At 67.5% G+C, this 115,343-nt stretch carries 46 protein-coding genes and 1 pseudogene (2 of these 47 running past the window's edge); 11 read left to right on the top strand and 36 right to left on the bottom strand.

What is annotated here, in order from left to right; all coding sequences use genetic code 11:
* The 4 genes from D892_RS0120310 to D892_RS0120295 form a co-directional block, all read right to left on the bottom strand.
* A protein-coding gene (locus tag D892_RS0120310) for a non-ribosomal peptide synthase/polyketide synthase (RefSeq protein ID WP_024803009.1) crosses the window boundary here: on the bottom strand, positions 1–27,607 show its 5' portion. The gene continues 2,441 nt to the left of window position 1, outside the view; only the first 27,607 of its 30,048 coding nucleotides appear in the window; it begins with the start codon at positions 27,605–27,607; the stop codon falls past the left edge of the window.
* 2 nt (positions 27,608–27,609) lie between these two features.
* Complete coding sequence (locus D892_RS0120305) at positions 27,610–60,846, bottom strand: non-ribosomal peptide synthase/polyketide synthase (RefSeq protein WP_024803008.1); 33,237 nt, start codon at positions 60,844–60,846, stop codon at positions 27,610–27,612.
* Positions 60,847–61,040: 194 nt separating this feature from the next.
* On the bottom strand, positions 61,041–61,283 hold the full coding sequence (locus D892_RS0120300; RefSeq protein ID WP_024803007.1) for an MbtH family protein: 243 nt from the start codon (positions 61,281–61,283) through the stop codon (positions 61,041–61,043).
* A gap of 32 nt (positions 61,284–61,315) precedes the next feature.
* The gene (locus D892_RS0120295; RefSeq protein ID WP_084161145.1) at positions 61,316–62,353 is read right to left on the bottom strand and encodes a ParB N-terminal domain-containing protein; all 1,038 of its coding nucleotides are present in this window, start codon (positions 62,351–62,353) and stop codon (positions 61,316–61,318) included.
* A 427-nt stretch (positions 62,354–62,780) separates the two neighbouring features.
* Between D892_RS0120295 and D892_RS0120290 the strand changes: the two genes are divergently transcribed.
* From D892_RS0120290 to D892_RS0120265, 4 genes are all read left to right on the top strand, one after another.
* Positions 62,781–63,833 carry a serine hydrolase gene (locus tag D892_RS0120290; protein ID WP_024803005.1) on the top strand — a complete coding sequence of 351 codons (1,053 nt, stop codon included), beginning with the start codon at positions 62,781–62,783 and terminating at the stop codon, positions 63,831–63,833.
* Between the two features lie 873 nt (positions 63,834–64,706).
* Positions 64,707–65,897: an IS701 family transposase gene (locus D892_RS0120275; protein ID WP_156959597.1), complete on the top strand. Its 1,191-nt coding sequence runs from the start codon at positions 64,707–64,709 to the stop codon at positions 65,895–65,897.
* A gap of 201 nt (positions 65,898–66,098) precedes the next feature.
* A protein-coding gene (locus D892_RS45465; RefSeq protein ID WP_369801762.1) for an IS5 family transposase occupies positions 66,099–66,921 on the top strand; the annotation gives its coding sequence in 2 pieces (ribosomal slippage) (positions 66,099–66,455 and positions 66,457–66,921; 822 coding nt in all).
* A gap of 387 nt (positions 66,922–67,308) precedes the next feature.
* Complete coding sequence (locus D892_RS0120265) at positions 67,309–68,340, top strand: methyltransferase (RefSeq protein ID WP_198036949.1); 1,032 nt, start codon at positions 67,309–67,311, stop codon at positions 68,338–68,340.
* An 11-nt stretch (positions 68,341–68,351) separates the two neighbouring features.
* On the opposite strand, the gene D892_RS49200 is transcribed toward D892_RS0120265, so the two are convergent.
* Positions 68,352–68,477 (bottom strand): hypothetical protein, encoded by a 126-nt coding sequence (locus D892_RS49200; protein ID WP_255360237.1) that lies wholly within the window; start codon positions 68,475–68,477, stop codon positions 68,352–68,354.
* Between the two features lie 104 nt (positions 68,478–68,581).
* Here D892_RS49200 and D892_RS0120255 point away from each other — a divergent pair, with 104 nt between their 5' ends.
* Positions 68,582–68,929 carry a tyrosine-type recombinase/integrase gene (locus D892_RS0120255; RefSeq protein WP_156959596.1) on the top strand — a complete coding sequence of 116 codons (348 nt, stop codon included), beginning with the start codon at positions 68,582–68,584 and terminating at the stop codon, positions 68,927–68,929.
* Between the two features lie 157 nt (positions 68,930–69,086).
* Here the strand turns inward: D892_RS0120255 and D892_RS45460 are convergent.
* From D892_RS45460 to D892_RS0120165, 18 genes and pseudogenes are all read right to left on the bottom strand, one after another.
* Positions 69,087–69,609: pseudogene (locus D892_RS45460) on the bottom strand (transposase); the annotation flags it as partial.
* Positions 69,610–70,180: 571 nt separating this feature from the next.
* Complete coding sequence (locus tag D892_RS0120245) at positions 70,181–70,816, bottom strand: hypothetical protein (protein WP_024802998.1); 636 nt, start codon at positions 70,814–70,816, stop codon at positions 70,181–70,183.
* A gap of 42 nt (positions 70,817–70,858) precedes the next feature.
* Positions 70,859–71,263, bottom strand: coding sequence for a hypothetical protein (locus tag D892_RS0120240; protein ID WP_024802997.1), 405 nt, complete (start codon positions 71,261–71,263; stop codon positions 70,859–70,861).
* Between the two features lie 11 nt (positions 71,264–71,274).
* Positions 71,275–78,729 (bottom strand): putative T7SS-secreted protein, encoded by a 7,455-nt coding sequence (locus D892_RS43825; protein WP_024802996.1) that lies wholly within the window; start codon positions 78,727–78,729, stop codon positions 71,275–71,277.
* A 2-nt stretch (positions 78,730–78,731) separates the two neighbouring features.
* Positions 78,732–79,394 (bottom strand): hypothetical protein, encoded by a 663-nt coding sequence (locus D892_RS0120230; protein ID WP_024802995.1) that lies wholly within the window; start codon positions 79,392–79,394, stop codon positions 78,732–78,734.
* Between the two features lie 22 nt (positions 79,395–79,416).
* Complete coding sequence (locus tag D892_RS0120225; RefSeq protein WP_024802994.1) at positions 79,417–79,803, bottom strand: SseB family protein; 387 nt, start codon at positions 79,801–79,803, stop codon at positions 79,417–79,419.
* Positions 79,804–80,002: 199 nt separating this feature from the next.
* Entirely contained in the window at positions 80,003–80,974 is a 972-nt protein-coding gene (locus D892_RS0120220; RefSeq protein WP_024802993.1) for a helix-turn-helix domain-containing protein, read from the bottom strand.
* A gap of 582 nt (positions 80,975–81,556) precedes the next feature.
* On the bottom strand, positions 81,557–82,303 hold the full coding sequence (locus D892_RS0120215; protein ID WP_051499118.1) for an alpha/beta hydrolase: 747 nt from the start codon (positions 82,301–82,303) through the stop codon (positions 81,557–81,559).
* Entirely contained in the window at positions 82,300–82,893 is a 594-nt protein-coding gene (locus tag D892_RS0120210) for a hypothetical protein (protein ID WP_024802991.1), read from the bottom strand. Before D892_RS0120210 ends, D892_RS0120215 begins: the two co-directional genes overlap by 4 nt.
* Positions 82,890–83,603 (bottom strand): enoyl-CoA hydratase/isomerase family protein, encoded by a 714-nt coding sequence (locus D892_RS0120205; RefSeq protein ID WP_198036948.1) that lies wholly within the window; start codon positions 83,601–83,603, stop codon positions 82,890–82,892. The genes D892_RS0120210 and D892_RS0120205 overlap by 4 nt, the downstream gene beginning before the upstream one ends.
* Positions 83,600–84,742 carry a CaiB/BaiF CoA-transferase family protein gene (locus tag D892_RS47795; protein ID WP_024802989.1) on the bottom strand — a complete coding sequence of 381 codons (1,143 nt, stop codon included), beginning with the start codon at positions 84,740–84,742 and terminating at the stop codon, positions 83,600–83,602. Before D892_RS47795 ends, D892_RS0120205 begins: the two co-directional genes overlap by 4 nt.
* A gap of 3 nt (positions 84,743–84,745) precedes the next feature.
* Positions 84,746–85,876, bottom strand: coding sequence for an LLM class flavin-dependent oxidoreductase (locus tag D892_RS0120195; protein ID WP_024802988.1), 1,131 nt, complete (start codon positions 85,874–85,876; stop codon positions 84,746–84,748).
* A complete protein-coding gene (locus tag D892_RS41620; RefSeq protein WP_024802987.1) occupies positions 85,873–86,931 on the bottom strand; it encodes an ABC transporter ATP-binding protein in 1,059 nt (352 codons plus the stop codon). The genes D892_RS0120195 and D892_RS41620 overlap by 4 nt, the downstream gene beginning before the upstream one ends.
* Positions 86,928–87,932: an ABC transporter ATP-binding protein gene (locus tag D892_RS0120185; protein WP_198037216.1), complete on the bottom strand. Its 1,005-nt coding sequence runs from the start codon at positions 87,930–87,932 to the stop codon at positions 86,928–86,930. The genes D892_RS41620 and D892_RS0120185 overlap by 4 nt, the downstream gene beginning before the upstream one ends.
* Positions 87,916–88,845 carry an ABC transporter permease gene (locus D892_RS0120180; RefSeq protein ID WP_024802985.1) on the bottom strand — a complete coding sequence of 310 codons (930 nt, stop codon included), beginning with the start codon at positions 88,843–88,845 and terminating at the stop codon, positions 87,916–87,918. The genes D892_RS0120185 and D892_RS0120180 overlap by 17 nt, the downstream gene beginning before the upstream one ends.
* Positions 88,842–89,951, bottom strand: a complete 1,110-nt coding sequence (locus D892_RS41615) for an ABC transporter permease (RefSeq protein WP_024802984.1) — start codon at positions 89,949–89,951, stop codon at positions 88,842–88,844. The genes D892_RS0120180 and D892_RS41615 overlap by 4 nt, the downstream gene beginning before the upstream one ends.
* On the bottom strand, positions 89,948–91,510 hold the full coding sequence (locus D892_RS0120170) for an ABC transporter substrate-binding protein (RefSeq protein WP_051499117.1): 1,563 nt from the start codon (positions 91,508–91,510) through the stop codon (positions 89,948–89,950). Before D892_RS0120170 ends, D892_RS41615 begins: the two co-directional genes overlap by 4 nt.
* Positions 91,511–91,550: 40 nt before the next feature.
* Complete coding sequence (locus D892_RS0120165) at positions 91,551–92,888, bottom strand: LLM class flavin-dependent oxidoreductase (protein ID WP_024802982.1); 1,338 nt, start codon at positions 92,886–92,888, stop codon at positions 91,551–91,553.
* A 119-nt stretch (positions 92,889–93,007) separates the two neighbouring features.
* Here D892_RS0120165 and D892_RS0120160 point away from each other — a divergent pair, with 119 nt between their 5' ends.
* Positions 93,008–93,916, top strand: coding sequence for a LysR family transcriptional regulator (locus D892_RS0120160; RefSeq protein WP_024802981.1), 909 nt, complete (start codon positions 93,008–93,010; stop codon positions 93,914–93,916).
* Positions 93,917–94,270: 354 nt separating this feature from the next.
* Here D892_RS0120160 and D892_RS0120155 read toward each other — a convergent pair whose 3' ends face one another.
* Positions 94,271–94,804, bottom strand: coding sequence for a helix-turn-helix transcriptional regulator (locus D892_RS0120155; protein WP_198036946.1), 534 nt, complete (start codon positions 94,802–94,804; stop codon positions 94,271–94,273).
* A gap of 18 nt (positions 94,805–94,822) precedes the next feature.
* On the opposite strand from D892_RS0120155, the gene D892_RS0120150 reads away from it, so the two are divergent.
* Complete coding sequence (locus D892_RS0120150; RefSeq protein ID WP_024802979.1) at positions 94,823–95,002, top strand: hypothetical protein; 180 nt, start codon at positions 94,823–94,825, stop codon at positions 95,000–95,002.
* 31 nt (positions 95,003–95,033) lie between these two features.
* Here the strand turns inward: D892_RS0120150 and D892_RS0120145 are convergent, their stop codons facing one another.
* On the bottom strand, positions 95,034–95,732 hold the full coding sequence (locus tag D892_RS0120145; protein WP_024802978.1) for an NAD(P)-dependent oxidoreductase: 699 nt from the start codon (positions 95,730–95,732) through the stop codon (positions 95,034–95,036).
* Positions 95,733–95,785: 53 nt separating this feature from the next.
* On the opposite strand from D892_RS0120145, the gene D892_RS41610 reads away from it, so the two are divergent.
* Positions 95,786–96,136: a helix-turn-helix domain-containing protein gene (locus tag D892_RS41610; RefSeq protein WP_036567278.1), complete on the top strand. Its 351-nt coding sequence runs from the start codon at positions 95,786–95,788 to the stop codon at positions 96,134–96,136.
* 203 nt (positions 96,137–96,339) lie between these two features.
* Here the strand turns inward: D892_RS41610 and D892_RS0120135 are convergent, their stop codons facing one another.
* From D892_RS0120135 to D892_RS48650, 3 genes are all read right to left on the bottom strand, one after another.
* The gene (locus D892_RS0120135; protein WP_024802977.1) at positions 96,340–97,041 is read right to left on the bottom strand and encodes a hypothetical protein; all 702 of its coding nucleotides are present in this window, start codon (positions 97,039–97,041) and stop codon (positions 96,340–96,342) included.
* Positions 97,042–97,319: 278 nt separating this feature from the next.
* A complete protein-coding gene (locus D892_RS41605) occupies positions 97,320–97,853 on the bottom strand; it encodes a DUF1684 domain-containing protein (protein ID WP_232236127.1) in 534 nt (177 codons plus the stop codon).
* 426 nt (positions 97,854–98,279) lie between these two features.
* Positions 98,280–98,429, bottom strand: a complete 150-nt coding sequence (locus D892_RS48650; protein ID WP_232236126.1) for a hypothetical protein — start codon at positions 98,427–98,429, stop codon at positions 98,280–98,282.
* A gap of 119 nt (positions 98,430–98,548) precedes the next feature.
* On the opposite strand from D892_RS48650, the gene D892_RS41600 reads away from it, so the two are divergent.
* On the top strand, positions 98,549–98,992 hold the full coding sequence (locus tag D892_RS41600) for a hypothetical protein (protein WP_051499116.1): 444 nt from the start codon (positions 98,549–98,551) through the stop codon (positions 98,990–98,992).
* Positions 98,993–99,763: 771 nt separating this feature from the next.
* On the opposite strand, the gene D892_RS0120115 is transcribed toward D892_RS41600, so the two are convergent.
* The 5 genes from D892_RS0120115 to D892_RS0120090 form a co-directional block, all read right to left on the bottom strand.
* Positions 99,764–100,075: a non-heme iron oxygenase ferredoxin subunit gene (locus D892_RS0120115; protein ID WP_036567275.1), complete on the bottom strand. Its 312-nt coding sequence runs from the start codon at positions 100,073–100,075 to the stop codon at positions 99,764–99,766.
* A 2-nt stretch (positions 100,076–100,077) separates the two neighbouring features.
* Positions 100,078–100,785 (bottom strand): RNA polymerase sigma factor, encoded by a 708-nt coding sequence (locus tag D892_RS0120110; protein ID WP_198036945.1) that lies wholly within the window; start codon positions 100,783–100,785, stop codon positions 100,078–100,080.
* Between the two features lie 273 nt (positions 100,786–101,058).
* A complete protein-coding gene (locus D892_RS0120100) occupies positions 101,059–101,805 on the bottom strand; it encodes a response regulator transcription factor (RefSeq protein WP_198036944.1) in 747 nt (248 codons plus the stop codon).
* Positions 101,806–101,997: 192 nt separating this feature from the next.
* Positions 101,998–103,155, bottom strand: a complete 1,158-nt coding sequence (locus tag D892_RS0120095) for an acyl-CoA dehydrogenase family protein (RefSeq protein WP_024802972.1) — start codon at positions 103,153–103,155, stop codon at positions 101,998–102,000.
* Between the two features lie 10 nt (positions 103,156–103,165).
* Positions 103,166–111,250, bottom strand: coding sequence for a type I polyketide synthase (locus D892_RS0120090; RefSeq protein ID WP_024802971.1), 8,085 nt, complete (start codon positions 111,248–111,250; stop codon positions 103,166–103,168).
* Positions 111,251–111,387: 137 nt separating this feature from the next.
* Between D892_RS0120090 and D892_RS43820 the strand changes: the two genes are divergently transcribed.
* Positions 111,388–112,257 (top strand): helix-turn-helix domain-containing protein, encoded by an 870-nt coding sequence (locus D892_RS43820; RefSeq protein ID WP_084161143.1) that lies wholly within the window; start codon positions 111,388–111,390, stop codon positions 112,255–112,257.
* Between the two features lie 17 nt (positions 112,258–112,274).
* Here the strand turns inward: D892_RS43820 and D892_RS0120080 are convergent, their stop codons facing one another.
* Positions 112,275–112,856 carry a DUF2867 domain-containing protein gene (locus D892_RS0120080; RefSeq protein WP_024802969.1) on the bottom strand — a complete coding sequence of 194 codons (582 nt, stop codon included), beginning with the start codon at positions 112,854–112,856 and terminating at the stop codon, positions 112,275–112,277.
* Between the two features lie 28 nt (positions 112,857–112,884).
* The gene (locus D892_RS0120075) at positions 112,885–114,297 is read right to left on the bottom strand and encodes a DHA2 family efflux MFS transporter permease subunit (protein WP_024802968.1); all 1,413 of its coding nucleotides are present in this window, start codon (positions 114,295–114,297) and stop codon (positions 112,885–112,887) included.
* A 107-nt stretch (positions 114,298–114,404) separates the two neighbouring features.
* On the opposite strand from D892_RS0120075, the gene D892_RS46845 reads away from it, so the two are divergent.
* Positions 114,405–115,160, top strand: a complete 756-nt coding sequence (locus D892_RS46845; RefSeq protein ID WP_024802967.1) for an AraC family transcriptional regulator — start codon at positions 114,405–114,407, stop codon at positions 115,158–115,160.
* Here the strand turns inward: D892_RS46845 and D892_RS0120060 are convergent.
* Positions 115,142–115,343, bottom strand: partial view of an SGNH/GDSL hydrolase family protein gene (locus tag D892_RS0120060; protein ID WP_024802966.1) — the end only. The gene runs 497 nt beyond the window's last position; 202 of the gene's 699 nt are visible here — the last part of the coding sequence; the start codon falls outside the window, past its right edge — the gene reads right to left on this strand; its stop codon occupies positions 115,142–115,144. The genes D892_RS46845 and D892_RS0120060 overlap by 19 nt on opposite strands.

Genomic DNA, 115,343 nt, shown 5'->3' with positions numbered 1-115,343 from the left:
TGATCAGTTCGCGTGCGAGATGGTTTGCAGCAGAGTTCAACTGGAGGTACGTGGACTCGATGCCGTCACAGATGACAGCGACCGCGCCGGGATCGGCGTCGACCTGTCGTTCGACCATCCCTGTCAGCGTCGCGGTGGAGTCGAGAGCGGTCGCGGTGTCGTTCCAGCCGAACAGGACGTCGGCCCGCTCTGCTGGGTCGAGTACCTCGATATCGGCGAGCCGCCGGGCAGGGTGCGCGGTGATCTGCTCCAGTACCCGCAGGAATCGGGCGGCCAGCCGTTCGATGCCGGCGCGGTCGAACAGATCGGTGGCGTATTCGATCGCCGCGTGCAATCCGTCGCCGGTGTCGATGATGTCGAACAGCAGGTCGTAGCGCGCGGTGGCGGTGGACGCCCGCAACGGTGCCACGGTCAATTCCGGGAGCAGGGTATCCAGCAGCCCCGTGTCGGGCAGCGGGTTGTTCTGATACGCGAGGGCCACCTGGAACAACGGATGGTGTCCGGTGGAGCGAACCGGATTGAGCAGCTCCACGATTCGCTCGAACGGCGCGTCCTGGTGCGCGTAGGCGTCCAGGGCGCGTTCGCGCACGCGGCCCAGCAGATCGGCGAAGTCCGGGTTGCCCGAGGTATCCACGCGCAATACCCAGGTGTTGACGAAAAATCCCACCAGATCGGTGAGCGCTTGGTCGGGACGCCCCGCGATGGGTGCGCCGATGGCGATGTCCTCGCCCGCCCCGAGCCGCGTGAGCAGGAGCGTGAGGGTGGCCTGCAGGACCATCGCCGGGGTGGCTCCGTGGTCCCGGGCCAGATCCTCGACCCCGCGGCGCACATCCGCCGAAATATCGAAGGTGTGCAGATCACCGGTGTAGGACTTGACCTTCGGCCGGGGCCGGTCGGTCGGCAGCTCGATCACCTCCGGCAGCCCGGCCAGCGTATCGCGCCAGTACTCGAATTGGGTTGCGATCAAAGACTGTTCGTCCTCGGGATCGCCGAGCAGCTCACGCTGCCACAGGGTGTAGTCGGCGTACTGCACCGGCAACGGCGTCCACCCCGGTGCGCCACCCCTGCGTCGTGCCTCGTAGGCGGTGAGCAGATCACGGGCCAGGGCGGGCATGGACGCACCGTCGGCCGCGATGTGGTGCACGACGACAACGACCACCCACTCCCCCGGCTCGGCACGCAGAATCGCTGCACGGCAGGGTATTTCAGTCGACAGATCGAACCGGTGACCGACGACGCCCGCCAGCGCGGAGTCGGAGTGCTCGGCGACGAGCACGGGCACTAGGCCGGGTTCGGGCGCGAGGATGACCTGGGCGGCAACGCCATTCGAATCGGCGATCACCGTCCGCAGTGATTCGTGCCGCACCACCACATCCTGGATGGCGGCCGCGAGCGCGGTTTCGTCGACATCACCGCTCAACCGGACGGCCAGCGGCAGGTTGTAGGTCGCCGACGGGCCCTCCAGGCGGTGCAGGAACCACAACCGGGTCTGCGCGTACGACAGCGGGATCACCGCGGGCCGCGGGCGTGCGGTCAATGCCGTTCGGGCCGAGTCGCTTTCGCAGAATCGAGTGGCGAGCTTCGCCACCGTCGGCGATTCGAATACCGCGCGGATGGGCAGTTCGACCCCCGCCAGCGCCCGGACGCGCGCGATCAATCGCATAGCCGACAGTGAGTGTCCGCCCAGCTCGAAGAACGAATCATCGGCCCCGACCCGGTCGATACCGAGTACTTCGGAGAAGGCCGCTGCCAGTAGCGTTTCCGTCGCTCCGGAGGGTTCCCGGAACGGTGTGCCCCCGCTGAACTCCGGTGCGGGCAGTGCCGCGCGATCGAGTTTTCCGTTGGCGGTCAACGGAAGCCGGTCCAGGATCACGACGGCGGCGGGAACCATGAACTCGGGCAGCGTGCGTCCCGCGTACTCGCGGAGTTCACGTCCGTGACCCTGGTCGGTGCCGATGGCTGCGGCACCCTCGTCCGGGTCGATGACCACGTAGGCGGTCAACTGCTGCCCGGTCGCCGCACCGGAGTCGCCGCTCGCGACGACGGCGACGCGCCGGATTCCGGGATGACGCCGCAGAGCGGCCTCGACCTCGCCGGGTTCGACTCGGAAGCCACGGATCTTCACCTGATCGTCCGCGCGCCCTACGTATTCCACGGTGCCGGCCTCGGTCCACCGGGCCGTATCCCCGGATCGATACAACCGCTCCCCGGCAACGCCGAAGGGGTCGGCGACGAAACGGGCCGCGGTGAGACCGGCCCTGTCCCGATAGCCACGGGCCAGGCCGAGGCCCCCGATGTAGAGCTCGCCGGTCACACCGACCGGGACCGGCCGCAACCAGCTGTCGAGCACGTGGATACGCGCATTGCCGACCGGTGTGCCGATCGGCACCGACCCTGCCCGGTCACCGGTCAGATCGATCGGGTGGGCGGTGGCGTACACCGTGGCCTCGGTCGGCCCGTACCAGTTCACCAGCCGGGCACCCGAGGTCGTGGTCGCGAACCGCCGCACCAGTCCGGGCGTCACCGTATCGGCTCCGGTCGCCACATGTTCCAGACCGAGCAGGGCGTCGTCGGACCCCGATTCGGCGTGCTCGAGGACGGCCTGCAGCAGCAGTGGCGTCATGAAAGCCTTTGTCACACCGGCGGACCGGATCAGCTGTGCGAGCGCACCCGGATCCCGCGCCGCTTCCCACGACACCACCAGCGTGCCGCCACCGAGCAGGGTCGGCCACAGTTCGACCACGGAGGCATCGAATGCGATCGAGGAATGCATCAGCATCCGGGACCCGCTCTCGACCCGCCACTGCTGCGCGGCCAGGTTGGCGACATTGCCGTGGGTGACCGCGACCGCTTTCGGACGGCCGGTGGACCCCGACGTGTAGATCACGTAGGCGAGGTTGCCCGACCGCAACGGCTCCCGCCGCTCGGCATCTGTCACATCCACCGCATCAGCGACAGCGTCGCCGCGGGTGAGGTCGTCGATCACCAGCACCTGCCGTGTTCCCATGTCCGGCAGCAGCTTTCGCTGCCCGGAGGTGGTCAGGACCACGACCGGGTCGGCATCGCCGAACATGAATTCGAGCCGCTCGGCAGGGTAGGAGGTGTCGATGGGCAGGTACGCGCCGCCGGCCTTGACCACCGCGAGCACCGCCACTATCAGCAGGTGGGAACGTTCGGCGGCAACCGCAACCACGGTCTCCGGCCCCACCCCGGCGGCGAGCAGCGTCCGCGCCAGCCGGTTGGCCCCGGCGTTCACCTGCCGGTAGGTGAGCTCGGAAAGTGCTGCACTCCCGTTCTTTTCGTGTCCGGTACCGGTTTCGGCGATCGCGATCGCATCCGGTGTGCGGGAAACCTGCTGCTCGAACCATCCGGGCAGGGTGACCGACGGGTCGTGAGGGATGTGGTTGGAGTTCCAGGCGGTGAGAATCCGGGCGTGCTCGTCCGCTTCGAGGGTGTCGAGGCCAGCGAGGGCGATACCGGGACCAGTGGTGATCTGATCGAGGACGCGCCGCAGGCGCTCGAGGATGGCACTCACCCGTGCCTCGTCGAACAGGGCGGTCTGATAGATCGCGCGCAGCTGAAGCCGGCCGTCGGCGTCGAGTCGGGTGAGCAGCGCGAAGGGGTAGTGGGCGGCATCGGCGACGTCGATACCGGTGATGGTGAGGCCGTCCAGCTGTTCGGCGTCGGCGGCCAGACCGTCGGAATCGACCGGGTAGGACTCGAAGACGAAGATGGTGTCGAACAAAGTCGCAGTGCCGCTGATGGTTTGAATGTCGGCGAGACCGATGTGGTGATGGTCGAGCAGTCGAGTCTGCTGGTTCCGGAACTCGGCGAGTGCCGTTTCGACGGTGTGCTGCGGGGCGAGTCGTACGCGCACCGGCAGGGTGTTGATCAACAGGCCGATCATCGATTCCACACCGGGCAGCTGCGGTGGCCGACCGGACACGGTGGTGGCGAAGACGACGTCGTCGCGTCCGGTCGATGCCGAGAGTACCAGGCCCCACCCGAACTGCAGGACCGTGTTGACGGTGGTACCGAGGCGGGTTGCCAGATCGATGACGCGACGGGTGATCTCGGCGTCGATCACTGTCCTGTGCTCACTGGGCAGCTCGGCGGGCGAGGTGGTGGCGGATGCGGGCGCGAGCAGAGTGGGTTCGCTGACCCCCGCCAGCGCTTCCCGCCACACGGTCAAGCGTTCGCCGTAATCGGTGCGCGCCAGCCACACCAGGTAATCCCGGAACGCAGCGGGCCGGCCCAGCAGAGCCGGATCACCACCGGTGGCGTAGAGCGCCAGCAGTTCCCGCATCAGCAGCGGCAGCGACCAGCCGTCGAGCAGTATGTGGTGCGCGGTCACCACCATCGCGAAACCGTCGTCCGCACTTCCGTTCTCGCCGGACCCGCCGAGCCCTCGGACGACGGTGAAGCGGATCGCCGGTGGTAGCGCCAGGTCGAACGGTGTCGACCGGTCGTGCTCGCGAATCCGGCGGGTTGCCTCCGCAGCGTCTTCGGTGCCGGTCAGGTCGATTTCACGCCACCATGGCGTGACTGTCGCCGGAATCACCTGGGCCACAGTCCCGTTCGAGTCGGCGACGAACGCGGACCGCAGATTCGGGTGACGTGTGAACAGTGCCGCGACCGCCGACTGCCAGCGGACCGCATCGAGATATCCGCCGAAGCGCAGCTCGACCTGGGTCGTGTAGACATCCAGCGAGCCGGCCGACAGCAGGGCGTGGAAGTACAGACCCGATTGCAGAGGGGCCAAAGGCAATACGTCGTCCAGCGTCCCGTACTGCCGTTCCCACGCATCTATCCCGGATTGGGTCACGGTCAGCAGCGGGAAGTCCGACGGGGTCGCTCCACCCCCGACATCGCTGTCGAGATGTGCGGCGATCGCGGTGACCACGTCCGTCCACAGCTCGGCCAGCTCGCCCACGTCGGATCGAGGCAGGACGGCGGTGGGGAACCCGAATTCGGCCGAGATCACCCCACCCAGCGCGATCGCGGTGACCTCAACCGTCGCGGTCATCGGCATGGCGGAATCGGGAGCCTCCCGCAGACCGGAAAGATCCGCCGCGGGCACCCATCCGACGGCAGGAACAGACTGTCCCGCAGCGGCATCCGTTCCAAGCAGCGCCTGCGTCACTTGTCCGAGGTAGTTGAAGCTCACCTGCGGCGAGATCACCGGAACATCGGAATCGCCACCGCCGGAGAGATACTGCCGGATTCCGTAACCGATACCCCGATCGGGCACAACGCGGAGCTGTTGTTTGACCGCCTTGATCACCGCACCCAACGCCTGGTCATCCTCGACAGGGATATCGGTGAGATCGAGCCGGAGCGGATGGACGGTGGTGAACCAACCGACCGTGCGCGACAGATCCGCCATCCCCGCCGCGGCGGCGGTGATGTGTTCCTCGCGGCCGTGGCCTTCGAGAGCGACCAGCAGCGATGGCATCTCGATGCCACGCCGCACCCGCCAACGAACAACCGCCAGGGTCAACGCGGCCAGCAGAGCATCCTCGACACCGGCGTTGTAGCGGGACGGCAGCCGATCGATCAGAATCTGGGTCACCGCTTCAGGAATGGTGACCTGAACACGGTCGGCCGTCGACCGTCGATCGACAGCCGGGTCGAGTGCACGCGCCCCCAGCAGCGGATCAGCACCTTCGGCCTGACGTGCCCAGAACCCGAGTTCCTTTGCATCGGTGGCACCCTGGGCGAGTTCGGTGAGAGCGTGTACCCACCGCCGCATCGAGGTACCCACCGGAGCGAGCACCGGGGACTGCCCGGTACTGACCGCAGACCAGGCCGCCATCAGATCGGGGACGAGAATGCGCCACGACACACCATCGACGACGAGATGATGCAGAACCAGGATCAACCGGCCCGCCTGCTCCGGACCGGCATCGAGCCACGCCGCAGTGAGCATGACTCCCTCAGCCGGGTGAAGACGTCGCACCGCCCGGTTCAAAGCTGCGGTCGCCGCGGGCTCCCAGCGATCGGGACCTTCCGGATCGGTGTCGGCGACCTCGTCGACGATAGTGTGTTCGATCACCGCCTCCACGTCCACGGCGCCGGGTTCAGCGGTGGTCAAAACCCAACCGTCGCTGGAATTTCCGTGCAACCGTGCCCGCAGCATGTCGTGGTGGTCGATGACAGCGCTCAAGGTCGCGACGAGCCCGGCCCGGTCGATTCCGGCCGGCAGCCGCAGCACCATGTGCTGGTTGAACCGGTCGATGTCCGCACCATGCTCGAGCACCCAGCGCACGATCGGCGGCACAGGCATATCACCCACCCCGCCACCGGGAAGCTCCTCGATGACGGTCACCGCGGTCTCGGTGCGCGCATGCGCGGCCAGCGCGGCGGGGGTTTTGTGCTCGAAAACATCGCGCACGGTGAACACCAGACCCCGCACCCGTGCCCGTGACACCAGTTGGATGGCGATGATGCTGTCGCCGCCGAGATCGAAGAAGGAATCGTCGACGCCGAGGTTCGCGATCCCCAGGACCTCGCCGAACACCGACGCCACCGCCGCTTCGGTTTCCCCGGCGGGTTCGCGGTAGGTCGTGGTGGTGAATGTCGGTGCGGGCAAGGCGTTCCGGTCGAGCTTGCCGTTGACCGTCAGCGGCAACCGGTCCAGCACCACGACCGCGGCCGGGACCATGAACTCCGGCAGCGACCGCCCCACGAACTCCCGCACGGCCCGTGACCAGTCGACATCACCTCGCGCGCAGTGGGGTCCGAGAACGATGTAGGCGACCAACCGGCGTGCTCCCGTCCCACCGCTCGTCTCCCGCGCTACCACAGCCACCTGCGCGATATCGCTGTGCCGCAACAGGATTGATTCCACTTCGCCGGGCTCCACCCGGAACCCACGGATCTTCACCTGATCGTCGGCACGGCCCAGGTACTCGAGCACCCCCGCGGCGGTCCAGCGCGCCGAGTCCCCGGAACGATAGAGCCGGCCACCCTCGCCACCGAACGGATCGGCGACGAATCGCGTGGCGGTCAGCACCGCCTGTTCTCGGTACCCGCGGGCCAAACCCGCACCGCCGATGTACAACTCACCCGTCACGCCGGGCGGCACCGGCCGCATCCGGGCGTCGAGCACGTACACCCGCGCGTTGGCTATCGGCGCTCCGATCGGTACGGACGCACTGCCGAGATCGCGTGCGGGTTCGACCGCGTACGCGGTGGCGTACACGGTCGCTTCGGTCGGCCCGTACCAGTTCACCAGTTCCGCCGCCGGGGCGACGGCCCCGAATCGCTGGACCAGTCCCGGCGGCAACACGTCAGCACCGGTGGCGACCTGCCGCAGGCCCGACAGCACCTCGGGGGACGCGCTTTCCGCATGCTCGATCAGTGCGAGCAGTAGCAGCGGTGTCAGGAAGGCCTTCGACACACCTGCCGTCCGGATCAGGTGCGCCAGCGCCTCGGGATCCCTAACCGGTTCCGTCGACACGATCAGCGCACCGCCGCCTAGCAGCGTCGGCCATACCTCGGCCACCGCGGCATCGAATGCGATGGAGGACTGCATCAGCATCCGGTCCCGATCGTCGATCGTCCACTGCTGGGTGACCAGGTGGACCACGCTGCGATGGGTCACCGCAACGGCTTTCGGACGACCTGTGGAGCCGGAGGTGTAGATGACGTAGGCCAGATTGTCCGGCCGAAGCGGCGACCGCCGCTCGGCATCGTGTACGCCCGCTGTCGCGGTACCGGGAGCGGCGGCGATCAGGTCATCGATCAGCAAGACAGCGCGATCACCGGTGCCGGGCAACAGCTTCCGTTGCTCGGCCGTGGTGAGGACCGCAATCGGGTCGGCATCGCCGAGGAAGTACTCGATGCGTTCGGCCGGATGCGCGGTATCGATGGGCAGATAGGCGCCGCCGGCCTCGAGCACGGCCAGCAGCGCCACGACCAGGCTGTAGGAACGCTCGACCGCGACCGCGACCACTGTGTCCGAGCCGACCCCGGCCGCGATCAGCTCACGAGCCACATGGCTTGCGGCACAGGCCAACCGACGATACGTGTAGTCGACTCCGTCAGCGGTGACCGCAATGGCCTCCGGTGTAGTGGTTGCCCGGTGGGCGAATCGTGACGGCAGAGTCGCCACAGGGTCGATCGCGGTGCCGGTGTCGTTCCACTCCGCCAACAGCTGGGATTTCTCGGCGAGGCCGAGGATTTCGATGTCGCCGATCTGGATGCGAGGGTCGCCCGATGTCTGATCCAGAACCCGCAGGAACCGGTCGGCGAGTGCTGTGATGGTGGCAGCGTCGTAGAGGTCGGTGGCGTATTCGATCCACGCCTGGAAACCGTCCTCGGCCCGGCCACCATCCACGATATTGAACAACAGGTCATACCGCGCGGTCCCGGTCGGAGCCTGCACCGGCGTGATGGTCAATCCCGGCATCAGCGTGTCGAGCGCGCCGGTATCGGGCAGTGGGTTGTTCTGGAAAGCCAGCGACACCTGGAACAACGGATGATGACCGGGCGAGCGAACCGGATTGAGCAACTCCACGATTCGCTCGAACGGCGCATCCTGATGGGAGTAAGCATCCAAGGCCCGCTCCCGAACCCGCGCCAGCAGATCCTCGAAGGTGGGGTTGCCCGAGCTGTCCACGCGAAGCACCCACGTGTTCACGAAGAACCCGACCAGATCGGTCAGCGCCTCATCGGCACGCCCGGCGATCGGCGCGCCCAGAGCCAGATCCTCCCCCGCACCCAAACGGGTGAGCAGCACCGCCAACGCGGCCTGCAACACCATCGCCGAGGTAGCCCCATTCTCCTGAGCCAACGCCTCGATACGCCGTCGCGCTGCGGCGGGGATGGTGAACCCGAACAGATCACCCCGGTGCGAGGCCACGGCCGGACGCGGTCTGTCGGTCGGCAGCTCGATCACTTCCGGCAAATCTGCCAAAGTTTCACGCCAGTAACCGAATTGGCGGGCGATCAGCGACTGGTGGTCCTCGGGGTCGCCGAGCAGCTCACGCTGCCACAGCGTGTAGTCCGCGTACTGCACCGGCAACGGGTTCCAGGTCGGCGCGCTGCCGCGGCGGCGGAACTCGTAGGCGGAGAGCAGATCTCGGAGCAGGACGGGCATGGAGGCACCGTCGGCGGCGATGTGGTGGACGACCAGCACGAACACCCGCTCAACCGGACCCACGCGCAGAACAGCGGCGCGGCACGGGATTTCGGCGGACAGGTCGAATCGGTACCTGGCCACACCGGCCAGCACCGCCTCGGAGAACGGCGCCGCCAGGACCGGAATTCGGGCCCGGTCGTCAGCGGGGTCCATGATGAGCTGAACGCCGACACCGTCACTGTCGCCGAAGATCGTCCGCAACGATTCGTGGCGATCGACGACATCCTGCAGGGCTGCCGCGAGCGCGGTCTCGTCGACATCTCCGCGCAATCGCACCGGCAGGGGCAGGTTGTAGGTCGCCGACGGGCCTTCGAAGCGGTAGAGGAACCACAATCGCAGCTGCGCGTACGACAGCGGGATCAGCGCGGGCCTGGGTCTGCGGATCACGGCGGCGCGGACCCTGGTCCCTTCGCCGAAGCGCGCGGCGAGCGCGGCAACGGTCGGGGATTCGAACACCACGCGGATGGGCAGTTCGACACCGGCCAGCATGCGCAACCGGGCGATCAATCGCATCGCCGACAGTGAATGCCCGCCGAGGTCGAAGAACGAATCGCCGGCCCCCACCTGGTCGATGCCGAGAATCTCGGAAAACGCCGACGCCAGTAGGGTTTCGGCCGCGCCGGCCGGTTCCCGGAACGCCGCCGAGCCGGTGAACTCCGGTGCGGGCAGTGCGGCGCGATCGAGTTTGCCGTTCACGGTCAACGGCAACCGGTCCAGCACCACGACGGCCGCGGGAACCATGAACTCCGGCAGTGACCTGCCCGTGTGCTCCCGCACGAGCTGCGGCCAATCCCACGCGGCGTCCGCGTCGGCGGCGGGGACGAGGTAGGCGACCAACCGCCGGCCACCGGCCGCACCGGGGACCTCCCGCGCGACCACCGCGGTCTGCGCCACCGCGGGATGTTCGAGCAGCACCGCCTCGACCTCACCCGGTTCCACCCGGAACCCGCGGACTTTCACCTGATCGTCGGCGCGCGCCACATACTCCAGCACGCCCGCGGCGGTCCAGCGCGCCACATCTCCCGAGCGATACAGGCGTTCGCCGGTGCTGCCGAAGGGGTCGGCGACGAACCGCGCCGCGGTCGACACCGCCTGGCCACGGTATCCGCGCGCCAGGCCCGCGCCACCGATGTACAGCTCCCCGGCAACGCCGGGCGGCACCGGCCGCAACCACGCGTCGAGTACGTAGACGCGCAGGTTGTCCAGGGGCAGGCCGATCGGCACCGAGGCGGCGGCATCGCGCGCCACGTCCGGGCCGACGATGTACGCGGTATCGCAGACGGTGGCCTCGGTAGGTCCGTAGCCGTTGATGATTCGCAGTGCCGGCAGGAGTTCGCGGAGCCAGCGTGCGGTCGCGATCGGGAAGGCATCGCCGCCCACCGTCACGCGTTCCAAGTCCGTGAGTTCCGTTCCCGCGGCGGCTGCCAGCCGATCGATCAGCACGTCGAGCATCGCGGGGGTGAGAAACATCGCCGTCACGCGATGCCGGGTGGCCAGTCGCACCATCTCGTCCAGATCGGTTCCGGTGCCCGACGCGACGACCACACCGCCGCCGCCCACCAGGGCGGGCCACAGTTCGTAGGTGGAGGCGTCGAATCCGATCGAGGAGTGCATCAGCATGCGACCGTCGAATCCGGCCGGGGTCTCCTGGGCGACGAGGTTCACGACATTGCGGTGCGTGATCGCAACGGCTTTGGGGCGACCGGTGGATCCGGAGGTGTAGATGACGTAGGCCAGATTGTCCGACCGCACCGGTGCACGCCGGTCCGCATCGGTCACATCGACGTCGTCGCGGGTATGGCTCGCGGCGTGGTCGAGCAGCAGGACCGGTCGAATTCCGGTGTCGGGCAACAGCGTCCGCTGTTCAGCGGTGGTGATGACGGCGACCGGATCGGCGTCGCCGAGGATGTATTCCAGGCGCTCGATCGGGTGTGTGGTGTCGATGGGCAGGTAGGCGCCGCCGGCTTTGAGCACGGCGAGCAGGGCGACGATGAGATGATAGGAACGGGCGACGGCGACGGCCACCACGGTGTCCGGCCCGGCTCCAGCCGCGATCAGCTCTCGGGCAAGCTTGTTGGCGTCGGAATTCAACTGCCGGTAGGTGTTCTCGGTGCCGTCACACACCACGGCGACCGCGTCGGGTGTGGTGGCCACCTGCCATTCGAACAGCTCGTGCAGGGTGACGGTCGCGTCGATATCCGTGGCGGCGCCCTGGCTCGCGAGCATTATCCGTGCCTGCTCGGCCGGGTCCAGGACCTCGATATCCGTGAGTCGTCGCGCGGGGTCGCCGACGATCTGGTCGAGGATGCGCTGGAACCGGTCGGCGAGTCGTTCGATTGTGTTGCTGCTGTAGAGATCTGTGGCGTACTCGATCGATACCTGGTACCCGTCGGCGGCGCTGCCGGTGTCGATGACGTTGAAAAGCAGGTCGTAACGCGCGGTCCCGGTCGCCGTCGGCACCGGTGCGGCGGTCAGCTCCGGCAGCAGCGCACCGACTGATGCGGTATCGGACAGGGGGTTGTTCTGAAATGCCAAGGCCACCTGGAACAACGGGTGGTGCGCCGGGGAGCGGACCGGGTTGAGCAGTTCCACCAGGCGCTCGAAGGGGGCGTCCTGGTTGGCGTAGGCGTCGAGCGCACGGTCGCGAACCCGGGTGAGCAGTTCAGCTACGGTGGGGTTGCCACCGGCGTCCACGCGCAGCACCCAGGTATTGACGAAGAATCCCACCAGATCGGTCAATGCCTCATCGGCGCGCCCCACTATCGGAGCGCCGATGGCCAAGGCCTCGCCTGCTCCGAGACGGTTGAGCAGGACCGCGAGTACGGTCTGCAGCACCATCGCCGGAGTCGCGGCGTGATCGCGAGCGAGGGCTTCGACCGAGCGGCGGCTCGATGCGGGAATGGTGAACCTGTGCAGGTCGCCTCGATGGGACGCCACCGGCGGTCGGGGCCGATCGGCAGGCAGCTCGGTCACTTCGGGCAGTCCGGCCAGGGTCCGGCGCCAGTAGTCGAATTGTGTGGCGATCAAGGACTGTTCGTCATCGGGATCACCGAGCAACTCACGCTGCCACAGCGCGTAGTCGGCGTACTGCACCGGCAGCGGCGTCCACTCGGGTGCGCTGCCGCGCCGCCGCGCTTCGTAGGCGGTGAGCACGTCTCGCACCAGGGCGGGCATCGAGGCACCATCGGCGGCGATGTGGTGCACGACCAGAACCACCACTCGCTCCCCCGGGCCGACACGCAGAACAGCGGCGCGGCACGGGATTTCGGTGGACAGGTCGAACCGGTAGCCGACCACCTCGGCCAGGCCGGGCTCGGAGAATTCGGTGACCGGCACCGGAACCCGCGCCTTGTCGGGGTCGAGGATCCGCTGGGAGCCGACGCCGTCGGTGTCGGCGAAGAGCGTGCGCAGCGATTCGTGGCGGTCTACGACGTCCTGGATCGCGGCCGCGAGTGCGTTGTCATCGACGGCGCCGGTCAGCCGGACCGCCATCGGGAGGTTGTAGGTCGCCGAGGGCCCCTCCAGCCGGTGCAGGAACCACAGCCGCGCCTGGGCGTACGACAACGGAACGACCGCGGGACGCGGTCGGGGCGCCACTGCTGTCCGCGCCCGCGCGCCCGCACCGAAGTGGGCTGCCAAGCCCGCCACGGTCGGGGATTCGAAGACCGTTCGAATGGGCAGCTCGACGCCGGCCAGGGCACGGACACGCGCGATCAGCCGCATCGCCGACAACGAGTGGCCGCCGAGATCCAGGAACGAGTCGTCGGCTCCGATGTTCTCGACGCCGAGGATCTCGGTGAACAGCGAGGCGAGCAGGGTCTCGGCAGCGCCGCGAGGTGGCCGGAATTCCCCGCGCTCGGCAAACAGCGGGGCGGGCAGGGCCGCGCGATCGAGTTTGCCGTTGACCGTGAGGGGCAGCCGATCGAGGGGCATGACCGTCGTGGGGATCATGTAGTCGGGCAATTGGTCGGTCAGGTCGCCGCGGATCAGTGTTGTCAGAACGGTGGGGCTCGCCCAGCGAGGATGCGCGGTGAGGATGTCGACGGGTTGAGGCTCGGCTTGGTCACGGAGCGTGCGCGTGGCGTAGAGGATGTGCAGACCGGTGCCGGTGACATGCGGATTCGTACGAGTAGCGGTATGGAATCCGCGCTGCTGCAACAGATCCCGGATCACGGCCAGCCGGTTGTCGATGTCGTGGACCTCGGCCGCGATCTGCTCGATCCGCGACCAATGCTCATCCCGAATCCCCTGCAGCGCTTCGAGTTCGCCACCCTCGACATCGAGCTTGAGCAACCCGATCCGGTCCAGACCGTGCTCGTCGATGATGTCGGACACCGTCCGGATACGCACCTGCACCTCGACCGACTTCAGACGATCATCGAGCAACTCGTCCAAAGCGTCCTGGCCCACTTCGGCGGCCCGCGACCGGAATTCGTTGTGCAGGAACGAATCCAGCAGCTCCCGCTGGTCCTCGGTAGCCCTGCCTCGAGCCGACAGGATCGACATATCCGGGTAGTAGGTGAACACATCGGCACCCGCCTCGGCACCGATCGCCGCCTCGATCAACGTCGCATCCAGGCCGTGCAAATCCGAATTCGCCCGATACATCCGTTGCAGATCCGGGATCGGCTCCACCGCATAGATCTCCACCTGCGGCGACAACGTCTTCGCATACACCGAGAACATGCCCACATGGGCACCGATATCGAGAACACACCCCTCGGACGGAACGATCACACCGTCATGGCAGTACTCGGCCCGCTCGAACACCTCCTGGAACAGAAACTCGATATTGGACCGGTTACGACCCACCACCGGCATACCATTCGGCAGCTCATGGAGTTCGCTGCCGTCGATCTGTCCTGCGGCCTGTAGGCGCAGGTAGGCGTCGGCCACTGGCGCACCGATCGGATCGGGCACCACATAGGCCACCAACTGCGGATCGCTCGCCTGGTCAGCGAGGCCGGGGGCCGGCCGAGCCACTACCGCGGCCCCACCCACCTGCGCATGACCTGCCAGAACGGTTTCGATCTCGCCGGGTTCGACGCGGTAGCCGCGGATCTTCACCTGGTCGTCGACGCGCCCGGCGTATTCGAGCACACCGGCGCCGGTCCAGCGGACGAGGTCGCCGGAGCGGTACAACCGCTCCCCTGCACCGCCGAACGGGTCGGCCACGAAGCGGGCCGCGGTCAGCCCGGCCCGGCCGCGGTAGCCACGTGCCAGGCTCTCGCCACCGAAGTAGAGTTCGCCTGTCACGCCGGGAGGTACGGGGCGCAGCCACGGATCGAGAACGTAAGCACGCACATTGCCCAGCGGTTTGCCGATCGGGCTGCTCTGCGCTTCCCGCGCGACGCGGTCGGAGAGCACGAGTTCGGTGGTGTGCACGGTATTTTCGGTGATCCCGTACATGTTCACCAGCTCCGGGCCACCCGACCGGCCGAACACCGGATCCCAGTGGCCCAGTCGCGCCGGATCGAGTGCCTCGCCACCGAAAATGACCAGCCTGAGCCCGGATCGGTCCGGCCGCGGCGCAGTGGCGGCCTCGGTGAGCGCGTAGAACGCGCTCGGCGTCTGGTTCAACACCGTCACCCCGTGCGACCGAATCACTTCCCACAGGTCATCCGGCGACCGCACCACATCCCACGCCACCACCACAACACGCCCACCCGACAACAGCGGACCCCACAACTCCCACACCGAGAAATCGAACGCATGCGAATGCACCCACGCCCACACATCATCGGAACCGAACCCATAACGATCCGCAGTGACCGAGAACAGATTCACCGCGTTGCCATGCGTCACCGCAACACCTTTGGGACGACCCGTCGACCCCGAGGTGTAGATGACATACGCCAGATTGCCCCCACGCAACGGCCCACGACGCTCGACATCCGACACATTCGCCACATCGCCCGACCCGATAGAGTCACCGATGAGCTCGTCGAGTGACAGAACTGTCCGATTTCCAGTGTTGGGCAACAGCTTCCGCTGACCGCCGGTAGTGAGGACAGCCGCCGGGTCGGCATCGGCAAGAACGTACTCGACACGATCAGCCGGATGCGCGGTATCGATCGGCAGATACGCACCACCGGACTTCAGCACCGTGAGTAGTGCCACGATCAGTTCCCAGGACCGTTCCACCGCGACCGCCACGACAGTGTCGGGTCCGACCCCGTGAGCGATCAGCTCGTGCGCCAAATGGTTTGCCGCAGAGTTCAACTGCCGGTAGGTATAGGCGCCGTCGGTGCCCACGACTGCGATGGCATCGGGTGTGAGTGCGGCGCGGCGTTCGAACACCCTCGGCAGGGTGGCGGTGGCGTCGATGCCGACGGTGGTGCCGCTCCACTCGGTCAGCACCCGGGACTTCTCGCTCGCGCCGAGCAGCTCCGCATCGACCAGCCGGCTGTCGGGGTGCGCGGAGATTCGGCCGAGAGTGTCCAGCAGCCGGTCGAGAATCCCGGCCACCTGATCGGCCTCGAACAGGTCGCTTCGGTAGATCGCGCGCAGCTGCAGAGTGTGGTGCGGATCGAGGTGGGTCAGGAGACCGAAGGGGTAGTGGGCGGCATCGGCGACGTCGATGCCGGTGATGGTGAGGCCGTCCAGCAGGTTGGCATGCGTGGTCAGGCCGTCGGTGTCGACGGGATAGGACTCGAACGCCATGATGGTGTCGAACAACGCCGAAGTGCCCGTGGCGGTTTGGATGTCGGCGAGTCCGGTGTGGTGGTGATCGAGCAGCGCGGTCTGCTGATTCTGGAACTCGATGAGCGCGGACTCGATGGTGCGATCCGGCGTGAATCGCACCCGCACCGGAAGGGTGTTGATCAGCAGGCCGATCATCGATTCCACGCCGGGCAGCTGCGGTGGCCGACCGGACACGGTGGTCGCGAAGACGACGTCATCGCGGCCGGTCAGGGCGGACAGCACCAGTCCCCAGCCGAACTGCAGCACCGTGTTGACCGTGATACCCAGGCGCGCAGCCAGATCGGTGAGGGCGCGGGTGCGCTCGGTATCGAGGACGATGCGATATTCAGCGGGCAGACCCGTGGCCGCAGCGGCGGGACGTGCGGGTGCGAGGAAGGTGGGTTCGCTGACCCCCGCCAGCGCCTCCCGCCACACCGCCAGACCGGCGTCGTGATCGGTACGCGCCAGCCACGCCAGGTAATCCCGGAACGGAACGGGCCGGCCCAGCAGGGCCGGATCACCACCGGTGGCATAGAGCGCCACCAGTTCCCGCATCAGCAGCGGCAACGACCAGCCATCGAGCAGAATGTGATGCGCCGTCACCACCACGACGAAACCCGCACCGCCGTCACCCCGGATGAGCGTGAACCGGATCGCCGGCGGCCGAGCCAGATCGAACGGTGTCGAGCGATCCTCATCGCGAACACCTCGCACGGCCGCCGTGGCATCGTCGGCCCCCGCCAGGTCGACCTCACGCCATGCGGGCGGCGCGGTGGCGGGAATCACCTGGGCCACAGCGCCATTGGAGTCGGCGACGAAGGCGGCACGGAGATTCGGGTGTCTGCTCAGGACAGCGGTCGCCGCGGCCCGCCAACGGGCGGCATCGAGATGGCCGGCAAATCCGAGTTCGACCTGGGTGGTGTAGACATCCAGGTCGCGGTCAGCCAGCAGCGCATGAAAGTACAGTCCCGACTGCAGCGGCGCCAGCGGCAGCACATCGGCCAGTGACCCGTAATTCCGTTCCCAGACTTCGATATCCGGTTGGATCGCGGGGAACAGTGCGAAGTCCGACGGGGTCGCTCCGCCGGAGGTATCGCTGCCGAGATGGGCAGCGATCGCGGTGACCGCGTCGGTCCACAGTTCGGACAGCTCGACAACCTCGGCACGGGTCAGCAGTGTGGTGGGGAATCCGAAGTCTGCCGAGAGCACGCCGCCGATCACGATCGTGTTGATCTCGAGGACGGCCGTCAGCGGCAGATCCGCATCGGGTTCCTCGCGCAGACCGGTCAGGTCCGCCGCCGGGATCCAGCCGGTGGCCGGAATCGACTGTTCGGCACCGGAATTCGCCCCGAGCAGAGCCTGTGTCACCTGTCCGAGGTAGTTGAAGCTAACCTGCGGCGCTATGGCCGGAACCTCCGGTGCTGCACTGTCCGGGGTGGCGTGGCGGAGAATTCCGTAGCCGATACCGCGGTCGGGTACGGCGCGCAGTTGCTCCTTGACCGCCTTGAGCGCGGGGCCGAGGCACGAAACATCAGAAGGATCGATTCCGGTCAGGTCCAGGCGCAGCGGGTACAGGCTCGTGAACCAGCCGACCGTGCGCGCGAGATCGGCGGTACGTGCGGAACCGGTGACGTCGGTGACGACATGCTCTTCCCGGCCGTGCCCCTCGAGATCGACCAGCAGCGAGGAGGTTTCGATATCCCGACGTGCGCGCCAGCCACGGACCGCGATGGTGAGTGCGGTCAGCAGGGCGTCCTCGATGCCGGCGTTGTAGCGCTCCGGAAGTCTCTCGACGAGGGTCGTCGTGACATGTTCGGGAAGGGTGACGACCACTCGGTCGGCAGTCGATCGCCGGTCGAGGGCCGGGTCCAGGGCGCGGGACCCCAGCAGCGGGTCGGGACCGTCGGCCTGGCGCGCCCAGAACTCGAGCTCACCCTCGCGTACCCGCGACCGCCCCAGCTCGGTCAGCGCATGCGCCCACCGCCGCATCGAGGTACCCACCGGCGACAACACAGGGGTCCGTCCGGCAGCGACAGCAGTCCACGCCGCCATCAGATCAGGAACCAGGATGCGCCACGACACCCCGTCCACGACCAGATGATGCAGCACCAGGATCAACCGGCCCGCCCGCTCAGGACCCCCGTCGAGCCAGGCGACCGCGACCATGACACCCTCTGCCGGGCGCAGACGCCCCACCGCACGATCCAATGCTTCGGTCGCGACCTCCCGCCACCGATCCGAACCCACAGCGGGATCAACGGTCACATGCTCGATCAGGTCCGCGACATCCACCGTTCCCGGCTCGGCGGTCGTCAAAGACCAACCGTCCCTCGAGTTTCCGTGCAGGCGCGCACGCAGCATGTCGTGGTGACCGATCACCGCAATCAAGGTCGCGACCAGCCCGGCATGGTCGATCCCGGCCGGAAGTTCCAGCACCATATGCTGATTGACCCGGTCGATACTCTCGCCCTGCTCGAGCAGCCACCGCACGATCGGAGTCGGTGGCAGGTCCCCGACACCGCCGCCGGGCAACTCCGTGAGGACGGCGACGGGTGTATCGGTGTCGGCGTGGGCGGCCAGTGCGGCCGGAGTCTTGTGCTCGAACACATCACGCACAGAGAAGACGAGTCCCTGTGTCCGAGCACGGGACACGAGCTGGATGGCGATAATGCTGTCACCACCGAGATCGAAGAACGAGTCCTCGGCCCCGACCTGTTGCACACCGAGGACTTCGGTGAACACCGATGTCAGCACGGTTTCCGCGACGCCGGCGGGTTCACGGAACTCTCCGCGGCCGGCGAAAACGGGCGCGGGTAGAGCGGCACGGTCAAGTTTGCCGTTCACGGTCAACGGCAATCGATCCAGCACCACTACCGATGCAGGAACCATGTAGTCGGGCAGATGCTCGGCGAGATCGTCGCGCACCAGCGCGGCCAGCGCCGTGGGACTCGCCCAGCGCACGTGCCGGGCCAGCACATCGACCGGCTCACTGGCGTCGCTGCGATCGAGGGTGCGGGTCGCGTAGAGGATGTGCAGACCGGTGCCGGTGACATGCGGATTCGTACGAGTAGCGGTATGGAATCCGCGCTGCTGCAACAGATCCCGGATCACGGCCAGCCGGTTGTCGATGTCGTGGACCTCGGCCGCGATCTGCTCGATCCGCGACCAATGCTCATCCCGAATCCCCTGCAGCGCTTCGAGTTCGCCACCCTCGACATCGAGCTTGAGCAACCCGATCCGGTCCAGACCGTGCTCGTCGATGATGTCGGACACCGTCCGGATACGCACCTGCACCTCGACCGACTTCAGACGATCATCGAGCAACTCGTCCAAAGCGTCCTGGCCCACTTCGGCGGCCCGCGACCGGAATTCGTTGTGCAGGAACGAATCCAGCAGCTCCCGCTGGTCCTCGGTAGCCCTGCCTCGAGCCGACAGGATCGACATATCCGGGTAGTAGGTGAACACATCGGCACCCGCCTCGGCACCGATCGCCGCCTCGATCAACGTCGCATCCAGGCCGTGCAAATCCGAATTCGCCCGATACATCCGTTGCAGATCCGGGATCGGCTCCACCGCATAGATCTCCACCTGCGGCGACAACGTCTTCGCATACACCGAGAACATGCCCACATGGGCACCGATATCGAGAACACACCCCTCGGACGGAACGATCACACCGTCATGGCAGTACTCGGCCCGCTCGAACACCTCCTGGAACAGAAACTCGATATTGGACCGGTTACGACCCACCACCGGCATACCATTCGGCAGCTCATGGAGTTCGCTGCCGTCGATCTGTCCTGCGGCCTGTAGGCGCGAATAGGCCTGTGCAACGGGTGCAGTCGACAGGTCGGGCACCACGTACCCCACCAACCCGACCTGATGGTGTGTGGTGACGGCGGCCTGCGCGATCGCGGGATGCTCGGCCAGAACAGTCTCGACCTCACCAGGCTCGACACGGTACCCACGGATCTGCACCTGATCATCAGCACGACCCACATACTCGAGCACACCGCCGGCACTCCAACGCACCACATCGCCGGATCGATACAGCCGCTCCACCGCACCACCGAACGGATCAGCAATGAACCGGCTCGCGGTCAACCCCGACCGGCCCCGGTACCCACGCGCCAAACCCGCACCGCCGAAATACAATTCACCATTCACACCAGGCGGCACCGGGCGCAGCCATCGGTCCAGGACATACACCCGCACATTACCCAACGGCACGCCGATAGGACTGGAGTGAGCAGCTCTCGTGTCGGCGGTAAGGGTGAATTCGGTGGTGTGCACGGTATTTTCGGTGATCCCGTACATGTTCACCAGCAGCGGCGCACGCCCCGAGCCCTCGGCCCAGGCTCCCAATCGTGCCGGGTCCAGGGCTTCGCCTCCGAAAATGACCAGCCGGAGCCCGGATTCGTCGGGACGCGGCGCTCCCGGCACTTCAGTGAGCGCGTAGAACGCGCTGGGGGTCTGGTTGAGCACTGTCACGCCGGTGTCGCGCAGGGTCTGCCACAGGTCTTCGGGTGAGCGCACCACATCCCACGCCACCACCACAACACGCCCACCCGACAACAGCGGACCCCACAACTCCCACACCGAGAAATCGAACGCATGCGAATGCACCCACGCCCACACATCATCGGAACCGAACCCATAACGATCCGCAGTGACCGAGAACAGATTCACCGCGTTGCCATGCGTCACCGCAACACCTTTGGGACGACCCGTCGACCCCGAGGTGTAGATGACATACGCCAGATTGCCCCCACGCAACGGCCCACGACGCTCGACATCCGACACATTCGCCACATCGCCCGACCCGATAGAGTCACCGATGAGCTCGTCGAGTGACAGAACTGTCCGATTTCCAGTGTTGGGCAACAGCTTCCGCTGACCGCCGGTAGTGAGGACAGCCGCCGGGTCGGCATCGGCAAGAACGTACTCGACACGATCAGCCGGATGCGCGGTATCGATCGGCAGATACGCACCACCGGCCTTCGACACCGCCAGTAAGGCGACGATCAACTCATAGGACCGTTCCACCGCCACCGCGACCACACTGTCCGGACCCACACCCGCCACGATCAACTCCCGCGCCACCAGGTTTGCCGCACAGTTCAACTGGCGGTAGGTGTACGCACCGCCTTCTGCCGTTACCGCAATGGACTCCGGTGCCGCAGCGACCCGGGCTTCGAACAGGGCGGGCAGCGTCGCGATGGTGTCGACGTCGATGCCGGCGCCGTTCCACTCGGCCAGCACGCGGGTGTGCTCGGCGTGGTCAAGAATCTCGACTTCGGACAGCCGGAGTCCGGAGTTCATCGACACCTGGTCGAGCACTCGCAAGAACCTGTCGGCGAGCCGTTCGACGGTCGCGCGGTCGTACAGGTCGGTGGCGTATTCGATGGAGGCTTGAAATCCGTCGTCCGCCTGGCCGGCATCGATGATGCTGAACAGCAGGTCGTAGCGGGAGGTTCCGGTCGGCGCCGGCACCGGCTCGACGGTCAGGCCCGGCAGCAGCCTTGTGAGCAGTGCGGCATCGGGCAGTGGATTGTTCTGGAAAGCCAAGGCCACCTGGAACAACGGATGATGTCCCGGGGATCGCACGGGGTTGAGCAATTCCACGAGGCGCTCGAACGGTGCGTCCTGGTGGGTATAGGCGTCCAGTGCGCGTTCACGAACCCGGGTGAGCAGGTCGCCGAAGACGGGATTGCCGCCGGTGTCTACGCGGAGCACCCAGGTATTGACGAAGAATCCGACCAGATCGCTCAACGCGTCATCGGCACGCCCGGCGATGGGGGCACCGATGGCCAAGTCCTCGCCCGCGCCGAGGCGGGTCAGCAGGACGGCGAGCGCGGCCTGGACGACCATCGCCGGCGTCGCACCCTGTTCCCGTGCCAGGGTCTCGAGGCGGCGGCGGACTTCCGCGGGCACGACGAAGTGGTGCAGGTCGCCCCGGTAGGACGCCACCGGTGGACGGGGCCGGTCTGCAGGCAGCTCGATCACTTCGGGCAGTCCGGCCAGGGTCCGGCGCCAGTAGTCGAATTGTGTTGCGATCAAGGACTGTTCGTCATCGGGATCACCGAGCAACTCACGCTGCCACAGCGTGTAATCGGCGTACTGCACCGGCAGCGGCGTCCACTCGGGTACGCTCCCACGCCGCCGCGCCTCATAGGCGGTCAGCAGATCCCGCGCGAGAGCGGGCATCGACGCACCATCGGTGGCGATGTGATGAACGACAACCACCACCACGCATTCGGTGGCCGCTGTGCGCAGAATGCCTGCGCGGATGGGGATTTCGGTGGCGAGGTCGAACCGGTACCCGGCCAGATCCGCCAGCACCGCCTCGGAGAACGGCGCCGTGAGGACGGGCACCGCCGCGGCACCGAGTTCGGGCTCCAGGATCTGCTGGGCGCCCACGCCGTCGGCGTCGATGATCACCGTGCGCAGTGATTCGTGCCGGGTCACCACGTCCTGCAGTGCCTTCGCAAGCGCGGTTTCGTCGACCTCACCGGTCAACCGGACCGCCATGGGCAGGTTGTAGGTCGACGAGGGACCTTCCAACCGGTGCAGGAACCACAATCGGGTCTGCGTGTAGGACAGCGGGATCACCGCCGGCCGCGGATACGCCGTCATAGCCGTTCGGACCGTGCCGCTTTCACCGAGACGCGCGGCCAACCCCACCACCGTCGGAGCCTCGAATACGGTCCTGATCGGCAATTCGGCACCCGCCAGGGTCCGCACGCGCGCGATCAGCCGCATCGCCGACAGCGAATGCCCACCCAGCTCGAAGAACGAGTCATCGGCGCCGACCTGCTCGACATCGAGCAGCTCGGAGAACACCGATGCGAGCAGAATTTCCGTGCTTCCGGACGGTTCCCGGAACGGGAGACTGCCGGTGAACTCCGGTGCGGGCAGGGCGGCTCGGTCGAGTTTGCCGTTGGCCGTCAAGGGAAGTCGGTCCAGGACCACGATGGCGGCCGGGATCATGAACTCGGGCAGCGTATGTCCCAGGTATTCCCGCAACGCCCGCGATCGGTCCGTCTCCGTGCCGGAGCCGGCGCCCGGCACGATGTAGGCGATCAACTGCGGCCCGCCGTTGCCGTCCCGCGCGATCACGGCTGCCGCCTCCACCTCGAGGTGCTGCAGCAGAATGGCTTGGATCTCACCGGGTTCGATCCGGAAGCCGCGAATCTTCACCTGATCATCGGCGCGCCCCACGTACTCCAGGACCCCGGACGTGGTCCAGCGGACCATGTCACCGGACCGGTACAACCGCTGTCCCGGCGTGGTCCCGCAAGGGTCGGCCACGAAGCGCGCGGCGGTGAGGCCGCTGCGATCGCGGTAGCCGCGCGCCAGGGCGACACCGCCGATGTAGAGTTCGCCGACGACTCCGGGTGCCACCGGACGCAGCCACCTGTCGAGGACGTAGACGCGCACATTCGAGATCGGCACCCCAATCGGCACCGATGCGCTACCGCTGGAAGCGAATTCGTGGAACGTGACATCGACGGCGGCCTCGGTGGGGCCGTAGAGATTGTGCACCCGCGCAGTGGTCGAGTCCCGCAACCGTTTCGCGGATCGGGACGACAGCGCTTCGCCGGACGCGAAGACATTGCGGAGTGACACACATTCGGAGATCGGCGCCTCGACGAATTCGTCCAGCATCGACGGGACGAAATGGAGCGTGGTCACCGATTCGCGCACGATCAGGTCGGCGAGGTAGGCCGGGTCACGATGTCCCCCGGGTGCGGCCAGCACCAGCCGCGCACCGGTCAGCAAGGGCCAGAAGAACTCCCAGACCGACACATCGAAGGTGTTCGGGGTCTTCTGGAGTACCGCGTCCTCCGCACCGAGCCCGTAGGCCTGCTGCATCCACAGCAGGCGATTCACGATCGCGCGGTGGGTGACGGCGACCGGCTTCGGCCGGCCGGTGGAGCCCGAGGTGTAGAGGACGTAGGCCAGATGGTCCGGACGCAGGGGGGATCGCCGCTCGGTGTCGGGGAGGTCGGGCGCATCCGTCAATTCGGTGGCGCCGATCAGCAGAACGGCACGGCCCGCCTTGTCGGGCAGCAGGTTTCGCTGATCGGCGGTGGTGACGACCGCGACCGGATCGGCGTCGTCGAGGAGGTAGCGCACCCGCTCGGCTGGATGGCTGGTGTCGATCGGCAGGTATGCCCCACCGGCTTTCGACACCGCCAGCAGGGCGATGACCAGTTCGTAGGAACGCTCGACCGCGACCGCGACCACGGTGTCCGGGCCGACGCCGGCCTCGATCAGTGTTCGAGCGAACGCGTTTGCCGCACTGTTCAATTGGCCGTAGCTGTATGCGCTGCGTGTGGTGACACCGATCGGTTCCAGCGAATCGGCGCCGATGACCGCGGTCGCATCCGGTGTGCCGGCGGCCTGCTGCTCGAACAGCCTGGGCAGGGTCGCGGTGTCGTCGATCGCGGTGGTGGTGTCGTTCCACGCGGTCAGCATCCGAGCCTTCTCGGCCCGGTCGAGGATCTCGATATCGGCGATCCGCAGACGGGGGTCGGTGGTCGCCTGGTCGAGGATGGCCAGGAATCGGGTGGCGAGCTGTTCGATGGTGGCTGTGTCGAACAGGCTGGTGGCGTACTCGATGGACGCCTGGAACCCGTCGCGTGCGCGGCCGTTGTCGACGATGTCGAACAGTAGGTCGTATCGGGCCGTCCCGGTCCGCACCGATACCGGTGTCACCGCCAATTCCGGAAGCTGAGCCGTCAGCAATGTGGTGTCGGGCAGGGGATTGTTCTGAAATGCCAACGCCACCTGGAACAACGGATGATGTGCGGGTGAGCGCCGGGGATTGAGCAGTTCCACCAGCCGTTCGAACGGTGCGTCCTGATGGGTGTAGGCGTCCAGCGCTCGCTCCCGGACCTGGGCGAGCAACTCACCGAATTCCGGGTTGCCACTGGTGTTCACGCGCAGCACCCAGGTGTTGACGAAGAATCCCACCAGGTCGGTGAGAGCCTGGTCGGCGCGGCCCGCGATCGGCGCGCCCATGGCGAAATCGTCGCCGGCACCGAGCCGGGTGAGCAGGACCGCGAGCGCTGTCTGCATGACCATCGCCGGCGTCGCACCTCGTTCCCGGGCGAGCGCCTCGACGCGGTGGCACGTCGACGCGGGAATGGTGAACCTGTGCAGCCCACCCTCATGGGAGGCGACCGGTGGGCGGGGCCGATCCGTCGGCAGTTCGATCACCTCGGGCAGTCCGTGCAGGGTCCGGCGCCAGTAGTCGAATTGTTTTGCGATCAACGACTGTTCATTATCCGGATCGCCGAGCAGCTCACGCTGCCACAACGTGTAATCGGCATACTGCACCGGCAGTGGCATCCACTCCGGCGCACTGCCCCGCTGCCGTGCCTCATAGGCGGTCAGCAGATCCCGTGCCAGCGCCGGCATCGACGCACCATCGGCGGCGATGTGATGCACCACCAGCACGACCACTCGCTCCTGAGGTCCGACGCGCAGGATGCCGGCGTGGACGGGGATCCGAGTGGAGAGATCGAAACGGTATCCGGCCAGCCTCGCCAGGACGCCCGGCGAGAACGGCGCCACCACCACCGGCACCCGCGCCCGGTCATCGTCGACGGCGAGGATGTGCTGTACCCCAACGCCTTCGGTGTCGACGAAGATCGTGCGCAGAGTTTCGTGGCGGGTCACCACATCGGCGATCGCGGTCTCGAGCGCGGCGTCGTCGACCTCACCGATCAGGCGCACCGCCATCGGCAGGTTGTAGGTCGGCGACGGCCCCTCCAGGCGGTGCAGGAACCACAGCCGGGCCTGCGCGTAGGACAGGGGTATGACGGTGGGCCGGGTTCGGCGGGTCACCGTCGCCCGCGCGCGGGTGCCTTCACCGAGTCGAGCGGCCAGGCCGACGACCGTCGGTGACTCGAACACCGTTCGGATGGGAAGTTCGATCCCGGCCCGCGCCCGCACGCGGGCGATCACCCGCATTGCCGACAGGGAGTGCCCGCCCAGATCGAAGAACGAATCATCGGCTCCGACCCGGTCGACGCCGAGGACTTCACCGAATACCGACGCCAGCAGCGTCTCCGCGGTTCCGGTGGGCTCCCGGAATGCGGCGGCGGTGAAGGCCGGCGCCGGTAGCGCCCGGCGGTCGAGTTTGCCGTTGCTGGTCAGCGGTAGCCGGTCGAGCAGCATGATCGCTGCGGGGACCATGAACTCGGGTAGCAGTCCACCGGCGAATTCTCGCAATCCGCGGGACAGTTCCACGTCGGCGTCGGCGGCCGGAACGACGTAGGCGATCAGCTGCCGGACCCCGGCCTGGCCGGAGACCTCCCTGGCGACCACGGCACACTGCCGCACTCCCGGGTGCCGCAGCAGAACGTTCTCGATTTCGCCGGGTTCGATGCGGTAACCGCGGATCTTCACTTGATCATCGGCTCGGCCTACGTACTCCAGCACGCCGGAATCGTTCCAGCGCACCACATCTCCGGACCGGTACAGTCGCTCCCCCGGCGCCCCGTGCGGATCGGCGACGAAACGTTCCGCCGTCAGACCCGCCCGGCCGCGGTAGCCGCGCACCACACCGGCACCGCCGATATACAGCTCACCGGTCACACCGGGCGGGGCGGGACGCAACCAGGAGTCGAGCACGTAGACGCGAATATTTTTCAGCGGCACGCCGATCGGCACCGACGCCCCGCCGCCACCGTCGGCCGCTACCCCGTCGACGGTATGGGTGGCGGTGAAGACGGTGGCTTCGGTGGGCCCGTAGGCGTTGAGAATCCGCGCCCGCGGCAGCGTGCGGCGAATCCGGTCGACCACCGTGTGGGTCAGCGCTTCACCGGCCAGGACCACCGTCTGCGCGGCGTCGAGATCGGACGCGAGACCTTCGGCGGCGAGCACCTCCCCGAAGGCCGAGGGAACTCCGCTGACCACTGTGGCGTCGGCGTAGGGGTGCTCGGTCAGGGCCAGGAGGTCGCGGGCGATCTCGACGCTGCCGCCGCGGCACAGCGGGCCGAACAGCTCCCACACCGACACATCGAAGGACACCGACGTGGATGCCAGAATCCGGTCCTCACCGTCGACGGCCCACGGCTGTGTCAGCAGGTTGACCACGTTGCGATGGGTCACCGCAGCACCTTTGGGCCTGCCGGTGGACCCGGAGGTGTAGATGACATAGGCCAGGTTGTCCGCACGCAAGGGCGCACGCCGGTCGGCGTCGTCCACATCCGTGCCGTTCATCGCCCGGGCCGAATCGCTGGCGAGGACGCCATCTAGCATCAGCAAGCTTCGAGCACCGATGTCGGGCAACAGGTTTCGATGCCCGGCCGTGGTGACGACAGCGATCGGGTCGGCGTCGTCGAGCAGGTATTCCAACCGTTCGGGCGGATAGGTGGTGTCGATCGGCAGGTACGCACCGCCGGCCTTGAGCACCGCCAGCAGCGCGACCACGAGAAGCCGGGAGCGTTCCACCGCGACCGCGACGACGGTGTCCGGCTCGACTCCGGCCGTGATCAGTTCGCGCGCGAAATGGCTTGCGGCGGAGTTCAACTCGCGATAGGTGAGCTGGCCATCGGCATCGACGACAGCGACGGCGCCGGGAGTCGCGGCAGCCTGCTGCTCCAGTACCTCCGGCAGGATCGCGGTGGCCTCGGCAGCAGCCGTCGTGGTGGGGCCGGTCGCGCCGGCCAGCAGTTCCCCGACGCTCAACTCGGTACTACCGAATTCGACGAATCCCACATTCACCCGCGGGTTGGCGTTCCGCCGGGTCTTCTTGTCGGTCATATCTACTGCTCCCAGAAGCGAAAAGCCCGAAGGCGAGCCGGAGTGATCCGAGCCTCGACGTGTGCGGCATGGGGATCGGTGTCGCCCAGCGCCGCGACCATGCGACGGGACGGGAAGTTGTGCGCGGTGGCGAAGGCCTCCAACCGGATGTCGGTGCATCCGTGGCGCTCCGCGAGATCGGCCAGCCAGACCAGCAGGTGTTCCTCGACGCCGCGCCGCAGCATGCGGCTCGACAAGCGCCATTCGGTGACCACCAGCGTGGTCGCCGACACGCGGGTGGCGAGGAGACCGATCATGCCGTGCTCGCCGAAACGGTCCCGCGCGGTGGCGATGACGACTTCGTCCTCGCGCATCAGGCGGTCGAGATCGCGGCCGGCGGATCGGCCCACCGTGAATGTGTTGGCACGCTGGACCAGACGCGCAGCCCCGGCCACATCGTGCGCCGCGATGGGCGTGATATCCACCTCGAGCGCCAGATCGGCGAGGAATTTGGCGAGTACGGACCGGTCGCGGACCGCGGCCCCGCGGGGCTCGTACCGTCGATCATCGACATCGAACGGGTATTCGCTGTCCGGCCGCGCATGCGGGATCATCGGCCACAGGCGATCCAGGAACTCCGGAATGTGAACCCCCGCAGGGCATGTGATGCTCAGGACCTCCGGCAGGGTGGCGCGCATTTCCGCGACCTCCATCGGGTCGCTGTCGAGGAAGACGCAGTCGTCCAGATCGATCCGGAGTTTGCGGGCGGCTTCGTCGAGCCGCTCGGCCTTCCGGTCCCAGCCCGCGGCGATGAGCGCGAAATGCTCGGCACGAATGGGCGAGTCCGCGCGCTCGAGCACGGCCCGCACGGTCGACTCGTCGTTGTCGCTGATCAGGACGAGTGAGACGCCGGCCGCTCGCCAGCGCAGCAGCCGTTTCACGAGTTCGGTCCGAGGTCCGGTGAGATCCACCGCGGCGGAGCCGATTTCGCTGATGATCCCCTCCCACAAGGTGTCGTCGCCGCTGACGGCGATCGCCTTCGGCGGGGCCGCCATGATCGAATTCGTGAGCCCGGTCAGAGTGAGCGCGACGGCTGCCTGGAACTCGAGCGTGAAGGCCTCGTCGGTGATGTCGAAAACCGCTTCGACAGAGTGGATTCGGGTCCAGGCATCACGGTGCACGATCGCGACCCCCGACAGCTCACGGCATCGGCCGACGAGCGCGTCTTCCCAGTCCGTCCAACGGCGGCTGGGTGAGACCGACGGAAGTATTCCGAGGATCACCGGCCCATGTTTCGCGGCGGCGGTGATGTCCCGCAGATAGCCGGCGGCGAGGTCGTCCAGCTGACCGTCGGTCGCCGAACCGGCGGAATCGTGATCACCGCCCCGGATCAGCAACGCCCCGATTCTCGGCGGCTGATCGACCGCGCCCGCCGGGGTGGCCGGGCCCGTGACGAGCACTTCGGGGGCCACCTCGAGGACGTGGTATCTATCGCCTACCGCGCGTCCTGTCAGGGCGGGAACCGATCCCGCATCGAAGGTCACCGCAATCATCAGCGCGGTGGTGTCGCTGCTGACCGTGTTGTTCCAGACAGCGAGGACACGGGACTTCTCACCGGGATCGAGGATGTCCAGATCGGTGAGGCGGGCGCGAGGCCGGCTGACGATCTGATCGAGGGTATACAGCAGGCGATCGAGGATGGCGGCGACCTGTTCGACGTCGAACAAGCCCGCCTGGTAGTTGACTCGCAGCCGCAGCGTGTGCTGATCGAGGTGAGCCAGCAGCCCGAACGGATAATGCACGGCGTCGGTGACATCGATGCCGGTGACGGTGAGGCCGTCGAGCATGCCGGCGTGGGTCCGGAGTGTGCCGGTATCGACCGGGTACGACTCGAAGACGAAGAGCGTGTCGAACAAAGCCGCCGTGCCGCAGGCATTGTGGATGTCGGTGAGGCCGATGTGGTGATGATCGAGCAGCTCGGCCTGCTGATTCTGGAAGTCGGTCAGTGCCGTTTCGACGGTGTGCTGCGGGGCGAGTCGTACGCGCACCGGCAGGGTGTTGATCAGCAGGCCGATCATCGATTCCACACCGGGCAGCTGCGGTGGCCGCCCGGAGACGGTGGTGCCGAAGACGACATCGTCCCGGCCGGTGAGAATCGACAGCACCAGGCCCCAGCCGAACTGCAGCACCGAGTTCACGGTGATACCAAGGCGCGCAGCCAGATCGGTGAGGTCACGGGTTCGTTCGGCATCGAGGGAGATCCGGTGCTCGCCACGTATCCCGGCGGTCACGGAGCGTGCCGGTGCGAGCAGGGTGGGTGCACTGACCCCGGCCAGCGCCTCGCGCCACACGCTCAAACCCGCGTCATGATCGGTGCGTCCCAGCCACGCCAGATAATCCCGGAACGGTACGGGCCGGCCCAGCAGGGCCGGATCACCACCGGTGGCATAGAGCGCCAGCAGTTCCCGCATCAGCAGCGGCAACGACCAGCCATCGAGCAGGATGTGGTGTGCCGTCACCACCACGACGAAGCCCGCATCGCGGTCACCCCGGATGAGCGTTAACCGGATCGCCGGCGGCCGAGCCAGATCGAACGGCGCCAGTCGATCTTCTTCTCGCACCCGCTGTTTCGTCCGCTCCGCCTGGGCGGCGTCGGTTCCGGTCAGATCGATCTCACGCCAGGACGGGGTGGCGACCGCGGGGATCACCTGGGCCACCGTGCCCGTCGTATCGGTGACGAATGCGGCGCGGAGATTGGGATGGCGAGCGGTCAATGCGGCGACGGCGGCCTTCCATCGGACGGTATCGAGGTCGCCGTCGAATCCGAGCTCGACCTGGGTGGTGTAGACGTCCGGTGCGCTATCGGCAAGGAGGGCATGGAAATACAGGCCCGACTGCAACGGGGTCAACGGCAGCGCATCGTCCAGCCGGCCGTACCGCTGTTCCCAGCACTCGAGGTCGGACTGGGTCACGGCGTGCAGCGGGAAGTCCGATGGCGTGGCGCCGCCGGCCTGCTCGGAATCGAGATGGGTGGCCAGTCCGGTCACCGTCTCCGCCCACAGTTCGGACAGCTCGATGACGTCGTCACGGCGCAGAATCGCGGTGGGGAATCCGAAGTCGGCCGACAACCTGCCCGCGACCACGATCGCGTTGATCTCAAGCACCGAGGTCAGAGGCATACCGGTGTCGGCGGATTCCCGCACGCCGGCGATGTCCGCCGCAGGTGCCCAGCCGATATCCGAAACCGCTCGCTCCGCACTGGAATCCGTTCCGAGTAGCGCGGAGGTCACTTGTCCGAGGTAGTTGAAGCTCACCTGCGGCGAGATCACCGGAACATCGGAATCGCCACCGCCGGAGAGATACTGCCGGATTCCGTAACCGATACCCCGATCGGGCACAACGCGGAGCTGTTGTTTGACCGCCTTGATCACCGCACCCAACGCCTGGTCATCCTCGACAGGGATATCGGTGAGATCGAGCCGGAGCGGATGGACGGTGGTGAACCAACCGACCGTGCGCGACAGATCCGCCATCCCCGCCGCGGCGGCGGTGATGTGTTCCTCGCGGCCGTGGCCTTCGAGAGCGACCAGCAGCGATGGCATCTCGATGCCACGCCGCACCCGCCAACGAACAACCGCCAGGGTCAACGCGGCCAGCAGAGCATCCTCGACACCGGCGTTGTAGCGGGACGGCAGCCGATCGATCAGAATCTGGGTCACCGCTTCAGGAATGGTGACCTGAACACGGTCGGCCGTCGACCGTCGATCGACAGCCGGGTCGAGTGCACGCGCCCCCAGCAGCGGATCAGCACCTTCGGCCTGACGTGCCCAGAACCCGAGTTCCTTTGCATCGGTGGCACCCTGGGCGAGTTCGGTGAGAGCGTGTACCCACCGCCGCATCGAGGTACCCACCGGAGCGAGCACCGGGGACTGCCCGGTACTGACCGCAGACCAGGCCGCCATCAGATCGGGGACGAGAATGCGCCACGACACACCATCGACGACGAGATGATGCAGAACCAGGATCAACCGGCCCGCCTGCTCCGGACCGGCATCGAGCCACGCCGCAGTGAGCATGACTCCCTCAGCCGGGTGAAGACGTCGCACCGCACGATCCAACGCCGCACTCGCGAGTGTGTCCCACTGGTCGACGCCCTGGGAATCGACGATGACGTGCTCGATCCGATCCGCCGCATCGACCGTGCCGGGCTCGGTGGTGGTCAAAACCCAACCGTCGCCGGTGTTTCCGTGTAATCGCGCGCGCAACATGTCGTGGTGATCGATCACCGCACCCAGAGTCGCGACCAGTCCGGCCCGATCGATCCCGACCGGTAGTTGCAAGACCATGTGCTGGTTGAACCGGTCGATATTCTCGCCCTGCTCGAGCAGCCACCGCACGATCGGAGTCGCGGGCATCTCGCCGACCCCGCCACCGGATAGCTCGGCGAGCTGCCGGACGGCGGTATCGGTGCGCGCGTGCGCGGCCAGCGCCGCCGGGGTCCGATGCTCGAAGACATCGCGCACGGTGAACACCAAACCCTGTGTGCGAGAGCGAGAGACGAGCTGGATGGCGATGATACTGTCGCCGCCGAGATCGAAGAAGGAATCCTCGGCGCCGACCCGCTCGGCCCCCAGCACGGTGCCGAACACCGCTGCCAGCAGCGCTTCGGTTTCGCCGGCCGGTTCGCGGTAGGTCGTGCCGGTGGTGAAAGTCGGTGCGGGCAAGGCCTTCCGGTCGAGTTTGCCGTTGACCGTCAGCGGCAACCGGTTCAGCACCACGACCGCGGCCGGGACCATGAACTCCGGCAGCGACCGGGCCACGAACTCCCGCACCACCCGCGACCATGCGGTGGAATCGGTACCGCCGGTGGAGCTGTCGGGGACGATGTAGGCAACCAACTGCCGCCCGTCCGCTCGGCCGGATATCTCCCGCGCCACCACTGCGGCCTGCGCGATACCGCTGTGCCGCAACAGAACTGCCTCGATCTCCCCGGGTTCGATCCGGAATCCGCGGATCTTCACCTGGTCGTCGGCGCGCCCCAGGTATTCCAGAGTGCCGGCGGTGGTCCAGCGCACCACATCTCCGGTCCGGTACACCCGCCCACCCGCGTCCCCGAGCGGATCGGCGACGAAGCGTGCCGCGGTCGATCCCGCACGGTCCCGGTACCCGCGGGTCACGCCCGCACCGCCGATGTACAGCTCACCCGCGACTCCGGGTGGCACCGGGCGCAGCCAGCTGTCGAGGACGTAGACGCGCACATTCGAGATCGGGGTACCGATCGGCACGGACACTCCATCCCGGGCATCGGCGAGGTGGGTGGCCGTGAAAACGGTGGCTTCGGTGGGTCCGTAGGCATTGCGGACCCGGGCGCCCGGCATTGTCCGGCGGGTGCGGTCGACGACGGTGCGAGCCAGCGCTTCACCCGCCAGGACGACCGTATGCGCGCCCGTGAGGTCGGTGGCGAGATCCGCGGCGGCGAGGACCTGCCCGAAGGCGGACGGCACTCCGCTGATCACCGTGGCGGCGGTCGGCGTGCCCTCGGTCAGTGCCAGGAGGTCCTGGGCGATGTCGACGCTGCCGCCGCGGCACAGGGGAGTGAACAGTTCCCACACCGAGACGTCGAAGGACACCGACGTGGAGGACAGGATCCGGTCGGTACTGTCTATATCCCACTGCTGCGCAACAAGATTCACCACATTGCGATGAGTGACCGCAACACCCTTGGGTCGGCCGGTGGAACCGGACGTATAGATGACATAGGCCAGATTGCCCGGCCGCAACGGCGCGCGTCGCTGCTCATCGGTCACCTCGACGCTCTCCGTGGTATCAGTGGCGAGGATGTCCTCCACAAGCGCTACTCGCCGGGAGTCCCTGTCGGGCAGTCGATCTCGCTCACGAGCACTGGTGAGAACGACCACCGGATCAGCATCGGCGACGAGGTATCGCAGACGGTCGGACGGATAGCTGGTGTCGACCGGGAGATAGGCGCCACCGGCCTCGAGCACGGCCAGCAGTGCCACGACCAGATTGAAGGAGCGTTCCACCGCGACCGCGACCACGGTGTCCGGACCGACCCCGGCCGCGATCAGCTCACGAGCCACATGGCTTGCGGCACTGGCCAACTGGCGATAGGTGTACTCGACCCCGCCCGACACGACCGCTGTCGCATCAGGTGTGGCCGCTGCCTGCCGCGCGAACAGATCCGGCAGCGTCGCGTTCGAATCGAACGTGGTGACGGTGCCGTTCCAGGTTTCCAGCACCTGGGATTTCTCTGCGGGGTCGAGGATTTCGATATCGGAGATCCGCAGCGCGGCGTCCGCGGCCGCCTGGTCCAGAACACGCTGGAACCGGTCGGCGAGCTGCTCGACGGTGGCGCGGTCGTACAGGTCGGTGGCGTATTCGATCCACGCCTGGAAACCGTCCTCGGCCCGGCCACCATCCACGATATTGAACAACAGGTCATACCGCGCGGTCCCGGTCGGAGCCTGCACCGGCGTGATGGTCAATCCCGGCATCAGCGTGTCGAGCGCGCCGGTATCGGGCAGTGGGTTGTTCTGGAAAGCCAGCGACACCTGGAACAACGGATGATGACCGGGCGAGCGAACCGGATTGAGCAACTCCACGATTCGCTCGAACGGCGCATCCTGATGGGAGTAAGCATCCAAGGCCCGCTCCCGAACCCGCGCCAGCAGATCCTCGAAGGTGGGGTTGCCCGAGCTGTCCACGCGAAGCACCCACGTGTTCACGAAGAACCCGACCAGATCGGTCAGCGCCTCATCGGCACGCCCGGCGATCGGCGCGCCCAGAGCCAGATCCTCCCCCGCACCCAAACGGGTGAGCAGCACCGCCAACGCGGCCTGCAACACCATCGCGGGAGTGGCTCCGTGGTCGCGGGCCAACGCCTCGACATCACGGCGCGTCGAGCCCGGGATGGTGAATTCGAACAGCTCCCCGCGGTGGGACGCCGCGGGTGGACGTGGCCGATCGGTGGGCAGCGCGATCACGTCCGGCAATCCGGCCAGCGCTTCACGCCAGTATTCGAATTGTGTTGCGATCAACGACTGTTCGTCATCGGGATCACCGAGCAGCGCACGCTGCCACAGCGTGTAATCGGCGTACTGCACCGGCAGCGGAACCCAGGCCGGTGCGCTTCCCCTGCGTCGCGATTCGTACGCCACCAGCAGATCCCGTGCCAGGGCCGGCATCGACGCGCCGTCGGCGGCGATGTGGTGCACGACCAGAACCACCACCCACTCGTTCGGATCGTCGCGGAGAATTGCTGCGCGGCAAGGGATTTCGTCGGACAGGTCGAACCGGTACCCGGCCACCCCCGCCACCGTCGCCGCCGAGAACGGCGCCACCAGCACCGGTACCCGAGCGCGGTCGTCCTCGGGTTCCAGGATGGTTTGCGTGCCGACCCCGTCGAGATCGGTGAAGATCGTGCGCAGCGATTCGTGCCGCTCCACCACGTCCTGAATGGCGGCCGCAAGCGCGTTCTCGTCGACACCGCCGGTCAGACGCACCGCCATCGGCAGGTTGTAGGTCGCCGACGGGCCTTCCAGCCGGTGCAGGAACCACAGTCGAGTCTGCGCGTAGGACAACGGGATCACCGCGGGCCTGCGGTGTGCTGTGACGGCGGCGCGCACACGCGCGCCTTCGCCGATGCGGGCGGCCAGGCCCGCCACCGTCGGCGACTCGAAGACCATTCGAATCGGGAGCTCGACTCCGGCCAGCGCCCGTACGTGCGCGATCAACCGCATGGCCGACAGCGAATGCCCGCCGAGATCGAAGAACGAGTCATCGGCACCGACCCGCTCGACATCGAGGACTTCGGCGAAGGCCGACGCCAGCAGTGTTTCGGCGGGGCCCGACGGTGCGCGGAACGGGCCGCTACCGGTGAACTCGGGTACCGGCAGTGCCGTGCGGTCGAGCTTGCCGTTGATCGTGAGCGGCAATCGGTCCAGAACTATTGTCGCGGAGGGGATCATGAACTCCGGAAGTGTCCGCGCGGCGAATTCCCGTACCACCCGAGACACCTCCGCATCCGTGCCGATCGCGGTGGGCTCGGCCGCGGCGTCGAGTACGAGATAGGCGACAAGCTGTCGCCCGCCGGCTCGGCCGGGTGTTTCGCGGGCGATGACCGCCGCCTGCGCGATCGACGGGTGCCGCAACAGAACGGCCTCGATCTCACCGGGTTCGATGCGGTAGCCGCGCACCTTCACCTGACTGTCGGCGCGCCCCAGGTACTCGAGGAGACCGGTTTCGGTCCAGAGCACCAGATCCCCGGATCGGTACAACCGATCTCCTAGTGCTCCGTGCGGGTCGGCGACGAACCTGGTCGCGGTCAGCGCGGCGCGCCCGCGATAGCCGCGCGCCACACTCGCACCGCCGATGTACAGCTCGCCCGTGACACCGGGCGGGACCGGCCGCAACCACGCGTCGAGGACGTAGCAGCGCGCATTGTCGAATGGTGAACCGATCGGGATCGACGGTCCACCGGCGGTGGCGGGGTCGACCGGGTGCGAGTTCGCGAAAACCGTAGTCTCCGTGGGGCCGTAGCCGTTCACGAATCGTGTTCGGGGCCAACGGTGCAGGGCTTTCCGGAACGCTTCGGCCGGCACTTCCTCGCCGCCGGTCCACACTTCGCGCATGGTTTCGAAGCAGTTCTCATCGTGATCGACGAGGACTTCGAACAGTCGCGCCGTGAGGAAGGTCGCGGTCACCCGGTGCGTACGGATCAGCCCGGCGAGGGTGGCGGGGTCGGTCCGATCGCCGCCGGCCACGACCATGGTGCCGCCGGTGGTCAACGGCACCCACATCTCGTAGGTCGAGGCGTCGAAAGCCGTGGAGGAGTGCGCGAGCACCCGGCCGTGGTCGCTGCTCCAGACCCGATTGCCGGTGAAGGCGACCACATTTCGGTGCGTCACCGCCACGGCCTTCGGAAGGCCGGTGGAACCGGAGGTGTACATGACATAGGCCAGATTGCTCGCGCGCAGTGGTGCCGGCCGATCCGCATCTCCCGGATCGGCCGAGCCGGTGCCGTCGGCGGGAACCGTGTCCACCAGCACGACGGGCCGACCATCGCTGCCGGGCAACAGGTCTCGTTGCTCGCTCGTGGTGATGATCGCGACCGGGTCGGCGTCGGCGAGGATGTGGCCCAGGCGTTCGGCCGGATAGGTGGTGTCGATGGGGAGGTAGGCGCCACCTGCTTTGAGGACCGCCAGCAACGCCACGATCAGCTCATAGGAACGTCCCACGGCGACCGCGACCACGGTGTCGGGGCCGACCCCGACGGCCAGTAGCTCGCGCGCGAAATGGTTTGCGGCAGAGTTCAATTGCCGATACGTGCGACCCGAGAAATCCTCAGGCTCGGGATCGCGACCGGGCTCGATGACGGCGACCGCGTCGGGCGTCCGGGCAACCTGCCGCTCGAACAGCTCCGGCAATGTCGTGGCCGGGTCCAGCGCGGTGGCGGTGTCGTTCCAGGTGCTCAGGACCCGTGTCTTCTCGGCAGGGTCGAGAACCTCGATCTCACCGACCCTGCGTGCGGGGTCGGCGGTGACCTGGTCGAGTACGCGCAGGAACCTGTCCGCGAGCCTTTCGATGCTCGTGTGATCGAACAGATCGGTGGCGTATTCGATCCACGCCTGGAATCCGTCCGCAGGCCGGCCGGAGTCGACGATGTTGAACAGCAGGTCGTAGCGTGCGGCGCCGGTCGGCGCCGGGACCAGGGACACCGCCAGCTCCGGCAGCAGGGTCGTCAGCAGCCCGGTGTCGGGCAGGGGGTTGTTCTGGAATGCCAACGCCACCTGGAACAACGGATGATGTGCGGGCGAGCGCTGGGGATCGATCAGTTCGACGAGCCGCTCGAACGGGGCGTCCTGATGGGTGTAGGCATCCAGGGCCCGCTCTCGCACCCGGCCCAGCAGCTCACCGAACTCGGGGTTGCCGCCGGTGTCGACGCGGAGCACCCAGGTATTGACGAAGAACCCGACCAGATCGGTCAGCGCGTGGTCGGAGCGGCCGGCGATGGGAGCGCCGATCGCGAGATCTGTACCCGCACCGAGTCGAGTGAGCAGGACCGCGAGCCCGGCTTGCAACACCATTGCCGGGGTCGCCCCGTGCTCCCGGGCAAGGGTCTCGACCCGCTGCCGGGCCGCGGCCGGGACGGTGAATCCGAACGACGCACCCCGGTAGGAAGCCACCGGCGGCCGGGGCCGATCGGAGGGTAGTTCGATCACTTCGGGCAGTCCGGTCAGCGTCCGCTGCCAGTAGTCGAATTGTGTTGCGATCAAAGACTGTTCGTCATCGGGATCGCCGAGCAGCTCCCGCTGCCACAGGGTGTAGTCGGCGTACTGCACCGGCAACGGCGTCCATGCCGGAGCGCTGCCCCGCCGCCGGGCCTCGTAGGCGGTCAGCAGATCCCGTGCCAGCGCCGGCATCGACGCGCCGTCGGTCGCGATGTGATGCGCCACCAGCACGACGACCCATTCCCCCGTCCCGGCCCGCAGGACCGCTGCGCGGCAGGGGATTTCGGTGGCGAGGTCGAACCGGTAGCCGGCCACGTCGGCCAGGGCGGCCTCGGAGAATTCGGCCACCTGCACCGATACTCGTGCCCGCTCGTGTCCGGGGTCGAGGATCGTCTGGTATCCGACGCCGGCGGTGTCGGTGAAGATGGTGCGCAGCGGCTCGTGCCGGCCAACCACGTCCTGAATCGCGGCCCTCAGCGCGGTTTCGTCGACAGCGCCGGTCAGGCGCACCGCCATCGGCATGTTGTAGGTCGGTGACGGACCCTCGAGCCGGTGCAGGAACCACAACCGGGTCTGCGCGAAGGACAGCGGTATCGCCTCGGGCCGGGGCCGCGGCGTCAATGCCGTGCGCACCCGGGTGCCCTCACCCAGCCGAGCGGCCAAGGTGGCGACCGTCGGCGCGTCGAAGACCGTCCGGATCGCCAGTTCGACACCGGCCAGGGCCCGCACCCGGGCGATCAACCGCATGGCCGAGAGCGAATGCCCGCCCAGATCGAAGAACGAGTCATCGGCACCGACCCGGTGGACGCCGAGGACCTCGCGGAACACCGACGCCAGCAGCGTCTCGGCATCGCCGGTGGGTTCGCGGAACACCCCGGCGCTGGTGAACACCGGGGCGGGCAGCGCCGCGCGATCGAGCTTGCCGTTGACGGTCAACGGCAACCGGTCCAGCACCACGATCGCGGCCGGGATCATGTAGTCGGGCAGCAGTCTGGCGGCATGTTCGCGAACGTGGACCGGGTCGATGGTCGTGGGGTTGTTGGCGTGAGTCGCCGGTGTGCCCGGTCGGCCGCCGGTTCGGTAGAGCCCGGTGACGGTGGTGGCGGTGAGGCCGGAACCGGGTTCTAGGAAGACGGCCTCGAGGTGGCCGGGTTCGGGCGCCCAGGTGACCTCGACCTGGCAGCCGAGCCGGGCGGCGAGCCGGTGCAGGTCCTCGGCGAGCAGTGCCCGGTCGTCGGATTCGGATGCCGGGAGCCGGCCGGCCGCGATATCGGCGACGGCTACGGCGTCGGCAATGACGCCGCGCTGGGGAATAGCGGTGACGCGCAAGCTCTTCCACCCGCTCGGGCGGTCGCGCAGCAGTTTTTCGAGCCGGGCGAGATCGGTGTAGGCGATCCGGTCGGCATCGTCGACCGACCGGTGCTCGACCGGATTCTTGGTCAGGACCACGTCGTAGCGGTAGCGGGTCAGCTCGTTGTCGGCCTGCCCGCGTTTCACCATCACCCGGACTCCACCGAGGTCTGGATTCGCCGCCGCTACCGCGGTGAAAAACTCTGGCGCCACCAGCAATTCGTCCTCGGCCACGAGCGCGCGCCCGATCCTGTCCCGCAACCCCGCCACAGCGATACGGCCGTAGAGGGTCAGGGCCACCCCGGTCTCGAATTCCCGCTGCAACGCGTAGTTGCGGATATCCCCGAGGAACAGCGCACCACCCGGCGCGAGCAACCGGATCGCTTTGTCGATGACCTCTCGCAGGTAATCGACGTTGGGGAAATACTGCGCCACCGAGTTCAGAATGATGGTGTCGTAATGGTTTTCAGGAAATCCGGTGATGTCGTCGGCAGCCTGCGCCGACAACCGCACCCGCCGAGCCCACTCATCAGGAAGACCCGCCAACTGCGCCTGCAAAGCGGCCACGGCCACCGGAGAAAGATCGGTGCCGTGGTACTCCCGCACTGCCGGAGCCAGTTTCGCCAGCAACAACCCCGAACCGACACCGATCTCCAGCAGCCGCTGCGGATTCAAGGCGCTGATCGCGGCCACCGTCGCGGTACGCCACTGTCGCATCTGATCCAGATCGATCGGACTACCGGTGTAACTACTGTTCCAGCCATCGAAATTCTCACCGAAATCGGCCGATCGCTCACCGGTACCGTGTTCGCCCGCATGGAAGGTATCGTCGTCGCCGGTGTAGAGCACGTCGTAGACGCGCTGCCACTGCCGGACCCGGTCGATCTCCTGATCCTGGTCCCGCCCAGGAACATTGGATTCGGGGACGAGGTAGGCAACCAATTGCCGTCCGTCCGCCTGCCCCGGTGCATCCCTGAGGACGACGGCGGCCTGCCCGACGCGGGGATGCTCGAGCAGCGCGGTTTCGATTTCGCCGGGTTCGATGCGGTAGCCGCGGACCTTGACCTGGTCATCGGCGCGGCCCAGATACTCGAGGAAGCCGGTGTCGGTCCAGCGGACCAGGTCTCCGGATCGATACAACCGCTCCCCCTGCACCCCGAAGGGATTCGGTACGAAGCGGGCCGCGGTCAACCCGGCACGGCCGCGATACCCGCGAGCCAGACCTGCACCGCCGATGTACAACTCACCCGTGACACCGGCCGGGACCGGGCGCAGCCAGCTGTCGAGCACATGGACTCGCACATTGCCGATCGGAACACCGATGGGACTGAACTGGGAGGTATGGGTATCGTCCACACCACCGGTGAGCGCGAGTTCTGTGGTGTGGACAGTGTTTTCGGTGATCCCGTACATGTTCACCATGACCGGCGCGGCCGGGTCCGCCGTGGACCCGCCCCACGGGCCGAGCCGAGCCGGAGCCAGCGCCTCACCGCCGAAGATGACAAGTCGCAGCCCGGATCGCTCCGGCCGCGGCGCGCCGGCGGCCTCGATGAGCGCGTAGAAGGCGCTCGGAGTCTGGTTCAGCACCGTCACCCCGTGGCCGCGGATCGTGTCCCACAGCTCCTCGGGTGAAAGGACGACATCCCAGGGCACCACGACGACCCGCCCGCCGGTCAGCAGCGGACCCCACAGTTCCCACACCGAGAAATCGAAGGCATGGGAGTGCACCCACGCCCACACGTCGGATGCCCCGAATCCGTACCGGCCAGCGGTGACGGTGAACAGATTGACGACGTTGCGATGGGTCACCGCAACGCCTTTGGGGCGTCCGGTGGATCCGGAGGTGTAGATGACATAGGCCGTATTGCATGCGCGCAGCGGTGCCCGCCGTTCCGCGTCGTCCACGTCCCAGACCGCGGTGTCGTCCTCGGTGTCGGTGTCGGTGTCGAGCAGCAGGCAGGGGCGGGTTCCGGTGTCGGGCAACAGCTCCCGCTGGCCGGTGGTCGTGAGGATCGCGATCGGGTCGGCGTCGTCCAGGATGTACTCGAGGCGGTCACCCGGATGCGCGGTGTCGATCGGCAGATACGCGCCGCCCGCCTTCAGGACCGCCAGCAGCGCGACGATCAGATCACCGGAGCGTTCCACCGCCACCGCGACCACGGTGTCCGGTCCGACCCCCGACGCGATCAAACGGCGGGCGAGCCGGTTGGCATTGGCGTTCAGCTGCCGGTAGGTGTATTCGGTTCCCGCGCACACCGCCGCGACCGAGTCCGACACCGCCGCGGCCTGCCGTTCGAACAACCCGGGCAACGTCGCGCCCGCCTCGATGGCTACGGAAACAGCGCTCCGCTCGGTGAGCGCGAGCGTCCTCTCGGCAGGGTCGACGACCTCGACGTCCGCGAGGCGGAGGCCCGCATCGATCGAAAGTTGCTCCAGTACACGCACATAGCGGGCGGTGATCGTTTCGATCTGCTCCCGATCGAAAAGATCCTGCTGATAGACGGTCCGCAACTGGAGGTGCTGATCGTCGAGTCGAGCCGCGATGCGGAACGGGTAGTGCGTGCCGTCGCTGATCTCGACGCCGGTGATCGTGAGGCCGTCGAGCAACGTGGCCTGGGTGATCAGGCCGTCGGCATCGACGGGGTAGGACTCGAAGACCATGATCGTGTCGAACAGCGCCCCCGCGCCGACCGCGGCCTGGATATCGGCGAGCCCGGCATGGTGATGATCGAGCAACCGCGTCTGCTGAGACTGGAACTCGGACAACGCATCCGCGACGGTCTGCCCGGGTTTCGGATTCACCCGCACCGGCACGGTATTGACCAGCAAGCCGATCATCGATTCCACACCGGCCAGCTGGGGTGGGCGGCCCGACACCGTGGTGGCGAAGACGACGTCGTCGCGTCCGGTCAGGGTCGACAGCACCAGGCCCCAGCCGAACTGCAGCACCGAATTCACGGTCCCCCCCAGCCGGGCAGCCAGTTCGGCGATCCGGCGGGTGGCGTGGGCGTCGAGGGTGACGTGATGTTCACCGGGCAGGCCGGCGACCGCGGCGGCAGCGGGAGCCAGCAGGGTCGGTTCGCCGAAGCCGGCCAGGGCGTCACGCCATGCGGCCGTGGTGATTTCGCGGTCCGTGCGAGCGAGCCAGGCCAGATAGTCCCGGAACGGGACGGGCCGCCCGAGAAGCGCCGGATCGCCGCCGGTGGCGTAGAGAGCGAGCAGTTCACGCATCAGCAGCGGTAGTGACCAGCCGTCGACGAGTATGTGGTGCACGGTCACCACGACGGCGAAACCCGTACCCGCCTCATGGCCCCGGACCAGCGTGAAGCGGATCGCGGGAGGCCGCGTCAGGTCGAACGGGGTCAGCCGGTCCTCGTCGCGGACCCGGCGCAGGGTGTGCTCGGCATGTGCGGGATCGGTTCCGGTCAGGTCGATTACACGCCATGGCGGCGTCATGGCCATTGGAATCACCTGGCGCACCGCACCGCCGGCATCGGAGACGAAGGCCGTCCGCAGGTTAGGGTGCCGGGCGAGCAGGGCGGTCACCGCCGCCTGCCAGCGCGGCGCATCGCATTCGCCGGCGAAGCCGAGTTCGACCTGGGCAGTGTAGATGTCGAGCGCCCGCGCGGCGAGCAGAGCGTGGTAGTACAGGCCCGATTGCAGTGGCGTCAGCGGCAATACGTCGGCCAGCGAGCCGTACCGCTCCTCCCAGCCGTCGATATCGGGCTGGGTGACGGCGACCAGTGGGAAGTCCGACGGTGTCGCGCCCCCGGCATCCGCACCGTCCACATGCGCGGCGAGCGCGGTGATCGCATCCACCCACAGTTCGGTCAGCTCGCTGACGTCGGTCCGGGAGAGGACAGCCGTGGGGAATCCGATCTCGGCCGACAGCACTCCCCCGACCACGACCGCGCTGATCTCAAACACGGCGGTCATCGGCAGCGCCGGGTCCGGGGATTCGCGGAGATCGGCGAGGTCGGCGGCGGGGACCCAGCCGAGCGTCGAAAGCGACTGCGCCACAGTGCTGTCCGAACCAGCGGACACTTGACCCAGATAGTTGAAACTCACCTGCGGCGAGATCGCCGGGACCACCGCGGCCGCACCGTCGCCGCCGTAGCGCAGGAGGCCGTAGCCGATGCCGCGGTCGGGCACGGCACGCAGCTGTTCCTTGACGGTCTTGAGCGCTGCGCCGAGGGTGACGGCGTCGAGGGTCGTGAGGTCGATGCCGCCCAGATCCACGCGGAGCGGGTACAGGGTGGTGAACCAGCCGACCGTGCGTGAGAGGTCTGCCGTGTACGGGGTCGCGGCGGCGTCCGCGACGATGTGTTCTTCGCGGCCGTGCCCCTCCAAATCGACTACCAGCGAGGAGGTTTCGATATCCCGACGTGCGCGCCAGCCACGGACCGCGATGGTGAGTGCGGTCAGCAGGGCGTCCTCGATGCCGGCGTTGTAGCGCTCCGGAAGTCTCTCGACGAGGGTCGTCGTGACATGTTCGGGAAGGGTGACGACCACTCGGTCGGCAGTCGATCGCCGGTCGAGGGCCGGGTCCAGGGCGCGGGACCCCAGCAGCGGGTCGGGACCGTCGGCCTGGCGCGCCCAGAACTCGAGCTCACCCTCGCGTACCCGCGACCGCCCCAGCTCGGTCAGCGCATGCGCCCACCGCCGCATCGAGGTACCCACCGGCGACAACACAGGGGTCCGTCCGGCAGCGACAGCAGTCCACGCCGCCATCAGATCAGGAACCAGGATGCGCCACGACACCCCGTCCACGACCAGATGATGCAGCACCAGGATCAACCGGCCCGCCCGCTCAGGACCCCCGTCGAGCCAGGCGACCGCGACCATGACACCCTCTGCCGGGCGCAGACGCCCCACCGCACGATCCAATGCTTCGGTCGCGACCTCCCGCCACCGATCCGAACCCACAGCGGGATCAACGGTCACATGCTCGATCAGGTCCGCGACATCCACCGTTCCCGGCTCGGCGGTCGTCAAAGACCAACCGTCCCTCGAGTTTCCGTGCAGGCGCGCACGCAGCATGTCGTGGTGACCGATCACCGCAATCAAGGTCGCGACCAGCCCGGCATGGTCGATCCCGGCCGGAAGTTCCAGCACCATATGCTGATTGACCCGGTCGATACTCTCGCCCTGCTCGAGCAGCCACCGCACGATCGGAGTCGGTGGCAGGTCCCCGACACCGCCGCCGGGCAACTCCGTGAGGACGGCGACGGGTGTATCGGTGTCGGCGTGGGCGGCCAGTGCGGCCGGAGTCTTGTGCTCGAACACATCACGCACAGAGAAGACGAGTCCCTGTGTCCGAGCACGGGACACGAGCTGGATGGCGATAATGCTGTCACCACCGAGATCGAAGAACGAGTCCTCGGCCCCGACGTTCTCGACACCCAGGACCTGCGTGAACATCTCCGCGAGCAGCGTCTCCACCGCACTCACAGGTTCCCGGAACGCCGCGCTCACGGTGAATACCGGTGTGGGCAGGGCTGCTCGGTCGAGTTTGCCGTTGACCGTGAGGGGCAGCCGATCGAGGGGCATGACCGTCGTGGGGATCATGTAGTCGGGCAATTGGTCGGTCAGGTCGCCGCGGATCAGTGTTGTCAGAACGGTGGGGCTCGCCCAGCGAGGATGCGCGGTGAGGATGTCGACGGGTTGAGGCTCGGCTTGGTCACGGAGCGTGCGCGTGGCGTAGAGGATGTGCAGACCGGTGCCGGTGACATGCGGATTCGTACGAGTAGCGGTATGGAATCCGCGCTGCTGCAACAGATCCCGGATCACGGCCAGCCGGTTGTCGATGTCGTGGACCTCGGCCGCGATCTGCTCGATCCGCGACCAATGCTCATCCCGAATCCCCTGCAGCGCTTCGAGTTCGCCACCCTCGACATCGAGCTTGAGCAACCCGATCCGGTCCAGACCGTGCTCGTCGATGATGTCGGACACCGTCCGGATACGCACCTGCACCTCGACCGACTTCAGACGATCATCGAGCAACTCGTCCAAAGCGTCCTGGCCCACTTCGGCGGCCCGCGACCGGAATTCGTTGTGCAGGAACGAATCCAGCAGCTCCCGCTGGTCCTCGGTAGCCCTGCCTCGAGCCGACAGGATCGACATATCCGGGTAGTAGGTGAACACATCGGCACCCGCCTCGGCACCGATCGCCGCCTCGATCAACGTCGCATCCAGGCCGTGCAAATCCGAATTCGCCCGATACATCCGTTGCAGATCCGGGATCGGCTCCACCGCATAGATCTCCACCTGCGGCGACAACGTCTTCGCATACACCGAGAACATGCCCACATGGGCACCGATATCGAGAACACACCCCTCGGACGGAACGATCACACCGTCATGGCAGTACTCGGCCCGCTCGAACACCTCCTGGAACAGAAACTCGATATTGGACCGGTTACGACCCACCACCGGCATACCATTCGGCAAAACGTGCAGCTCGGCGTCCGCGTACGTTGCGGTGTCCCGTAGCCGGAGGCAGGCGTGGGCCACCGGTGCCGCAGCCTGATCGGGCACCACATAGCCCACAAGTCGGGAGGACTCGATGCCCGTGGCCTCGACATCGAGATGGCGTGTGGTGACGGCGGCCTGCGCGATCGCGGGATGCTCGGCCAGAACAGTCTCGACCTCACCAGGCTCGACACGGTACCCACGGATCTGCACCTGATCATCAGCACGACCCACATACTCGAGCACACCGCCGGCACTCCAACGCACCACATCGCCGGATCGATACAGCCGCTCCACCGCACCACCGAACGGATCAGCAATGAACCGGCTCGCGGTCAACCCCGACCGGCCCCGGTACCCACGCGCCAAACCCGCACCGCCGAAATACAATTCACCATTCACACCAGGCGGCACCGGGCGCAGCCATCGGTCCAGGACATACACCCGCACATTACCCAACGGCACGCCGATCGGACTGAACTGTGCACCGGACCCGCCCTCGAGTGTGAATTCGGTGGTGTGCACGGTATTTTCGGTGATCCCGTACATGTTCACCAGCTCCGGGCCACCCGACCGGCCGAACACCGGATCCCAGTGGCCCAGTCGCGCCGGATCGAGTGCCTCGCCACCGAAAATGACCAGCCTGAGCCCGGATCGGTCCGGCCGCGGCGCAGTGGCGGCCTCGGTGAGCGCGTAGAACGCGCTCGGCGTCTGGTTCAACACCGTCACCCCGTGCGACCGAATCACTTCCCACAGGTCATCCGGCGACCGCACCACATCCCACGCCACCACCACAACACGCCCACCCGACAACAGCGGACCCCACAACTCCCACACCGAGAAATCGAACGCATGCGAATGCACCCACGCCCACACATCATCGGAACCGAACCCATAACGATCCGCAGTGACCGAGAACAGATTCACCGCGTTGCCATGCGTCACCGCAACACCTTTGGGACGACCCGTCGACCCCGAGGTGTAGATGACATACGCCAGATTGCCCCCACGCAACGGCCCACGACGCTCGACATCCGACACATTCGCCACATCGCCCGACCCGATAGAGCCACCGATGAGCTCGTCGAGTGACAGAACTGTCCGATTTCCAGTGTTGGGCAACAGCTTCCGCTGACCGCCGGTAGTGAGGACAGCCGCCGGGTCGGCATCGGCAAGAACGTACTCGACACGATCAGCCGGATGCGCGGTATCGATCGGCAGATACGCACCACCGGCCTTCGACACCGCCAGTAAGGCGACGATCAACTCATAGGACCGTTCCACCGCCACCGCGACCACACTGTCCGGACCCACACCCGCCACGATCAACTCCCGCGCCACCAGGTTTGCCGCACAGTTCAACTGGCGGTAGGTGTATTCGACGCCGTCACCGACCACCGCGATCGCTGTCGGTGTGGTCGCGGCCCGGAGTTCGAACAGTGCGGGAAGCGTGCCGGCCGGATCGACGTCGCGGACCGTGCCGTTCCATTCGGTCAGAACGGCGGTCTTCTCGGCCGGGTCGAGAATCTCGAAGTCCGCCACCCGGGTACCGGGGTCGGCGGTGAGCTGGTCGAGCAGGCGCAGGAACCGATCGGCGAGCGTCACCACGGTGGCGCGGTCGTACAGATCGGTGGCGTACTCGATCCACGTCTGGTAGCCGTCACCAGGTGTGCCGGTGTCGATGATGTTGAAAAGCAGGTCGTAGCGGGAGGTTCCGGTGGACACCGACACCGGCTGCACCGTCAGTTCCGGCAGCAGATCAGCCAGTAGCGCGATGTCGGGCAGGGGATTGTTCTGGAATGCCAAGGCCACCTGGAACAACGGGTGATGCCCGGGTGAGCGAACCGGGTTGAGCAGCTCGACGAGTCGCTCGAACGGGGCATCCTGATGGGCGTAGGCATCCAGGGCGCGCTCGCGGACCCGAGTGAGCAGATCGCCGAAAGTCGGGTTGCCGCCGGTGTCCACGCGCAACACCCAGGTGTTGACGAAGAAGCCCACGAGATCCATCAGCGCCTGGTCGGAACGTCCGGCGATGGGAGCGCCGAGGGCCAGGTCCTCGCCCGCGCCGAGGCGGGTCAGCAGCACCGCGAGCGTGGCCTGCATAACCATCGCCGGCGTCGCGGCGTGCTCGTGCGCGAGGGCTTCGACGCGCAGCCTGATCGATGCCGGGACGGTGAACTCGTACAGTTCGCCGCGATAGGACGCCAGCGCGGGACGCGGCCGGTCCGTGGGCAGCTCGATCACTTCCGGCAGCCCGGTCAGCGTCCGACGCCAGTAGTCGAATTGTGTGGCGATCAAAGACTGTTCGTCGTCGGGATCACCGAGCAGCTCACGCTGCCACAGCGTGTAGTCGGCGTACTGCACCGGCAGCGGGGTCCACTGCGGAACGTTTCCGTTGCGGCGAGCCGCATAGGCGGTGAGCACATCGCGCGCCAGGGCGGGCATCGAGGCGCCGTCCGCGGCGATGTGGTGCACCACCAGCACCACCACGGTGTCCCCGAATCCGGAGCGGAGAATCGCTGCCCGGCAAGGTATTTCAGCGGAGAGATCGAATCGGTAGCCACTCAGGCCGGTGAGAACGGCCTCCGAGCTGTCGGTCACCAGCACCGGCACCGACGCACGGACATCGTCGTGCTCGAGGATGGTTTGACTGCCCACCCCGTCGATATCGGTGAAGATCGTCCGCAGCGATTCGTGGCGGACGACCACGTCGCCGATGGCGGCTTCGAGCGCTGATTCGTCGACCGTCCCGGTCAGGCGAAACGCCAGGGGCAGGTTGTAGGTCGCCGACGGACCCTCCAACCGATGCAGGAACCACAATCGTGTCTGCGCGTAGGACAGCGGGATCACCGCCGGACGGAGCCGCCGCGTCACGGTCTCCCGCACCGGGTCGCCTTCGCTCAGCCGCGCGGCCAGCGCCGCCACGGTGGGCGATTCGAATACCGCGCGGATGGGCAGTTCGATTCCAGCCAGCGCCCGGACGCGGGCGATCAACCGCATCGCCGAGAGTGAATGACCGCCTGCTTCGAAGAACGAGACCTCGGCCCCTACCCGGTCGATCCCGAGCACGTCCGCGAAGGCGGACGCGAGCAGGATCTCCGCGGGTCCGGTCGGCTCCCGGAACACCACGCCGCCGGTGTAGTCCGGTGCCGGAAGCGCGGCACGGTCGAGTTTGCCGTTGACGGTCAACGGCATTCGGTCGAGCGCCACCGTCGCGGCCGGAATCATGTACTCGGGCAAGACATCCGCGGTGAACGCACGGATCATCCGCGACCAATCGGCGCCCTCGTCCTCCGCCTCGCCAGCGGACGTAACGGAGTCGGGGACGATGTAGGCGACCAGCCGCCGGCTGTCGCCGCCACCGGGCAGCGCGACGACGGCGGCCTGCCCGATTCGCGGATGCCGGAGCAGGACGGCTTCGATCTCGCCCGGTTCGACGCGGTAGCCGCGGATCTGCACCTGATCATCGGCACGACCCACATACTCGAGCACGCCGGCAGCATTCCAGCGCACCACATCCCCGGACCGATACAACCGCTCCCCCGCCGTCCCGAACGGATCGGCGACGAACCGACTTGCGGTCAACCCCGACCGGCCGCGATACCCACGCGCCAAACCCGCACCGCCGAAATACAATTCGCCGGCCACTCCGGGCGGCACCGGCCGCAGCCAGGTGTCGAGAACGTACACCCGCACATTGCCGAGCGGGGTGCCGATGGGGCTGCCGGCCAGCGACTCCCGATCGCGCGATAGCGCGAGTTCGGTTGTGTGCACGGTGTTCTCGGTGATCCCGTACATATTCACCAGAACGGGTGCGCCCGCTCGTCCCGGCGTATTCCAGGCGCCGAGCCGAGCCGGGTCGAGTGCTTCACCGCCGAAGACGACCATCCGCAGTCCGGATCGCTCCGGCGCGGGGGCATGCGCGGCCTCGGCGAGCGCGTAGAACGCGCTCGGGGTCTGGTTGAGGACCGTGACACCGGAATCTCGCAGCGTCCGCCACATACCGTCGGGCGAGCGCACCACGTCCCACGGCACCACGACCACCCGCCCGCCGCTCAGCAGCGGACCCCACAGCTCCCACACCGAGAAGTCGAACGCGTGCGAGTGCACCCACGCCCACACGTCATCTGTCCCGAACTCGTAGCGCGCAGCGGTGACCGCGAACAGATTGGCCGCATTGCCGTGCGTGACCCCGACGGCCTTGGGGCGGCCCGTGGATCCCGAGGTATAGATGACATAGGCCAGGTTCGCCGGGCGCAGCGGTGCGACCCGCTCGGCATCCGTCACATCCGGCGCCGCGGCAGCGCCGGCGCTGTCCTCGAGCAGCATCGTGGGACGAGTACCCGTATCGGGCAACAGTTTTCGCTGGCCGGCAGTGCTGAGGATCGCGACCGGGTCGGCGTCGCGCAGAACATACTCGAGCCGTTCGGCGGGATGGGCGGTATCGATCGGCAGGTAGGCGCCGCCGGCCTTGAGCACCGCCAGCGCGGCGACGATCATCTCGAAGGACCGTTCCACCGCCACCGCGACCACCCTGTCGGGTCCGACCCCCCTGGCGATCAAGTCGCGCGCCACATGGTTTGCCGCAGAGTTCAACTGCGCGTACGAGTACTCGGCGGACCCGTCCACCACGGCCACCGCCTCGGGCGTGGCTCCGGACTGCGCTTCGAAGAGCTGCGGCAGCGTTGCGGGAGTGCCGATATCGGTTCCGGTGCGGTTCCAATCGGCCAGCACCGCCGTCGTTTCCGCCGGGTCCAGGATCTCGAAATCGGCGAGTCGCGTGGCCGGGTCGATGCCGATCCGGTCGAGGACCCGCAGAAACCGCTCGGCGAGTCGTTCGACGGTGGACCGGTCGTACAGATCGGTGGCGTATTCGATCGATGCCGGGAATCCATCGCCGGTCCGGCCGGTATCGGTGACATTGAACAGCAGGTCGTAGCGGGCGGTCCCGGTCGGCACCGATACCGGTGCCACGGTCAGGTCCGGCAGCGGGTCGCCGCCGGGCAGGGGGTCGTTCTGGAACGCCAACGCCACCTGGAACAGCGGATGCTGCCCGGCAGAGCGAATCGGATTGAGTAGCTCCACGATTCGCTCGAACGGGGCGTCCTGGTGGGTGTACGCGTCCAGGGCGCGTTCACGAACCCGCGCCAGCAGATCGCCGAACTCGGGGTTGCCGGAGGTGTCGATACGCAGGACCCAGGTGTTGACGAAGAATCCCACCAGATCGGTCAGGGCCTCATCGGCGCGTCCGGCGATGGGCGCGCCGAGAGCCAGATCCTCCCCGGCGCCGAGCCGGGTGAGCAGGACCGCGAGCCCGGCCTGCAGCACCATCGCCGGCGTCGCCCCGCGTTCCCGGGCCAGGACGTCGATCCGCTCCCGCGTCGAGGCGGGAATGGTGAACTTGTGCAGGCTGCCCCGGTGGGATGCGGTCGCGGGCCGGGGCCGGTCGGTGGGCAGCTCGATCGCGTCGGACAACCCGGCCAAAGTGGCACGCCAGTAGTCGAACTGGGCCGCGATCAACGATCGTTCGTCCGCCGGATCACCGAGCAACTCCAGCTGCCACAGCGTGTAATCGGCATACTGCACCGGCAGCGGCGCCCACCCCGGTTCGGCGCCACGCCGCCGAGCGTCGTACGCGCTGAGCAGATCTCGCGCCAGCGGGGCCATCGAGGCACCGTCGGCCGCGATGTGGTGCAGGACCAGGACCACCACCCATTCACCGGTCCCGGAACGCAGAATGCCCGCGCGGCAAGGAATTTCGGCAGACAGATCGAACCGGTGCGCGGCCAGGGCAGCGAGCGTCGCTTCGGTGTAGTCGGTCACCAGCACCGGAACAACCGCACGCTCCGGGTCGAGGACGACCTGCGCGCCGACACCGTCGATATCGGTGTAGATCGTGCGCAGCGATTCGTGTCGCCCGACCACGTCGCGCAGCGCTGCCGCGAGGGCCGATTCGTCGATCTCCCCGCGCAGCCGCACCGCCATCGGCAGGTTGTAGGTCGCGGACGGACCCTCGAGCCGATGGAGGAACCACAACCGCGCCTGGGCATAGGACAGCGGGACCACGGCGGGGCGAGGTCGCGCAGTCACCGCCGCCCGCACCCGGGCGCCCTCGTGCAGCCGAGCGGCCAGCGCCGCCACCGTCGGTGATTCGAAGATCGTGCGGATCGGTAGCTCGACCGCGGCGACTACGCGCAACCGCGCGATCAGCCGCATCGCCGACAGTGAATGCCCGCCGAGATCGAAGAACGAATCATCGGCACCGATCCGGTCGAGACCGAGGATTTCGCCGAACACCGAGGCGAGCAGAATCTCCTGCGGCCCAGCGGGTTCCCGGAGCGCGCCCGTCCCGGTGAATTCGGGTTCGGGCAGCGCGGCGCGGTCGAGTTTCCCGTTCACCGTGAGCGGCAGCCGATCGACCGGCACGACCGCGGCCGGGACCATGAACTCGGGCAGGATCCCCGCCGCGTACTCGCGCAGTACCCGCGACAGCGCCGGAGCGTCGACCGGGTCGGCGGCACCACTGTCGGCCGGCATATCGATGACAGCGTCGGTGTCGGGCACGACGTACGCGACGAGTTGCCTGCCACCCGTCCGACCCGGTGTTTCGCGAGCGATCACAGCCGCCTGCCCGACCCGCGGATGGCGCAGCAGGGCCGCCTCGATCTCGCCCGGTTCGACGCGGAAACCGCGGATCTTCACCTGCGTATCGGCACGACCCACGTACTCGAGCACGCCCGACTCGGTCCAGCGGACCACATCCCCGGACCGATACAACCGCTCCCCCGCACCGCCGAACGGGTCGGCGACGAACCGGGCCGCCGTCAAGCCGGCCCGGCCCCGATATCCCCGGGCCAGGCCCGCACCGCCGAGGTAGAGCTCGCCGGTCACCCCCTCCGGTACCGGCCGCATCCACATGTCGAGGACGTAGGCCCGCACATTGTCGAGCGGACCACCGATCGGCACCGGCCCGCCACCGGCGGCAGCGGAGCCGACCGGGTGCGCGGTGGCGTACACCGTGGTCTCGGTGGGGCCGTAGACGTGCACGAATCGTGTTCGGTCCCAACGGCGTACGGCCGCCCAGAAGACCTCGACCGGCATCTCCTCACCACCGGTCCACACCTCACGAACGCCGGCGAAGCAGTCGTCACCGTGGTCGACGAGCAGTTCGAACAACCGGGTGGTGAGGAAGACCGCGCTGACGCGATGGCGGGCGATCAATCGCACGATCTCGACCGGCTCCACGCGGTCGCCGGTCGCCATGACCGTGGTGCCACCGCTCATCAGCGGCACCCACATCTCGTAGGTGGAGGCGTCGAAGGCGACCGAGGAATGCGCCAGTACGGTGGCGTGCCGTCCTTCGGCCGCCCACATCCGGTTCGCGGTGAAGGCGACGACGTTGTGGTGGGTGACAGCGACAGCCTTGGGGCGGCCAGTGGAACCGGAGGTGTAGATGACATAGGCGAGATTGCCGGCCCGCACGGGTGCGAATCGTTCGGCGACAACAGGATCGGCGCTGTCCGCCGTACCCGCGCTGTCCGTGTCGTCTGCGCGTAGCACCGGGATTCCGCTGTCGGGCAACAGGTTACGCAATTCCCCGGTGGTAACGACCGCGACCGGATCCGCGTCGCGCAACACGTACTCGAGACGTTCGGCGGGCTGCGCGAGATCCAGCGGCAAATACGCGCCACCGGCCTTGAGCACCGCCAGCAGGGCGGCGACCAATTCATAGGACCGCCCCACCGCCACCGCGACCACGCTGTCCGGGCCCACGCCGGTCGAGATCAGTTTCCGCGCAAGCAGATTCGCCGAAGAATCGAGCTGCCGGTAGGAGTGCTCGACACCGTCGCACACGATCGCGATGGCGTCCGGATCGGCGGCTACCCGGGCTTCGAACACGCCGGAAATGGTGGCGGCCGGGTCGATTTCGGTGGTCGTGTCGTTCCATGCGGTCAGGACACGAGTCTTCTCGGCCGGTCGAAGGATCTCGAGCTCGGTGAGCAGCGCGTCCGGTCGCGTACCGATCTGGTCGAGGGCACGGGCGAGCCGGTCGACGATCGCGGTGACCGTCCCGGCGTCGAACAGATCCGTGCGGTAGATCGCGCGCAACCGTAGTTCGTGCCGGTCGAGGTCGGCGATCAGACCGAAGGGGTAGTGCGCGGCCTCGCTGGTGTCGATTCCGGTGACGGCCAATCCGTCCAGGAGTTCGGCCCGGGCCAGCAGTGCCTCGGTGTCGAGCGGGTAGGACTCCAGCACCAGGATGGAGTCGAACAAGGGGCCGACGCCGGAGTCGGCCTGTATCTCGGCGAGACCGATGTGGTGGTGGTCGAGCAGGCGGGTCTGCTGCCGCTGCAGTTCGGTCAGCGCGGACTCGACGCTGTGCCGCGGCGACAGCGTGACGCGCACGGGCAGCGTATTGATCAGCAGGCCGATCATGTGCTCGACATCGGGGATCTGCGCGGGACGCCCCGAGACGGTGGTGGCGAAGACGACGTCCTCGCGTCCGGTGAGCGTCGACAGGACCAATGCCCATCCGAACTGCAGCACGGTATTGACCGTCACACCGAGGCGAGCCGCCAGGTCGGTGATGCGCCGGGTGCTGTCGGCATCCAGGGTGAGGCGATGTTCGCCGGGCAGTCCGGGTGCCGTGCCGGTGGCGTGGGCGGGGGCCAGCAGGGTGGGTTCGGTGAGGCCGGCCAGCGCCTCGCGCCACGCCGCCGCACCGGCGGCCCGGTCGGTGCGGGCCAGCCAGGCGAGGTAGTCGCGGAACGGCGCGGGCCGGCCCAGCGCTGCCGGGTCATCGGCGGTGGCGTACAGGGTGAGGAGTTCGCGCATCAGCAGCGGGAGCGACCACCCGTCGAGCACGATGTGGTGCACGGTGATCACCACCGTGAATCCCGTTCCGCCGGAATCGTTGTGGTCGTGGACGATGGTGAAGCGAATGGCCGGCGGCGCAGTCAGGTCGAAAGGTGTCGTCCGGTCCTGCTCGCGCACCCGGCGCACCACCTGCTCCGGGTGCTCGGCGTCGGTCACGGTGACCTCGCGCCACGGCGCCGCCGCGGCCGCGGGAATCACGTGCGCCACATCACCGGTGGCGTCGGTGACGAATGCCGCACGCAGATTCGGGTGCCGATCGAGCACCGCGGCCACCGCCGACTGCCAGCGGGCGAGATCGAGCCGGCCGGTGCAGCCCAGGGCGATCTGGGTCGTGTAGACATCCAGCGAGGTGGCGGCGAGCTGGGCGTGAAAATACAGGCCCGACTGCAGCGGAGCCAAGGGCAGCACATCGGCCAGCCGTCCGTAGCGCTGTTCCCACAGTTCGATATCCGATTGCGCCACGAATCGCAGCGGGAAGTCCGACGACGTGGCGCCGCCGGCGGTCTCGCTGTCGAGATGAGCGGCGATGGCCGTCACCGAATCCGCCCACAGCTCGGCCAGTTCCGCGACCTCGCGACGGGTCAGCAACGTCGAGGGGAAGGCGAAATCGGCGGACAGCGCGCCCTGCATCACGATCGCGTTGATCTCCAGCGCGGTCGTCATCGGCATATCGGTGTCGGGCGATTCCCGCAGGTCCGTGAGATCCGTGACCGGGGCCCAGGCGATGGCCGAAACCGGCTGCCCCGCAAGGGGATCCGCGCCGAGTAGAGCCTGGCTCACCTGGCCGAGGTAGTTGAAGCTCAGCTGCGGCGAGATCACCGGTATCCGGCTCGGCGGTCCGCCGACGCCGCCGAAGCTGTCGTCCGCGAGCGGTTCGGAGGTCTTGTATCGGAGGATGCCATAGCCGATACCGCGGTCGGGGACCGCGCGCAGCTGTTCCTTGACCGTCTTGACGGCTGCGGCGAGGCCTGCGTCGCCCGTGTCGAGGTCGATGCCGTCCAGGTCTAGCAGGAGCGGGTAGCGGGTGGTGAACCAGCCGACCGTGCGGGCGAGATCCGCGCCGCCGCCGATCCCCTCGGTGATGTGTTCCTCTCGGCCGTGTCCCTCGAGATCGACCAGTAGCGAGGAGGTTTCGGCGCCACGACGGGCACGCCAGCGGGTGACCGCGAGCGCGAGCGCGGTGAGCAGAGCATCCTCGATACCGGCGTTGAAGCGGGCCGGCAGTTGCCCGAGCAGGGTCTCGGTCACCGTTTCGGGGAGGCTGACCTGCACGCGGTCTGCCACCGCTCGCCGATCGACAGCGGGGTCCAGCGCGCGGGGGCCGAGGAACGGGTCGACGCCACGGGCCTGGCGGGCCCAGAAGTCGATTTCGCTTGCGCGGGAATGCCTCTCGCCGAGCTCCCCGAGTGCGTACGCCCACCGCCGCGCGGAGGTGCCCACCGGACGCAGATCGGGGGCGGCGCCACCGTCGACGGCGGTCCAGGCGGCGGCGAGATCGGGCAGGAGAATGCGCCAGGACACCCCGTCGACGACGAGGTGATGCAGCACCAGGACCAACCGGCCCGCCTGGCCGGGTCCGGCATCGAGCCAAGCCGCGGCGATCATGACGCCGTCGGCGGGCCGCAAACGCCCGACAGCCCGATCCAGAGCTTGGGCCGCGATCTCCCGCCACCGATCGGAATCGGCGTCGGAGTCCACGACTACGTGTTCGACCAGACTCGCCACGTCCACGCTGCCGGGTGCGGTGGTGGCCAAAGACCAACCATCGCCGGCATTTCCGTGCAGCCGGGCGCGCAGCATGTCGTGGTGATCGATCACCGCGCCCAATGTCGCGACCAGGGAAACCGCATCGATGCCGACCGGCAGATGCAGCACCATGTGCTGGTTGAACCGGTCGATGCGCTCACCGTGCTCGAGCAGCCACGCGGCGATGGGAGTCGCTGGCATGTCCCCGATCCCGCCTCCGGGAAGCTCGTCGATGAGCGCGACGGGGGCATCGGTGCGGGCGTGGACAGCCAGTGCGGCAGGCGTCCTGTGCTCGAACACATCGCGCACAGTGAAGACCAGGCCCCGTGCGCGCGCTCGCGAGACAAGCTGGATGGCGATGATGCTGTCACCGCCGAGGTCGAAGAACGAATCCTCGGCGCCGATCCTCTCGATGCCGAGAACTTCGCCGAATACCGAGGCCAGCAAGGTTTCAGCCGCTCCGGTGGGCTCCCGGAACAGCCCACGGCCGGAGAACATGGGAGCGGGTAGCGCTGCACGATCGAGCTTGCCGTTGACCGTCAATGGCAGTCGGTCGAGCACCACGACCGCCGCCGGAACCATGTAGTCGGGCAATACCCGGGCCGCGTATTCGCGGATCTGCCCGGCTTCGATCGTGGCGGTGGGATTGTTCGCGTAGCTGTCGGACCGGGCCGGCTCGGCCGGCGCGCGATAGAGGTCGGTAATGGTGGTGGAGCTCAAGGCTGCCCCAGGCTCGAGAAAGACAGCTTCAAGGTGGCCGGATCTCGGTGACCATGTCACTTCCACCTGGCAGCCCACCCGAGCGGCCAGCTCGTGCAAGTCCTCGGCGGCCAGTCCCCGGCTCGGTGTCTCGCTCGCCGGGAGACGGCCGGCGATGAGGTCGGCCGCTGCGGCGACGTCGGCGAGCACGCCGCGCTGGGGAATGTCGGTGCCCCGCAGGCTCTTCCATCCGCTTCGGCGGTCACGCAGCATGCGTTCGAGCTGATCGATCCCCAGGTAAGACACGTGCGGGGCATCCGCGACCGAATAATGCTCGACCGGATTCTTGGTCAGGACCACGTCATAGCGGTAGCGGGTCAGCTCGTTGTCGGCCTGCCCATGTTTCACCATCACCCGAACCCCACCCAGGTCCGGATGCGCCGCCGCGACCGCAGTGAAAAACCCTGGCGCCACCAACAACTCATCCTCAGCAACCAGCGCCCGCCCGATCCGATCACGCAGTGCCGAGGCGGCGATGCGGCCATGACGAGCTATCGCTACCCCGGTCTCGAATTCCCGCTGCAACGCGAAATTACGGATATCACCGAGGAACAGCGCACCACCCGGCGCGAGCAACCCGAGAGCCTTGTCGATCACCTCTCGCAAGTAATCGGCATTGGGGAAATACTGCACCACCGAGTTCACAACGATGGTGTCGTAATAACTTTCGGGCAATCCAGTGATGTCGTCGGCAGCCTGCACCGACAGTCGCACCCGCCGAGCCCACTCATCGGGAAGACCAGCCAACCGCGCTTGCAGAGCCGCAACCGCCACAGGGGACAGATCGGTACCGTGATACTCCCGCACCGCCGGAGCCAGTTTCGCCAGCAACAACCCCGAACCGACACCGATCTCCAACAACCGCTGCGGATCCAACGCATCGATCGCCGCCACCGTCGCAGCACGCCACTGCCGCATCTGATCCAGATCGATCGGGCCACCAGTGTAACTACTGTTCCAGCCATCGAAATTCTCACCGAAACCAGTGGTGTCCGCGCCGCGCCGCACGGCATCGTCATCGGTGTAGAGCACGTCGTAGACCTGCTGCCATCGCCGCACCAGGTCGGCTTCCCTGTTCTGATTACGTTCGGCCACGCGGGAATCGGGAACCAGGTAGGCGATCAGTTGCCGTCCGCCGCTCTCGCCGGGCAGCTGCCGCGCGACCACGGCGGCCTGTGCCACCCGGGGGTGCTCGAGCATGACCGTCTCGATTTCCCCGGGTTCGATCCGGTATCCGCGGATTTTCACCTGATCATCGACACGTCCCACGTATTCGAGCACGCCGGACTCGGTCCAGCGGACGACATCCCCGGACCGGTACAACCGCTCGCCTGTACCGCCGAACGAGTCGGCGACGAACCGGGCCGCGGTCAACCCGGCACGACCCCGATAGCCCCGGGCCAGGCCACCGCCCCCTATGTACAGCTCACCGGTGACGCCGGCGGGGACCGGCCGCAACCAGGAATCGAGGACATAGACACGGACATTGCCCAGCGGTGTGCCGATCGGTACCGACGCCTCGGCGGTCGGGCCGGAATCGGCCGTATGCGTGGTGGTGAAGACGGTGGCCTCGGTCGGCCCGTAGGCATTGAGGATCCGAATACCCGGCAACCTGCGCCGAATACGGTCGGTAACCCTGCGCGAGAGCGCTTCCCCCGCCATCACCACCGTGTGCGCACCCGCGAGGTCGGCACCGATGTCGCCGGAGGCCAAGACCTCCCCGAAGGCCGAGGGCACACCGCTGATCACCGTCGCCCCGTCGTGCGCGTGCTCTGTCAACGCGAGCAGATCCTGGACGATCTCAACACTGCCGCCACGGCAGAGCGGGGCAAACAGTTCCCACACCGAGACATCGAACGACACCGAGGTCGAGGCCAGGATCCGGTCGTGTGCCACCAGATCCCACCCGTGCGTGAGCAGGTTGACCACGTTACGGTGCGTGACGGCGACAGCCTTGGGGCGGCCGGTGGATCCGGAGGTGTAGATGACGTACGCCAGATTGTTCGGGCGCAGTGGTGCACGGTGTCCGGCCACGCCCGGATCGCCGGCACCCGCTGGCTTCTCACTGTCGCCGAGCAGGACGACAGGACGATTACCTATGTCGGGCAACAGGTTTCGCTGCCCCACCGTGGCGAGAACCGCGATCGGATCGGCGGCGCCGAGAATGTACTCTAGGCGTTCGCCCGGGTAGGTGGTGTCGACGGGCAGATAGGCGCTCCCGGCTTTGAGAACCGCGAGCAACGCCACGACGAGCTCGTAGGATCGCTCCACCGCGACCGCGACAACGGTGTCGGGACCGGCACCGGCCGCGATCAACCGCCGCGCGAGCCGGTCGGCCGATTCATCGAGCTCACGAAAGCTGTATTCGGCACCGCCGCTCACCACCGCCACCGCGTCCGGCAGTGCGGCGGCCTGCCGCTCGAACAACCGGGGCAGGGTGGCGTCGGCGTCGACGGCTAGCCCCGTGTCGTTCCACGCGGTCAGCACCCAGTTCTTCGCATCGGGGGGCAACACCTCGATATCGGCGAGACGCAGCTCGGGATCGGCGCTGACCTGGTCGAGCACCCGCACGATGGCGTTCAGATAGTTCCGAAGATCGCTGAACCCGTGGGCCCGGCTGTCCGCACCCATCTCGATGCGGCCGCCGGCCTCGCTCTCCGCATCGTAGAAGAACATCAGCGACAATTCCGACGCCGGATTGAACGGCAAATGATGGAACTCCGCACGGCACTGCCCGAAGGGAACCGATGCCATGAAAGGCATTACGTTGATGGTCGGGCCGAACATATTCGTGCCGTTATCGCGGTCGGATCGCAGCTCGCTCGCATCGTATTTGGCATGGCGCAGAATTTCGGCCACCCGCGTCGATATCAGCGAACCGAAATCGACGAATCTCATGGCGGGTTCGGCGTTGACCCGAAGGGGGACCACACTCGCCAATAGCGACGGTGTCCGGCGCAGCGGTCCGACCCGATTGGCGAGAGCGAGCTGCACGTAGTAATCGTCTGCCTGCGAGTAGGTACGGAACGAGAACGCCGCGGCGGCGACGAACAGCGCAGCCAGGGACAGACCGGAATCGGCGGCGACGCCGGCAAACCTGCGCACCTCTGCCGGTGAGAGGATCACGCTCTCGTGGATAACGCGAACCGGCCCATCGTGCGGCCTGCCCAGCAGCCGCAACGGCTCGACCGAGGGGTCGACATAGTTCGACCAGAATGCGCGATCGCGCAGAAAACGCTCCGAGGCAGTGTAGCGCTCGGACTCCCGCAGGAGATCGGGAACATCCAAAAACCGATCATGTGCTGCGACGGAATTCGAAGTGACCGCCGAATAGTTCTCGATGACCCGACGGCCCAGGAGCATACAGCTGGCTCCGTCCGCAACAATGTGGTTATAGACGAGCACCACGAACCACCGCCATGGCGTGACCTTGACGATCGCCACACGAAACAGTAATCCGTGCGCCAGATCGAATCGCGTCAGGCTCATTTCCGTCATCAGCGCACGTGCTCGATCCTCACCGTCGGCAAACGTGCTGTAGTCGACCGATTCCGGATACCACGGCCCCAACTCGCGTGGAAACTGCCGGGGACCATGATCGGCTTCTGCGATATTCACCAATGCCGTCCGGGCCGCGCCGGCGGCCATGCGGATCGCCTCGGCCATGCCGCGTGGATCTATCTCCCCGGAAATGTCCAGATACCCGGACACATTGAGCGGTAGATCTGGATCCATCTGCTGCGACAGCCAGACAGCCTTTTGCTGGGGTGTCAGTTCGTACGACGCGGTAGAAACAAAGTCGGTCATAGCCGGACCGCCCCCCTTGTAATCGATGATCAAGCCTGAACAGTACAACCGACGGCAGAGGCTCTCAAGAGCCACCTAACGGAATCATAGGTATAGGAATTTCTTATCTACCAGCCGAAGAACAAGAGCGGCGTGGACGCAGGACTGTTCACCCCACATCCACGCCGATCGTTTCTATCTACCGAGCGATGAATTTATGCGGACTCGGTGGCTGCGTTCTGGAGATCCGCCTCCATTGCCTCGCGAAGACTTCGTGGCCGCATGTCCGTCCAATTCTTTTCGACGTACTCGATACATGCCGATCGCGTATCTTCACCGAACACTATCCGCCAGCCCGCCGGTACCTCGGCGAATACGGGCCACAAGGAATGCTGATCCTCCTCGTTGACCAGCACGAAGAATCTGCCGTCTTCGTCGTCGAATGGGTTCTTGCTCATAACTTCCCCCTCATGGGATCACGGATGGCATTTCATCGGTACGAAACTCGAGCGCGCCCGTCGAGCAGGCCCGCTAATCTCTGCCAGTCCTGCGCACGTTGCCGAGCAAGTTCGGCAATTCCCGATGCGCAGTGACTCGGAATATTACGCACAAGGCTTTCCCATTCACCATTATCACCCACCGGCCCTTCGAGCCATCGCAGCAATGTGCGGCCCGATTCGGTGAATCGCAACGACGGGTCCTGACGCAGCCGCTGCAGTGTGCGCCCGCTACTCACCGGCGCGGTGGGCGAGGTCGGATTGCGGGTCCCGACAAAAGCTTCGGCAGCCGGCCCCGGATCGGTACGGGCCGCAGGACTGGGCGCTGGAACAGCGGCGTTACGCAGTTCCCGACGGATGTCCTTGGCCGTCGTCTCGGAGATGCCCGCGGCGGCGGCCACCGATCGCGGTGATGCACCCGGGTCGGCGGTGAACAACTCGACGGCCTGTTGCCTGCCGAGCTCCGGATTGGACCGATGCAGCACGCCGTTTCGCGCGAGTCGCCCCGGCGACTGCGGAAGTTCCGCACCCGCCCGCCGACGGATCTTGGCAACCGTCTTGTCCGAGATCCCCGCGATCACCGCGATCGCGCGGTCCGACGACTGCGGGAACGAGAAGAGAATACGGAGTGCAGCGGCCTTGCGATCGGAGAGCGACAACGGCAGCCCATGCGCCGTATTCAGTTTGACGGCCAAGACGAAAGATTCCGCAGCACTGCCGTCGAAAAATATCGCCGCGATGGTCGTATCGCCACGCAATTGCGCCGCGCGAAGGCGATGAAGTCCGTCGATGACGTGCAGGGTTTCGCGATTGACAACGATCGGAGGCAATGCTGTCGTGGATTCCGCCAGCACTCGAACGTGCTCGGCGTCCTCCCCCGTTCGCGGCGGAGAATCAGAAAATTTCAGCTCGGAAATCGCTAGCTCGACAACAGTCGAGCAGGCGGGCGGCCCAACGACTTGGCTGTCCACATCGACAAGCGAGACAGCCGAGCCTGCGGCGGGTAGAGCATTGCGGTCGGCACTGTTCATCGATCCCCCTCCAGGACGATAAATCGATGGGGTAGAGAAGGCCTGCGGCGCCTCCAGGCCTTGTGAAACCCCCGCGATGCCGCGAGCGTACCCGAGGGTAAGGCGGCGCCGGAACCCGTCTCAGATTGTTCTCAGACAAGCCGGCGGGCAGCTTATTCCCAGACAATCCGACGGCGATGGCGACGCAGATCACAACAGCATGACGCAATACAACACTCCGATCATCCAGTTCCGAACTCGGTTCGAATTCGCCACCAGGCAGCCCGGCTGCTAGTCTTTGCCCGGATATCAGTGGATACCTTTAGGGGCGGCTATGCTGCATCGTTTCCTGGTCCTATTTGCCTCGGCTGCTGTGATGGCGGGCTCGGCCACATCGGCAGCGAACGCGACGCCCTTGGATCCGGATCCGGCTGCCATACGCGAAGCAATGAACAGCTTGCTCGCCGCCGGCGCCGCTGGGGTGCAGGTGCGCTTGCACAGCCCACAAGGCGACTGGACCGAGACGGCCGGGGTGTCGCAGCTGGGCGGCATCGAGCCGGTGCCGGCCGATGGGTTGTTCCGAATCGGCAGTGTCACAAAGACATTCGTGTCCACTGTCGTGCTGCAACTGGTCGCTGAGGGCAAGGTCGGGCTCGATGATCCGGTGAGCCGATACCTGCCGCAGTTCGGTCTGGACGAGCAGATCACCGTCCGAATGATCCTCGACCACACCAGCGGAGTCCGCAGTTATGGCGGCCAGCCCGGGCCGAACGAGGAATCCTCGGCGTCCATGCTCGGCACCGACACCATGCAGACCTATCATCCCGACGATCTGGTGCGGTTCGCGGTCGGACTGCCGCTGTGGTTTACCCCGGGAACCCAGTGGAACTACTCCAACACCAACTACATCCTCGCGGGCCTGCTGATCGAACAGCTCACCGGGACGCCCTACGCACAGCAGGTCGACGAGCGGATCGCGCGCCCACTCGGACTGACGAACACTCGGCTTCCGGGGACAACGGCGGACATCCCGGGACCACACGCGCACGGCTATCGCAGTGCGAAGCTAGTGGGTTTCCCGGTACCAGTCGACGTCACGGTCCTCAATCCCTCATGGGCCTGGGCGGCTGGCGAAATACTCTCCACCACAGCCGATCTGGACCGGTACATCGCGGCCCTGATGGATGGCCGACTGCTGCCCCCCGCGTTGCTAACGCAGATGAGCACCTTCCACGCCATGCCATCCCGCTTCGGCCTGGACCGCGGTTACGGACTCGGCCTCACACACATAGCGACCACCTCGGGCTGCAGCGGAACCGGCGGCAGTGGAGACATCCCTGGTTACCACACCGACGTCTACAGCTCCGCCGACGGCAGCAGGCGCGTGCAGGTCTCGGTCAGCCAGGGCACCGTCGACGCCGACGATGCGGCGAAGTACACCCAGTACATGACCGCTGCCTACCACGTCACCACCCTCGCCCTCTGCGGCTCGGCGCGGTAGCGCGTCAGCGGGGGCGAGGAAGTCCAGCAGCTCGCGGGCCACCTCATCCGGATTCTTCTCGGGCAGGAAATGGCCGCCGCGCAAGGGTTTTCCGCGCAGATCGAGGGCCAGCGTCGCCAGGTGCGCAGCGGGTCGTACTCATTCGGCCACCGCGCCCTTCTCGTCCCACAGGGCGAGGACCGTGCACCGGATGTGGCGGACGTCGCGATCACGGCGGCCCTCGCCGTAGGCGGCGGTCGCGGCGGCGCGATACTCCTCGCAGATGGCCGAATACCCTGCGGGGTAGCGAAATTCGTGATGTAGGCGATGCGCACCAGGTCGAGGAAGATCGACGGGTCGGTGGACCAGGTATTGAGCATGTGGTTCACGAAGGTCGACAGCGAACGGGCGATCAGGAGTTCCGGGATCAGGCGCGGGGCGGCCAGGAAGGTCCACACCCCAGAACGCCAGCCACAGATCATGATTGCCCAGACCGAAGACGTAGCCGGTGGGGACGATATCGACGACGGTCAGCGCGGTGAACCACGTCCGGATGGTCGAGTGCCATGCGATAGGCGCAGCGCGCGCCCCGCGATCGCGGCCGGCGACCGCGAATCCGGGTAGCCGAGTTCGGCCATGACCTCGATCTGATCGTTGGCCAGGCTACTCATGGCGCACGGCGTGTGATCCGGGGCGCTCGACACGCAAGGCAGGCAGGCGCGCAAGTCGGTAAGGCGCCGGGTCACGGTTAGCTGTCTGCATGCGGCCGAGCCGGACGCGCGACTGCGCAGTCGAGGAGGGGTCTGTCCAGTAAACGGCTGATCTTGGTTGTTTGATTGTTAGTACTCCAGCTGCACTTCGTGATGTTGTGGGATAACCTCTCTCGTCGTGTCGGTGGATGAAGATCTGGCTGCGTGGGTGGCCGGGCTGGATGAGTTGTTCGGGCGGGTGGCGGGCCGGTTTTTGCGGGCGGAGCCGCGGTTGCGGGCACGGGCGTATGTGCGGGGCTTGTTGGCGCCGCTGGCCGGGAAGAACGGGTGGACGCTGGCAGAAGCAGCTGGTGAGCGCACGCCGGACGGAATGCAGCGGTTGTTGCACGCGGCAGCGTGGGATGCGGATGGTGTGCGTGATGATGTGCGCTCCTATGCCGTCGAGCACCTCGGTGATCCGGACGGGGTGCTGGTCGTGGACGAGACCGGGTTCTTGAAGAAGGGCACGAAATCGGCTGGGGTGCAACGGCAATACTCCGGGACGGCGGGCCGGATCGAGAATTGCCAGTTGGGGGTGTTCTGCGCCTATACCGGCAGCAGAGGGCGGACGCTGATCGATCGGGAGTTGTATCTGCCGAAGTCGTGGACCGAGGATCGGCAGCGGTGCCGTGAGGCGAGCGTGCCCGAGGGCGTCGTGTTCGCGACCAAGGCGACGCTGGCAAAGAATATGCTGGCCAGGGCTCTGGATGCGGGAGTGCCGGCGCGGTGGGTGACCGCCGATGAGGCCTACGGCGGCGACGGCAAGTTCCGGGCATGGCTCGACGATCGCCGGATCGGGTATGTCGTCGCTGTCCCACGCAGTCAGACAATCCCCAGCACTGCCGGCTGCACGCGCGCGGACCACCTTGTCACACAAGCACCTTCACAAGCATGGAAACGGCGTAGCTGCGGCGCCGGAGCGAAAGGGCCACGGATGTTCGACTGGGCGGTGGCCTCTCTGCCGGTCTATGAATGGACCACCGCCGCGGGCTGGGGTCGCTGGCTCCTGGCACGACGGGCGCTGACTCCGACTACCAAGGGAGAGTTCGAGATCGCCTACTACATGTGCTGCGCACCCACGGGCACCAGCGACAACGAACTGATCCGGGTCGCCGGGTCCCGATGGGCCGTGGAGGACTGCTTCCAGACTGCGAAAACCGAGGTCGGACTCGACCAATACCACGTCCGCCACTACGACGCCTGGTACCGCCACATCACCCTGGCCATGCTCGCCCACACCTACCTCGCCGTCACCGCCGCCATCGCCCCAAAAGCATTGGCAGCGGCCTCATCCCGCTCACCCTCGGCGAAAACCGACGTCTCCTGGCACACCTGATCACCCACCCACCCGCCCTCGCGGCCCATCCAGCGATGGTCGACCTGGCGCCGCCGCCACCAGTACCGAGCCAAGAAGGCCCACTACCAGCATCGACACCGATTACATCACGAAGTGCAGCTGGAGTATTAGACCGTGTCTCACATGGATGTAATTTGTTCTTGCTGCGTCGAGATTGCGTGTGTTGCATGATATTCGGCCGTGGCAGATGCGTTGTCGCAGCGGCTGGTGCCGGACGAGTTGTGGGAGCTGGCAGAGCCGCTGCTGCCGGAGTTCCGCCCGCGTCCGCAGGGTGGTGGTATCGCTGCGGTGGACCAGCGGGCGGTGTTCACGGCGGTGGTGTACGTGCTGACCAGCGGTTGTGCGTGGCGGATGCTGCCGCCATCGTTCGGTGTGAGCGTGCCGACGGCGCATCGCCGGTTCACCGTATGGACCGAAGCCGGGGTCTGGCGGCGGCTGCACCGTGCAGTGCTCGACGAGCTGGGCGGTGACGGATTGATCGATTGGTCGAGGGCGGTGATCCACGCGGCGAGCGTGCGGGCGAAAAAGGGACGATCCGACCGGTCCGAATCCGACCGACCGCGGCAAGCCCGGCCCGAAACGGCACATCCTGTCCGATCGGGCCGGAGTTCCTCTGGCGGTGGCGGTTTCGGCCGCCGACGTCCACGACTCACACGCGCTCGAACCACTCGTCGAGGCGATACCGGCGGTGCGGTCGCGGCGCGGCCCGCGACGGCGCCGGCCCGGCAAGCTGCACGCGGACAAAGCCTGCGACCGGCCCGAGCTACGCCTGTGGGTGCACCGCCGCGGAATGGCAGTCCGTATCGCCCGCAAGGGAATCGAGTCCACCGAGCGGCTCGGCCGTCATCGATGGGTGATCGAACGAAGCGTCTCGTGGCTCACCGGCTACCACCGGCTCAACATCCGCTACGACCGCAAGGGAATTCACTATCTGGGTTTCCTGACACTCGCAGCAGCACTCACCTGCTTCAAGAAACTCGCGAAGGCAAGACAGACCATGTGAGACACGGTCTTAGTTAGTGATGGTCCGTAGCGGCGGCTTCCATCGGGAGACGTCTCCACAGGATTCAGCTGTTGGGGTGGTTGCCTTCACGAGTTGTGACGAAAGCGTGACGGCAGTGTCGCCGGTGAAGTGCGCCCGGAAATGCCGGGCCGGAACTGATTCGCCTGCTTACCCCAGGTATCGACGGGTCACACCGGCGTTCGGGCACCGCCATAACGGCGTCGCCGGACTCTGCGAGCCAGAGCCGGTTTCGCTACCGTCGCGCTCGTGGCGGCACGGTCCCCGCCACGGGCCGGCATCGACGCCGGACTCGCTTCGAAGGGCCGGCAGTTCATCGCGCAACCGGGGCACCGTCCTGGTGGAAGGACACACATGGAGAACACACTCGTGAACGAAACAGCCGGCACCGGCGTGCCGCCGGAATCATCCTCGGTCGCGACCATGATCCAGCTGCTGGCCGGCTTCCAGATCTCGCAGGCGCTGTACGTGGTGGCCGAACTGGATATCGCCACCCACCTCGACGACGGGCCCCGGACCATCGATGATCTCGCGGCCACCTGCGGCGCGCGACCCGAGGTGTTGCGCCGGCTCGTGCGGAGTCTGGCCCCGCTCGGGATCTTCCGCGGGTCGGACGAGGACACGGTGGAGACCACGCCCCTCGGCGCCATTCTGTCCACCCAGCGGCCGGATTCCCTCCGGGATATTGCCCTGTACTGGATGAAGACGCACTACCTTCCGTTCGGCGAGCTGCTGAACACCGCCCGGACCGGCACGCCGGCCTCCCAGCTGTATCTGGGGCAGCCCTTCTTCGATTGGGTCGTCGCGGCCCCCGGCATGGCCGAGTTGCAGAGCCGGGCGATGGCCGGTTTGACCGGCGGGCTGCGCGACCGGATGTTCGAGAACTACCACCTTCCCGCAGGCGATATCGTCGCCGATATCGGCGGAGCCGACGGCACTATTCTGGCCCGCCTGCTGCGTTCCGAGCCGGCTCGCCGCGGAATCCTCTTCGACCTGCCCGAGATAGTCGAGACCGCGCGGAAGAAGCTCACGGAGCTCGGGATGACCGATCGCATCGACACTGTTCCCGGGGACTTCTTCGAGTCCGTACCGTCCGCCGATGTCTACGTGCTGGCCGCGATCATGCACGACTGGGACGACGCCTCCTGTATCCGCATCCTGCACTCCATCAAGAGCGCCGCGGCGCCGGGAGCGCGGGTGGTGCTGATCGAGGGCCTCGTTCCACCCGGCGACGAACCGCACGCCACCAAACTGATCGACCTGACCATGCTCGGCATGAACACCGGCAAGGAACGCAGCGCCACCGAGTTCGCGGAGCTCTTCGCCGCCGCCGGGATCACCCTGGATCGGATCGTGCCCACACCGGAGCAGTACTCGTTCATCGAGGCGCACATTCCGTAACGGATCTCGGCTCACGACAGGGCCGCGACGACCTCGCGGTACGCGCCGACATCGGCGAGCCGCCCGTCCCCGCCGGACCAGGCGACCTCTTCCACGGCCCGGAGGTACGCCCAGGCGTGCGCGCGCTCCCGGTCCACCTCCAGACCGTCGGCCGTGGCCGCGAGTACCTGGCGGGCGAGAGTTGCGATCTGCCCAACGCGCCGAATTGCTCTCGTAGGGTGTGGGCAAGGGATCGGGCTACATGTTCACCACACCCGACGGGCGGACACTCGATCCGCACTGGGTGTTGAAGGAGTTCAAGCGGCTCGTTGCCGCTGCGGAGCTGCCACCGATCCGGTTCCACGATCTCCGGCACACGGCCACGTCGCTCATGCTCGCGTCGGGGATGGCCGATATCCAGCTGGGCGAGGCCGCCGCCAACCTGTCTGTCCCCACCACGATCATCGCGGGCCGCTACGACCGGCTGCTGCCCGAACGCATGTCGCGCCGCATCGCCGACACCATGCAGGCCGCCGGCCACCGGCCGGACTACCAGGTCTGGCCCACCGGCCACCTCGGCAATATCGAGGTCAGCCTCGATTTTTCGTGAGTGTCGCCGGGGAGCCTGATCGAGTTGGTTTGGTTGCTTTCGCTGTTCGGGGCAGCGTCAGCTGCCCCGAACAGCGGGTCGGCTGCCGGGTTCCACGGGCCCGGAGTGATTCGCCTTTCCTGATTCGCAGGGACGGTTGATGCTGGTCAGGGTCTGCCAGGCGTCCGAAAGCGGTGAGTGCGAGACCCGTCCACGGGTGGTGAGCCGATAGACACGGATGGACGCGCCGGGCGTGATGGGCAAGGCGACCAGGTATCGAAAACAGCCGCAGCCGCAATGTTTTCACTTCCCATCGGCGAGCCGGATGGTCGACGAAGGCCAGGATCTGCATCCACGCGGTCAGATCCATGGCGAGGGGACCAGAGCCAGCCAGATGCGGTTGGCAGCGAAGCTGCGGAACGGGAGGTTGCGTCCGCCGGTGTCCTTCGCCGCGCGGATACGGTCTTCGCAGCGGGCCCGGCGACGGTGGCGCAGTTCCAGCTCCGGCAGGTGCCCACCTCGGGTATTGGTAACGAATGCGGTGAGGCGGTGCCCGTCATGGTCGGTGAACCGCAGTTGCCCCCCGGATGCGGTCGTTCTTTCCGGACTATCAGTCGCATGCCCGGTGGCCAACCCGCCAGATCGAGCAGCCGGGTGATCTCGGCGACCCAGGCACCGGGCCGCCGCGCACCGCCGGCGTCCACTCGGCGTCGGTGAGGCCGCGGACCTCGAGCGGGAATGGGGCTCCCGCCGGATCTTGTACGAAATCGTCTGTGTCGCACCGACGCCCCAAACGCGGTCCACGTCATCAACTCCTATCCCCCGTACCGGCGTCCGGCCGGTAGCGATTGTTGGCGAGCGAACAACCCTGCGCCGCGCAATGGATCGAGCCCATCGGACTCCCACCGCGAAATCCGGTCTCGGAAGACGCCCCTCCCAGGTGCCCGATCTCGCCCTGGACTCCGTGCGCTCGGTCCAGCAAGACCTCGCCGGAGGCCACATCGATTGTGCGGGCGGCGATTCCGCTGCTCACCGTGACCGCAGTAATCCTCCGCAAACCACTGTCGCCGACTCGGCTGATGGCGGCGATCGCCAGGGCCAGGCTCGTCACATCGTTGACGACCCACCACATCACGCTGGGCTCGGCCGCTGCCAAAGCAGCGGCCAGGTCGTAACGGTCGGAATCTCCTCAGAAGTAATCGCCTATAGCCACGCTACGGGTTTGGCGCGGGGGCTTCGCAATACGGAACGACTCCGGGGTGCCGTATTGATTCACGTTACGGTCGAAAAGCGTGAGCGCCGACCATCCCGACGGGCCCGTCCGATTTCTAGGGCGGCCATCATGACAGTAAGATCTCGACCGTCGTCGGTCATCATCGATCCGAACCCATTCACGACTACCAGCGGCTCCGCGGAAACCACTGCCAGTACATCACCCACAAACTCCGCCGCCGACGGCCATACCGCTTCGCGGTCTGAGAACACCTCGAAATTGCAGTACATCACCTGACCCACATGGCCTTTCTCTCCCGGATGACCATCGACGGCTATCGCATTGTCAGCGGTCGATACCAGCGGGCACCACGCCCGATCCCACCAGACCATGCGCACCGCACCGTCGGTCGAGCCATCCAGCTCCTCATACGGCACCCCCACTCCGGACGCTTCGGACTCGCCCGCGCGCGCCGCACACGCCTGCCCCGCACTGTCCGCGCCTTCCAACAACATTCCCACCACATCCACACCACCGAGCACCGACCACAACTCAGCCACCTCCGTCGGCGCCGCTACCCCCGTCAACTCCTCGTAACGGTGGATCTCACCGTTGGAACGCTGTACCGGTGTACCGAAACCTCGCTCCACCAGAACATCTCGAATCCGCTCCGCCAACACCGTGACCTCACCCATCGCGAGTCCTCTCCCGTACCGGTCGTGAACGGACCGATCGTGTCAGAGATCCACCGGCCGCAACACCTCGACCAGTTCCTCCGGCGTACTGCCCCCGAAGTAGTCCCCGGCCCATTTGATCGCCTCATCGATATCGTAGGAATACTCGATCCGGAAACGACCCGACCGCGCCACCGAACACTTCATCCCCACCCACTCCGAACCCTGCGCCTCGAACAACTTTTCCGAATTTCCGCGCACCCGCCGATCGATGTCATTGTGATCGAAAAGATCCACCTGCTTCCCTTCGTCGTCCTGGTATGCGACAACCTCCCAGGTGCCGACACCCGACGACGGATACACTCTGGTCGATGCCGCGTGCGTCCACTCCGGATACACGAGCGCGGCAGCCTCGGCCGTCGCCCTCACCAATTCTGAAACAATCTCGGCCTCATCGAGATCGGCCATCGTTTACTCCTTCAGACGTGATCGTCAGTGTATCTCTGGAAATCTTCTTTCCACCGGATCCCGAGTTCCTTACGTGAGAAACCAGTTCCGCCATGATTGCTGAAGCCGATCGGAATCGACCGGAAGGTATTACCGTTCGCGTCGATCATCTTGAGGCGAACCTCCACTCTTTCCGGGGTGGCGACGCCCGGTGGATCCGTCTCTATCCGAAAACGTGTCTCCCGGCCGTTGCCCGATCTTGCCCAGTCGGCAATCGCGTTCTCCATCACCCTGAATTCTCTCCGATTGAAATCACGTTCCTGCGCAAAGAGATTCATCAGCCCTCGGTCCAGAGTGGTTCGGTAGCTCGATGCGTGCCCGCCATCGTACTGCAAACTGGTGCCCGTTGGGGCCACGCCTTCGTGTCCAGCATTGGTTGCCGCAGTGCTCTCGGCGCTGTCCGCATCGCGGTCGACCTCATCTTTCTTGGCGAAATCATGGCGCACGACACCTTCGGTCATCGCGTGACGACCATTGATGGATTTGGTGCTTACCACATTGTCGCCAACCTGCGACCGCGACACCGAATGGACGTTCCCAGCCTCATCGGGTGGATAGATGATGTTTTGTTCATGACGCAACGCCGTGAAGGTCCCACCGCCACGTTTCGGATACTCGGCCGCGCGCGGATGGTAATCCCGCACAACCGTCTGATGCGGAGGATGTCCGTACACGTAGTCTCTGAACGGACTACCGGATTCCGTCATCCCGTCGACGATCCGTGTCAACTCGCCCTCGGGAATCGGTAGCGGAAAGTCGTTGCGCAAAACGCCACGAACGCCGGACTGGTTGGGATCGAGTAGGGGTGCGTTCGTCACACGCCCAGGTGGGGTGATCCGGTCCCGCACTCGGTCACGGGAATCATTGAATGGAGTCTGCTCTCCGGGGCGGGTGCTGACCGGGTTGGGGCTGCTTCCGCCCGTGCCGGGGCGTCCGGTGCTCGGGGCGGTGCTGGGGTCGGGTGCAGTGGCTGGGGTGGTGTCAGGGAGACGGCTCGCATGGACGGTCGGCTGGGTGGGAGTGGGGTCGCGCGGGGCGGGGTTGTCGGGGTCCGGGGTGGTTCGATCGCCGTCGTCATCGGGTGTTCCTGTCTTTTCGCACGATTTCTCGACCAAGCCGAGGGGGTCGCTCCACACCTGCGGGTTGTGGGGGTAGACGTTGGGGTTCGGTGCTGGGGAGAGGCCGAGGGGGTCGCGGGTCAGGAATCGTCCGGTATCCGGGTCGTAGACGCGGTGCAGGTTGTAGTGCAGGCCGGTCTCGGGGTCGTGGAATTGGCCGGGGAATCGGAGGGGGGTGCTTGCTGTGCCGTGCCAGACGGTGTGTCCCCACAGATCTGTGGTGGCGGTGGCGGTCGTGTTGCCGGTGAGTGGGTCGACGAGTTCTGTTGGGGCACCGACGAGATCGGTGATGACCGCACAGAACTCGCGGCCGGGGGTGTCCCGGTCGGTGGTTTGGGTGATCGGTGTGTGGGAGTCGGGGTGGTATTCCCAGTGGGTTGTCGTTTCCGGCGTCGTGCACTCGATCAGGCGGGTTTCGTCCCAGGTGTAGTCGGTCTGTTCGAGGACGGTGCCGGTGGTGGTCAGCCGTTGTTTGGTGGTGCGGCGGCCGAGGGCGTCGTAGGTGTAGTGCCACCATTGGTAGTCGGGGGTGTAGACGTCGGTGAGTTGGTCGAAGCCGTTGTAGCGGTAGTGCCAGGTGTCGGGTTGCCGGGATGGATGGGCGGTGGTTTTGCGGATGAGGCGGCCTGCGCGGTCGTAGTGGTAGCGGGTGCGGCCGTCGTGGATGAGCAGGTTGTTGTGGTATTCGCGGCGTGAGATCTCCGAATCATGATGCGCGGCAGTTGAATCGGGTGGTGCGGCAGAGGGAGGCGGAGGTTCCACGGCTACGGATTCCACTGCGGCACTGGTGATGTTGCTGAGCGGGTCGTAGGTGTAGTGCTCGATGCGCCGGTCGTTGTGGGCGACGGTCGTGACTCGGCCCACGGTGTCGAGGGTGTAATTGCGTTGTAGGGGAGTGTTTTCGGGGCGGGTGGTGGTGTGGGCGGTGAGGTAGCCGTCCGGACGGTAGTCGTATTCGTCGTGGCGGAGGCGGCGAGGGTTCGGCCGGGTGGACTGCCCGAGATCGAGGGCTACGAGTCGGGCGGGAAACGCTGTCACTTCTTGCTGGGTGATGCGGCCGAGGTCGGTGACTTCGCGGGTGACGGTGATTTCACCGGTGCGCCAGCCGGTGACGTGGCCGCGCAGGTTGTAGTCGAAGGTGATTTCGTGGTCGTCGATGCCGAGCCGGTCGACACGGCCGGTGATGTCGTGGTGCCAGGTGGTGTCGACACCCGTGGGGCTGGTGCGGCGGATGCGACGACTACGCGGGTCGTATGCGTGACGCACCGGCGACCGGTCATCGACCCGTTCGGACTCCAGCAAGCCCGTTGCGCTGTAGGTGAACTCGAGGGTGTGTGCGGGGTCGTTGCCGGTTCCGGTGCTGGAGCTGAGGACTCGGCCGGCCGGGTCGTAGGTGTTGCGGATCCATTCGCCGGTGTCGGTGCTGATCTCGGTGAGCCGACCCAGGATGTCGTGCCGGTGATAGCGGGTGGTGCCGGTGGCGGGGGTGACAGTGGCGACACGGCCGGCCGAGTCCCAGGTGTATCTGGTGGTGGCCGCGGCGTAGTCGGTTTCGGCGACCAGCCGTCCGGCCTTGTCGTATTCGTAGATCCAGCTCTGGCCGATGGGGTTGTGGACGGCGGTGAGGCGGCGCTCGCTATCCCAGTCGAATCGGGTGAGTGATCCGTCGGGGTCTGTGCGCGACCGCAGCAGATCGAAAGCGCCGTAGGTGTATTCGGTGACGCCGCCCGCGCGGTCGGTGTGGCTGAGGACATTGCCCTCGCCGTCGTAGCTCCACGATTCGCTGTGACCGTCGGGATCCGTTCTGCGGAGCAGATTTCCGGCCGGCGACCATTCGTAGTGCGTCGTCGACCCGGCAGCATCGATGATTCGGATAGGACGGCCTGCGGCGTCGCGTTGGATATGGGTGGTCCCGCCGAGAGGGTCGACGTACTGGATCGGTAGTCCGGCGGCGTCGGTGTGCACGGTGGTGCGGGCGCCGGCGGACACCACGGTGGCGAGGCCGCCGGTGGGGTGGTAGGTGAATTCGGTACGGGCTCCGGCGGGATCGATGACGGCCGACAGATCACCGTTGTCGGACCATTCGCGGCGGTGCACTGCCCCGTCCGCGTCCGTGATCGTGCTGGGCCGGTTGCGCCAGACGTACTCGATGTCGATCGAGCTTCCGTCGGGGCGAGTGATCGTCGTCGGATCGCCCGCGCCGTTGTAGCGGTAGGTGGTGCTGGTGGCCCTGTCGGGACCGGTGACGGTAAGCGGCCTGCGGTCGGTGTTGTAGTCGTAACGGAATCGACCGCCATCGGGGGTGATGAGGTCGCGCAGTTGCAACTCGCGGTCGAAACCGTAGGCGGTGACTGCACCCTGGGAGTCGGTGACCTGGGTCAACCGGCCGGTGCCAGTCGGGAACTCCAGATAGTCGAAGTCGCAGTTCAGAATTCCGGCGCTGCCGCGTTGATGGATCACACGACCGGACTCGTCGTAGGTGTTGACCATCTGGTTGCCGTTGGAGTCGGTCCAGGAGGTCATCCGGTCTTCGGCGTCGTAGGTGTAGCGCGTCGTGGCGCCTGCCGGGTCGGTAACGGCGACCAGAGTTCCTGCGGCATAGGTGAATTCCCACATCGGCACGGAGAGTTCACCCAGATCGGGATCGTTCGTTACGAGGGACAGGCCGGTGATCCGGCCGTGGTCGGAGGCGATTCGGACGCGGTAGCCGCCCGAGTGCGAGACCTCCACGGGCACACCGTCGGCGTCGTAGTGGAAACGAATCCGGTTGTGGTGGCGGTCGGTGATCGCCGAGACGGCGTAGTTGCCGAGTTGGGCATCGAGGCCGTTCATCGCAGGCTCGGCCGCGAAATGCCAGATCAGCTCGCGTCGCTGGTCCCACACGCGGTAGGCGCCGGTCTCGGTGCGGGTCAGCGACCACTGCCGGCCCTCGGTGAGCGGGTGCGCGGGCTCGCCTACCTCGGCATGTGGGTAGGCGAGCATGATTCCGTCCTCGCCGAGGAAGGTGATGCCCGCGTCCTCGATGACCAGCCGGACGTCCAGTGTCGCCGACCAGGTCGGGCCGAACCAGCGGCCGAAGCGGTAGTTCGAATGGTGGGTGCGGCGCAGTGTCAGCGGCAGGACACCCGGCAGGTCGACATCGATCTCGGGGAGCAGGAATTCGCCGGTACTGATGTCGACCGGGTCCTTGGAACAGGCCTTCTCGTCCGGTGTCCGGTCGCGCTCCGACCCCGACGATCGCGTATGGTCGTGCACGTTGCGGTCGTCGCCCGCGCGGTCGCGTGCTGTCGGATTGTCGCGGTCGCGCTCGTGCGGATTGTTGTCCTTCGGCGAGTCGTCTGGTTCGGGATCCCGTTTGTCACCGTGGTCCGGTGTCTTGTCCGGATCGTGGTGCGGGGTACGCGTATCCGGGCCGTGATCTGGCCGCGTGCCCGGACGGTGCGCGGGGTCATCAGGTTCGGTTCTGGTCGGCGGCGTTTCGTGCGCTCGTGTCGGGGGGTTGTCGGGTGTCGGATGTGGTCTCGGTGTGGGTGACGAGTCTGGTGCGGCACGGGCACTCGGTGTCGAATCCGGGCGGGTGCGTGCTGCTGGATCGGGTTGTGGGCGTGCTGTGGGTGTGCTGTCGGGCGTTCGTCCCCGAGGTGTGGGCTCGGGTATGCGGGCCGTTGGGGTGTTGTCGGGTGTGCGTGTTTGGTGTGTGGGATCCGGTGCGCGTGTGAGGGATCGGTGTGGGCGCGCCGGGGAGTCGGATGCGCGTGCGGGGGAACTGGATTCGGGGGTGGGCTTGTGTGGCGGCATCGAATCCGGAGGGGTGCGCGGCGGTGTGGAGCCTGGGTCCGCGTGTGGTCCCGGGGAGTGCGGCACCACCGTCGGTGCGGATTGTTCCGGACGTGTTGTCGATGGGTGGGCCTGGTCCTCGCGTGTTTGGGGTGTCGAGTCGGGATTTGTGCGCGGGGTGGTGTCGGGGGTGTGCGCGGGTGGCGCGTGATCGGAGTCCGTGCGAGTCGTGGGTCCGTTCGCATCGGGGCGTGCGGCGGATGGGCTGTCCGGATTCGTGTGCTGGGACGGTGCCTGGTCCTGCGCGGATCGGGAGTTGGGAGACGAGTCGTGCTCGGTGCGGGTGGTCGGTGGCGGATCGGCGTGGGTCGTCGGGTTGGCCGCCTCCAGGTGGGGATTGGTGCGCGTCTGCGGCGGGTCGGGGTCCGCGCGGGGAGCCGGGGCAGGGTCGGTGCGCGGGGCCGATGTGGGGTCCGGGTCTCCACGGTGCGTGGGGAACGGGTCGGGTTCGCCGCGTGTGGTCGGGGCCGGGTCCGGGTCGGTACGCGGTGCGGGAAAGTCCGGCTGTGTGGGGGCAGCCGGTGCGAGGTCCGGTTCGGTACGTGGCGCGGGAAAGTCCGGCTGTGTAGGGGCAGCCGGTGCGAGGTCCGGTTCGGTACGTGGCGCGGGAAAGTCCGGCTGTGTAGGGGCAGCCGGTGCGAGGTCCGGTTCGGTACGTGGCGCGGGAAAGTCCGGCTGTGTGGGAGCAGCCGGTGCGAGGTCCGGTTCGGTACGTGGCGCGGGAAAGTCCGGCTGTGTGGGAGCAGCCGGTGCGAGGTCCGGTTCGGTACGTGGCGCGGGAAAGTCCGGCTGTGTAGGGGCAGCCGGTGCGAGGTCCGGTTCGGTACGTGGCGCGGGAAAGTCCGGCTGTGTAGGGGCAGCCGGTGCGAGGTCCGGTTCGGTACGTGGCGCGGGAAAGTCCGGCTGTGTAGGGGCAGCCGGTGCGAGGTCCGGTTCGGTACGTGGCGCGGGAAAGTCCGGCTGTGTAGGGGCAGCCGGTGCGAGGTCCGGTTCGGTACGTGGCGCGGGAAAGTCCGGCTGTGTAGGGGCAGCCGGTGCGAGGTCCGGTTCGGTACGTGGCGCGGGAAAGTCCGGCTGTGTAGGGGCAGCGGGCTGAGGACTGGGCTGGTCCGATGTCGCCGACGAGGGGGTGCCCCCGGTGGTGTCCGCGCGTGGCGCGGGGGGTTCCGGGCGGCTGCCCGCGTCGACGGGGTTCGTGTCCGGGGTGTGGCCGAAGTTGGTATGCGGGGCTGGTCCGGCACTGGGCTGTGGTGCGGGACCGGCAGATGTGTTGCCACGGGCCTGGGGGTTGGAGCCGTGGGTGCCAGGTGCGGGGTTGTCGGGCAGTCGTCTGCCGAGGTCGCCCGCATCGCCGGCGAGGCGGCCGATCCTGCCGGCACCGGCGGCGCGCTTGAGACCGCTGATCCCGAGCTTGGCGGCGCCGCCACCGCCGCCGGTGGCCACGCTGAGCAGGAGGTCACCGGTCAGCGCACCGGCGAATTCGAAGGGATTGCGCCGCGCGTCGGACAAGATCGCCGACATCGTCGCGCCCGGATCGGCCACTGCCACAGTCAATCCGGTCACGAGATTCGACAGGCCGGCCGCGTACTCGGCCGGGTGGGTCAGGTTGTAGACGTCGGTCGGGTTGATCTGGCGGACGAACTGCACGAGCCCGGTGAAGCTGGTCGCCAGCCCCGCCGCCATGCTCAGCTCCGCGTGTTCGCGGATTCCGCGCAGGTCGGAGAGGTTGGCCATCCAGCGTTCGGTGAACGGCGGTTCCTTCGGCGCCTTCTCGGTGGCGGCGGCAAAGGCACTCACCGCGACGGCGGCGCCGTTGTCGCGCTGCGTCCGGGCGCCGCGCAGGATGTCGCGGGCCTCGTTGCGCATCGAGGTCCAGGTGTCGACCAGCGGAGTCTGCGCCTGCTGCTCGCCGGACAGCGCATTCCACCAGGTCTTCTGTCTGCGTTCCTCGGCGTCGGCGGCCTTCCATTTCTCGATGGCGTCCGCCGCTTTTCCCTGGGCGGTCTTCACCTCGTTGTGCCAGGCTTCCATGGCCTCGGCCGCCGCGGTCATCGCTTCGGCGCCGTCGAACCACAGCTTCGGCTGCTTGTCGTAGACCTCGTTGAACGCGTCCGCGCCCTCGCCGACCCATTCGGCGGCATCGATCTTCCTCAGTGCCCGGCCGGTGGAGTCGATCGCACGGGCCATATCCTTCAACGTCCGGGCGGTGGAGCCGATCTCGGCAGGCTCGCCCCGGATCAGTTCCTTGGGATCGTCCGTCTCGCCGAGTTCCTCCTCGTCGACGTTGCCACCGGTGGCCGAGGCAATATCGTCGCCGAGGTCGTCGAGGCCCTCGCCGAGACTGTCCAGGCCGATCGCGTCCGCCCCGTCCCCGACGACATCCAGCGTGGAGTCGGCGAGCTGTCCGAGCTCCTCGGCGCCCTTCTCGACGCCCTTCTCGATCGCGTCACCGATATCGTCGAGGAACCCCAAAGCTACTGCCCCCCTTGCTCCTTCATGATGTCAGCAGCCTTCTTCGCGGCACCGGTGTTCCATCCCGGTGTCTCTCCGGTGGCGGCGGGAGCGGCGAGGCCGGCAGGTCCCAGCTGCGGCACGACCACCGCCGTGACCACTCCGGCATTCGCCAGTGCCTGTGGCCCGACCGCATTGATCACCTTGCCGTTGGTCTGCATCGTCTGCCATGCCCGCTGGAACGACTGCGGGCTGTAGTCGGCGTTGCGCACATGGTTGAACGTGTTGTCGGAGAAGGTTTCTCCCCAGGAGCGCTTGGTGATCTGCTCATCGGACAGGTGCGGATTACCCATCGTGTGGGTCCACATCTTCTTGATGGTTCCCGCGGCCTTGCTCTCCATTTCGTGGTACCGGCCCGCCGCTAGATCCAGGGTCCGCGCGATCGAATTGCCGGCCTGCACCAGCGATCGCACGCCCCACGACCAGCGCTCGGTGAACTGCTCGAAGGTCTTCTGGACCGTGTGCTTGCCTGCCTCCAGCGTCGACAGCGTCAGCAGCGAGAAGCCCCGGCCCATGTTGCCGGTCTCACCGATGCCCATCTCCGACAGTTCCCCGATGGTCGCCTCGATCCCCTTCGCGGCCTGCTGCAGCACCGCAGGGTCGACCTTCACCTGCTTCGTCGTCATGACGGTCTCCTGAATTCCCTTGTTACTCGGACACATTCGGCGGGAATGCCATCGGTGCCGCCCCCACGACATCGACCGCGACGCCAGTGGGCCGATCCCGCGACTCGGCATACGCAAGCAGCCGCCACCCCCACAGCGAGTGATATGAGTACCGGCGATCCGGTTCGATGCCACCGTCCGTCATGCGGCCACGAGCCGCCGTGTACCGGGCATACTCCTCGACACTGGTGAAGGCACACAGCCAGTCGATGCCGCCCACCTGGGATACCTGAACACGATCGTCATCGCTCACCGGCACCAGCAGAGCGGCCGCGCGAAGCGCCGCCAGCAGCGCCTCCCGCTGCCCGAAACCGGCGTAGAACGCGACGATTTCACCCCGCAGAGCATCCCGGCCGTCGTTATAGGACATCCCCCGCGATCCTTCGAATGGTCGTATGCATCGAGTCATCCCCTCCTCGACTCGGGCTCCCCGGCCCACGGAATGGGTTCGCGCAGTGGAGAACCCCCGGTTCCGATCACCTCTGAATGCGATCGGAAACGATTGGCATCGAGTTCAGTATGTCGGGAACGGAAGTATCGGTCCTTGACTATTCGCGCAGCGGACTTGTCTATTCGCGCAGCAGGGCGTGATGGCGGTAGTCACTGGGCGACGCGCCGAAGGCCCGGCGGAAGACGCGGCTGAAATGGGCCGGGTCGGTGAACCCCCACCGGACGGCGATCGAGTGGATGGGCCGGCCGCGCAGGCGCGGATCGGCCAGATCGCGCCGGCACCGTTCCAAGCGGTGCCGGCGTATCCAGGCCGCCGGGGTGGTCTCGTCCGCGGCGAACAACTGTTGCAGCGTGCGCAGGGAGATATGGTGGGCCGCTGCGATCGTCGCCGGAGTCAAGGCGGGGTCACCGAGCCTCTGCTCGATGAAGCCGTTGATCTGCCACCGCAGCGCACGCCGACGCGACTCGGGAGCCGGCATCCCCTCCGCATCCAGGGGCGCGGCGAGGACCGCCGACAGCAGGTCCACGGTGACGGAGGTGAGCGTGGACGCGTCGGCGGGAGTGAACTCCCCCGCCCGCGTGATCAGATCGGTCAACCAACGGGCGAAGACCGCGCCCATGCCGTGGCGTGCGCCGAAGGTGGTGGCAGTGAGCCGGTCGATCCCGTTGACGGGCAACGGCAGCAGCGTCCGCGAGATCTGCAGCGTGATCGCCCGATCGCCGAGACCACTGGAACGCCAGCCCTCGAACGGGTGGGAGGTGTCGAACAGGACGAACTCACCGGCACCGATGCTCGCCTCCCTGTCCGCCTGGGCAATCGCGGCCGCCCCGTCCAGCACCAGGTTGACCTGGTATGCCTCCGGATCGGACTGCCGGATCAGCTTCGGCGTCCGCCGCACGCGCACCGACGGGTACGCCATCGCGGAGACCTGCATGCCTTCCCAGGTCAACGTCCGCGCCGAGGCAGGAAAGCCGTCGTCGGTAATGGCGCGCAGTCGGGTGGGAACAAGCTCGCGATCCATCAGGTCCAGCCAGCACTCCAGCTGGTCGGCGCTCGACAATCCCTCCGTGCTGAACTGCGTCGCAAGCATCGCTATCAAACTCCCTGACACGCCCAATATTCGAGTATGGCGCAGGGCGGGCGGGCGCGTCGACGCGACCCGGTAGTCGACACCCCTCGGTCTTCACGGGCGACACTGCGCGCCATGTCGTCGAACCGCTCACGCCCCACCGCTCATCGGCGCTCACCCAGCGTGGCCGTGGGCGGCGGCTCAGGTGGGCTTGCCCGTGGGCATACCACGGCTGGTAGCGGCCATCGGGCTTGCTGTTGCGTGCGATCTCCCGGTGCGGCTTGTCGCGCCGCCGATTCTCACACCCAAGCCGTTAACCAAATGATCGCGTGCCGTATTCAGCTGTTCTAAAACTGCCTATGCGCCCCCTCTCGAGGGGTTTCTCGGCGATCGCTGGCAGCGGATCCGGATGTAGCGCCGTCAACAGGACACGCGTCACCGTCATCGTCCGGCGGCTCCCGATTACACGACCGCGGCACAACTCGCCGTCATGAATCGGTTCGACCACCGGTGAGAGAGAACCGCCCAGCGAGCAGCCCGGGTTCGCCCACCGCGGCCGAGCTTCTCGGATGTCCGGGACAAGGCGGCCCGGCCCTCATGCGCTCAACCCAGCCCGGTCACGATCGGCGGGACGCCGGGGCCCAGTCGCAGCGATTCGAGGAACAGCACGATCGTCGCCGCGACGGAGCGGTGTGCGACATCGTTGAGCACGTCGTGTCGGCCGCCCCGGACAAGGCGGACATCGGTGCGTGGCGCCTGCGCGTACACGTCGAGCGCCGCAGCGAGCGGCGTGATGCGGTCGTCGGTGCCGTGCAGAGCGAGCGTCGGCCGGTCCTGTACTCGGAGGGTGACTGTTTCCCACGGCACCGGCGCGGCTATCGCGCCGCGGGCGAACTCCTCGTCCGCCGATATCACGGCCCGGTGCACCGGGCACGCGGTGCGGGCGTCGACTTCGTCCGCCCACTCGGCTCCCACTGCTCCGGGCGCAGAACTTCGCAGCGCGGACTCCGGGAGCGCGATCGCCGCCAGCACAACACCTTCCACAGGCAGTTCCGACGCAAACCGCGCCGCGAGCGCGGCGCCGCTGTCCGAGCCGAGCAGGACTCGCGGCCCTGGCAGGGACTCATCCGCCAACAGCTCTTCTACGGCGGCGCGGGCGGCGGCGACGTCCTCGAGCCCCACCCGCACGTACCGCACCCGGTACCCGTCGGCGGCGAGCCGCCGGCCGAGACGCCCGTAGGAGGCGGCGGTCTCGCCGCGCCCGGGGAACAGTACGACGGTGCCGCGCGGCGTGGCGCCCTCGGGCTCGTCCCAGGCGCCGGTGGTTGCGTGTGTCCGCATCGTTGTCATTCGGTCGCTCCTCCCGCCCAAGCGGACGTGAACCAGTGCACCGCACCGGTTTCCGGGTTGTAGGACCGCCGCGGGAGGGTCCCGATATCCGCGCCGTACACGTGGATTCCGATCACCGGCTCGTCGCCACCGCAGCGCACCTGGTGCACGTCGTCGTCGGTGGTGCAGCACACCGTCACCTGACCGGTGGTCCACGCCGAGGTGCCCGCCTCGACGAGGGGCACTCCCTCGGCCGTCGGCTTCCGGAATCGGGTCTCGATCTCGGTACCGCGGTGGATCCCCACGACACCCCACGTTTCGTGGCCGTGTACCGGGGTCCCCTGGCCGACGTTCCACACCGCGCCGGCGATGGAGAAGGCCCCGCCCGGGGCGACGTGCAGCGGGTACATGACGTAGTGGTCGGGATCGGGTCGCGTCTTGTCCGGCGGCAGGTCGAATCCCGCGGCCAGTACGGCGGCGAGGTCGTCGCGGATGGCGGCGGTCAGCGCACGCTCGTCGGGGATGGCGGCGATCAGTCGCGCGACGCTGTCAGCGAACGCCGCCAACTCGGGTACATCGGTCTGCACCGGGACGATCGGGGGTCGGGTCATTCCAGCTCCTCACTGTGAGATCGGGGCGATAGGACGCGGCGTCGGTATGCGGTCAGCCGGTCGTGCAGGCCGGGCGTGGCCACGGACCGGGCCAGTGCGGCGAGCGCGGCGTCGGCGTCGTACACCGGTCGCGCCGCGGCCAGCAGCGCGGGCCGGGTCGCCGGATCGATGCGGGCCCAGGCGTCGAGGATCCCGGAGAGCTCGCCGGGCGTGCCGGTCACCAGTCCCCCGCTGTCCGCGACGGTGACCGTGTCACCGCCCAGGAACACCGAGGGATCGGCGATGCTGCGCAGGCGGGCCGTCCCGAGGACCACACCGAAACGGGCCCCGGGGAAGGCGAAGCGGGCATCCGGTCCGGCGAGCCGGTGATCGCACGCGGCGACCAGGTCCGCCCCGGCCCCGACCGCCCTTCCCTCGACTACGGCCACCGTCAGGTACGGCGCGGTGACCAGCCGTTCGAGCAACAGCCCGATCCGCAGGAACCGCTGGGCGAGCGACGCGTCCGACTCGCGGGACAGCCCGGCCAGATCGAACCCGGCGGCGAAGTGGCGTCGATTCCCCTCCAGCACAAGGGCTTCCGGGCGGGCTGCCGCCGCCTCGTCGAGCACGTCGTGCAGGGCCTCGACGAGCGCGGGCGACAACGCGTTGGCCGCCTCAGGGCGGTCGAGGCGGACCTGCCAGGCGGCGCCGCGGCGGACGGCGAGGGTCACGCGCCGCACCACTCGTCGAAGACGTCGTCGTCGCCGCCCAGGCGGGGCGCCGCTCGGTCGAGCCGTGCGTCCTGGCCCTCGATCCGCACCGGGAAGACGACGGCCGGGGTGGGCCCGGCGACCGGGACGTCGAGCGAACCGACCAGCCCCGTGCCGCGCACGTGCTCGCCGGACAGGACGTCGCCGAACGAGTTGACCGGGCCGGACGGCACTCCCCGCGCACGAAGTTCGGCGAGCCAATGGTCGACCTTCTCGGTCACGAACCGGGCCTGGAGGATCGCCGCCAGCTCGGCGCGGTGCGCGACCCGGTCCACCTGGGTCAGGAAACGTGGATCGTCGACCAGCTCGGGCGCACCGACCACCTCGGCGACCGCGGCCCAGAGCCGATCGTTGCCGGCGGCGACGGTGAAATCACCGTCGGCCGCGGTGAACCCCTGGTATGGCGCGTTGCGGGGATGTGCGGTACCCAGCCTGGCCGGCTCCTCCCCCGAGCCCCAGAACTCGCTGGTCTGCAGTGCCGAGACGCCGATAAGGCAGTCGAGCATCGGGCAGTCCAGCCGCACGGACCGGCCCTCGGCGCGGACCTGGGGCAGCACGGCGGCGATGGTGTAGGCGGCGTACAGCCCGGCGGTGAAGTCACCCACCGGGACCCCCGCCTTCACCGGACCGCCGTCGGGGTCGCCGGTGACGCTCATCAGCCCCGACATCCCCTGGATGACGACGTCGTACGCGCCGTGGTCGACGAAGGGGCCGGTGCGTCCGTAACCGGAGATCGAGCAGTACACGAACCCGGGATGCCGCACCCGGTCGTAGCCGACGCCGAGACGGTCCAGAACCCCCGGCCGATAGTTTTCCACCAGCACGTCGGCGGCGGCGACCAGAGCGCGGACCCGCGACAGGTCACCGGGGTCGCGCAGGTCGGCGACGACCGACCGCTTGTTGCGATTGATCGAGGCGAAGTTGTGGCTGAACCGCTCGTCACCGTCGTCGGCGAAGGGCGGCCATGCGCGCATCTGGTCGCCGGTCGGCGGCTCGACCTTCACTACGTCGGCCCCGAGGTCCGCGAGCAGCATCCCGGCGAACGGGCCGGCCGCGACGTGGGCGAACTCCACGACGCGCACACCGTGTAACGGCCGCATCCGCTAGACCGCCGCTCGGTCGGAGCGGGTCGCCTTGCGATGGGCCAGCTCCTGCCGTACCAGTGGCAGCAGGTCCCGGCCGTAGTCGATCGCATCCTGGAGCGGGTCGTATCCGCGGATCAGCACGGTGTCCACCCCGATCTCGATGTAGTCGAGGAGGGCGGCCGCCACCGTCTCGGGCGAACCGACCAGCGCGGTGGAGTTGCCGCCACCGCCCACCGCCTTCGCGGTGGGGGTCCACAGGCACCGGTCGTGCAGCTCGCCCTTCTCGGCGACGGCCAGCAGCCGCTGTGAGCCCGCGTTCTGCGGTTCGGCGCCGCGCGGGTGCAGTTGGTTGGCGCGCAGGTTGTGCGCCGCGCCGACGCCGGCGTTGATGGTGCCCAGGATGCGGTGTGCCCGTTCCCAGGCGGCGTCGTCGGTGGCCCCCAGGATCGGCCGGAACGACACCGAGATCCGGGGCCGGCGGTCGCGGCCCGCCGCCACCGCGCGGTCGGTGATGGTGGCGATCTGCTCGGCCGTCTCACGCAGGGGCTCGCCCCAGAGCATGTAGGTGTCGGCATGCCGGGCGCCGACCGTGTAGGCCGCCGGGGAGCTGCCGCCGAAGAAGAGCTCGAGGTGCCTGTCCTCGTAGGGAGGAACGTGCGGGTGGAAACCCTCGAATCGGTAGTAGTCGCCCGCGAAGTCGCGGGGCCCGGTCGTGTCCCACGCGGCGCGCAGGACCCGCAGGTATTCGTCGGTCCGCGCGTACCGCTCGTCATGGGGCAGATAGTCTCCCTCGCGACGCTGCTCCGCGTCGGTGCTTCCGGTGACGATGTTGAGGGCCACGCGGCCGCCGGAAAACTGGTCGAGGGTCGTGAACAGGCGCGAGGCCAGCGTGGGGTGCACGACCCCGGGCCGGTGCGCCACGAGCAGACCGAGTCGTTCGGTGTGCGCGGCTACGGCCGCCGCCACCTGAGAGCCCTCGGGCCAGCCGGAGCCGTACCCGATCAGCACGCGGTCGAATCCACCGTCCTCGTGCGCCCGGGCGAACCGGATCGTGTAGCCGGGGTCGATCGCCGCTCCGTCGCCCGCCCGCGTTTCGGAGGCGTCGGCCGTGCCGATCATGCCCAGGATCTCGACCTCGTCGTATCTCATCGTTCGCCTTTCGCGCGGGTGCCGGTGTGCGCCGGCGGGGTGTGGGTGTTGTCGGTTGCCTCACCGGACCACCGGGCGGCGAGATGGCAGGCGGCGGACCACCGCTCACCGACCTCGAGCTGCGGTGGCTGGATTGCGCAGTCGGCGAACGCGAACCGGCAGCGGTCGGCGAACACGCATCGGCCGGGGTCCGCGGCACCGGCGGTGCCGCGGTCGACGCGGACGTCGGCGGGCCGGATCGCCGACCGTTCGCCGAGGCTCGGTGCGGACGCGACCAGCAGTGCCGTGTACGGGTGGGCCGGCCGCGTCAGTACTTCGCGCAGGGGTCCCTGCTCGACCAGTCGGCTCCGGTAGAACACCGCCACGCGGTCGCCGATACCGGCCAGCGAGGAGAGGTCGTGCGCGATGATCACGACCGCGACGCCCAGGTCGCGCCGCAACCGATCGAGGAGGTTCAGCACCAGGTTGCGGTTGGAGACATCGAGCGCGCTGACCGGCTCGTCGCAGATGAGCAACCGCGGTTCCGTCACGATGGCGCGCGCGAGGGACACCCGCTGCCGCTGGCCTCCCGACAGCTCGCCCGGGCGGCGGTCGCGCACCGCCCCGGGATCCAGGCCGACCTCGCGCAGCGCGCGTTCGGTCCGCTCGCCGCGGGCGGTGGCGTCGAGGCCGCCCGCCACCTCGAGCGGCTCGCCGACGAGGCGCGCGACGGTGAGGTCGGGGTCGAGCGAGCGCAGCGGGTCCTGGAACACCAGCTGGATCCGGCCCTGCCGCCGGAAGTCGCGCAGGTCGCGGCCGCGCAGGCTGGTCAGGTCCCGGCCGTCGAACTCGATGGTGCCGCCCGCCGGGGTCGTCAGCCCGACGGTCGCGCGGGCCAAAGTCGTTTTGCCGGAGCCGGTTTCGCCGATGATCCCGACGATCTCGCCCGGGTGCACCTCCAGGCTCGCGCCGCGCAACGCGGCGCCGGTGCCGAGGCCCACGCCCCGGCGCGGTACCCCATAGGCGACGGACAGGTCGGTGATCCGTAGCAATGGTGCGGTGACCGCGGTACTCATGCGGCCGCCCCCTCTCGGATGCACCGTGCGAGATGTCCCGGACCGACCTCGCGGAACGGGATCACACCGTCTGCGCAGCCGGGCTCGGAGTGCGCGCACCGCGCGGCGAAACGGCAGCCGGTGATCTCCTCGCCCGCGGCCGGTGGCTGCCCGTCGATCGTCTCCAGAGTGCGTCGCGACCAGTCGCCCAGCGAAGCGACGCGCAGCAGAGCCTGCGTGTACGGGTGACGCGAATTGCGCAGTACCTCCTCGGTCGGCCCGCTCTCGACGAGTTCACCCGCGTACATCACCATGACGCGGTGACTCGTCCGGGCGACCACGGCCAGGTCGTGCGTCACCAGCAGCAGACTGAGCCGATGGCTGCGCTGCAGTCGCTCGAGCAGATCCAAGATCTCGGCTTGGACCACGGTGTCGAGCGCGGTCGTGACTTCATCGGCGATCAGTAATTCGGGGGCGAGGGAGATCGCGACGGCGATGAGAACTCGCTGCAGCATGCCGCCCGAGAGTTGGAACGGATACAGCCGAGAGACCCGCTCCGCATCGTGGATCCCCACCTCACGCAGAAGCTCGAGGCTGCGGCCCCGCGCGGCACGACGAGCAAGGCCCCCACGCACACGCAATTGCTCCGCGACCTGGTAGCCGATAGTGAGCGATGGGTTGAGGTACGAGCCGGGGTCCTGGAAGACGGCAGCCAGCCGGGCGCCGCGCAGCCGCCGCCAGGTGGCAGGCCGGGCGCTGGTGAGATCGACCGCGGCCCCGCCCGAGCCCAAAGTGACTGTGCCACTCGCGATCCCCGCGCCGGGCGGAAGCAACCCGAGGACGGCGCGGCAGGTCAGTGTCTTGCCGCACCCCGACTCCCCGACCAGGGCGACGGTCTCACCCCGCGGAATCTCGAAGGAGACCTCCCGCAGGGCCCGTCGGCCGTCGGCGACGTCGACGTTCAGGCCGTCGACGCGGAGCACCGGCTGGTCGGTGCCGGTCGGATCATCGGGCAGTGACACGGTCGAGCTCCTCGGTGGGGTATGCGGATTTCGGCTCGGCGGCCGGGAGCGACGGGCCGCGGCCGAGCAGCCGCGCGAACAGTCGGCGCCGCGCGCGGGGCGCATCGGAGCCCGCCTCGCGGAGGCAGTCGGCCAGGATGTTGAGGGCACCGACGGTGAGCATCATCGGTATGCCGGGCAGCAGCGGCGCCCACGGTTGCAGCTCCAGGTATCCGAGGTCCGACGCCAGCATGCCGCCCCAGGTCGGGGCCGGCGGCGTGACACCGACGCCGAGAAAGGTGAGCGAGGCGATGACCAGCAGCGCGGCTCCGGTGGCCTGTGCCGCCGCCACGGCGACGTTCGGCAGCACCTTGCTCCACATGTGCGTGCGCAGGATCCACCAGGTGGACGCGCCCATCAGCTCGGCGGACTCGACGTACTGGGTGGTGCGCAGGCCGAGGGCGACGGCGCGGCTGATGCGGAAAAAGGTTGGGGCGGAGAGGATTCCGACCGCGATCATGGCCTGGTTCATGCCGTTTCCGAGAGTCGCGGCCACCGCGATCGTGAAAATGGTGAAGGGGAGCACGGTCAGCGTCTCGGACATGCGCAGCGCGAACCACTCGCCGGCCCGCCCCGCCCACACGGACGCGAGGCCGGTGGGCACGCCCAGGCACATCCCGACGAGGACCACCTCCACCGCGCCGAGGACGGACAGCCGAGTCCCCGCCATCAGGCGACTGAGTACGTCACGGCCGACGTAGTCGGTGCCCAGTAGATGGCCGGCGCTGGGCCCCTGCAGGATCTCCGGGGATTGGCGCAGCGCGTCGTAGGGCGCCAGCGCGCCCCCGAAGACGACGAGGAAAACCACCACGGCGAGGATCACCAGGCAGACCCGGGCGCTGGGGATCGAGAGGAGTCTGCGCAGCGTCGTCATCGTCGGCCTCCTGTGTTCTGCGGGACATCCGCACCCGGTCGCACCGATGACCGGCTGCGCGATCGCCGGTTATCGGTGCTCCGTAAGGCGGTGCCGCGGCGTGTGGCCGGGTCGAGCAGGATCTGCAGCGCGCCGAGCGCCAGCGTGCCGAGCAGCACGACGCCGGAGGTGACCAGCAGCGTGCCGAGGACGACGGGCACGTCGCCGCGCTGGGCGGATTGCAACGCCAACTGGGCGACCCCGGGCAGGTTGAACAGCTTCTCGGTCATCACGGCGCCACCGATGATCAGCGGGAGCGCGTTGGTCACGACGGCGAGTGTCGGCGCGACCGCGTTGCGCAGCACGTGGCCGAAAAGCACCCGGCCCCGGCTGTATCCGCGCATGCGGGCGCCGATGGCGTAGTTCTGCGCCTGGGCGGTCACCAGCGTGGTGCGCAGTTGGCGCGCGATATTCGCCGCCACCTCGAGTGCCAGGGCGAGCGCGGGCAGCGTGGCGTAGCGCAGCCACTGCACCGGGTCGATGGCATACGGCGAGTAGCCGCCGGCCGGGAAGAGGCGGGCCTGCACGGCCAGCAGCACGATCAGCGCGATGCCGATGACGAAGGGCGGCATCGTGGCCAGTACCGAGCAGACGACGCTGACGATCCGGTCGACCGCCCCGCCGGGTCTCGCGGCGGCGACGATACCGGCACCGAAGCCGAGGACGAGCGCAAGCAGCAGCGCGTACAGCGCGATCGACAGATCCACCGGAAACGCGAGCTGAACCGACCGGGAGACGGGGACCGTGGTGAACCACGACCGCCCGAGGTCGCCGTGCAGGGCGTCCCAGACCCAGGCGAGATAGCGCACCACGAGCGGCCTGTCGAGCCCGAACTCGTGGTTGAGCCGCGCGATGTCGCCCGGCGTCGCGGTCTCGCCGAGCACCACGGCGGCGGGGTTGTTCTTGCTGAGCGCCCCCAGCGCGAACGTGATCATCGATGCGAGGACGAGCACGGTGGCCGAGGTGAGGAGCAACCGGGCACACCTGCGGACCGGGGCCGCCAGCAGGCCGAAGGAGGTGCGACCGGGTGCGACCGGATCGGGGGGCGCCGCCGTCACCGCCGTCATGCGGACACGCCTTCCCAGCGGAGCAGACTCGGATGTTGCTTCAGCGCCGCGAGCGACTTGCGCCGGACGAGAATGCTCGGAACCTCGTACAGAAAGGTGTTGGGGAATCGGGTGACCGCGAGCCGCGTCGCCTCCTGCAGGGCAGCAGGGTACGACGGAGCATCGGTCGGGGTCGCGGCGACTTTCGCCAACTGCGCGACCAGCTCCGGATCGCCGGCGCGTGCCGGATTCATCAGCCCGGTGGAGCTGAACAGGACCTGGAACGCCTGCACCGGCGACTCCCGGCCCGCGAAGCCGTCATAGGCGAGTGGTTTGGCGCGGTTGAGGTAGACGATCTGGGTCCACTGTGACTGCGGCACAGGGTCGATGGTGAGTTCGATCCCGATCTCCGCGAGCTGGGCCTGGAGCTGCTCCACCGCGGCCGAGATCGGGGCCGGCGCCGACAACGTGGAGCGCACACCCCCGGACAGCCCGGCATCCGCGAGGATCTTGCGCGCCCTGGCGGGGTCGTAGGCGAACGCCTGCGCCAACGCCGCGTTGTAGCCGACGTAACCCTGCGGGAAGGGCTGGTAGTCGACGTCGCCGATGCCGAAGTTGGCGATCTTCTTGATCGCCTCGCGGTCGATGCCGTACTTCAGCGCCTCCACGACCGCGGGGTTGTCGAACGGCGGCTTCGACGTGTTGACGTCGAGCACGGCGACATACATCGAGTCGAGCACCTGCACCTCGAGACCACTCGCCTGGGCCGCCTTGATGCCCGAGGCCGGAATCTTCGCCACGTCGTACTGACCCGACGCCACCGATGCGACGACGGTCGCCGGGTCGGCGGCCGGGTAGAGCAGGAACCGAGTGATCCCGATCTGGTCCGCGAGGTGGAAATGCTCGTTCTTCCGCAGTTCCGCGTGGTCGTTGTCGACGTACGAGCTGAGCGTGAACGGCCCCGACCCGGCAGGCCGGGTCGCGAGGGCATGCGCGTCCTTCTCGAACACCGCGGGGTTGACCACCATGCCCGTCTTCCCGGCGAGCAGCAGCGGGTACTGGTAGTTGGTCCCGGTCAGGTCGATCACGACATCCCGGTCTCCCTGTGCGGCAACCTTTTTCAGGTCGGCGATCTGCGGGGCGATGAGGGAGCCGGGCGCGGAGCGCCCACGTTCGATGGACTTGGCCACCGCCGCGGCATCCAGTGGCGACCCGTCGGAGAACCTCAGCCCCGGGCGGAGCGTGAACGTGACCTGGGTGCCGTCGTGGTTGTAGGCCCACCTCTCGGCGAGCCAGCCGACCGCGTTGCCGTCGCCGTCGAGCGCGGTCAGGGCGTCGTAGGCGAGTGCGAGCATCGTGACGTCGGAGCCGGCGGAGGATGTCACCGGGTCCCAGGTGGTCGGCAGTTGCCAGGCCCACGAGACGGTGCCCGGACCGCCGCCGCCGACGGAACCGGCCCCGGCATCACTGCAGGCCGCGAGGGCGAAGAGCGCACCGGCACCGAGGCCGAGCCGGAGCATCGCCCGGCGGCTGACGGTGGCAGGCGCGGAGCGGTCGGTCCGCTGAACGCTGAGAGACATGGGCGGGCTGGTTCCTTCTCGCAACGGGTATCCGGCCCGGTCAGACGACCGCGCTGTATCGGTTCGGCGGGATCGGCAGGCCGAGGTGGCCGCGCAGGGTCTCCGAGGTGTACTCGGTGCGGAACACACCGCGCTCCTGCAGGATCGGGACGACTTCCTCGACGATCCGGCGGAAGTTGGCGGGGTGGTCGACGGCGATGTTGAAGCCGTCGCACGCGCGCGCCTGCCACCATTCGACGAGCTTGTCCGCGACCGTCACCGGGGAGCCGACGAACTCGCTCTTACGCCGCTCGCGCGTGGCCTCCACGGCCTGCCGCAGCGTCCATCCGTTGCGCTGGGCGCGCTCGGTGATCGCCTTGGCCTGGGTATAGAAGGAGCGCTCACCGTATGCCAGCGCTTCGGCGGGGAACGGTGCGTCGAGGTCGTAGCCGGTGAAGTCGTGCCATCCGAAGGGCCGCCCGAACTCCTCGAGCGCCGCGGTGAACGTGTGGTCGGCCGCGTGGTTCGCGGCCTCGATCTCCCGCGCCTCCGCGTCGGTGTCACCTAGCACGATCTGTACGCCGGGCAGGATCAGCACATGGTCGGGATCGCGGCCGAATTGCCGTGTCGCCCTGTCCTTGATGTCGTTGTAGAACGCCTGGGCGGCGGGGATGTCGGCGGCGTGGGTGAAGATGCCCTCGCCGACGCGAGCACCGAGGTCTCGCCCCTGGTCGGAGTCGCCCGCCTGAAAGATCACGGGGTGCCCCTGCTGCGAGCGGACCAGGTTGAGCGGACCCTGCACCCGGAAGAAGGCGCCGTCGTGGTCCAGCCGATGCTGTTTGCCACGGTTCAGGAATCGCCCGGTTTCCCGGTCCCGCACGAAGGCGTCGTCCTCGTACGAATCCCACAGTGCCCGAGCGAGTTCGACGAACTCTTGCGCTCGTCCGTACCGCGTGTCGTAGTCGTAGTGCTCGTCGAGCCCGTAGTTGCGGGCGGTACCCGCATCACCGGTCGTGACGACGTTCCACCCCGCGCGACCACGCGATATGAGGTCGAGTGACCCGAACCTGCGCGTCAGGTTGAACGGACTGTTGAAGCTCGTCGTCGCCGTGCCGACCAGGCCGATCCGGCCGGTCTGCACCGCCAGCGCACTCAGGAGTGTCAACGGTTCCAGACGGTTGAGGTAGTGCGGCGGCGAGTACGGCGTGATGAACTGGCTGTCGACGATGAACACCAGGTCGAACAGGCCGCTCTCCGCCAGCCGCGCGACATCGGTGAACCAGTCGATGTTCACGCTCGCGTCGCCGGGGATGTCCGGATCCAGCCAGAGAGTGTGACTGCCCGGACCGCCCGTTCCATAGGGAACGGCACCCAGATGAATCTGCCGTCTGCTTCGCACGCCGCTCACTCCCATTGTTTTCCGCGTCATCGAAATTACGGGAATTCGAACGACCTATCCAACGAGCATCCGTGATGAGAACCATCATGATTCGTAATGTGAGTGCATAATTGAGCATCATGCAAAAGAACCTCGACATTGCTCCGTTACGGAGCTTCGTCGCCATCGCGGATTGCGGCGGCTTCCAGCGAGCGGCGACACATCTGCATTTGAGCCAAGGGGCGGTCAGCCAGCATGTGCGCCGACTGGAGGATGCGGTCGGCCGGCAGCTGGTGCAGCGCCACGGCCGCGGCTCGCAATTCACGACCGACGGCGACGAACTCCTCGCCGTGGCTCGGCGGATCCTCGACCTGCACGACCGAGCGCTGCGCAGCTTCGGCGCGGAGACCGCGGGCACCCTCACGATCGGGTCGACCGAGCACGCCGCCGCGCAGCTCTTGCCGGCCCTCGCGACCGCGCTCGAGGGTGCGGCCCCACGACGCTCGGTCCGGTTCCGGATCGACCGCGGCGCCGCCCTCCGTGACGGCCTCGCAAGCCGCCGGATCGACCTCGCATTACTGCTCAACAGCGACGATCCCAGCGCAATCCACGTCGGAGACCTCGAGCTGACCTGGTACTCCGCTCCCGGCTGGCAGCCACCGCCCCGGCCGGATCCCGTGCCGATCGTCGCCTTCGACAGTCCCTGCGCACTGCGCAGCCGCGCGCTGGAAACCCTGTCCGGGGCCGCTCTCCCAGCATCGATCCGCGCCGAGGCGCCGCAGCTGGGCGGCGTGCACGCGGCGGTCGCGACAGGCGTGGGAGTAGCACTGCTCGCCACGCTCGGGCAGACGCCGGAGGGGCTCGTTCCGCGCCCCGACCTCCCCGCCGCGCAGCCGCTGCAGCTGTCCGTGGGCGTTCGACCGGGTCTGCCGACGGCGACGGCGAAAATCGCGGCGGACGCACTGCGCCCGCTGCTCACCTCACCTGCGGCCGGCCGCTGGAGTGTGAAATCCGGCGCACCGGCCACCGATGAAATCACGATGATTTGAATAGGCCCTCTCCCCGTACGAGAATTCCGAGGTCCGATGAATTCGTTCGAATCATCGCGATTTTATTTCTTCATCGGGGAATCTTCGCTCGTGCGGTCCCCCGGGGTGATTTGTCGGTGAACGGTACCGGCGCCACCGAGTGCACGACATGATCGACCAGGTGCACCGTGAACAGCGCGCAACGGGCGTAGACGATCCGCCCCCTGGTGTCGCCACCACCGATATACGACCGTGCCCAACAGTGGCAGGGCTGCCACCGGCGGGCCGACTCAGGATCCCGACCACGACCGCACACGATAGGAGCCCCGCTGCTGAATTATGCTGCAGCACAGGCGAATTGGAGTATACAGGCGGTCACCGCGCCGGATGTTGCTGCGCCCGATACTCGCCCGGCGTCATTCCCGTCTCCTGCTTGAAGACACGATAGAAATGCCGATCCGAGGCGAAACCGCATGCCGCGGCGATCGATTCGAGCGACCGGACACCGTCCGCGCAGAGCCACTCCTGGGCGGTACCGATGCGCCGCCGCCGCACCATCGCGCCGACACCACCCTCGACATCCTCGAACAACCGATACAGGGTGCGCCGCGACACCGCACACGCCCGCGCGATCCGATCCGTGGTGAGATCCGGTTCGGTGTAATGACTCCGCACGAACGCCAGCACCTGCTGCCGGACCAGCGCCTGCGCCGACCGCTCGGTGAGCCGGGCCCCGCACGCCAGCACAACCGCCGAAGCCATCAAGTCGACCGCGTGCTCGCCCAGCACCGCCGCGGCCGCCGGATCGCTCTGCTGCACCTCCAGCAGATCCCGGAAGAACCGCTCGATCACACCGACCGCGCCGCTGGTGGGTATCCGGACATTGATCGGCAGCCGACCGATCGACACCCCGGTCCGCTCCACACCGTGATTCGTTCTCGCGCGGTAACATTCGCGCCCGGAAGTCCGCGGCCGTTCGGAGGATGCCATGCCTGGCGGCAGCTGGCCCCGGCCGGCCGCGTCACCGGGCACCGGCCCGGCGCGATCGACGCCGCCGACAACCTCTTCGTCACCGTCGCCCGGCCGTTCAGCGGCACCTGGTTCTGAGACACCTGACCGCACGCACGGCCGGGATCGGCTACGGGGCTGCGTAGACGGCTATTTGGCTGCGGTGGTGGGTGGGTGAGTCGATCTGGTCGACGATTGCGGTGGCGAGGTCGGTGTAGGACAGCGGCACGGCGGCGAGGGTGGAGTCGAGGATGTCTCCCGCGAGCCGGTAGCGGCCGGTCGGCGGGGCCTGCGGGGACAGCAGTGGTGGGGGCGTGACGACCAGCCAGTCGATCTGGTCGGATGCCTCGCGCCAGGCGGCGAGACCGCGCATCCGTGCCTCGGCGAACGGACGCAGGAATGCCGGGAACGCGTCGGCGTCGTCGTAGAGCCGGCCGTCACCGGATTTCAGTGTGGCGGCGAGACCGATCTCGACGACCCGCGCTCCCGATGTCCCGGCCGCTCGGACGAGGTTGCCGACGAGGTGTGCGTAGTAGGCGGTGTCGAAGTCGTCGAACGAGTCCGGCGGCGCCGTGAACGGCGTCACCGCGTTCACCAGGGCCGCGGTCTCGTCGGTCACGACAGCCGCGGCGGACGCCGGGTCGGTGAGATCGCCTGCGACGATGCGCAATCCGGCGTCCGTGTCGTCGGCCAGGTCCGGGTGGCCGCGTGGGTCGCGGACGACGCCGACCACGCGGCGCCCCCGTCGCAGGGCCTGACCCACGACCGTGCGCCCGGCCCGTCCGCCCGCACCGAAGACCACGATATGCCCGCGTTGCTGTCTCGACATACGTGAACGGTATCTTCGAGAAACTGGTTACTTCAACGAAACCGGAGCGGTGCATGGCCGAAGACCACTCGAGCGCGCGGATGGACCCGGCCTGCCCGATGGCCGAATTCCCGTTCCGGGTCGGCGGTAAGTGGACCGGCATGGTCGTCGTATCACTGCTGGACGGGCCGCTGCGATTCAGCCATCTACGACAGGCTCTCGGGACGGTGACCGCGAAGGTACTGACCCAGACCCTGCGCGACATGGAACGCGACGGACTCGTCACACGCATCGACCACGACACCAACCCGCCCCACGTCGAGTACGAACTGACCGACCTCGGCCGAAGCCTCCTGACCGTCATCGACACCATGCGCGAATGGAGCCGGCACCATCTCGCCGAACTCCTCGCCAACCGGCAATGAAACCCCTGACCCCTATTTCACAGGCTCTCTTGATATTCCACCGGTGCATCCGGGTTCAATCGGCCAAATTGGTGTGTCATCGAATTGAGTACCGCATCTCCCCTGCACACGCGCAATCTTTCCGTGTACAGGTGAGGACCCCGCCCGGACGGTCCGGACGGGGCCCCTGTCCCCCGGCGATCCCGCCGAGCTCTTCCCGCCCGCTACTTCGCCGGAGGCGCAGTGAACGGCTGGTTGATGGTGGTGAAGTACTGCGCCGCCGCCAGAATCGCCACCGGCGCGGTGACCAGCAACTGACCGGCCAGGGTGCCGAGCGCGCCCACCGCGATGATGCCGCCGAAGCAGCCGATCACCGCCGCCGGCAGGAATGCGCCGAACAGGCCCACGATGGCCGCGGCGGCCACCGTGGCACCGGCGATGCCGCCCAGCACGCAGCCGACCGCACCGCCGGCGATGCCGCCGACGAGGGTGCCGATGGTGGCGCCGGCGGCGATGGTGCTGGTCATCCGGGTCCAGGCGGCCACCTCGCGATCGTAGGGCGTCTTGAACGGCGCCTGATCCTCGAACGGCAGCGCCACCGGACGGTACGCCGCGTGCGCCAGATCGAACCGCGGAGTCAGCGTCGCGGTGCGGTCGTCCAGTTCCGCGGCGATCGGGAACACGAAATCGTCTACGCGGAACGACAATTCGGTGCCCGCGAGAACGGTCCCGTCGTTCGCCTTGATCTTGAAAACACCGTCCTCCACCGCCATCGAACCGGCATCCGTGGCGATGACAGTGGCCCGGTCGGTGGTGGTCGCCGTGTAGTTCACGACGCCCTTGTCGGCGGGCGCCGCACCGGCGGTGGCCGCCGGGACGCCCAATGCGGCGATCAGCAATGTCGATGCCGCAGCGATTTTCCTCATCTTGTTTCTTTCTTCTCGTTCGTTTTGCGGTAACGAGGATCGAATAATTATCCTAGAAAGAATGTTCCGCAGCCCCCGCAGTCGACAGGGTTTCGCCCAATATGATTCTTAAATATGTTTCGGGACGGTGCAGATCGACGAAGAACCCGCCGAGTGCACCAACCCCGACCGCCGCTCCATAAAGCCACGACCGGCCACACCCGCCCCTCGGCGATAGGTAAGAAAATCTTTATCAATCGTGCAGCCGGACCGGCCACGAGGACCGATCGAATGAATATCTACGAGCCGCCTGCGAAGGAGGACCTGTCCGCGGACCGGGGCGCCGCGGCCCTACGTAGGCGCGATTCACCCGCGCGGACCGGGAAGTCCAGCCGGTTTCCGGGCGGGGGCAACGGACACAGGAAGTGGTCGGAGACCGTGCACGGCGGCAGATAGGCTCGGTTGAAATCCACCTCGACCCGCCCCCGCGCGTCCGGGGCGGCGACGGTGAGAAACCGGAATCGTTGCGTCTCATGACCGTTGGTGGTGTCGGCGAAGGTGATCCGGAGACCTCCGTGCGGCGTCGTGGTGCCCTGGAGCACGGCGTCCCGGCCGTTGATCGGCACCCGGACGGTGCTCGCGGCGTTGTCGCTGACGAAGCCGTCGATGTGCTCGAGCCGCAGGGCCTCCGCGGCGGGTCCGGCCGTGCCCGCGATCACCCATGCCGGATCCGGGTCGAAGGTGTCGATGCCGAGCAGCCCGGTCCGGGTGGGCGCCTGGGGGTCGAACACCCGCAGCGCCACCTGTTCCGCGCGAACGAGAGCCTGCAGCAATAGATCCCCCGATGTGATGCCGGTCGCCGGGTGCGAGATCCACCCGGAATCCGGGGCCGGTGCCGACGGCCCGGCCCCCGGATTCGGTCCAGGTGCCGGGGAGCCCGTCGATCCGTACCGGCTCGCCGTCGAGCCGGTACGTGCCGGTGAGTGCGGCGGGGCCGTGGGTGCCGGTGGCGTGGGCGTCGCGTTCGTCGTGCCAGCGCTGCCAGTCGGCCTGCCAGGATGCGGTGGCCGTGGTCACGGGCGCACCCTCTCGATGCGGCCGGAGCGGGATCGGCGGCCGGGAACGGCGGCCAGCAGGCGCCGGGTGTAGTCGCTGGACGGATCGCGGAAAAGTTTTGCGGTGGAGCCGGTTTCGACCACCCTTCCCGCAGGTCCTCGGCGGCCTCGGGATCGTCGCCGACCCGGACCCGGGAGGTGAATTCACGGAACGCCCGCGCGACGACATCGGCTTCGGCGCGGGGCACCGAAACCGTCGGTCTGCGCCACCACGAACGAGCCGGCCGCGTCCGCGCGCACCCCGAGCAGATCCTGTGCCTCCCGCAGCGAGGCCTCGTCCAGCAGCTCGAGCATCGCCGGGCGCACCCGGGCGGCCAGGACCGCCGCGGCGGCAGCGGCGGCCTGCTCGACATCGCCCGCCTGTCGGAGCTGGCCGGCGGGCAGCAGCTGATCACCGACGCCGCGGGTTCCTGGTGTGGATCGCCGACTGGTCCCGCAACATCGCCATCGCCCGGCAGCACGGGCACACCGTCGAGGCGACCTCCTACCTCGACAGCGCGCTGTCGGGCATCATCGACGTCACCCTCTCGGCGCAGAACGCGGCCGTCGCGGCCGAATCGCTCGGCTACGGCATCACCTTCGTCGGCGCGCTGCGCAACAACATCGACGCGGTCATCGACCTGCTCCGGCTGCCGGAATGGACCTTCCCCGTCTACGGCCTGGCCATCGGCGTCCCCGACCCCGCCGACCCCGCCGACATCAAGCCCCGCTACAGCCAGAACGTGGTGGTGCACCGCAACACCTACACCCCGCCCACCGACGACGACACCCGCGACTACCTCGACCGCATCAACACCTACTACCGAGACCAGGAACTCCCGGCCGACTGGGCGAAAAACCGCCTGGCAGGCCGCTAGCAGAAAACTGCGATGGCGGGTCGGGGTACGGCCGTCGTCAGCGCGCACCAGCGAGATCGGTGATCGGTGTCGGCGGCGCGTCGGCGACTGGATGCACGCGCGTGCTCCTGGCCCGTTGCGAAGTCGGCCGCCGACTCCTCGACTTGTTGCCGATCACCACTTGTTGCCGATCACCGCAGTCACGGCGTCGTTGCCGTATCCAGCACGTCGTTGTGCCATTACTGCGGCCGACCGAACGGCCCGACATTCGCATCATCGAGATCACCACCCTGTGCGCCGCCTTGTTTCGCGGATACCGACCTTGCTCACATCGGACACGTCTCCACTCTGCGGCGTCCGGCATGGCAGCGCAGCGACCCGCCGTGCCACGCTGATGACCAGTTGGGCCGATCAGACACGGCTGGTCAGTGTCGTGACACAAGTGGTCGTTCGAGCAGTGGGAGGCGTTGGTCCGAGTTCCCCGGCGTCGGCACCACCGAGGTCGTAGGCATTCTGCGCCTTCAGCAGCTGCGTCGTCATCAAGTTCCCGCAGTGGTCCCGGAATTCGGCCGTGTAGCAGGCCGCCACCCCGGTCGCGCCCGGATCTGCCGTGACGTGGTCTGCAGAAGGACTTCGGCGTTCCTCGCTCCCGAGTGGCCGAAGACGGCGCAATGGAACGTGCTCCCGTGCCAAGCCGCATCGACTGTGCCGAGTCCATAGGGTAGGCCCCAAATCTCCCGGGCGGCAATGGTTCCCATGAAGCCTCGTCCCAGTTCGTGCACGGCGTGGGTGTCAGTCCACGAAGATCGCGCCGTCGACCACTCGGATCGATCTGGTCCCGATGGGGGCTTCCGCCGGGTCGTTCAGGACCTCGCCGGTGCGCAAGCAGAAGCGGCTGAGATGCCAAGGGCACACCACGGTTTCGTCTTCCAGGTAGCCGTCGACCAGCTGCGCGTCCTCATGGGTACACACACCGTCCACCGCGAAGATCCGGCCGCCGACATTGGCCAGCAGCACAGGCCGGCCGCCGACGGCCACCTCGAGAAGAGTACCCGGCGCCAGTTCGTCCACCCTGGCGACGGCTTCGGTAGATGATTCGGCCATGGTCACGCCACCCAACTCTCGGCCTCGACCGGCAGCAGCCCACGCAGTCTCGTCAGGGCCCGCCCACGCAACGGGCCGATGGAACCGCGCGGCAGCCCGAGCTGACCGCTGATGGCGTCGTAGTTCGGTGCGCCGTCGGACATCAACAAACCGAGCAGCTTCTGGTCCCGTTCCGGAAGCTGACGGAACGCGCCCCGGACCTGCTCACCGGCGACGAGCCGAAAGACCTGGAGCACGGTCGCCTCGGCCCACTCGTCGGCCGGCTCGAGCGCCGCGTCGTCGCCGACCGGCACATGCCGGGCACTTCGCTCGATATGCTTGAGGCATTCCCGCCGGGCCGTGGTGCCGAGCCAGGCCGTCAAGCGCTCGGGCGAGTGCAGATCACCCAGGTGCGCAACAACATTAGCCCAGGTCGACTGATACACGTCCTCGCAGTCGTAATTGGCCAACCGAAACGAGCGAGTGATCGCCCACACCAGCGGTGAGTACTCCTCGATCAGTGATCGCCAGGCCGACGGACTACCGCGCAAGCAGTCCGCGACCAACTGCTTGGTGCGCTCAGCGTCATCGATCGCCTGTGGGGCACGCGGCGGGCGACTCGAAGAACCGGCTGGGGGGATACGAGAGATACCGGCAGCGACCATGGCACGACCTTTGCTGTCCGCGAATGTGTTACCGAGCTTCAGGCTATTGCTCGAGATACGCGCCACGTAATCTCACAAAAGGAGTACTACCCATGTATCGAAAGGTGCAGTGAACGAGTCCGTCGCTTCGGGTATCGTCAATCGGAATGATTTACCGGGACGAACGGCACGCGGCCGATATCCACTCGGATAGTATCATCCCGATCATCCCGGACGCAGCGAAACGACCCATGGTCGGCTGGGACACGCACCAGCCGACCGTGTGGAAACGAGAAATTCATCTACCTTTGACAAAACGGAATCCGCCGTCGGCCGGTTTGGCCGGCCGGTGGCAGCGGATCAACGAGGCTTGATCAATTTTGCTGCGATGGCCCTGTTCGCGGCGTCCAACCGGGAAACCGCGTCCAATTTCTCGAAGATATTGCGAAGATGCCGTTTGACGGTCCCTTCCGAAATACCCAGCCGCGATGCGATCTGACGGTTGCTGAGTGCATCGGCCACATGTCCGATAACTTCGACCTCACGATCGGTCAGAGCATAGCCCGACTGCATCGCCGCTGAATTGAATTCCTGAGCCGACATGACGATGACGGTGCTGTTCGCCCCGCGAATCGCCGACAGCAACGATTCCCGACTGGCACTCTTGTGCAGGTAGCCGGATATCCCGGCGTCGGCGAGTTCCCGGATGAGCCCGATATCCTGATGCATGGACACGATCAGGATGCGTGAGCGCGGGCTCATTTCCCGCAGGCGCCGCACGGTGACGGTCACATCCTCGCCGGGTATCTCGACGTCGAGCACGACTACATCCGGCTGGGCCGATCCCGCTTTCTCGACACCGGCCCGCCCGTCGGCCACATCCGCGACGACCTCGATGTCGCCTTCCATCCGCAACATGTCGCAGAGCGCGACCCGGAGCATGGTGTGATCGTCGATGACGACCACAGAAATATGGGCATTAGAAATATGGGCATTGGAAGCCGGCCGCACTCCACCGAGCGGGAGCGTCCTTACCGCTATCGGGGATGTTCCGGAGCCACGAAATTCCACGACTGCCGCACGGTCGGCCTTCATATGCTCCATCATCTCGCCCACCCGAATCGATGACAGGGTCTCGATACTTCATCTCGAACAGAACGGACCAACATATCCCCCCATTCCTTCCCCGGCACGCCCGAGCGCACGCCGCGATAATAACACATGTAGGTAGATCTCTCGGTACGGACTGTGGACTGAGAGGCTGAGAAGTTTCTGCCACAACTGTCGCAGGTCTGCTGACTACGACCGCCGAGGCACCGGTATCACATAGCGGCTGAATACCAGTTCACGCAGCACATCGTCGCCGCCCTCGACAATCGATACATATCGAATGTCGCGGACGAGTTTTCCGATGGGCATCTCATTGGTGTAACCGAGTCCTCCGAACATTTCGGAACCGACGCCGGCGATGTCCCAACCTGCCTGGCCGCAGAACATTTTCGCGGTCAGCGCCGATTTCACTGTACCGTGCTTCACGAAAACGGCTGCCGCGTCCGGATCGCCCATGATCCGGTCGTAGTCGTGGGCGGCTCGCAGGCAATGACTTTTCATGACATCGATCTGCATCTCCATCTGACCGAGCCGCTGGGCGAATACCGGGCTGTCCAGCAACACGCCGTCGCGGAACGGTTTCTTCTTCGCGTAGTCCATACAGTGGTCACGAATCCGCCTGGCTACGCCGATCGCCGTGGTAGCGATCAGGATTCGGCTGGCGTTCAGCCCGATCTCGAGCAACCGCAGCCCGGAGCCTGCCAGCTGGTAACCCGCGGGCACCCGGCAGTGGTCCAAGCTCACCTGATAGGTGTGGGACGCGCGCAATCCGACGACATCCCAGCGCTTGACAATCCGGACACCGGGGGTGTCGCGCGGTACCAGCACCGCGAGATACGACTCCGGATCGTCGGCGGCCCGGGCGATCACGATCAGGAAGTCCGCGAAACCGCTGTTGGTGGAGAAGAATTTCTCGCCGGTGATCACGAGTTCGCCGTCCGCGCGCTGGACCGTGGTTTCGATCTTGCCGAGCTCACTTCCGGCGGCGCGCTCGCTGCCGAGTGTGGCACAGAACGAACCGCGGGCAGCCATGGGCGCGAGGTATCGCGCCTTCAGCTCCTCGGATCCGTACAACTGCACGATGCTGGTGCCCAGGATGGAGATGAACAACGTGAAGGCCACGCCCGCGTCGCCGTAGGAAAGCTCGTTGACGATCTCGACGCTGTCCTCCAGCCCCAGCCCGCGACCACCCAATTCTTCGGGCAACCACCAGTTCGCGAGTCCGGTATCGACGAAGCGCTCGTACAGCCGCAACGGCTCGTCGGTCAGGGCATCGAGTTGCGCCCGATCGCCCGCCAGCTCCTCCTTGACGAACCGGCGCAAGATCTTCAGGTCTTCTGCTTTCATATTCTTCCGATCACTCCACGAACGCTCGCTCGATGAGCCCCGCGACGTCCATGTCGTCGAGCTCGTCCGCCACTTCGTCCACCGTCGGGTCCACGTCGTCCTCCCCGTCGGGAGTTTCCGCGCCGAAGATCAACTCCCACAGCCGTTCCGCCAGCGCCGCCGGAGTCGGGTAGTTGAAGATCACCGTTGCCGGAATCTGTACTCCGGTGTCCTGTTTCACCTGGTTGCGGAACTCCACGCCGCTGAGCGAATCGAAACCGATTTCCTGGAACGACAGATCGGCGTCGATATCGTCGGTCGACGGATAGTCGAGCACCGAGGCCGCGGTGTCGAGCAGCAGCTCGAGCAGCTGATTCACCTGCTCTTCGCGTGGCAGATCCGCCAACCGCAGCAGCAGCGGCGGTGTGGTCGGCTCCTCGACCCGCCGGCTGTCCGGGCGCGGCATCGCGACCAGGTCGCGGAAGAGGGCGGGCATCGAATCCCGCTGCCGCAGTGCGGCTTCATCGATTGCCGCCGGTACGAGCAGCGCCGCGTCGAGCGCCACGGCGGCATCGAACAGCGCGAGGCCCCGTGCGCTTGTCAGCGGCCCGAATCCGGTGCGCCGCAGGCGCGCCAGCTCCGCCTGGCCGAGCGCGCCCGCCATGCCGAGCTCCCAGGGCCCCCATGCCAGCGACATCGCGGGCAGGGCAGCCGCACGGCGCTGGGCGGCCACCGCGTCCAGGAAGGCGTTGGCCGCGGCGTAGTTTGCCTGACCCGCAGTGCCGACGACGCCCGCGATCGACGAGAACAGCACGAACGCGTCGAGTTCGAGGCCCTCGGTCAGCTCATGCAGATGCCACGCCGCGTCGACCTTCGGGCGAAGCACACGGTCGAGCTGCGGCGGCGTCAGCGACTCCGCCGCACCGTCTTCGAGTACGCCCGCGGCATGAATCACCGCGCTGAGCGGTCGGTCCGGTGGAATCGCGGCCAGCTGTCCGGCCAGCGCGACCGGATCGGCGACATCGCACGCCGCCTGCGTGACCTCGGCACCGAGTGCGGCAAGCTCCCCGGCAAGTTCGGAGGCACCGGGGGCCGCGGAACCTCGCCTGCTGAGCAGCAGGAGGTTACGAACGCCGTATTCGGTCACCACATGCCTGGCCAGCAGGGCGCCGAGCGCACCGGACGCACCGGTCAGCAGCACGGTGCCCGCGGTATTCCACACCGGACGTTTCGGTTTCGTGCTCGGCGCGGCGACGAGGCGCGGGACGTAGACGACGCCGCGCCGGATGGCCAGCTGCGGCTCCGACAGATCCACCGTCGCCAGCGCACGCGATGAAGCCTCGTCGTCATCGGTGTCGATCAGCACGAAGTGATCGGGATGTTCCGCCTGGACCGAACGCACCAGCCCCCAGGCGGGCGCGGCCGCGGGATTCGGTGTCTCCGCCGCGGTAACCGCTACCGCGCCGCGAGTTACCACGGCCAACCGCGTGCGGTCGAATCGCTCGTCCCGCAACCACTTCCGCACCTGGTGCAGTGATTCGTGCGCCGTCTTGCTGGCCGCCACGGAGACAGCCGTATCGTCATCCGGTGACACATGCACGAACTCACGCTCGAGCCCGCCGGAACTCTGCCGGTCCGCCGGCAGCGGCTGCCACTCCAGCGCGAGCAAGGCTCCGGTGGGCTCCCCGGACAGCCGGTCGGCATCGGCGGGCATCATCGCGAGCGACTCGACCGAGAGCACGAGCGTCTCTTTCGGATCCGTAATCCGCAGCGACACTTCCCGTTCGGACTTGCGGACGATCCGCACGCGCAGTTCCGTGCCGCCGACCGCGCGCGCGGCGATACCGGCCCAGGAGTAGGGCAGCAGCACCCGGCCGGGATCGGCGTCGCCGCCGAGCAGCGCGAGCATGGGATGCAGCGCCGCATCGAACAGCGCCGGGTGCACCGCGAATCCCGCTCTGGCGTGGGGTACTTCGTCCGGAAGCCGAACCTCGCCGAACATCTCCTCGTCCGAGCGCCACATGGCACGCAACCCCCGGAACGCATGGCCGTAGTGGTAACCCCGGTCGGTCAGCTCCCTGTAGAAATCGACCGGCTCGATCGGTGTCGCGCCCGGCGGAGGCCACGCCTCGGCGGTCGCGGAAACCTCGGCAATCGGAGCGACGGACAGCTGCCCCGTCGCATGCTTCGTCCACGACCGCTCCCCCGCCGGGCGCGAGTAGACACCGATTCCGCGTCGGCCGCCCTCCGGCGCATCGACGATGAGCTGCACCTGGACGGTGTCGTCGGGGCGGAGCAGCGGCGCCTGCAGGGTCAGCTCTTCGACGCCCCGGCAGTCGGCGAATTCCATTGCCTGCAGCGCCAGTTCGACGATTGCCGCGCCGGGAAACACGGTGCTGCCGAAGATGGCGTGGTCGGCCAGCCAGGAGTCCTCGGGCCCGATCCGACCGCTCAACACCAACCGATCGTCGGCCGCGAGATCCGCGGCGACCGCGAGGAAGGGGTGCGTGAGCCCGGTGAGTCCGTCCGCGCCGGCATCGCCCCGCGACGGGCCAGGCGACGCCCAGTACCGCTGGCGATCGAAGGCGTAGGTGGGCAACTCGACGTGCCGGCCGTGGGCACCGATCGCGGCCAGATATGCCTGCCAGTCGACCGGCACACCCGAGACGTGCAGTCGCGCCAGGGCATCGGCGGCGGAACGCGATTCGGACCGGTCTCGCCGGACCAGCGGCACCGCTGTCACCCGCGGCGAGGTCGCACCCAGAATCTCTTCCGCCATCGCGGCGAGAACTCCATCGGGCCCGACCTCCACGAAGATCTCGGCTCCCGCCGTCGTCGCGGCGCGCACACCGTCACCGAATCGCACTGCTTCGCGCACGTGCCGCACCCAGTACTCCGGCTGTTCCAGCGCACCGTCCGCGGCGAGTTCCCCGGTGACGTTGGAGACGATCGGGATACGGGGCGCCGAGTACGACACCGTGCTCGCCACATGCCGGAACTCCTCCAGCATCGGCTCCATCAACGGCGAGTGGAACGCGTGCGACACCCGCAACCGCCGGATCTTGTGTCCCACGGCCGACAGCTCCGACGCGATCTCCGTCACGACATCGTCCGCTCCGGAAAGCACCGTGGCATCCGGCCCGTTCACCGCCGCGACCGCGACAGCGTCCTGATGATCTCCCAGTGCCGCACGGACTTCCGACTCGCCGGCCTGCACGGCCACCATGGCGCCGCCGTCGGGCAGCGCCTGCATCAACTGCGCACGGGCCGCGACCAGACGCGCCGCATCGGGCAGCGAGAAGACGCCTGCCACGTGGGCGGCCGCCAGTTCGCCGATCGAATGCCCCACCAGCACGGCGGGCGCCACCGCGAACGAGGCGAGCAGCCGGAACGCGGCCACCTCGAATGCGAAGAGCGCGGGCTGCGTCATCCCCGTCCGGTCGAGCAGGGCGGCGGAGTCGGACCCGGGCTCGGCCGAGACCGCATCATCGATCGAATGGTCCAGCAGCGGCGCGAATTCCGCACACACCGCTCGCCACGCCTCGGCGAACACCGGGAACGCGCGGATCAGCTCCCGGCTCATGCCGAGTCGCTGGCTGCCCTGCCCGGAGAACAGCATGCCGACATTCGGCACCCCCGAGGCGACACCGGTGACGACGCCCGCCGCCCGGTCACCATGCGCCAGCGCCGCCAGCCCGGACAGCAACTCTTCGCGTTCGGTGCCGAGCACCACCGCGCGGTGCTCGAAGTCCGACCGCTCGGTGACCAGTGACCACGCCACGTCGGCCACCGGCCGGTCGGCGACCGCCGCCGACAGTCGCCGTGCCTGACCCGGCAACGATCGCGCACTGCGCGCCGAAACCGTCCACGCCACGACACCGTCGGGTTCGCCGGAACCCTCCACGAGGGGCAAGGCGGAATCATCCTGCTCGAGGATGACGTGCGCATTGGTGCCGCTGATCCCGAACGATGAGACCGCGGCTCTGCGCGGCCGCGCGACCTCCGGCCAATCTTGTTGTGCTGTCAGCAATTCGACCGAGCCAGAGGACCAATCGACGTGCCGCGACGGCTCGTCGGCGTGCAACGTCTTCGGCAGCACGCCGTGCCGCATCGCCATCACCATCTTGATCACGCCCGCCGCGCCCGCCGCGGCCTGCGTGTGCCCGATATTCGACTTCACCGAGCCCAGCCACAGCGGCTGTTCCCGGTCCTGTCCGTAGGTCGCCAGCAGTGCCTGCGCCTCGATCGGATCGCCCAGCGTGGTACCGGTACCGTGCGCTTCGACCGCATCGATGTCCTTCGTGTCCAGTCCGGCGCCGGCCAGTGCCCGGCGGATCACCCGCTCCTGTGCGGGTCCGTTCGGCGCGGTCAGCCCGTTGCTCGCGCCGTCCTGGTTGACCGCCGAGCCGCGCAGCACGGCGAGCACCCGGTGTCCGTTGCGCCGCGCATCCGACAAGCGTTCCAGCACAAGCATTCCCACGCCCTCGGACCAGCCGGTGCCGTCGGCCGCATCCGAGAATGCCTTGCAGCGCCCGTCGACGGCGAGTCCGTTCTGTCTCGCGAATTCGACGAAGATGCCCGGCGTGGACAACACCGTCACGCCGCCGGTCAGCGCCAGCGAGCAGTCGCCCGACCGCAGCGACTGGGCCGCCAGGTGCATCGCCACCAGCGACGACGAGCAGGCCGTATCGACGCTGACCGCGGGGCCCTCCAGACCGAGCGCGTAGGCCACCCGGCCGGATACCACACTGGACACACTGCCGGTCAACGCGTGGCCACCGAGATCGTCGGGCACGTCGGACAGCCGCGGCAGGTAGTCCTGATTCATCACGCCCAGATAGATGCCCGTCCGGCTGCCACGCAGCGCGGCGGGAACCTGACCGGCCCGCTCGAGGGCTTCCCAGGCGACCTCGAGAACCAGCCGCTGCTGCGGATCCATCGTCAGCGCCTCGCGCGGGCTGATGCGGAAGAATCCGGCATCGAACTCCGCTGCGCCGGAAAGAAATCCACCCACCGGCGCATATTTCTCGCCCGAGTCCTCCGGCCAGCCGCGATCCTCCGGAAACGGCGTGATCGCGTCGACGCCGTCGGCGACGAGTTGCCACAGATCCTCCGGTGACGCTATGCCGCCGGGCAGCCGACAGCTCATGCCGATGATCGCGATCGGATCGTCGGCCGCCACGTCCGGGATTTCGTCGGGTCGGCGGGCCGCATCGCTCCCCGACAGCTGCGCACGCATGTGCCGAACCAGTTGGGTCGGTGTCGGGTAGTCGAACAGCACCGAGGTCGGCATCCGCAGCTCGGACTCGGCGTTGAGCCGGTTGCGCAGTTCCACGGCGGTCACCGAATCGAAACCGAGTTCCTTGAAGCTGATATCGGATTCGATCAGCGCCGGGTCGGCGTGCCCGAGCACCACGGCCGCGTGGGATCGGACCAGGGCGGACAGATCCTGCTCGGGGAATCCGGTGGCGACGGGTTCCACCGGCTGCGCCGAGTCCGCCTCCCGCGGTACGGGCCGCGCGGAACGTTCCCCCGTCACCCAGTAGGGCTGCCGCTGGAAAGCATAGGTGGGCAACTCGATGCGCCGGGCGCCCGGGAACAGCGGTCGCCAGTCCACCGCCACGCCCTTGCTGTACAACTCGGCCATGGCCAGCAGCACGCGGCGCGGCTCGTCCTCCTGCCTGCGTAACGTGCCGCAGACCACGGCGGTGCCGACCGTGTCCTCGATAGCCATCGTCAGTACCGGATGCGGACTGACCTCCACGAACACCCTGCTCCCCGCTTCGGCCAGTACCGCAACGGTTTCCGCGAGCCGGACCGGCTCGCGAAGATTCCGGTACCAGTACTCCGCATCCAGCTCGCCGGCATCGACCCGGCCGCCCGTGACGGTGGAGTAGAAGGCGATGCCGGTGTCGGTGGTCTCGATATCGGCGGCCGCCCGCAGCACCTCGTCCCGGATCGACTCGACGTGCGTGGAGTGCGACGCGTAGTCGACCGGGATGATCCTGGCACGAACGCCCCGTGCGCCACACTCGGCGACGACCGCGTGCACCGCGTCCACGTCGCCGGAGACGACCACCGAGTTCGGGCCGTTGACCGCCGCGACCGAGACACGTTCCCGATCCACCTCGTCGACGGGCAGCGCGAGCGAGGCCATCGCACCGCCGCCGGCGAGCCCGGTCGCGATGGCCCGGCTACGCGCGACCACCAGCCGCATGCCGTCGGCCAGGGAGAGGACGCCCGCCGCACACGCGGCCGCGATCTCGCCCTGTGAGTGACCGACCACGGCGGTGGGCACCACGCCCGCCGCCCGCCACACCTCGGCCAGCGAGACCATCACAGCGAACAGCGCGGGCTGAACCACGTCCACCCGCGTCAGCGCGGCCTCGTCGGCGAGCACCTCACGCAGCGACCAGTCGACGAGACCGTCCAGCAACCGCGCACATTCGGCCATCCGAGTGGCGAAAACCTCCGAACTCGCCCACAGCCCGTGCGCCATGCCGGTCCACTGCGAGCCCTGGCCCGGAAACACCCACACCACACCGGATTCCGCGGCCGCGGTACCGGTGACCACGGTCGCCGACGGCACACCGGACGCCACATCCGCGAGACCGTCCAGCAATTCACCGCGATCGGCGGCGACGACCACACCGCGGTACTTCAGCGCCGACCGCGTGGTCACGGTGGAGTAACCGATATCCGCCAGCCGCAATTCCGGATCGGCGGCCACCCGGTCGCGCAGCCGAGCGGCTTGCGCACGCAGCGCTGTCGGGTGCCTCGCGGACACCACCACCGGAACCGGCCCGGCGCTCTCGGCCTCCGGCGACGACTCCGAGGCAGCCGGCGGGGCGGCGACGACGACGTGGCAGTTCGCACCGCCCACGCCGAACGAGCTCACCCCGGCCAGGCGCGCGCCGTCACCCGGCCACGAGGTCGTTTCGGCGTTCACCCGAAGATGCCACTCTCGCAACGGGATCGACGGATGCGGCGTCCGGAAATTGCGGCTGGCGGGCAGCAGGCCCTGCCGCATCGACAGTGCGACCTTGATCAGCCCGACTACTCCTGCCGCGGCGTCGAGGTGCCCTATGTTCGTTTTCACCGAACCGACGAGCAACGGGTCCTGCTCGGTGCGATCCGCTGCCAATGCCGCCGCGAGCGCACCGGCCTCGACCGGGTCGCCCGCTTTGGTCCCGGTGCCGTGCAATTCGACGTACTGCGAATCCGCGGGCGAGACACGAGCATCGGCGTAGGCCGCGCGCAACAACGCCTGCTGCGCCGCGCGGTCCGGGACGGTGAGACCCGCGCCGTCGCCGTCGTGGTTCGTGGCGCCACCGAGCAGTACACAGTAGATCGGATCACCGGCGGCGATCGCATCCGACAATCGCTCGAGCACAACGACACCGGCGCCCTCGCCGCGGACGAAGCCGTCGGCCCGGGCATCGAAGGTGTAACAGCGGCCGTCCGGGGACAGCGCCCCCGCGCGGGCCAGCGCCAGGGTGCTCTCGGGTACCAGGTTCAGATGCACACCGCCCGCCAACGCCACAGAGGCGGCGCCCGAGCGCACGCTCTCGCAGGCCAGATGCACCGCGACGAGCGAAGACGACTGCGCGGTGTCGACCGTCATGCTCGGCCCGTGCAGACCGAGCTGGTGCGAGACCCGGTTGGCGATCACGCCTCGACTCAGACCGGCCAGCGAATGATGCGAGATGGCGTCGGGGCCGTACCCCGACACGAGTGCGGCGTAGTCGTCGCCGGTAGCACCGAGAAAGACCCCGGCGGCGGCGCCCCGCAGGCTTTCCGGTCCGATTCGGGCGTCCTCGAGTGCCGTCCAGCTCAATTCGAGCGCAAGGCGCTGACGTGGGTCCATCGCCGCGGCCTCGCGCGGCGAGATGCCGAAGAATCCGGCGTCGAAATCGGCGACCCGCTCCAGATAGCCACCCCGGCCGAGCCGGGTCAGCTCGGGTATCTCCGGCCACCGATCCGCGGGTGCATCCGTGATCGCCTCCTCGCCGCCGCGCAGTAGCTTCCAGAAGTCCTGGATGTTGTCGGCCCCCGGTACCCGGCAGGCCATTCCGACGACCGCGATCGCACGTTCATTCGGCTCATTCCCGTTCATCAGCTCCAGACCTCCCAGACATCTCCGCCTACAAAGAAAAGGCTCTGTAGGCAAGATCTGCCGGGCACACGACCAGATACGGTGACACCGCATCGGCCGGGTGTGGCAGCCGTTACCGAGAACACGCGCATACAGGCATGATCGACCGGCCGATAGGCCGGGTATTGAACGCAACGGCAACGCCGGAGCGTTCGGCGCCCGCGAGAGCAGCCGTTACGGGCGGGTTTCGCCGACGAGCGCCCCGATCTAGGTCGTGCGACTATGGAACCATGATCGAGCAGCCGCGATCATGGCGCCTCGAGCGCAGCGGCAACGTTGTTTTCGCTTCTGTATGTGCCGAGTTCGCCACGTACGGTGAGGAATACCGGGCAGCGCAACCGCCCCCGACCAGCGGCCAACGCCGCAATCCAGCGTGGCAACTGGTGCTCACCTGGGACGCTCCGATGGTCGCCACCGACGGCGAGGGCAGGGTCAGCACCGGTTTCGGCATGCTGGTCCCACCCGGCCTCCCGCAGACGATTCAGCAGCCGTCCGGATACAGCTCGCTGTGGATCGACCCGTACTGTCTCGCGATACCCGGACGGCCGGCGATCCATTCGCTCGACCGTGTCCAGGCGAGTCGGGTACTGACCAGCATCGCCGGCGACCTCGACCCCGAGCGGATCCGCCGCAGCCTGAACCGGGTCTTCGGCGACACCCCGCAGGTGGATTCGCGGCTGCTGCGCGTGTTGAGCCTGCTCGACACCAACACCGACATCGAGGAACTGGCCGACCAGATCGGCCTGTCGCCGCGGCGACTGCGGCAACTATCAGCGCAGGCCATCGGCGGACCGCTGCGGAATCTGCGGCGCTGGCACCGGCTGCGCGAAGCCGGGCTGCAGTTGCCCTTCCGACCCACCGCCGAGGTCGCCGCCAGCGCGGGCTTCGCCGACCAGGCTCACCTGATCCGCACCATGGTCGCGTTGTGCGGACGCACCCCCGGCTCGTCCCTGTCGCTCGTTGTGTGAGCATCGGCCGGGCCCGATCAGCCCGCGGCCTGCAATTCCCAGGTGCGCCCGATCATTCGCAGCAGGGCGGGGTAGACGACCAGATAACGGATCGGCTTGATCGCTGCCATATACCCACGCCCGAACCAGCCGTTCGGCTTCACCAGGACGGCCATCTGACCGTGATATCCGCCGCCCTCGTCCGCGACCCAGCTCATGTGCATGAGCGCGTGCACGGTGCGGTTCGCCATCTCGGCCACCCACTCGTCGTCGGTCTGATACACCGAGGTGAACGGCACCGACGAGAAAACGGGTCCCCGCGGCCCGGCCAACAGATCCGCCGGCAACCGGTCGCGCAACGACGGCACCCGCGCGACGATACCGGCGTCCGGCCGGTCCCAGCCGAACAGCTTCCCGAGCCGCCAGCGGATCTCGAAAAGGGCCGTGTAGGCACGTGAGTCGTTGGTGTTGGAGCCGGACGTCATCTGGCGCACCAGCCGCGGGAAGTCGTCCGGGCCGCCGGGGGTGGGTAGCGCCCACACGTCCTCGAGCAGGAAGTCGTGGGCGATCTCGTGGATCCGCCACGGTCGCGACGTATGCGCGGTGTTCGGGAGCTTCATCTCGGGCCTCCATCCGTCATCGAACTCGTCACACGATCCGCGAAACCTTGGCCACCGCAACATCTTCGGGTACGGGCATCGGACGCCGCGCCGGAACCGCCAGCCCGGCCGCCACCCCGGCCAGCGCGACCAGTGCCGCCACGGTCATCGCCGCGCCGAATCCGTCGGTGAACTCCTGCGCCGTCGCATAACCGCCACCGGCGGCGGAGAAGATCGCCACGGCGAGCGCAATGCCGAAGGCGCCGCCGAGCTGCCGCATGGTGCTGCTGGTCCCCGACGCCGGGCCGAAGGCCGCGTCCGGGACCGCTCCGAACACCGCGTTGGTGGATGCGGGAACGGTCATCGAGGTGCCGATGCCCGCGATGATGAACGGCAGGACCATCTCGCCGTAGGACATGGCCGGATCCGCGATCACGGCGAACCAGCCCGCGGCGATCGACTGGAACAGCAGCCCGCCGGCCACCAGCGGCCGCTCACCGAATCGGCCCATCAGCATCCCGGTGACCGGCGCGAACAGCAACACGGTCACCGTCCATGGCGCCAGCCGGAGACCAGCGCCCAGCGGGCCGTAGTGCAGCACGGTCTGCAGCAGCTGGGCGAAGAAGAACAGGCCCGCGAAGGACGAGGCGAACAGCAGGAAGATCGCGGAGTTGCCTGCCGAGAACCCCCGCGCCTTGAAGAAGTGGATCGGCACCAGCGGGGCGGAGTTCCGCAACTCCCACCAGACGAACCCGATCGCACTCAGTACGGCGAGGACGAAGGCACCGATGATTTCCGGGTTGGTCCAGCCGACTTCGTTGCCGCGCACCAGCGCCCACACCAACCCGAACGCGGCGACCGTGGCCAGCAGAACACCGCCGTAGTCGAAGCGCTGCTTGGCGCCGACGCTCTCATCGATCTTGGTGAGGACCAGCGGAACGAGCACCAGCCCGATCGGCACGTTCAGCCAGAAGATCCACGGCCAGGTGGCGCCGTCGACGATGACGCCACCGACGATCGGCCCACCGAGTGTCGCCAGACCGGTCACCGACCAGAACAGGCCGAGCGCCTTCGGGCGCTCCTTCGCGTTGAACGCGACGCCCAGCAGCGCCTGCCCGACCGGCGCCGCCGCCGCGGCGCCGACGCCCTGCAGCACGCGGGCCGCGACCAGCCAGCCGATGGTCGGCGCCAGTGCGCACGCCACCGACGCCGCGACGAAGATGACGATGCCGATCGCCAGCATCCGCCTGCGGCCGAATCGGTCGCCGAGCGCCGCGCCGGCCATCAGCAGCACCGCGAAGCTCAGCGTGTAGGCATTGACCGTCCACTCCAGCTGCTCGACGGTCGCGCCGAGATCGAGCCTGATTGATTGCAGCGCCGTGGTCACGACCAATGCGTCCAGCATGATCATGAAGGTGGTCATCGAGGACAGCGCCAGCACCCATCGCTGAGCTACAGTCATATCGGGTAGACCTTTCTTGCCTGCGGATCCCTACCGGCGACCGAGCGGCCCTCCACAGCGGAGAGCAGAAGATCGGCGGTGATCGCGGTGAAAGCGAACATGAACAAATGATCGAGCAGCCTCGGGCCTGGCGTCTTGAACAAAACGGCAACGTCGCGTTCGCCGCGGTGTGCGCCGATATCGCCTGCTACGCCGAGGATGCCGGACCGAGTTCGACCCGGCATCGCAGCCCGGCTTGGCAATTGGTTCTCTCCTGGGCGGGTCCGGTGGTGGCCACCGATGAGCAGGGCTCGGTCACCACGGGACCGGGGGTGCTGGTCCCGCCCCGCATCTTCCGTACCATCCAGCGGCCGGGCGGCTACACCTCGTTGTGGATCGACCCGCATTGCCTCGACATTCCTGGACCGCCGCGAATCCACGCACTCGACCGGGACCAAGTCCGCCGCCTCCTGGCCGGCGCGAAGCGCGATCCGGATCCCGATCCCGAACGGATACGCGCGACGGCACACCGGATACTCGGCGAAACCCCATCGATGGATCCCCGGCTGGAACGCGCGCTCGAGGCTCTCGACGAGGTCGACAGCATCGATGAACTGGCCGATCTCGCCGGCCTGTCACCGCGTCGGCTGCGCCAGCTGTCCACGGAGGCCATCGGCGGCTCGCTGGTGATGCTGCGGCGCTGGCACCGACTGCGCGAGGCCGGCCTGCAGCTACCGTTCCACACGGCCGCCGAGGTGGCGACCCGGACCGGGTTCGCCGATCAGGCGCACCTGATCCGCACGTCCGTCGCCCTGTGCGGCCGGACGCCCGGATCGACGCCCGCCGCGCCGCCGCCGCAGGCGGGTCAGAACGGTGGTAGCTGAGCCGCGGCGAACTCGCCCCAGCGGCGGTAGCCGAGGGCCGATGGGTGGAAGCGGTCGCTCGCGAAGAAGTCCGCGGTCACCGTGCCCGGACCGACCCAGCGCGAATCGAGCAACGTCGCGTTCCGGTCGGCGCACACGCGCGCGGACACCTCGTCGAAGGCCTGTGCGCGCTCACCGAGATAG

This window comes from Nocardia sp. BMG51109 (assembly GCF_000526215.1).
In the GTDB taxonomy this organism is placed as follows: domain Bacteria; phylum Actinomycetota; class Actinomycetes; order Mycobacteriales; family Mycobacteriaceae; genus Nocardia.
This window is presented reverse-complemented; position numbering and strand designations above follow the sequence as displayed.

Coding starts and splice junctions, on each gene's coding strand:
- D892_RS0120305 (WP_024803008.1), bottom strand. CDS start 60,846: ATGACCGACTTTGTTTCTACCGCGTCGTACGAACTGACACCCCAGCAA.
- D892_RS0120300 (WP_024803007.1), bottom strand. CDS start 61,283: ATGAGCAAGAACCCATTCGACGACGAAGACGGCAGATTCTTCGTGCTG.
- D892_RS0120295 (WP_084161145.1), bottom strand. CDS start 62,353: ATGAACAGTGCCGACCGCAATGCTCTACCCGCCGCAGGCTCGGCTGTC.
- D892_RS0120290 (WP_024803005.1), top strand. CDS start 62,781: ATGAACAGCTTGCTCGCCGCCGGCGCCGCTGGGGTGCAGGTGCGCTTG.
- D892_RS0120255 (WP_156959596.1), top strand. CDS start 68,582: ATGTTCACCACACCCGACGGGCGGACACTCGATCCGCACTGGGTGTTG.
- D892_RS0120245 (WP_024802998.1), bottom strand. CDS start 70,816: ATGGGTGAGGTCACGGTGTTGGCGGAGCGGATTCGAGATGTTCTGGTG.
- D892_RS0120240 (WP_024802997.1), bottom strand. CDS start 71,263: ATGGCCGATCTCGATGAGGCCGAGATTGTTTCAGAATTGGTGAGGGCG.
- D892_RS0120230 (WP_024802995.1), bottom strand. CDS start 79,394: ATGACGACGAAGCAGGTGAAGGTCGACCCTGCGGTGCTGCAGCAGGCC.
- D892_RS0120225 (WP_024802994.1), bottom strand. CDS start 79,803: ATGTCCTATAACGACGGCCGGGATGCTCTGCGGGGTGAAATCGTCGCG.
- D892_RS0120220 (WP_024802993.1), bottom strand. CDS start 80,974: ATGCTTGCGACGCAGTTCAGCACGGAGGGATTGTCGAGCGCCGACCAG.
- D892_RS0120215 (WP_051499118.1), bottom strand. CDS start 82,303: ATGACAACGATGCGGACACACGCAACCACCGGCGCCTGGGACGAGCCC.
- D892_RS0120210 (WP_024802991.1), bottom strand. CDS start 82,893: ATGACCCGACCCCCGATCGTCCCGGTGCAGACCGATGTACCCGAGTTG.
- D892_RS47795 (WP_024802989.1), bottom strand. CDS start 84,742: ATGCGGCCGTTACACGGTGTGCGCGTCGTGGAGTTCGCCCACGTCGCG.
- D892_RS0120195 (WP_024802988.1), bottom strand. CDS start 85,876: ATGAGATACGACGAGGTCGAGATCCTGGGCATGATCGGCACGGCCGAC.
- D892_RS41620 (WP_024802987.1), bottom strand. CDS start 86,931: ATGAGTACCGCGGTCACCGCACCATTGCTACGGATCACCGACCTGTCC.
- D892_RS0120180 (WP_024802985.1), bottom strand. CDS start 88,845: ATGACGACGCTGCGCAGACTCCTCTCGATCCCCAGCGCCCGGGTCTGC.
- D892_RS41615 (WP_024802984.1), bottom strand. CDS start 89,951: ATGACGGCGGTGACGGCGGCGCCCCCCGATCCGGTCGCACCCGGTCGC.
- D892_RS0120170 (WP_051499117.1), bottom strand. CDS start 91,510: ATGTCTCTCAGCGTTCAGCGGACCGACCGCTCCGCGCCTGCCACCGTC.
- D892_RS0120160 (WP_024802981.1), top strand. CDS start 93,008: ATGCAAAAGAACCTCGACATTGCTCCGTTACGGAGCTTCGTCGCCATC.
- D892_RS0120145 (WP_024802978.1), bottom strand. CDS start 95,732: ATGTCGAGACAGCAACGCGGGCATATCGTGGTCTTCGGTGCGGGCGGA.
- D892_RS41610 (WP_036567278.1), top strand. CDS start 95,786: ATGGCCGAAGACCACTCGAGCGCGCGGATGGACCCGGCCTGCCCGATG.
- D892_RS0120135 (WP_024802977.1), bottom strand. CDS start 97,041: ATGAGGAAAATCGCTGCGGCATCGACATTGCTGATCGCCGCATTGGGC.
- D892_RS48650 (WP_232236126.1), bottom strand. CDS start 98,429: ATGCTCGAGCTGCTGGACGAGGCCTCGCTGCGGGAGGCACAGGATCTG.
- D892_RS0120115 (WP_036567275.1), bottom strand. CDS start 100,075: ATGGCCGAATCATCTACCGAAGCCGTCGCCAGGGTGGACGAACTGGCG.
- D892_RS0120100 (WP_198036944.1), bottom strand. CDS start 101,805: ATGATGGAGCATATGAAGGCCGACCGTGCGGCAGTCGTGGAATTTCGT.
- D892_RS0120095 (WP_024802972.1), bottom strand. CDS start 103,155: ATGAAAGCAGAAGACCTGAAGATCTTGCGCCGGTTCGTCAAGGAGGAG.
- D892_RS0120090 (WP_024802971.1), bottom strand. CDS start 111,250: ATGAACGGGAATGAGCCGAATGAACGTGCGATCGCGGTCGTCGGAATG.
- D892_RS43820 (WP_084161143.1), top strand. CDS start 111,388: ATGATCGACCGGCCGATAGGCCGGGTATTGAACGCAACGGCAACGCCG.
- D892_RS0120080 (WP_024802969.1), bottom strand. CDS start 112,856: ATGAAGCTCCCGAACACCGCGCATACGTCGCGACCGTGGCGGATCCAC.
- D892_RS0120075 (WP_024802968.1), bottom strand. CDS start 114,297: ATGACTGTAGCTCAGCGATGGGTGCTGGCGCTGTCCTCGATGACCACC.
- D892_RS46845 (WP_024802967.1), top strand. CDS start 114,405: ATGATCGAGCAGCCTCGGGCCTGGCGTCTTGAACAAAACGGCAACGTC.